The organism is Mesorhizobium sp. M1403, assembly GCF_040317695.1.
GTDB lineage: Bacteria > Pseudomonadota > Alphaproteobacteria > Rhizobiales > Rhizobiaceae > Mesorhizobium.
In genome coordinates this window covers 1-103,942 of the sequence record NZ_JAMYKY010000020.1, presented here as the reverse complement: position 1 = coordinate 103,942, position 103,942 = coordinate 1, and the positions used below count along the sequence as shown (strand labels likewise).

93 protein-coding genes, 11 pseudogenes and 1 riboswitch are annotated in these 103,942 nt (G+C 60.9%); of the genes and pseudogenes, 42 read left to right on the top strand and 62 right to left on the bottom strand.

The features are described from left to right. A pseudogene (locus NKH01_RS26125) lies at window positions 1-190 on the top strand (dihydrodipicolinate synthase family protein); the annotation flags it as partial. A gap of 34 nt (window positions 191-224) precedes the next feature. Continuing rightward, window positions 225-443 carry an FMN-binding negative transcriptional regulator gene (locus tag NKH01_RS26120; protein WP_353023112.1) on the top strand — a complete coding sequence of 73 codons (219 nt, stop codon included), beginning with the start codon at window positions 225-227 and terminating at the stop codon, window positions 441-443. A gap of 107 nt (window positions 444-550) precedes the next feature. On the opposite strand, the gene metE is transcribed toward NKH01_RS26120, so the two are convergent. Then, window positions 551-2,887: a 5-methyltetrahydropteroyltriglutamate--homocysteine S-methyltransferase gene (gene metE / locus NKH01_RS26115; RefSeq protein WP_353023110.1), complete on the bottom strand. Its 2,337-nt coding sequence runs from the start codon at window positions 2,885-2,887 to the stop codon at window positions 551-553. Between the two features lie 95 nt (window positions 2,888-2,982). Continuing rightward, a riboswitch (cobalamin riboswitch) is annotated at window positions 2,983-3,183 on the bottom strand. 676 nt (window positions 3,184-3,859) lie between these two features. On the opposite strand from metE, the gene NKH01_RS26110 reads away from it, so the two are divergent. After that, entirely contained in the window at window positions 3,860-3,991 is a 132-nt protein-coding gene (locus tag NKH01_RS26110) for a hypothetical protein (RefSeq protein WP_023679681.1), read from the top strand. Window positions 3,992-4,308: 317 nt separating this feature from the next. Here the strand turns inward: NKH01_RS26110 and NKH01_RS26105 are convergent, their stop codons facing one another. Both NKH01_RS26105 and NKH01_RS26100 read right to left on the bottom strand, forming a co-directional pair. Then, complete coding sequence (locus NKH01_RS26105; protein ID WP_352515945.1) at window positions 4,309-5,142, bottom strand: helix-turn-helix transcriptional regulator; 834 nt, start codon at window positions 5,140-5,142, stop codon at window positions 4,309-4,311. A gap of 208 nt (window positions 5,143-5,350) precedes the next feature. Next, window positions 5,351-6,670: pseudogene (locus NKH01_RS26100) on the bottom strand (MFS transporter); the annotation flags it as partial. 288 nt (window positions 6,671-6,958) lie between these two features. Between NKH01_RS26100 and NKH01_RS26095 the strand changes: the two are divergent. After that, window positions 6,959-7,636, top strand: coding sequence for a transposase (locus tag NKH01_RS26095; RefSeq protein ID WP_353023108.1), 678 nt, complete (start codon window positions 6,959-6,961; stop codon window positions 7,634-7,636). A 32-nt stretch (window positions 7,637-7,668) separates the two neighbouring features. Here NKH01_RS26095 and NKH01_RS26090 read toward each other — a convergent pair whose 3' ends face one another. The 11 genes and pseudogenes from NKH01_RS26090 to NKH01_RS26040 form a co-directional block, all read right to left on the bottom strand. Beyond that, window positions 7,669-8,661 (bottom strand): adenosine kinase, encoded by a 993-nt coding sequence (locus NKH01_RS26090; RefSeq protein WP_353023106.1) that lies wholly within the window; start codon window positions 8,659-8,661, stop codon window positions 7,669-7,671. Window positions 8,662-8,770: 109 nt separating this feature from the next. Beyond that, a complete protein-coding gene (gene metK, locus NKH01_RS26085; RefSeq protein WP_352700375.1) occupies window positions 8,771-9,946 on the bottom strand; it encodes a methionine adenosyltransferase in 1,176 nt (391 codons plus the stop codon). A gap of 53 nt (window positions 9,947-9,999) precedes the next feature. Further along, window positions 10,000-11,337: a serine hydroxymethyltransferase gene (gene glyA / locus NKH01_RS26080; protein ID WP_352778775.1), complete on the bottom strand. Its 1,338-nt coding sequence runs from the start codon at window positions 11,335-11,337 to the stop codon at window positions 10,000-10,002. Between the two features lie 915 nt (window positions 11,338-12,252). Next, on the bottom strand, window positions 12,253-12,633 hold the full coding sequence (locus NKH01_RS26075; protein ID WP_352691545.1) for a hypothetical protein: 381 nt from the start codon (window positions 12,631-12,633) through the stop codon (window positions 12,253-12,255). A 41-nt stretch (window positions 12,634-12,674) separates the two neighbouring features. Further along, window positions 12,675-13,076, bottom strand: coding sequence for a hypothetical protein (locus tag NKH01_RS26070; protein WP_353023103.1), 402 nt, complete (start codon window positions 13,074-13,076; stop codon window positions 12,675-12,677). Window positions 13,077-13,307: 231 nt separating this feature from the next. Continuing rightward, the gene (locus tag NKH01_RS26065) at window positions 13,308-13,772 is read right to left on the bottom strand and encodes a hypothetical protein (RefSeq protein WP_353023102.1); all 465 of its coding nucleotides are present in this window, start codon (window positions 13,770-13,772) and stop codon (window positions 13,308-13,310) included. Window positions 13,773-13,813: 41 nt separating this feature from the next. Next, entirely contained in the window at window positions 13,814-14,041 is a 228-nt protein-coding gene (locus tag NKH01_RS26060; protein ID WP_353023100.1) for a hypothetical protein, read from the bottom strand. A gap of 37 nt (window positions 14,042-14,078) precedes the next feature. Then, on the bottom strand, window positions 14,079-14,201 hold the full coding sequence (locus NKH01_RS26055; RefSeq protein WP_023679689.1) for a hypothetical protein: 123 nt from the start codon (window positions 14,199-14,201) through the stop codon (window positions 14,079-14,081). A 15-nt stretch (window positions 14,202-14,216) separates the two neighbouring features. Beyond that, entirely contained in the window at window positions 14,217-15,749 is a 1,533-nt protein-coding gene (locus tag NKH01_RS26050) for a Fic family protein (protein WP_352638050.1), read from the bottom strand. 402 nt (window positions 15,750-16,151) lie between these two features. Then, window positions 16,152-16,360 (bottom strand): annotated as a pseudogene (locus NKH01_RS26045) (bifunctional hydroxymethylpyrimidine kinase/phosphomethylpyrimidine kinase); the annotation flags it as partial. 14 nt (window positions 16,361-16,374) lie between these two features. Further along, window positions 16,375-17,535, bottom strand: coding sequence for a porin (locus tag NKH01_RS26040; RefSeq protein WP_353023098.1), 1,161 nt, complete (start codon window positions 17,533-17,535; stop codon window positions 16,375-16,377). 1,046 nt (window positions 17,536-18,581) lie between these two features. Here NKH01_RS26040 and hemN point away from each other — a divergent pair. Continuing rightward, complete coding sequence (gene hemN / locus NKH01_RS26035) at window positions 18,582-19,922, top strand: oxygen-independent coproporphyrinogen III oxidase (protein WP_352750368.1); 1,341 nt, start codon at window positions 18,582-18,584, stop codon at window positions 19,920-19,922. 222 nt (window positions 19,923-20,144) lie between these two features. On the opposite strand, the pseudogene NKH01_RS26030 reads toward hemN, so the two are convergent. Further along, window positions 20,145-20,485, bottom strand: a pseudogene (locus tag NKH01_RS26030) (PIN domain-containing protein); the annotation flags it as partial. Window positions 20,486-21,217: 732 nt separating this feature from the next. On the opposite strand from NKH01_RS26030, the gene NKH01_RS26025 reads away from it, so the two are divergent. Further along, window positions 21,218-21,904 carry an isopentenyl transferase family protein gene (locus NKH01_RS26025; RefSeq protein ID WP_352823366.1) on the top strand — a complete coding sequence of 229 codons (687 nt, stop codon included), beginning with the start codon at window positions 21,218-21,220 and terminating at the stop codon, window positions 21,902-21,904. A 657-nt stretch (window positions 21,905-22,561) separates the two neighbouring features. After that, a pseudogene (locus NKH01_RS26020) lies at window positions 22,562-22,837 on the top strand (transposase); the annotation flags it as partial. A gap of 7 nt (window positions 22,838-22,844) precedes the next feature. On the opposite strand, the gene NKH01_RS26015 reads toward NKH01_RS26020, so the two are convergent. Next, complete coding sequence (locus tag NKH01_RS26015) at window positions 22,845-23,807, bottom strand: NUDIX hydrolase (protein WP_352693089.1); 963 nt, start codon at window positions 23,805-23,807, stop codon at window positions 22,845-22,847. A 631-nt stretch (window positions 23,808-24,438) separates the two neighbouring features. On the opposite strand from NKH01_RS26015, the gene NKH01_RS26010 reads away from it, so the two are divergent. Beyond that, entirely contained in the window at window positions 24,439-25,038 is a 600-nt protein-coding gene (locus NKH01_RS26010) for a cold-shock protein (RefSeq protein ID WP_353023095.1), read from the top strand. On the opposite strand, the pseudogene NKH01_RS26005 reads toward NKH01_RS26010, so the two are convergent. The 7 genes and pseudogenes from NKH01_RS26005 to groES form a co-directional block, all read right to left on the bottom strand. Beyond that, a pseudogene (locus tag NKH01_RS26005) lies at window positions 25,013-25,562 on the bottom strand (ABC transporter transmembrane domain-containing protein); the annotation flags it as partial. The gene NKH01_RS26010 and the pseudogene NKH01_RS26005 overlap by 26 nt on opposite strands. A 32-nt stretch (window positions 25,563-25,594) precedes the next feature. Continuing rightward, window positions 25,595-27,250, bottom strand: coding sequence for an MFS transporter (locus NKH01_RS26000; RefSeq protein WP_352779602.1), 1,656 nt, complete (start codon window positions 27,248-27,250; stop codon window positions 25,595-25,597). A 1,584-nt stretch (window positions 27,251-28,834) separates the two neighbouring features. Further along, a complete protein-coding gene (locus NKH01_RS25995) occupies window positions 28,835-29,917 on the bottom strand; it encodes an HPP family protein (protein WP_353023093.1) in 1,083 nt (360 codons plus the stop codon). Between the two features lie 673 nt (window positions 29,918-30,590). Next, window positions 30,591-30,884 carry an ABC transporter permease family protein gene (locus tag NKH01_RS25990; protein ID WP_353023091.1) on the bottom strand — a complete coding sequence of 98 codons (294 nt, stop codon included), beginning with the start codon at window positions 30,882-30,884 and terminating at the stop codon, window positions 30,591-30,593. Window positions 30,885-30,890: 6 nt separating this feature from the next. Then, window positions 30,891-31,187 (bottom strand): annotated as a pseudogene (locus tag NKH01_RS25985) (ABC transporter permease); the annotation flags it as partial. Between the two features lie 164 nt (window positions 31,188-31,351). After that, window positions 31,352-33,016 carry a chaperonin GroEL gene (gene groL / locus NKH01_RS25980; RefSeq protein ID WP_353023089.1) on the bottom strand — a complete coding sequence of 555 codons (1,665 nt, stop codon included), beginning with the start codon at window positions 33,014-33,016 and terminating at the stop codon, window positions 31,352-31,354. Between the two features lie 65 nt (window positions 33,017-33,081). Beyond that, entirely contained in the window at window positions 33,082-33,378 is a 297-nt protein-coding gene (gene groES / locus NKH01_RS25975) for a co-chaperone GroES (protein WP_353023087.1), read from the bottom strand. Window positions 33,379-33,984: 606 nt separating this feature from the next. Here groES and NKH01_RS25970 point away from each other — a divergent pair. Both NKH01_RS25970 and NKH01_RS25965 read left to right on the top strand, forming a co-directional pair. Further along, window positions 33,985-34,131 carry a S46 family peptidase gene (locus NKH01_RS25970; RefSeq protein ID WP_353023118.1) on the top strand — a complete coding sequence of 49 codons (147 nt, stop codon included), beginning with the start codon at window positions 33,985-33,987 and terminating at the stop codon, window positions 34,129-34,131. Window positions 34,132-34,165: 34 nt separating this feature from the next. Continuing rightward, window positions 34,166-34,729, top strand: coding sequence for a S46 family peptidase (locus NKH01_RS25965; RefSeq protein WP_353023085.1), 564 nt, complete (start codon window positions 34,166-34,168; stop codon window positions 34,727-34,729). A 40-nt stretch (window positions 34,730-34,769) separates the two neighbouring features. On the opposite strand, the gene NKH01_RS25960 is transcribed toward NKH01_RS25965, so the two are convergent. Both NKH01_RS25960 and NKH01_RS25955 read right to left on the bottom strand, forming a co-directional pair. Next, window positions 34,770-34,961: a hypothetical protein gene (locus tag NKH01_RS25960; protein WP_352594214.1), complete on the bottom strand. Its 192-nt coding sequence runs from the start codon at window positions 34,959-34,961 to the stop codon at window positions 34,770-34,772. A 62-nt stretch (window positions 34,962-35,023) separates the two neighbouring features. Beyond that, a complete protein-coding gene (locus NKH01_RS25955; protein WP_353023083.1) occupies window positions 35,024-35,227 on the bottom strand; it encodes a hypothetical protein in 204 nt (67 codons plus the stop codon). A 312-nt stretch (window positions 35,228-35,539) separates the two neighbouring features. Here NKH01_RS25955 and NKH01_RS25950 point away from each other — a divergent pair, with 312 nt between their 5' ends. The 5 genes from NKH01_RS25950 to NKH01_RS25930 all read left to right on the top strand — a co-directional run bounded on the left by NKH01_RS25950 (window position 35,540) and on the right by NKH01_RS25930 (window position 39,146). Next, entirely contained in the window at window positions 35,540-35,839 is a 300-nt protein-coding gene (locus NKH01_RS25950) for a Y4lK-related protein (RefSeq protein WP_352784930.1), read from the top strand. 939 nt (window positions 35,840-36,778) lie between these two features. Then, window positions 36,779-37,057 (top strand): hypothetical protein, encoded by a 279-nt coding sequence (locus tag NKH01_RS25945; protein WP_353023081.1) that lies wholly within the window; start codon window positions 36,779-36,781, stop codon window positions 37,055-37,057. 6 nt (window positions 37,058-37,063) lie between these two features. Beyond that, a complete protein-coding gene (locus NKH01_RS25940) occupies window positions 37,064-37,342 on the top strand; it encodes a hypothetical protein (RefSeq protein ID WP_353023079.1) in 279 nt (92 codons plus the stop codon). Between the two features lie 278 nt (window positions 37,343-37,620). Then, on the top strand, window positions 37,621-38,229 hold the full coding sequence (locus NKH01_RS25935; RefSeq protein WP_353023116.1) for an insulinase family protein: 609 nt from the start codon (window positions 37,621-37,623) through the stop codon (window positions 38,227-38,229). Next, window positions 38,133-39,146, top strand: a complete 1,014-nt coding sequence (locus NKH01_RS25930; protein ID WP_353023114.1) for a class I SAM-dependent methyltransferase — start codon at window positions 38,133-38,135, stop codon at window positions 39,144-39,146. The genes NKH01_RS25935 and NKH01_RS25930 overlap by 97 nt, the downstream gene beginning before the upstream one ends. Window positions 39,147-39,541: 395 nt before the next feature. Here NKH01_RS25930 and NKH01_RS25925 read toward each other — a convergent pair whose 3' ends face one another. The 11 genes and pseudogenes from NKH01_RS25925 to NKH01_RS25875 all read right to left on the bottom strand — a co-directional run. Continuing rightward, window positions 39,542-40,960, bottom strand: a complete 1,419-nt coding sequence (locus NKH01_RS25925) for an FAD/NAD(P)-binding protein (RefSeq protein ID WP_353023077.1) — start codon at window positions 40,958-40,960, stop codon at window positions 39,542-39,544. Next, on the bottom strand, window positions 40,957-42,132 hold the full coding sequence (gene ssuD / locus NKH01_RS25920) for an FMNH2-dependent alkanesulfonate monooxygenase (protein WP_353023075.1): 1,176 nt from the start codon (window positions 42,130-42,132) through the stop codon (window positions 40,957-40,959). Before ssuD ends, NKH01_RS25925 begins: the two co-directional genes overlap by 4 nt. Before the next feature lie 33 nt (window positions 42,133-42,165). Next, the gene (locus NKH01_RS25915; protein WP_352457045.1) at window positions 42,166-43,413 is read right to left on the bottom strand and encodes an SfnB family sulfur acquisition oxidoreductase; all 1,248 of its coding nucleotides are present in this window, start codon (window positions 43,411-43,413) and stop codon (window positions 42,166-42,168) included. After that, entirely contained in the window at window positions 43,410-44,201 is a 792-nt protein-coding gene (locus NKH01_RS25910; protein ID WP_352830561.1) for an ABC transporter ATP-binding protein, read from the bottom strand. The genes NKH01_RS25915 and NKH01_RS25910 overlap by 4 nt, the downstream gene beginning before the upstream one ends. A gap of 64 nt (window positions 44,202-44,265) precedes the next feature. After that, a complete protein-coding gene (locus tag NKH01_RS25905) occupies window positions 44,266-45,597 on the bottom strand; it encodes an ABC transporter substrate-binding protein (protein ID WP_353023073.1) in 1,332 nt (443 codons plus the stop codon). Window positions 45,598-45,646: 49 nt separating this feature from the next. Continuing rightward, a complete protein-coding gene (locus NKH01_RS25900; protein ID WP_353023071.1) occupies window positions 45,647-46,684 on the bottom strand; it encodes a branched-chain amino acid ABC transporter permease in 1,038 nt (345 codons plus the stop codon). A 3-nt stretch (window positions 46,685-46,687) separates the two neighbouring features. After that, the gene (locus NKH01_RS25895; RefSeq protein ID WP_353023069.1) at window positions 46,688-47,584 is read right to left on the bottom strand and encodes a branched-chain amino acid ABC transporter permease; all 897 of its coding nucleotides are present in this window, start codon (window positions 47,582-47,584) and stop codon (window positions 46,688-46,690) included. Further along, a complete protein-coding gene (locus NKH01_RS25890; RefSeq protein ID WP_353023068.1) occupies window positions 47,584-48,486 on the bottom strand; it encodes an ABC transporter ATP-binding protein in 903 nt (300 codons plus the stop codon). The genes NKH01_RS25895 and NKH01_RS25890 overlap by 1 nt, the downstream gene beginning before the upstream one ends. A 60-nt stretch (window positions 48,487-48,546) precedes the next feature. Next, window positions 48,547-49,647 carry a dimethylsulfone monooxygenase SfnG gene (sfnG, locus tag NKH01_RS25885; protein ID WP_353023066.1) on the bottom strand — a complete coding sequence of 367 codons (1,101 nt, stop codon included), beginning with the start codon at window positions 49,645-49,647 and terminating at the stop codon, window positions 48,547-48,549. A 26-nt stretch (window positions 49,648-49,673) separates the two neighbouring features. Next, window positions 49,674-50,243 carry an NAD(P)H-dependent oxidoreductase gene (locus NKH01_RS25880; protein WP_353023064.1) on the bottom strand — a complete coding sequence of 190 codons (570 nt, stop codon included), beginning with the start codon at window positions 50,241-50,243 and terminating at the stop codon, window positions 49,674-49,676. 254 nt (window positions 50,244-50,497) lie between these two features. Continuing rightward, a pseudogene (locus tag NKH01_RS25875) lies at window positions 50,498-51,184 on the bottom strand (TonB-dependent receptor plug domain-containing protein); the annotation flags it as partial. 62 nt (window positions 51,185-51,246) lie between these two features. On the opposite strand from NKH01_RS25875, the gene NKH01_RS25870 reads away from it, so the two are divergent. Continuing rightward, complete coding sequence (locus NKH01_RS25870; RefSeq protein ID WP_023722890.1) at window positions 51,247-51,372, top strand: hypothetical protein; 126 nt, start codon at window positions 51,247-51,249, stop codon at window positions 51,370-51,372. A 66-nt stretch (window positions 51,373-51,438) separates the two neighbouring features. Here the strand turns inward: NKH01_RS25870 and NKH01_RS25865 are convergent, their stop codons facing one another. Continuing rightward, window positions 51,439-51,897: a hypothetical protein gene (locus NKH01_RS25865; protein WP_353023062.1), complete on the bottom strand. Its 459-nt coding sequence runs from the start codon at window positions 51,895-51,897 to the stop codon at window positions 51,439-51,441. Between the two features lie 56 nt (window positions 51,898-51,953). After that, window positions 51,954-52,556 (bottom strand): hypothetical protein, encoded by a 603-nt coding sequence (locus NKH01_RS25860; protein ID WP_353023060.1) that lies wholly within the window; start codon window positions 52,554-52,556, stop codon window positions 51,954-51,956. Between the two features lie 34 nt (window positions 52,557-52,590). Here NKH01_RS25860 and NKH01_RS25855 point away from each other — a divergent pair, with 34 nt between their 5' ends. Then, window positions 52,591-53,202 (top strand): helix-turn-helix domain-containing protein, encoded by a 612-nt coding sequence (locus NKH01_RS25855; protein ID WP_353023058.1) that lies wholly within the window; start codon window positions 52,591-52,593, stop codon window positions 53,200-53,202. 125 nt (window positions 53,203-53,327) lie between these two features. Here NKH01_RS25855 and NKH01_RS25850 read toward each other — a convergent pair whose 3' ends face one another. From NKH01_RS25850 to NKH01_RS25835, 4 genes are read right to left on the bottom strand one after another with little or no spacing between them, the layout of a single operon-like run. After that, window positions 53,328-54,644, bottom strand: a complete 1,317-nt coding sequence (locus tag NKH01_RS25850) for a sensor histidine kinase (RefSeq protein WP_353023056.1) — start codon at window positions 54,642-54,644, stop codon at window positions 53,328-53,330. Then, a complete protein-coding gene (locus NKH01_RS25845) occupies window positions 54,641-55,186 on the bottom strand; it encodes a putative pterin-binding protein (protein WP_353023054.1) in 546 nt (181 codons plus the stop codon). The genes NKH01_RS25850 and NKH01_RS25845 overlap by 4 nt, the downstream gene beginning before the upstream one ends. After that, a complete protein-coding gene (locus NKH01_RS25840) occupies window positions 55,176-55,868 on the bottom strand; it encodes an FkbM family methyltransferase (RefSeq protein ID WP_353023052.1) in 693 nt (230 codons plus the stop codon). The genes NKH01_RS25845 and NKH01_RS25840 overlap by 11 nt, the downstream gene beginning before the upstream one ends. 3 nt (window positions 55,869-55,871) lie before the next feature. After that, window positions 55,872-56,501, bottom strand: a complete 630-nt coding sequence (locus NKH01_RS25835) for a response regulator (protein ID WP_352453447.1) — start codon at window positions 56,499-56,501, stop codon at window positions 55,872-55,874. A 133-nt stretch (window positions 56,502-56,634) separates the two neighbouring features. Here NKH01_RS25835 and NKH01_RS25830 point away from each other — a divergent pair, with 133 nt between their 5' ends. Continuing rightward, on the top strand, window positions 56,635-56,985 hold the full coding sequence (locus NKH01_RS25830; protein ID WP_352496339.1) for a hypothetical protein: 351 nt from the start codon (window positions 56,635-56,637) through the stop codon (window positions 56,983-56,985). On the opposite strand, the gene NKH01_RS25825 is transcribed toward NKH01_RS25830, so the two are convergent. Genes NKH01_RS25825 through NKH01_RS25815 form a run of 3 tightly spaced genes read right to left on the bottom strand, consistent with a single transcriptional unit; the run spans window position 56,982 to window position 58,290 of the window. Beyond that, the gene (locus tag NKH01_RS25825; protein ID WP_353023049.1) at window positions 56,982-57,146 is read right to left on the bottom strand and encodes a hypothetical protein; all 165 of its coding nucleotides are present in this window, start codon (window positions 57,144-57,146) and stop codon (window positions 56,982-56,984) included. The genes NKH01_RS25830 and NKH01_RS25825 overlap by 4 nt on opposite strands. Continuing rightward, complete coding sequence (locus NKH01_RS25820) at window positions 57,143-57,691, bottom strand: thermonuclease family protein (protein ID WP_353023047.1); 549 nt, start codon at window positions 57,689-57,691, stop codon at window positions 57,143-57,145. The genes NKH01_RS25825 and NKH01_RS25820 overlap by 4 nt, the downstream gene beginning before the upstream one ends. Then, window positions 57,688-58,290, bottom strand: a complete 603-nt coding sequence (locus tag NKH01_RS25815; protein ID WP_353023045.1) for a hypothetical protein — start codon at window positions 58,288-58,290, stop codon at window positions 57,688-57,690. Before NKH01_RS25815 ends, NKH01_RS25820 begins: the two co-directional genes overlap by 4 nt. 130 nt (window positions 58,291-58,420) lie before the next feature. Between NKH01_RS25815 and NKH01_RS25810 the strand changes: the two genes are divergently transcribed. From NKH01_RS25810 to NKH01_RS25750, 13 genes and pseudogenes are all read left to right on the top strand, one after another. Further along, window positions 58,421-59,023, top strand: a complete 603-nt coding sequence (locus tag NKH01_RS25810) for a lytic transglycosylase domain-containing protein (protein WP_353023043.1) — start codon at window positions 58,421-58,423, stop codon at window positions 59,021-59,023. 12 nt (window positions 59,024-59,035) lie between these two features. Continuing rightward, the gene (locus NKH01_RS25805) at window positions 59,036-59,350 is read left to right on the top strand and encodes a TrbC/VirB2 family type IV secretion system protein (protein ID WP_023720448.1); all 315 of its coding nucleotides are present in this window, start codon (window positions 59,036-59,038) and stop codon (window positions 59,348-59,350) included. 3 nt (window positions 59,351-59,353) lie between these two features. Next, entirely contained in the window at window positions 59,354-59,647 is a 294-nt protein-coding gene (locus NKH01_RS25800) for a VirB3 family type IV secretion system protein (RefSeq protein ID WP_352453440.1), read from the top strand. Next, complete coding sequence (locus tag NKH01_RS25795) at window positions 59,644-62,046, top strand: VirB4 family type IV secretion/conjugal transfer ATPase (RefSeq protein ID WP_353023041.1); 2,403 nt, start codon at window positions 59,644-59,646, stop codon at window positions 62,044-62,046. The genes NKH01_RS25800 and NKH01_RS25795 overlap by 4 nt, the downstream gene beginning before the upstream one ends. Beyond that, window positions 62,030-63,187 carry a transglycosylase SLT domain-containing protein gene (locus NKH01_RS25790; RefSeq protein WP_353023039.1) on the top strand — a complete coding sequence of 386 codons (1,158 nt, stop codon included), beginning with the start codon at window positions 62,030-62,032 and terminating at the stop codon, window positions 63,185-63,187. The genes NKH01_RS25795 and NKH01_RS25790 overlap by 17 nt, the downstream gene beginning before the upstream one ends. A gap of 9 nt (window positions 63,188-63,196) precedes the next feature. After that, entirely contained in the window at window positions 63,197-63,931 is a 735-nt protein-coding gene (locus NKH01_RS25785; protein WP_353023037.1) for a type IV secretion system protein, read from the top strand. A 183-nt stretch (window positions 63,932-64,114) separates the two neighbouring features. Next, window positions 64,115-65,158 carry a TrbL/VirB6 family protein gene (locus NKH01_RS25780; RefSeq protein WP_353023035.1) on the top strand — a complete coding sequence of 348 codons (1,044 nt, stop codon included), beginning with the start codon at window positions 64,115-64,117 and terminating at the stop codon, window positions 65,156-65,158. A gap of 27 nt (window positions 65,159-65,185) precedes the next feature. Next, entirely contained in the window at window positions 65,186-65,944 is a 759-nt protein-coding gene (locus NKH01_RS25775) for a VirB8 family type IV secretion system protein (RefSeq protein WP_353023033.1), read from the top strand. Next, complete coding sequence (locus NKH01_RS25770; protein ID WP_353023031.1) at window positions 65,941-66,738, top strand: TrbG/VirB9 family P-type conjugative transfer protein; 798 nt, start codon at window positions 65,941-65,943, stop codon at window positions 66,736-66,738. Before NKH01_RS25775 ends, NKH01_RS25770 begins: the two co-directional genes overlap by 4 nt. Beyond that, the gene (gene virB10, locus NKH01_RS25765) at window positions 66,738-68,201 is read left to right on the top strand and encodes a type IV secretion system protein VirB10 (protein ID WP_353023029.1); all 1,464 of its coding nucleotides are present in this window, start codon (window positions 66,738-66,740) and stop codon (window positions 68,199-68,201) included. The genes NKH01_RS25770 and virB10 overlap by 1 nt, the downstream gene beginning before the upstream one ends. After that, a complete protein-coding gene (gene virB11, locus NKH01_RS25760) occupies window positions 68,198-69,223 on the top strand; it encodes a P-type DNA transfer ATPase VirB11 (RefSeq protein ID WP_353023027.1) in 1,026 nt (341 codons plus the stop codon). The genes virB10 and virB11 overlap by 4 nt, the downstream gene beginning before the upstream one ends. A gap of 11 nt (window positions 69,224-69,234) precedes the next feature. Beyond that, window positions 69,235-71,385 (top strand): type IV secretory system conjugative DNA transfer family protein, encoded by a 2,151-nt coding sequence (locus tag NKH01_RS25755; protein ID WP_353023025.1) that lies wholly within the window; start codon window positions 69,235-69,237, stop codon window positions 71,383-71,385. Window positions 71,386-71,515: 130 nt separating this feature from the next. Next, window positions 71,516-72,331, top strand: a pseudogene (locus tag NKH01_RS25750) (IS5 family transposase). An 84-nt stretch (window positions 72,332-72,415) separates the two neighbouring features. Here NKH01_RS25750 and NKH01_RS25745 read toward each other — a convergent pair. The 3 genes and pseudogenes from NKH01_RS25745 to NKH01_RS25735 all read right to left on the bottom strand — a co-directional run bounded on the left by NKH01_RS25745 (window position 72,416) and on the right by NKH01_RS25735 (window position 76,205). Continuing rightward, window positions 72,416-72,664, bottom strand: a complete 249-nt coding sequence (locus tag NKH01_RS25745; protein WP_023723202.1) for a DUF982 domain-containing protein — start codon at window positions 72,662-72,664, stop codon at window positions 72,416-72,418. A gap of 40 nt (window positions 72,665-72,704) precedes the next feature. Then, complete coding sequence (locus NKH01_RS25740; RefSeq protein ID WP_353023023.1) at window positions 72,705-74,357, bottom strand: MFS transporter; 1,653 nt, start codon at window positions 74,355-74,357, stop codon at window positions 72,705-72,707. A 509-nt stretch (window positions 74,358-74,866) separates the two neighbouring features. Continuing rightward, window positions 74,867-76,205 (bottom strand): annotated as a pseudogene (locus tag NKH01_RS25735) (IS1380 family transposase). Between the two features lie 180 nt (window positions 76,206-76,385). On the opposite strand from NKH01_RS25735, the pseudogene NKH01_RS25730 reads away from it, so the two are divergent. After that, window positions 76,386-77,141: pseudogene (locus NKH01_RS25730) on the top strand (IS5 family transposase). Here the strand turns inward: NKH01_RS25730 and NKH01_RS25725 are convergent. From NKH01_RS25725 to NKH01_RS25715, 3 genes are all read right to left on the bottom strand, one after another. After that, window positions 77,129-78,127 carry an NAD(P)H-dependent flavin oxidoreductase gene (locus NKH01_RS25725; protein WP_036246111.1) on the bottom strand — a complete coding sequence of 333 codons (999 nt, stop codon included), beginning with the start codon at window positions 78,125-78,127 and terminating at the stop codon, window positions 77,129-77,131. The pseudogene NKH01_RS25730 and the gene NKH01_RS25725 overlap by 13 nt on opposite strands. Before the next feature lie 397 nt (window positions 78,128-78,524). Next, window positions 78,525-80,765 (bottom strand): relaxase/mobilization nuclease domain-containing protein, encoded by a 2,241-nt coding sequence (locus tag NKH01_RS25720; RefSeq protein ID WP_353023021.1) that lies wholly within the window; start codon window positions 80,763-80,765, stop codon window positions 78,525-78,527. Further along, window positions 80,762-81,169, bottom strand: a complete 408-nt coding sequence (locus NKH01_RS25715) for a hypothetical protein (protein WP_023723225.1) — start codon at window positions 81,167-81,169, stop codon at window positions 80,762-80,764. Before NKH01_RS25715 ends, NKH01_RS25720 begins: the two co-directional genes overlap by 4 nt. 466 nt (window positions 81,170-81,635) lie before the next feature. Here NKH01_RS25715 and NKH01_RS25710 point away from each other — a divergent pair, with 466 nt between their 5' ends. After that, window positions 81,636-82,316 (top strand): nucleotide-binding protein, encoded by a 681-nt coding sequence (locus tag NKH01_RS25710; protein ID WP_353023020.1) that lies wholly within the window; start codon window positions 81,636-81,638, stop codon window positions 82,314-82,316. Next, window positions 82,313-82,720 carry a hypothetical protein gene (locus NKH01_RS25705; RefSeq protein ID WP_353023018.1) on the top strand — a complete coding sequence of 136 codons (408 nt, stop codon included), beginning with the start codon at window positions 82,313-82,315 and terminating at the stop codon, window positions 82,718-82,720. Before NKH01_RS25710 ends, NKH01_RS25705 begins: the two co-directional genes overlap by 4 nt. Before the next feature lie 117 nt (window positions 82,721-82,837). On the opposite strand, the gene NKH01_RS25700 is transcribed toward NKH01_RS25705, so the two are convergent. The 3 genes from NKH01_RS25700 to NKH01_RS25690 all read right to left on the bottom strand — a co-directional run bounded on the left by NKH01_RS25700 (window position 82,838) and on the right by NKH01_RS25690 (window position 84,795). Next, window positions 82,838-83,179 carry a hypothetical protein gene (locus NKH01_RS25700; RefSeq protein WP_352518110.1) on the bottom strand — a complete coding sequence of 114 codons (342 nt, stop codon included), beginning with the start codon at window positions 83,177-83,179 and terminating at the stop codon, window positions 82,838-82,840. A gap of 57 nt (window positions 83,180-83,236) precedes the next feature. Next, window positions 83,237-83,560 carry a DUF736 domain-containing protein gene (locus NKH01_RS25695; RefSeq protein ID WP_353023017.1) on the bottom strand — a complete coding sequence of 108 codons (324 nt, stop codon included), beginning with the start codon at window positions 83,558-83,560 and terminating at the stop codon, window positions 83,237-83,239. Between the two features lie 701 nt (window positions 83,561-84,261). Beyond that, window positions 84,262-84,795, bottom strand: coding sequence for a hypothetical protein (locus NKH01_RS25690; RefSeq protein WP_353023016.1), 534 nt, complete (start codon window positions 84,793-84,795; stop codon window positions 84,262-84,264). A 250-nt stretch (window positions 84,796-85,045) separates the two neighbouring features. On the opposite strand from NKH01_RS25690, the gene NKH01_RS25685 reads away from it, so the two are divergent. After that, entirely contained in the window at window positions 85,046-85,324 is a 279-nt protein-coding gene (locus tag NKH01_RS25685) for a hypothetical protein (RefSeq protein ID WP_353023014.1), read from the top strand. 224 nt (window positions 85,325-85,548) lie between these two features. Here the strand turns inward: NKH01_RS25685 and NKH01_RS25680 are convergent, their stop codons facing one another. The 4 genes from NKH01_RS25680 to NKH01_RS25665 form a co-directional block, all read right to left on the bottom strand. Beyond that, a complete protein-coding gene (locus tag NKH01_RS25680) occupies window positions 85,549-85,809 on the bottom strand; it encodes a type II toxin-antitoxin system prevent-host-death family antitoxin (RefSeq protein ID WP_353023012.1) in 261 nt (86 codons plus the stop codon). Window positions 85,810-85,871: 62 nt separating this feature from the next. Then, window positions 85,872-86,813 (bottom strand): DUF2493 domain-containing protein, encoded by a 942-nt coding sequence (locus NKH01_RS25675; RefSeq protein ID WP_353023011.1) that lies wholly within the window; start codon window positions 86,811-86,813, stop codon window positions 85,872-85,874. Between the two features lie 247 nt (window positions 86,814-87,060). After that, on the bottom strand, window positions 87,061-88,104 hold the full coding sequence (locus NKH01_RS25670) for a DUF7146 domain-containing protein (RefSeq protein ID WP_353023010.1): 1,044 nt from the start codon (window positions 88,102-88,104) through the stop codon (window positions 87,061-87,063). An 11-nt stretch (window positions 88,105-88,115) separates the two neighbouring features. Next, the gene (locus tag NKH01_RS25665) at window positions 88,116-92,681 is read right to left on the bottom strand and encodes a strawberry notch-like NTP hydrolase domain-containing protein (protein ID WP_353023009.1); all 4,566 of its coding nucleotides are present in this window, start codon (window positions 92,679-92,681) and stop codon (window positions 88,116-88,118) included. 185 nt (window positions 92,682-92,866) lie between these two features. Between NKH01_RS25665 and NKH01_RS25660 the strand changes: the two genes are divergently transcribed. After that, complete coding sequence (locus tag NKH01_RS25660; protein ID WP_353023007.1) at window positions 92,867-94,060, top strand: DUF1173 domain-containing protein; 1,194 nt, start codon at window positions 92,867-92,869, stop codon at window positions 94,058-94,060. A 36-nt stretch (window positions 94,061-94,096) separates the two neighbouring features. On the opposite strand, the gene NKH01_RS25655 is transcribed toward NKH01_RS25660, so the two are convergent. Next, complete coding sequence (locus NKH01_RS25655; RefSeq protein WP_352509832.1) at window positions 94,097-94,780, bottom strand: transposase; 684 nt, start codon at window positions 94,778-94,780, stop codon at window positions 94,097-94,099. A gap of 245 nt (window positions 94,781-95,025) precedes the next feature. Between NKH01_RS25655 and NKH01_RS25650 the strand changes: the two genes are divergently transcribed. After that, on the top strand, window positions 95,026-95,484 hold the full coding sequence (locus NKH01_RS25650) for a hypothetical protein (protein ID WP_353023006.1): 459 nt from the start codon (window positions 95,026-95,028) through the stop codon (window positions 95,482-95,484). A 978-nt stretch (window positions 95,485-96,462) separates the two neighbouring features. Here the strand turns inward: NKH01_RS25650 and NKH01_RS25645 are convergent. After that, window positions 96,463-98,610: a ParB/RepB/Spo0J family partition protein gene (locus tag NKH01_RS25645; RefSeq protein ID WP_353023005.1), complete on the bottom strand. Its 2,148-nt coding sequence runs from the start codon at window positions 98,608-98,610 to the stop codon at window positions 96,463-96,465. 190 nt (window positions 98,611-98,800) lie between these two features. Between NKH01_RS25645 and NKH01_RS25640 the strand changes: the two genes are divergently transcribed. Together NKH01_RS25640 and NKH01_RS25635 are read left to right on the top strand one after the other, a co-directional pair. Next, complete coding sequence (locus NKH01_RS25640; RefSeq protein ID WP_352496762.1) at window positions 98,801-99,421, top strand: DUF433 domain-containing protein; 621 nt, start codon at window positions 98,801-98,803, stop codon at window positions 99,419-99,421. Next, window positions 99,418-99,804 carry a DUF5615 family PIN-like protein gene (locus NKH01_RS25635; RefSeq protein ID WP_352451766.1) on the top strand — a complete coding sequence of 129 codons (387 nt, stop codon included), beginning with the start codon at window positions 99,418-99,420 and terminating at the stop codon, window positions 99,802-99,804. The genes NKH01_RS25640 and NKH01_RS25635 overlap by 4 nt, the downstream gene beginning before the upstream one ends. Before the next feature lie 392 nt (window positions 99,805-100,196). Here the strand turns inward: NKH01_RS25635 and NKH01_RS25630 are convergent, their stop codons facing one another. Next, the gene (locus NKH01_RS25630) at window positions 100,197-101,393 is read right to left on the bottom strand and encodes a DUF932 domain-containing protein (RefSeq protein WP_353023003.1); all 1,197 of its coding nucleotides are present in this window, start codon (window positions 101,391-101,393) and stop codon (window positions 100,197-100,199) included. A 397-nt stretch (window positions 101,394-101,790) separates the two neighbouring features. On the opposite strand from NKH01_RS25630, the gene NKH01_RS25625 reads away from it, so the two are divergent. The 3 genes from NKH01_RS25625 to NKH01_RS25615 all read left to right on the top strand — a co-directional run bounded on the left by NKH01_RS25625 (window position 101,791) and on the right by NKH01_RS25615 (window position 102,967). Further along, a complete protein-coding gene (locus NKH01_RS25625) occupies window positions 101,791-102,033 on the top strand; it encodes a DUF982 domain-containing protein (protein WP_352784847.1) in 243 nt (80 codons plus the stop codon). Window positions 102,034-102,550: 517 nt separating this feature from the next. Then, the gene (locus tag NKH01_RS25620) at window positions 102,551-102,808 is read left to right on the top strand and encodes a hypothetical protein (RefSeq protein ID WP_352595478.1); all 258 of its coding nucleotides are present in this window, start codon (window positions 102,551-102,553) and stop codon (window positions 102,806-102,808) included. A 6-nt stretch (window positions 102,809-102,814) separates the two neighbouring features. Then, window positions 102,815-102,967 (top strand): hypothetical protein, encoded by a 153-nt coding sequence (locus tag NKH01_RS25615; RefSeq protein ID WP_352595477.1) that lies wholly within the window; start codon window positions 102,815-102,817, stop codon window positions 102,965-102,967. Between the two features lie 108 nt (window positions 102,968-103,075). Here NKH01_RS25615 and NKH01_RS25610 read toward each other — a convergent pair whose 3' ends face one another. Continuing rightward, window positions 103,076-103,342, bottom strand: coding sequence for a DNA -binding domain-containing protein (locus NKH01_RS25610; protein WP_352843566.1), 267 nt, complete (start codon window positions 103,340-103,342; stop codon window positions 103,076-103,078). Window positions 103,343-103,942 lie beyond the last annotated feature (600 nt).

The following is a 103,942-nucleotide window of genomic DNA, read 5'->3' as shown; positions in this document are numbered from 1 at the left end:
CGATGCCACGCTTGCGCCGCTCTGGAGCCTCTTCAAGGAGTTCTCGAGCCTTCGCGTCGTCTATGCACTTGCCGAATTGCTCGACATTTGCCGAGCCGACCCCCCGCGTCCCATCCTGCCTCTGCCCTCAGCAGCGAAGCGCCAGATCGCCGCCGCGTTGCAACGCTTGCCATCGGATGTCAACCGGTGAACAGCGAACCCGGCGGCCAGTGAAGGAACCTGTCATGTATGTACCCGCGCATTTCGATGAACCGAGCCGAGAAGTCCTTTACGAACTGATCGAGAACAGCGCACTTGGCATGCAGATAACCCATGGCCGGAGCGGTCTCGACGCCAATCACATCCCCTTCGAACTCGACACGTCACAGGGAGAAAACGGTTCCCTTTATTCCTGCGCGATTAGTACACGTGCCGAAGGAAAGTGCACTTTCTCGCTCGAGTGACTTATTTCAAAGGATGTGATCGCGTTTTGGCACATTCACGGCCGACATGCGGCAGCCGGTCACTCACCACATGGTGAGCAACCAGGAAACCCTCCGGCCTACACTTTCTACCGGAGCGCACGTGCTGCATCGACCATGTTCATGAGGGCAGGGCGGACCTCCTCCCATTTGCGTGTTTTGAGGCCACAGTCCGGGTTTACCCACAGTTGGGAATCCGACAGTCGCTCGCGGGCAAGCATGACGAGATCCGAAATCTCGCCGACTTCCGGGACGCGTGGTGAGTGAATGTCGTAGACTCCGGGACCGATTTCGTTCGGATATTTGGAGCTCGTGAAGGCGTCCAGCAGTTCCATCTTCGAGCGCGACGTCTCAATCGAAATGACATCCGCATCCATTTCAGCGATCGCGTCGATGATCTCGTTGAACTCCGAGTAGCACATGTGGGTATGGATTTGAGTCGCGTCCTTTACACCCGTTGAAGCGATCCGGAAGCATTCGACAGCCCAGTCGAGATAGTCTTTCCAGTCAGACTGGCGCAGTGGCAATCCTTCGCGAAACGCGGCCTCATCGATCTGGATCATCCTTGCGCCGGACCATTCGAGATCCGTCACCTCGTCGCGGATGGCGAGCGCGATCTGGCGGCATGCTTCGGAGCGGGGTACGTCGTCGCGAACAAAAGACCAGTTGAGAATGGTCACCGGGCCTGTGAGCATTCCCTTCACAGGGTTTTCCGTAAGCGACTGGGCGAATTGCCACCAGCGCAGCGTCATCGGCTTGGGCCTCGATACGTCGCCGAAGATGATGGGGGGGCGCACGTAACGCGACCCATAGCTCTGCACCCAGGCATGCTGGGTGAAGGCGAAGCCGGACAGCTGCTCGCCGAAATACTGTACCATGTCGTTTCGTTCGAACTCACCGTGCACCAGCACGTCCAGCCCGATCTCTTCCTGCCAGCAAATTGCAGCCTCGATCTCCTTCTTCAGGAAGGTCTCGTAGTCGACATGGCTCAGCTGGCCGTTCGCATGAGCGGCCCGCGCCCTGCGTACCTGCGGCGTCTGCGGGAAGGACCCGATGGTCGTCGTCGGGAACGGCGGCAGCCCGAGCGTGCCGGCCTGGACTCTGGAGCGCTCGGCAAAAGCGCTCTCTCGTCGCTTCATGCTGTCGTCAATGCTGGCGATCCGCCCCTCAACCAGCGGGTCATGGATCTTCGTGGATGTCACGCGAATGGCGGCAGCCTCGGCAGACGCTTTCAACGCGCCTGCCACCGCATCCCTGCCTTGGGACAGGGCCCGGGCAAGCAACACCAACTCGTCGGTCTTCTGGGCCGCGAAGGCGAGCCACGACCTGATGTCCGCGTCGAGTTCCGTCTCCATGCGGAGGTCGATCGGCACATGCAGCATCGAGCAAGAAGGCGCGATCTCGACGCGGTCCAAGGGCCAGCCGGCGACGATCGGTTTGATGCGGTCGAGAATGGCGGGCAGGTTCGCACGCCAGACGTTGCGGCCATCGATCAAGCCAAGCGAGAGCACCAGATCCTTCGGTGCGAGCCGACCCACCGTTTCCAGCTGTTCGGGAGCGCGCACGAGATCAATATGCAGCCCGGCCAGGGGCAGAGAAACCGCGGTTTCGAGATTGTCTCCCAGCGGCCCGAAATAGGTAGCCAGCATGATCTTCAGCTCGGGCGCGGCTTTCGACAGCTGGCCATAGGCGAATTCGAACGCAGCTCGTTCGTTCGGGTTCAGATCGAGGACAAGCGCTGGCTCATCGATCTGCACCCAGTCGGCTCCAGACAGCTTCAGCCTCTGCAGGAGTTGCTCGTAGACGGGCAGCAGCCGCGGCAGGAGCGCGATGGGATCGAATCCTTCGGCAGGCGATTTCGCCAGCTTGAGGAAGGTGATCGGTCCAAGGATGACTGGGCGTGTGTGAACGCCGAGAGCTTTAGCCTCGATGAAGTAATCGACCGGTTTCGTCGACGAGAGGGCGAACGTCTGATCATCGTTGAGTTCCGGCACAATGTAGTGATAGTTGGTGTCAAACCACTTGGTCATTTCCATCGCGGTTACATCAGACCGATGAGCCGCCTGCTGGTGACCAGCGTGTCGACAATCCTCCGTCTGACCCTGGTTGCCCCGCGCCATTGCGAAGTAGATGTCAAGTGGAACCTCGCCGCTATTCCAGCCGTAACGGGATGGAACGGCGCCGACCATGGCTGCGGTGTCGAGCACATGGTCGTAGAGCGAGAAGTCGTTCGACGGGATTTTCGACACGCCGCGATCGTGCTGCTCCTCCCAGCTAGCGGCACGGAGCGCCTTCGCGGTCGTGAGAAGGTCGGCAGCGGACGATTTTCCGGACCAGTAGCTTTCAAGCGCGAATTTCAGTTCTCGCCGACGACCGAAGCGGGGCACGCCGAGCGTTGCTACAGGAATTTGCTGAAAGACAGTCATGCCAGACCCCGATGGTTGGGGCGTCGGTCACAAGGAAGGCGCTAGCAGGCCGGCACGAACGCCAGGCTGCAGCGGCCACCGAGACATCCCGCCCGTGGACGTAATTCGCCGTGGCAGGTCTCCTGGCTCGCGGGGTCATAGCCTCTACCCGTCTTCCCAAGGCTATTCGCCTCAGTGACATGAGTGGGGTTGGCTCGCCGCTAACAGTTGCGGGGGCAGCGCCGGCATCGCACCGGCTTCCCTCTTAGCTCCGCTGCGGCAGCGCCGTACGGAGAACCACGACGCGGGAGACAATTACAGCAGTTCGCTTCTTTGTCAACGCCGCATAAAGAAATGTTTATGTCGTTATGTTAAATTTCCGTTGGCATGTTCCAAAGGTCGCCTCGAAAGCGAAAACTGTGGAAGCCTTGAGCGGCCGGTAAATCAAAGCAATGACGCACGGCGCCCTTGTCCAGGAGGATAGGAGTTCGTCGGCTGCCGGCAGCAAACATACCGGCAAGCGCCGTGGTGCTGCTTAGCGCATCATGCGAACCACCTCGGCGTCGAACTTCGGCTCCGAGGTTCCGACCGCTTCGTTGGTGATCTGCTCGCGACCATATTCGGCTCAATGGCGAGGCTGTTGCCCATGTGGAAGCTGTTGGCCGTGATGCCCTCGGTGATACGACACAACGATTTCGAGGGGAGCACCCGAGGCCAGGCGCAGCGGCGTGTTGCGAAGTGATCGAGGCCAATGTCTCGAACTGCTTGTTCGCAGCCCACCGGCTCAAGGTAACCCGCCTTAAACCACCGGGCCAGCTCAAGTCCTGTCCAAATGAGGCCTGAGCGGCAAATCGTCGTGCACGCGCACGGTTTGGCGTTCGATCTTGTGATGCGTCTTGGGCGGGCAATCGCCACGGTGCAGCGCGCAGAAGCGGTCCCCAATTGGGAAGCCGAGGGCGTGAGGGCAAGCCAGCGCCACAGGCGGAAGGAGACTTGGACCTGTTTGCCCTGCTGGACCACAAGTTCGCGACACAGGGCCTCAAGGAGAAGACCAAGAGTGATTATGCGCGGGACCTCGCCAAATTCATCAAAAGCAGCGGGCAGTCAAAGTTCGGCGCCGATTGACATGGAGATAGCCATCGCGGCGGACCGCCCAGGCGGACCGCAAGCCGGAATACAACCGGGTGCAGGCGGCCAAGCTCGTCCACAAGATGGCGTCGGGCACACACCGGCGATGGGAGAGCGGACCGTGGAGTGCAGGAACTTCACGCCTATCCACGCTCCCGTGGACGTGTCCTGCGGCACATCGGCAGCGATATTGAGGAGGCAGTTGAGCTTCTGGTCGAGCACTCTTACCTGCCACTACCTACGCTTAACGTCATCTCGTACTGAAAACGCCCCACGCAAGGTCGAGGTGTAACATGCGCCCTTCGTGGATGGTTCTAAGCTTCCTCGGGCGCGGTCAATCTGTGATAACGGTCGCTTGGAACCTCCATCACCGCGACGCGATCAAGGTTGGCGTATCGCGCTCGGTAGTAACCTTCTTCCTCCACTTCGGCGAAACTACACTGGGGAACGTCAAAGGTCGCAGCTTCCAATCCGAAGAAAGTCGTAGCGGTTTCTTCATCCAAGAAGTTCCACTCATCTTCTCCGTCGTCATATGTGACGCGAACATAGGAGGCCATGCGCACGGCTTCCTGATCACCCATCTCTGCGATGATGGCATCGCATTCTTTCTTCAGCTTTCCTGAAACCTCACCCTTATCCCAGTCATCCAAAGCCCGATAGATTTCTGGATGATAATACTCTGGCATCTCCTCTACATCGTCACCGATAAGCTCAATGGTGCGGACATATTGCGGATTTATCAAGAGTATTTTGTTGTCAAGGCTCCAACAATACAGCCATGGCCTGCTTGTGTTATTTCTACGAAGATTATGAAGTTCCTTCAACTGACGTAAAATCGATTCACGCGCCTTTTCATCGATAGGATATTGGCGGCTGCCAACAGTCGTCTTGATTCTGAGGGTGCCGTATCGCGTTTCGGCATCGGCAATTGCAAACGGGCTCGTGCGCCACTCCTCGACATCAATCTTCCAGCCCAGCAGCTCCTCGACCGTGCATTTCAACGTGAGACAAAGGTCCTTGATCTGCTCGACGTTCAACTGCGTTTTGCCTGTTTCCCAACGGGCCACAGTCTGTTGCGTCGTTGCCATCTGCTCTGCCAAATCTTTTTGAGTCATGCCCAGTCGAACCCTAAGCTCTTTCATGTTCATAACTCACCTCGCGTGTTCAACACACGCATTGTGGATGAATTAATCTAACACGTCAAGCGTGTTCAAAAATCGCAGCATGTGTTTTTAGGGCGTCTTCGAGGCTCAGCCGTTCGTCACCACTTGCGCAAGACACAGGGCTGGTACACAGCACGAATGGGCGATCAAAAATTACTGCTGAAATTCAGATAATTATTGTGGGCGAGTCTGGATCTCTCTGATCGACACGATAGTCGACCATCACCATGATCGGACCGCTTCGTGGCCGCAGGTCAAGTTGCAGCGTCGGTTCGCTGAACTTGTTGGTCGGATCCAGATTGAGCTTTTCAAAATCCGGCTGACGCAGAAGGATGCCCATCAGTCCCCCAATCACAAGAACCAGCTGGCGGACGAGCAAGGCTCCCGAAACACCTTGGACATCCGCCAGTTCGCCCCAAAGCCAGCTTCCCGCCGCCATGCCGCCGTATGTGGCCGTCTGATAGAGTAGAGAGGGCGCGTCCAACCACCCACCGCGGCGCCGAAAGCTGCACTGTGACGTTAAACAGCGAGAATGATTGAATCCAGGCCGCACCGGCTGGCATGAGGAGCAGACAGCTCAGCCCAACGTGCTCGCTCCATGCCCGAAAGAAGCAGCTGATCGCCAATACAAAGAACGCACCGCGAATGACCCATTCGTTGGAGAGAACTTCTCGGACCGGCCCGATGAGGAGCGCGCCGCAAATCGCTCCCAGGCCGAAGAAGCCGAGCATCACGCCGTAGGTGACTGCGGTCCCTTTGATCTGTTCGCGAGCGACCAACGGCAGGAGAGCCAAAATGACAACGGCGGTGAGGCCGAAAATGAAACTCCGGCACATCACCTTGAGAAGGTTCGGCGACAAGAGCACGTAACGGAAGCCCGCCGCCATCGCACTGCCGAAAGCCTCCCGCGGCAGCGCTTGTCGTGCCCGTTCGGCTTTCCATCGCAACAGCGCAGCGATCAGAGCGAAGTAGCAAAGGACGTTGAAGAGGAACGCGAAGGCCGAACCGGCTGTGGCCACGATTATGCCGCCAATCGCCGGCCCGATGCTGCGCATGAGATTGTAGCTCATGCCGTTGAGCGCAACCCCGCTTGGCAGGTGTTCGCGAGGCAGGATATCTCCCATCGAGGCTTGCCAAGAGGGATCGTGCAATGCCCAACCACAGCCGATTAGGAAGGTGAGACCCAGAAGGGTCCAGGGTGTCATTCCCCGTATAGGTCAGGAACGCCAGGAAGGCGGATACGCAGACCATCAGCAGTTGCGCAGTCAACATGATCCGGCGACGGTCAAACTTGTCCGCGAGCGCTCCCGCCGCGAGCGAGAAGATCATGTAGGGGAGGGTGGTCGATGACTGGACGAGCGCCACCATTCCATGAGGTGGCGATGCTCGTCATCAGCCAAGCTGCCGCCGCACCTTCCACTAGGGTGCCAAGGTTCGAAATGAGTGCAGCCGACCATAGCGAACGGAAGGTCTTGTGCTCAAAAGGAACGAGTGAAGATGTTCTCTTCGCCATTGTGGGAAGCCTCGGGATCGACCGCGGGGCTGGATTTGTTTCGCCTCACTCAACCATGGCCTCGCCGTACAAGCCAAGCTGCCACACTGCGCGCCTGCTAACCCAGAAAACTTGGCGGCCTTACAGGCATGCGCAGGACGCGCGAAGCCGCTCAAATCCCCCAGATGGGTCAGCCATCGAAGACCGGCATCACTTGCCCGTTGAGCGGCTATACGATAATGCTCCGCGCTAAGCAGGAAGCGCCAAAAATTCGAGCGGCGACTTCATTCTCCTATTCAGGAAGGAACTATGAGGCGGCAGACGCGACCATTCACCGTGGAAGTCAAACAAAAGCGCAATTATGAAAAATCCGCACGTTCCATCTGGGGCAATTTCGACATCGCCGCGGCGATGGCCGAGACAACAAAGGAAGTCGAGCCGTTAAATCGTCAGCTTGTTGACTCTACTGTAGTGGCCCTTGATGCTGAACCTTTGCACAAACCGCGAGTGGAGCATTTCATGGCCAATCCCCTGGAAACCGAGTCAGCAGTAGTTCATAGCGCACCGGCGGACAAAGCGGAAACGCCAAAACCGAAGACGAGAGCGCGGCGGTCGAGGAAGCCAGAAGCTGAGGCGAGCGCGCCTGCCCGCAAGGAGGGCGCCAAGCCGATATCCGCGACCACTGAAGCACCGCCGTCAGCGCGAACAGGCCGAAAGAGCTACTCCGCGAAGGATCGTGCCCAGAAGCTGGCGCAGATCGAGACCTCGATCGGCGGCGGCGCTACTCTCAAGAGCGCGGTGAAGCAAGCCGGCATCTCGGAACAGACATATTATCTTTGGAAGAAGGCGGCGGCGCCGGCGGCGGATAGTGAAGGGCTGAAGGATCTCGTCGCGCTCGAGGAAGAAAACAAGCGGCTAAAGAGCCTGCTTGCCGATCGTCTCCGCAAGGAGAATGCGGAACTGAAGAAAAGGCTCGGGCTGGATTAAGAAGGGTGGGCAGCTGGTTCTTGGCTCCCCACCTACAGCAATACCGCCTGCTCCGCCTCGCGACGCAAATTCTGCCTTGGCCTTGGGCCGATCTGCTGGATGACCAGCCCGGCGGCCAGCGAGCCGAGATCGCCGCACTGCTTCAGGCTGCGGCCTTGCGTGTAGCCGTAGAGGAAGCCGGCGGCATAGAGGTCGCCGGCGCCTGTGGTGTCGACCAGCTCGCGGATCCTGGTCGCCTTGATGGTCACGGTCTCGTCGCCGCGCACGATCACCGAGCCCTTTTCCGAGCGGGTGACGGCGGCGATCTTGCAATCCTTGCGGATCTGGGCCAGTGCCTCGTCAAAGGAAGCGGTCTGGTAGAGCGACTTGATCTCGTGGCTGTTGGCAAAGACGATGTCGACGGTGCCGGAGCGCATCAGATCGAGGAATTCGTCGCGGTAGCGGTCGACGCAGAATGAGTCCGACAATGTCATCGACACTTCGCGCCCGGCGGCGTGGGCGAGCTTAGCCGTCTGCCTGATCGCTTCCTTGGCGCGCGGCGGGTCCCACAGATAGCCCTCGAAATAGGTGACCGCCGCGCCCGACGCCTTGTCGGCCTCGACGTCCTCCGGGCAGAGCTCGACGCAGGCGCCGAGATAGGTGTTCATCGAGCGCTCGCCGTCCGGCGTGACGAAGATCATCGAGCGCGCTGTCGGCGGTTCGCCGTTAAGCGGCTTGGTGTCGAAGGCGACACCCTGCGCGTGGATGTCGTGCGCGTAAATCTCGCCGAGCGCGTCGTTGGAGACCTTGCCGAAGAAAGCGGCGCGGCCGCCGAAGGAGGCGACACCCGCCGCCGTGTTGCCGGCGCTGCCGCCCGAGGCTTCAATGGCCGGGCCCATGCGGCTGTAGAGCAGTTCGGCGCGCCTCGTGTCGATCAAATTCATTGCGCCCTTGATGATGCCGTTGGTCTCCAGGAACGCCTCGTCGCACTGGGCGATGATGTCGACGATGGCATTTCCGATACAAAGCACGTCATAGTCCGGCATCAATTCATGTCTCCGCCATAAACCCACCGGCTTTCTGGCATGCCGGCCGCGGGCGGGTCTTGCCAGTGGGAATGGGCTTTCCGCCTGCCAATCCGTTCGGCGCCAGCCCTCACGGGGCGGCAAGTCCTGCCTCGCGACGCAATTCGTCGGCCCTGTCTGTCTTCTCCCAGGTGAAGTCAGGCTCTTCACGGCCGAAATGGCCATAGGTCGCGGTCTTGCGGTATATAGGGCGTAAGAGATCAAGCATCTTGATAATGCCCTTCGGTCTGAGATCGAACAACTCAAGAATGAGGCGCTCGATCCTTCTTTCCTCAACCCTCGCTGTCCCGAACGTGTTGACCATGACAGAAACCGGACTGGCCACGCCGATTGCGTAAGCAAGCTGCACCTCGCAGACGTCCGCAAGTCCGCTAGCGACGATATTCTTTGCAACATACCGGGCCGCATAGGCAGCTGAGCGGTCAACCTTGGACGGGTCCTTGCCCGAAAAGGCGCCGCCGCCGTGACGACCCATCCCACCATAGGAATCGACGATGATCTTGCGTCCAGTGAGACCGCAGTCGCCGCGCGGCCCGCCGACTACGAACCTCCCCGTCGGGTTGACCAGAATTCTGATGCCTTCCGTCTCCAGGTGGGTCGGCAGGACAGGCTTTATGATTTCCTCAATGACGCCCTCGCGGACCGTCTCTTGCGAGACCTGCTCGTCATGTTGGGTCGATACGACGATGGTATCAAGGGCGACCGGGCGCAACCCCTCATAGCGCACTGAGACTTGGGATTTCATATCAGGACGCAACCAGCCAAGCTGTCGTGCTTTCCGGACATCTGCCTGTCGTTTCGTCAAGCGATGCGCGAGCTGGATCGGCAAAGGCATCAGGGTATCGGTTTCGCGGCATGCGTAGCCGAACATGAGGCCCTGATCTCCCGCTCCCTGCTGGAGGTCCTGCCCTCGTCCCTCGTCAACGCCCTGGCTAATGTCGGGCGATTGCTCGGTGAGTGCATGAACGACGGAGCAACGCCGGCCGTCAAAGCCGACGGCCTCATCGTCGTATCCAATATCGAGAATCGTATCGCGCGCAACTTGGCTATAATCCACCCGCGCATCGCTGGTAATCTCGCCAGCCAGAACGACTATCCCTGATTTTACCAACGCTTCACAGGCGACGCGCGCCTTGGGATCGGTGCGGACGATGGCATCGAGGATGGCATCCGAGATGTTGTCGGCCAACTTATCCGGGTGTCCCGCGCCAACCGATTCGGAAGAGAACACGAACTGCCTAGCCATGAAATGCCTCGTTTCTGGTGTTGGAGTTGTATGGGCATTTTGCTTAGCCCACCTTACCTGTTGGTGATGCCCGGGACCTCGAACGCAGCGCACAAATCGGCAACGTCTCTTCGCACGCAGGCATGGAGATCTTCGTCATCAGGCCGCCGGAGGACGCAGTCAATGAAGCCAGCAATTTGCACCATTTCCACATCGCGCATGCCCATGGACGTCACTGCTGGCGACCCCAAGCGAATTCCGCTTGTGACCGCCGGATCCCGCGGGTCGCCAGGCACCATATTAAAGTTTGTGATGATGCCTGCCTTTGCTAGCCGCTCGGCATAGGCCTTGCCCGATAGTGGTCGATCGCGCAGATCAAGGATCAGCATGTGATTGTCCGTCCCCCCGGTAACCAGGTCATACCCTCGCTCGATCAGTGCCTGTGCAAGAGCCTTGGCATTCTTGACGGTCTGTTGGCCGTAACTGCGGAAGGACGGGTTCGCGGCTTCGTGCAAGGCAACTGCTAGCGCAGCGATGGCATTCATATGAGGCCCGCCTTGCAGGTGAGGAAAGACCGCCCGGTCTATTCGTCTGGCGAGATTGTATTTGCTCTTTGTATGATACAGGGCCTGATAGCGATCTTCGTTCCTGGACAAAATGAAACCACCGCGGGGACCGCGGATCGATTTGTGGGAGGTGCTGCTGACCACGTCGCAATGGCGCACGGGATTCGGGTGCGCTCCCGCGGCAATCAGTCCGCTGATGTGCGCAATGTCGGCTACGAGATAGGAGTTCGCTTCCAGGGCGATTTCTGCCATTGCCGCGTAGTCAAAGACACGCGGGTAAGCAGTTCCGCCGACCCAAATGAGCCGCGGCCGTTCCCGCTTGGCTGTCTCGCGCAAGCGGTCATAGTCAATCTGCTGTGTCTTTTCATCTAGTCCATAGGGGACGCGTTGATAGTCAGTTCCGGAAAAGTTGATGGCCCAACCATGAGTCAGATGGCCCCCTTCCGGGAGGGGCAAGCCCATCACTTTGTCACCGGGGCTCAAAAGCGCACGATAGACAGCCTGGTTGGCCGGCGAGCCGGAATAAGGCTGGACGTTGGCATGCTCGCTGCCAAATAGTGTTTTCAAGCGCTCAATGGCTAGATTCTCAAGCTCATCAACGATCTCATTTCCAGCGTAGTAGCGCGCACCGGGGTACCCCTCGGCGTACTTGTTCGTGAAAATCGAGCCGTTCGCTTCCAGCACGGCCGAGGACGCAAAGTTCTCTGAGGCGATGAGCTTAAGGGTCGTCCGCTCCTGCCGCTCCTGTCTCAGAAGCAGTTCGTGAACGCGGCAATCAACCGCGGCCAATCGAGACCGTCCGTAAGTGTCGCGCGGCGCGATGGCGCCGTCGGCGGAGTTGTACATGGTGGTTTCGCGCTCCAATTGGACTGATCTATTTCACGGTCAAGCATGCGATCCCCTTCGACGGCGCGTCTTGTGTGGCTTCGAGCCGTTGAAGGTCTCGTTTGTGATAGCCATCGCCGTGGGGCAGGAGATCAACCAGCAGTTGAACCAGCCCGCCGTCCTTACCTCCTGCTTTGAGATGGTACGAGCACCACGGACGTTGTTCGTTGCAGTAAAGAAAGTCGGCTCTGGCCAGCAGCCGGACGTGTCGTACAACGTGCTCACGACGCAGACCCAGAATCTCCGCTAGCTGGCAGACAGTTAGGTCCGCATGCGCGCAAAGGCCTAGGATTCGAAGGCGATCTAGATGCGCTGCCGTCCGAAGGCGACTGACCAGTGTCAGCATTGGGCAGGACCAAGCCACTTGGAAAGCCTGGGCACTCGTCCTACTGAATTTGTCATTTCGCGTTCTCCACAGATGTTGCAGCTTTCGAACGAAATAATATCGTTGCTTGTCCACCGACCGGACAATCTCGGTGGCCGTGAAGATACTGTTTTGAGCCAATATGGCTGTGTCGAACAAACAAGATGGGCGCTGTTCTTGCCATTGCCTTTAGCCGAAATTGCACGCAGTTCGGCGGGTCGGAGAATAAGCCACGGTTCGGACTCCACTGACTCAAACGTTGCAATAAGCCTACCATTCACCGCGAACCGGAGTTGCTAAGAGTCTATGAATTTCCTTGAAGGATCTGTTGCAACGTTTGCGCAGCCCGGTCTTGCTCCCGGCTTGCAGCGGTCAATCTCGTGCAGACTGACCGTGATGCAAAGATGACAAGGAAGGTTCGCTTTCAATCCGATCTTCTTCCAGGCCAAGTGGTTCGTAGTCTCATAACTGTGGCCTAGACAAAAGCTGGGCTAATCAGCGGTATGATGTCGTTAGCGTGGTTGGGCCACCAGCAGGTCGACGCCAAGATCGACACGCGCAATTTCCCGCGCTACGAGAATGTCAGTGACTGCGCGCTCTTCCTCGGGCGGTCTGGCTGCGCCGTCTAGAATCTGAATGCATCTCGCGCCGACCCGTTCAGCAATGAGCTGTTCGGCTTGCCGCATTGACGGCGAAGCAAGCTCAAGTACGTTTTCGCGCATCTCACGCGCCGCCTCGCCGACTTCCGCAAAACGCTTCTCGGCGAACTGCTCCCTGAAGAGCGCAGCGAGATCATCAAATGTTTGAACTTTGGTGGGCTTGGGTTTCGAGCAAAAATATCCAGTTGCCAGTCCAGGTTTATAGGCAAGGCTGTGCGCTTTGTCGTCTGGCAAGGGCCCAATATCCCCTGGTGAGACGAAAATGGACTGCCGTGCTACGGTTGCTCCAAATAAGAGCGGTCGAAATCGCTGATGTTTGCGATACAAGGAGCCGCATAGAAGACGTTTGACGGATAGCGCGCCTCAAACCGAAGAAGCAGTTCATGCTGACGCGACACATCCCTGCGCATCATCCCAATCCGAAAAAATGGTATCGACAAACCGGGACAATGTCCGCTCGCAACCTCAAAGGCAGTTCCTCGCTTCATCAGCTCCGGAAGCTTGTACTGGAAAAACAGCGGAACCCCTGGGAAATTGATGCGGATGTCAAAGCCAGAATGCCCCTCCTGTATGAGGTTTGGAAAGACCGGCGCGCCTACAGGTGCGGCTGACGATGACCGGATAAGGTTTTCGGTGAAGGCATACCCAAATGAGAACTCCATGTAACCCACCTTCATTCAAATCTGCTTTCGTGCTGAAGTTTATCCTGGCTCTTTGCCTGCAGCCGAGCAGACTTTATAACAAAAAAACTATGTATACTTGCGAGATAGTCTGAGCTTATCGATTCTTCGGATAGATATTGAAAGAGCTCACCCACTCTTCTGGCTGCTAGAATGGGAATGGGAAGCTTCTGGTTGATCTGGGTCGAGTTCCAGTTGATTTTGGTAAGCGACAAAACCTGCGCTATCTCAGCGATTCCCGGCCAGATCGCCGATAAGTTTCGGGCTTCGCGAACAGAGCCAGAGTGCGTAGCCGATATCTTCAACCGGGGCGGCGGCTTCTCCCTCGCCAGTGCCGAGCGCGATCACATGCGTTGCGCATTCGGCCAGCGCGCCGTCAAGGCGCCCCGCTTCCGTCGCGCTGCCGTAAAGGTCCAGGAACCACGCCAGCGAATAAGACCAGTCGGCAGGCAAGTCCTGCCCATTGTGATCCCTTGCGACGACGGCCACGACGGCGTTGCGGCCTTCGGGCGTGCGGGGCTCTATCCCAAGGATCGGGTATAATTCGGGTGTCGGCTGCTGAAGGATACGCGCCGGCACGAGCGACAGTGCTTTCTCCAGCGAGGGAGGAAAATCCTCCAGTTCTTCGGCCAGTTCGGCAGCTTCTCTCCTTCGTCCCTCGCGGCGCGCTTCTACATATTCTGCCGCAACCACGGCAATGGTGCGCTGCGCCCGTTCAGCGGTGCTGGTGGCAATCAGCTCGGCCGGACACCATCCTTGATCGCCCAGTGCGTACGGTGCTGTTCGAACTGTTGAATGCCCAGCCGGTCCGCAATTCTCAACACCGCTGACCGGTCGAGAAAGGCATGTTTCGGATCGGGCTCGAAGGTGAAGGCCAGTTCGTGTCCGCGCCGAACGATATTGCGTATGCGGCTGTGCCGGACCACGCGCGCGTGCGGGCCTCCCGCCTCGACTTCGTACATCAAAAGCGCCGGGATTTCCTCCAGCCGGCGCAATGTTTCAGGGCGCGAGGTCGATAGCCTCGGCCTCGGCGCCGCTAGATTCCTTGAACCGGTCAATGGTTGACGTGAACGGCGGCGTTTCCCACCACTCGCCGTGGCCCGAGACAAGCAAGTTAAACATGGCACACCACCGACCTCACGCCGCCTTCTCCATAGACCACTTCACCCGTTCGCCGAGAAAGGCGGCGAACGTTTTCACATTCATATTGCCGCTCGCCTCCTCCAGCCCTGCGAGGTAGGCCTTCCGGTCATCGACTCTGACGACTGTCCAGGGGTAACCGCCTGAAGCCAGCATCGCGTTCATGAGGAACCGCGCCATTCGTCCGTTGCCGTCCGGATAGGGGTGCACATAGCCCACAAGCCAATGCCCCAGCACGGCACGCACGGAGGCCTCCTTCTCCGCCTCCAGCAGGTCGAACAGCTCATTCATACCATCGGCCACCGCTTCGGTACGCGGCGGCACGTGCTGCGAGCCGCGCAGGTACACAGGGTGATTGCGATATCCCGCAAGCGCGCTGGCTTTGAGGATGCCGGCGGTCACTGACGGCGCGAACAGCTCCCGGTACCACTCCCGGTGAGTGTCCCGCGTCAACGCGCCGGCTGGCTTGCCGTTGATGATCGCGGCAACAGAGTCTTTGACCTTCTGGAATGCGAGGTAGTAGCCACGCGCGGCAAGCGCATCTCGGTTCTTGCGGTCCTCTTCATCAATCTCCGGATTCCAGCTCCCCTCGCGCACCCGGTCGATGAGTTCCGGGGTGACGCTGTACCCTTCTATCGACAGCGAATGGTAGGCGTCGCTTTCGTAGATATCCTCGACGAACTTCATATAGGCGTCTTTGTCGGACGGCAGTCCGGGTGCCTTCGGGAATATCTCGATGATGGCTTCGCGCTGCGATTGCCAGATCGCGCGCAGGCGGGCGACCAACGGCGGTACGCCCGCCGCAATAGTTGTCACTCCAATTTGTCCCGCGAACGGATCGGATTCGCGCACGTCATAGCCGGCGGCTTTGAAGGCGGCCACGATTTCATTGGCAAAGGAGTCGCGTCCTACGCGACGGAAGGCCCCCGCAAGCCGTCCCGCCACGGCGGAATGGCCGCCATCAAGCAGCAGGGCCAGAACGGTTGATACGTCGCGCACCGACGCCATGGCGATCTGCATCTCGATAGGGGCGCGCTGGAAGAACGCTTCCGGCACCCGGGTAAGGGCGGCCTCGACAGTGAACACGCGCTGGCCGTTTTTCTCTGTCAGTTCGGCCGGCATCTCCTTGACCTTGAGGTCATAGAGCGAAGTGCCGAACAGCAGGTCGATTTTGTTATTCGTGCCTTTGGGGGTGTTCACCACCACCTGAGGCGGAATAGTGGGCGCTTCCGCGTGCAGAAGCAGCGACTGCTCCGGTGAGAGGAACCAGTCCTTGCCGAACCGGTCATTGCAGTAAAGGGAGCAGAACTCCCAGAAGCTCGCGTACCAAGGGGTGGTGTCTTGCTGCCGTGCCTGCGGGCCGGTCGACATGAGCCAGCCTTTGATAACATCGCGCAGGAACCCGTTCTGCAGCAGCCGCTCCCGGTGGACGCGGGTCAGCTCATCTGATTTGAATATGCGCCGCCCACCCTCCTGCAGCTCTTTGAGGACGGCCAGTGATACAGCGAGTTTTTCATGGGGCTTGGCCATGGCCGTGCCTTTGCAAGTTTTTAGAGCTGTGCGATTACAAGTATATAGTGCTGATAGGCGACAAGTCAATGATGCTGTGGAGTTGCAAGTTTCTTTAGTCGTGCGATAACAAGTTTTTTATGCGATAATCGGCAAATGCGATCGTTTCCATAGCCGCGCGAAGGATCGTTACCCGGATGGGCCGAGACCCAGCTCCCCCGCAGGCTACGCAGGGGCTCGGGGCGAGCCTAGAGCCTGGCCCTCCGAAGCGCTTCGAAGGAGGACGCGCCTCTTTGAAAAACTCGCCCGTTGTGCATCGTGGGTACCTGTAAACGCGAATTCTCAAAGGAAAGACGCTCCTTACCTCTCCCTCCCGCCACGATCATCACGGCCGCGCCCGCGCTCACTACGCCGCGACGCCCGCGAGATCGCTGCACGCATCTGATCGGCCAACAGACCGGGTTGCAGATGAAGGATGTCCGTGACGCTGTCGTGTGTTTGCACCGTCACCGCAGTGAGGCAAGGCAGCTGCGCACGCCCATGGAGGAGAGCGTCTCGATATCGCGCGCGATTCCGGCACCCCCACTGGAGTCCGATCCGCCGACGACAAGTACATGCGATGCCTGCCTCAGCGCCCTTTCATCCGTTAGAATGAGCGTTCGAAACGCAGGATTCCGCCGACACTGCTCTTCTTGTTGGCGTTGGTCCAATTCATGTTGGAAGCGCCGTCCACCTTGCCGACGGCGAAGTTACCGTATCGGCCATAGTCGAGTTCCGCCGTAACTGTGAAATCTGGAAGAAACGCATAGGCGACGTTTGCAGCGACACCATGGTTCTTGAGCTGATTACCGGAGAGCTGAAGGTTGAACGAAGTTGTCTCGTTGAGCTTGTAAGTGGCGCCAGCCCAGAAAGCCCAGTTCCCGCCCCAACTCTTATAGAAGCCGCGACCATGAGCGTCGATGGCGTTCGTGGAGTCGTCGTTGAGCTTGCCGTTGGAACCGTAGCCGAGCATTCCGAACAGCAACAGTTCGTTGGTGACATTGATGTCGACACGGACCTTGGCGGCCACCGATTCGTAGTTGCTATCATAAGCGGCAACGCCGGTGATCGCGCCCCAGCCATGTGTGTATTTCAAGCCGCCGACTACGTGCGGTGCGTAGCTGTCGATTGTGCCGACCACGCCCGAGCCTTCTTCGAGCGAAACCACGGCCGAAAAGCCGTTCCCGGCGTCGAAGTAGTACTGAACCACATTGGTATCGAAAGCGCCGTACGGAACCGGCGTCTGGTTGAGTACGTCACCCGCGCCGCCAATAAACATGTCGAAGGCCGACCAGTCCTTACCAACTCGGAGGCCACCAAGCTGAATCCAGGCGAAAGTCAAGGTGCTGTCTCCGTTGAAGGCATAGGACCGAGAACTGTCCGAAACCGAAGTGTGGCGGTTCCCGAAGTTCATGCGGGTTTCGGTGTAGGTCTTCAACGTGCCGAGTTCGGTCTCCTGGCCGGTCCAAGTTTTCAATGCGAAGCGCGTGTTGTTTTGCCATGTGCCCTGATGCTCACCAGTCCTCACATCCGAGGTTCTTGCGTGATCAACCAATCCGACATGGCCCAAGCCGACGTCGTAACGGACATAGCCGCCGATGCGCACGCAGGTCTCAGTGCCTGAAATGTAGACGTAGCCCGAGCCGTAGACGTCGCAGACTTTAACGTACTCAGTCGGGTCAGGCTCGGCAACGGCGGTCACGGCGCGAGCGTCGGAAACGGCAATCAGTGCCGCAGTTGAGCCGAGGAGGAGGCTCCTAATGTTCATTGTTGATCTCCGTTCAAAGAGTAAAAGGAATGGACGTCAGTGATGAACTCTTGCTAAGGGAACAGTCGATAACGATGCGCATTGAGTTGAATTTGAGCAGTTTTGATGCGCTCGTCACGCCAGATATTCATCAGAAATTGAGAATATGACTGGGTGTTATTCTTACAAATATGGGATTGTTATTACAAATATAATAATCGCCGAAACGACGCCATCCAACATTTCTGTACAAATCATCCCCGTCATCTCCGCTAGTTGTGGGCGGGCCGTCACAAAGGCTTCTACTGCAAATGACGTGCCATCCTGACGACGCAGCTGCGGCTTGAAGCTCAAGTGTGCCGGCGGACCTTGGTTCGCTCTTCCTTCCTTTTTACCTTGCGGATCAACCCAAGCACGAACGGCAAACGTTTCGGCTACGGTTCGTCTGTTCGCTTCGCGACAGTTTCGTTCAATGGCGACAGCTTTGTTTGCTGTGAGCCCCGACGTTGAGACATCATGCGGCGGCACCGCTCGGTACGACGCCGTCATTTTGGCGAGCGCGATGATCGGTAATCACGCGCTGAACGCGCAGCCTTGCCTCCACCACGGAGTCAGTAGGCGCGCCGGCCTTGGCATTGCGGCCGACCTGACGGTCGCGTCGAGCAGCCTCTCGTCCCGATAGACGGCGCGCCACAGCTAATGCTTCTTGCCAGCAATTCACACAACGAGCTCATCGAGATGCCAGAGATTACTATGGGGCTGCGCTAGCTGGCGAGCAAAGTCTGGTCCCAACGCCGTGTTATCTCGTTGGATGCGGCAGCCGCGCTCAGCAGAATCTACTCGACCAGGCGCAGGCTGAAGGGAAGGGATGGTGGACCCCAACGGTGCGCGTGAGGGTCGCGGCGGGAACAGCCATGGCCAGTCGCTGACCGTCCAGCCAAGACTGAACGGCCGCTATTGCTGAGAAATACAAGTTTCGAGCCCAAATCGGAACGGACTGACATAGCGCAAAGACACAGGCGAGCGCAGCGGTAAGGTTGGCGGTTATCAGCATGGGACGGTAACTGTTGCAGACCACAAAATATCGCGAGGCCGGCCTGCCTTGGTACACTATCTATCCGACTGTGTCAGAGTTCTCTGGGGCGGTCGGCGCCGAGGCTTATGAGGAATGGCTCAGGAACCTGCCGGCTGACGATCCGGTGTCGCTCTATTTCCACGTTCCGTTCTGCCGATCAGCTTGCTGGTATTGTGGCTTCCCCACCACCATCACCCGCCATGATGCGCCGATCCTCAACTATCTGGCGGCCCTGCGTGACGAGATCCGTTTGGTCTCGGAGCGAGCGCCGCAGACGCTGCCCGTGAGCGACATGCATTTCGGCGGCGGAACGCCGTCTCTCATAGGACCAGCCGAGTTCCTGGCTCTGATGGAGTTCCTGCGACGCCGCTTCGCTCTCACGAAAACAGCTACGGTTGCCGTCGAGATTGATCCGCGCACGTTCACGGCCGAGATGGCCGAGGCCTTAGGAGCAGCCGGCGTGAACCGTGTGAGTCTCGGCGTGCAGAGCTTCGATCCCATTGTTCAAAAAGCAATCAACCGGGTTCAGAGTGAGGCGCAGACGTCGGCTGCCGTGGAAATGCTGCGCCGGCATGGAGTAAGCCGCATCAACTTCGACCTCATCTTCGGTCTCCCGCATCAAACGGTGCAGTCCTGCGTCGAGACCGCGAGGGCGGCGGTCGCAATGCGCCCCGACCGGCTTGCGGTGTTCGGCTATGCGCACATCCCGTCGCTTATAAAGAATCAGCGCCTCATCGAGGAGGCAGTTCTTCCGGGCAGCGCTGCCCGCGCCGAACAGTATGCGGCCGTGGCCGCGACGCTGATTGCCGCCGGCTACCGCGAGATCGGGCTCGACCATTTCGCCTTGCCGGACGACGAGCTCGCGCTGGCACAGAAAACGGGTCGCCTGCGGCGTAACTCGCTGGGCTACTCGGCCACCACCTGCAGAACCCTGATCGGTTTCGGCGCGTCGGCTATCGGCCGCGTCGGCGAGGGGTACGTCCAAAACGAAGTTACACGGGATTCCTACATCCAGCACATCGCAGCTGGCCGTCTGGCGACGTCAAAGGGCTATCGCCTCACCGACGACGACCGCGTGCGAGCCGCAATTATCGAGCGACTAATGTGCGATCTCGAGGCCGATGTGCAGGCAATCTGTGCCGCCCACGGATCTGATCCGATCCGTCTTCTCGATTCAGCTGAACGCTTGGTGATGCTGGCCGAGGACGGGATAGTGGACTTCGAAAACGGTTTTGTCCGCGTACGGCGGGAGCATCGCTTTGTAATTCGCGCTGTCGCTGCCGCGTTCGATGCTTTTCTCGATCGGGATGGCCGTAAGCATAGCCACAGGTGAGGGCAAGCATCCAACCGGAAGCTAAACTCGACGCCCTTGGCCGAGGCCTGTCATGAAGCGCGCGTCAAGGATGCGAAAAGCAGAGCTGATCCGCCTATTTCATCTCATCTTCATGACATCGACCTCGTGGCTGCCACCGAGGCGTTTCCATATTGATCGTGGTAGGTGCGGGGCATCTGGGTGTTTCGCCGTCAGCGCATATCCCCGCCATGTGATGGGTCAGGAAATCGCGGTGGCTGCAATCAGCCCGTCCATCGATGACAGACCGCGACCACGCCGCTTCGCGAGGCCCGTCAGGTCGCCCCAGGCCAGGGCAACCAGTTCGTCCACGGGCAGGACTCTCGGCTCGAAGCGCTGCGGCAGGTCCCGGGCGAGCCATCCGGCCAGTGCGTCACGTTTCCGACCTTTGTCCATGAGGGCAGCGCCGCGCCGGATCTCGGCGATCGACACAACGCTGATAAATGAGCGGTCTTCATCGAGCCCGTCATCCATTCCAGCACGCGCGCGTCAGGGCTCGGCCTCGTCACCTCGGAGAGGCCATTAGTGTCGAGCAAGAGCCTCACAATGGCAGACCATGCGGTTCATCGCGTAGCCGCTCGATGTCCAGTTCGGCGTTGCGCAGCGGCGATGCGCAGCGAGTGCCCAGAAAACAGCAGCCAGCTCCCCTTCCGGAAGATCGGAGCGGACGCCACGCAAAAGCGCCAAATCCTTGGCGCCGGCGGTCTGTGTGTTTGCGCGCTGGCGGCTTTGGTGTACTCCTGTGCCGTTTCGACGAGGCTTCCAGTCGGACCGGCAGGGGAGGAGGCTTTGGCGGCGCGGCCGGCACACGGCCCACCTCGAGGACGAGATCGACGATGTCGGGCAGATCCTCGGTCGCCTCACAATCGGTGAGGTCGTCGGGACACCGTCTTCCACTTTTGTTGATCAGCCGCCTTCCTGGCCATGTTTCGAGACAATAAGGCGCCCGTGCGCCGCCGCCTCGATTAACCCAAGACGCGCAAGGATCTTTTGCCGGAGACAACGAGGTCACCATCCTGCGGTGCCGCGTTGCGTCACAGTCGGCATGAGATGTGCAAAGTGGACCGTCGTCAAACGTCAAACAGAGGCGTTGGTGACTGGACTGAACGACCAGAACGGGCTGCTTGCGCCCTTTCGGACTTCACAAAGTTCGAAAATGGCGTCGTTTCAGGGCATAATCGCCGCTTGTCAAAATGTTTGCGACAAGTCCGGTGAAAGCCTACCGAGTATCTTGTGCTTGGGGGGCGGTTAGTTCCGATAAACTAAGCGGCATACACATGCTAATCTATTTGATTTACGGGCCGACCTGCAGCGGCAAAACAGACGCGGCAATCCAAATTGCACGAGAGACCGGATGGCCGGTCATTGCGCTGGATCGTGTACAATGCTGTCCTCAAATCGCCACCGGCAGCGGGCGTCCCTCGGATTCCGAACTGCAATCTACCCAGCGGATCTACTTGGATTCGCGCCCGCTAACCGCGGGCATCATCGACGCCGAGACCGCCCATCGTAAGCTGATAATGCAAGTGGATGAGCGTAGTTCCCAGCCGGGGCTCATCCTCGAAGGCGGTTCGATCTCCCTTCTCAATTTAATGGCGCGAAGTCAGCATTGGGATGGCGCTTTTCGGTGGCATGTAAGGCGGTTGCGGCTCGGCAACTCGGACGCCTTTCTGGAGAGAGCCAAGCGTCGGGTCACAGACATGTTTGTCACAAGAGAAGGACAACCTTCATTGCTGCAGGAACTTGCGGATCAGTGGAAGGAAGATGCAGTCCGTCCCACTTTGGAAGACGTTGACGGATATCGTTGCGCCATTCATTTTGCGAGAGAGCACAGCTTGGCAATCAGCGAAATGCCGTCCCTTCGCAAAGAGCTCCAACAAGATCTTGTAGAGGCGATTGCGAGAGAATATCTCGAATATGCGCGTTGGCAAGAACGCGACTTTCCAGAATGGCAAACTGAGTGAGCAAGCCTCCCCGGACCTCGCCTGCGATGCGGGCACGGTAGCTCCTGAGAATTGCGCTAAGTGGTTTGCTGAAGCAAGCTAGTGCCAGGCGACATTAGGTCCGTGTGGCAGCGGAAGGATTGCTTTCGCCACGGTGACTGCGGAGGAGGCGACATGGCTGCACTGCTCATTTCAGGCATGGGACGGAATGTACCGATGACAAAGTGCTGCGCGCTTCGTAGCGACCGCTACCGTGGCCTCGCGAGCTACTATCCGCCAGCCCAGTCTGTGGCGTCGTCTCGGCTTTCATCGCCACCGCCTTCGCCCAGGAAACGCCCGAGGCCGCAAGCGTCGCCGTGGCAGTGCGGCACCCGGCAAGATGGGTGGTCATCGGCCCTATCTGATCGACGGGGAGCACCGTGCTTCCGTCCTGGGCGAGGTTGAGCGAGAAGCCAACATGACGCTTCATCAATTGACGGCGGCACTGGCTGAACGTGGTCTCCTGCGAGCGTCGGTCGCTTCCTGCACCGCGAAGGCAAGAGCTTCAAAAAAACCGTTCTGCCGGCCGAGCAGCTCAAGCCAAAGCTGATGCGCGGGCGTGCGCAATGGATGCGCTATCAGACCCGCATTGACCCTACGCGCCTGGTCTCCCTGGATGAAACATGGGTCAAGACCAACATGGCGCCGTTGCGCGGCTGGGGTGTGCGCGGCAAGCGGCTGATGGCCCACGCACCATATGGCCATTGGAAGACGATGACCTTCATCACCGCGCTGCGGCATGATCGGGTGGAGGCGCCTTGGGTCATTGACGGACCCATCAATACGCAGGCCTTTCGCGTCTATGTCGAAACCGAACTCAACAAAACACTGAAGCCGGGCGACATCGTCATTCTCGACAATCCCGGTTCTCACAAGGGCCAAGCCGTCCGCGACATCGTCAGGGCTGCTGGCGCAAGGCGGGTCAAGCCCGCGAGAGCGGCAATTTTGTTCCGGCTATCACCCTCTCGTCGAGAACGGCGTGACGGAAGCGATAAAGTTGCGCCGGCCGGCCGCCGGTTTCCGAGGTTGTCTCACCGGTCTCCTCGACCAGCTCCTGCTGCTCGATCAGCCGGCGAAAGTTCGGCTTACGCACGAGCCTGCCGGCAAGCGCCTCCACGGTGCGCTGCAGCTGCAAAAGCGTGAAGACCGGCGGCATCAGTTCGAATACGACCGGCCGGTATTTGATCTTGGAGCGCAGCCGCGCAATGCCGGTCGCCAGGATGCGACGATGATCGGCGATCATCGATCTGCCCGACACCGAGGTGGGCGCAGCGGAATGTCCGGCGCGTATTGCTTCCTCCACCAGGGCGGCTTCGTAGAGCAGCTCATAACGTTGAAGCGCGAGTTCCTCGTTCCAAGGGCGGTCGTCAAAGCCGAAGGCGATCGCCGCCCGCCGTCGTCGGTCGAGGCGTGTCGTACCGTCGTCAGTGCCATCCGCCCATTCCATCAGGCGCGGCCGCAATTCGTCCAACACGACCGCCGGTGTGCCGGAGCGGTGATCCTCCCACGGGAAATAGTCGTACCAGCTTCCCCAGTGTCGCCCGGCCGGGTCGCCAGCTTCGTCTTGGTGGGTGAGCGCCAGATAGCTGATAGAGACCACGCGGTCGTCAGCGCCAACCCTGTCGCGATCGGCGAAGGTGTAGAGCTGTTCGATATAGCCGAGCGGCTGGCCGGTCTGTTGTTCCACCCATCCCCTGAGGCCCGACTGCAGCGAACGGTGAGCAAGCTCGAACGGGCCGGAGGGCAGGGCGTTTGCCTGCGGGATGGTCAGAACGCAGGGGGCGCTGCTGTCCATGGCGACCACAACGGCGATCAAGTCCGCATTGACGTCGTTGGCCTTGCCTCCAGCTCCGCCTTTCCTAATCCCTTTTGCGCGATCGTCCATGGTCCCCGACGTCGTTGAGCAGAGCCCTGCCGCGTAGGCGGCTGAACCGATTGAATTCCGTTTTTGTCTGATAATTGTCGGCGCGTCAACACCACCCGTCGTGGCGATTTTAGCTCTTCGCAGCTGCACAAAAAGTGCCAACGCCACATCCGTGCTTGGGGAAGGAGGCCCATCGAGTGCGCCGATTCAAAGCTCGTCGATCGACATTGCGACGTTGTTCTCGTCGGCGACAGCGCGGCATGGTTCTCCACGGTTTGGCGTCGACGCTGGAGATGATGATCATGCACGGTCAGGCCTGCCCCGTGGCCTGGAGCCGGCGCAAATGGTCGTCGACCCCCCGTTCGGTTCCTTTTGAAGAAACCCGGAGCAGGCTTTCCGCAATGCCTGATAAAGCCCTTCCAGTGCGCCCGCGCCAGCATCATCGCACTCTCGCTCCAACACAACCTATGCGAGTCAGTAAATCGACTCGCCGGCACTATTGTTTCAGGGGAAATGAATCTAGTTTCAAAGGGTTCGGCCGATAGGCCGGGCACAGCTGCGGTCTTCACGGCCTTGTTGACATAAACGCGTCGCCCGATTGAGATTATCTTGACGGTAGCGCAGTGCGCCATCCATGCCACTCGAGATGATCATGGGCAAATATCGAGACCATCGCGAGCCACGCCGGCATCGCTATGACGATGACCCCGTTTCCTTTTCTGAACGGACTTCCGAGCCAAGCTATTTTCAGCGCCCGCCGACCGTGACGGCAGATCCTGTCGATGCGGAGGTATTGTGGTTCACAGTCAGCAAGGGTTTTGGCTTCGTCAAACTGTCGGACGGCACGGAGGCCTATCTGCACGTGCGAGTGTTAAAGGCGGCCGGAAGCCGGGATGTTGCCGCGGGAACGCCTCTCAAGATCACGGTCGAAAAAAGTCCAAAAGGTCATCAAGTCGCGCAGGTGCTGGAGATCGGCGATCACCGCGCGAAAACTCCGTCACATACGCGCGTCGCTGGAGGGACCTTCGTTGAAACCGGTGCGCAGCTGGAGAGCGGGGGCACGGTCAAGTGGTACAAACCCGAAAAGGGCTTCGGCTTCATTGCTCCTGACAACGGTGAGAAGGACGTCTTCGTTCATGCCAGCGCCCTGACGCGCTCAGGGCTCAGCGTGCTGGTGGCGGGACAGAAGGTGTTTGTCGAATGCGGGCAAGGCAAGAAAGGCTGGGAAGTCCGGAGCATTCGCCTTGCCTAGACGGCGAGGCATTGCTCGCCTCGAAGGAGATGCCGGAGAGCGTCGGGCGGCCGCCCGAGCCCGCGTAGCAGAAACCGACATTGTCGAAGCGCAGCACGCCGTCGGTGACGACGAGATCCCTGGCGCCCGCCGCGTCCTCGATGTCAAGTTCGGCGTCGAGCAACTCGAACAGCCGCGTGCCGCAGGTCGAGGCGCGCGCGAACGAGTTGACCATCAATCCGAGCTGGCGCACCGGCATCTGCAGAATGGTCATGAAGGTGAGCAACAGGGCCAGCGTGCCGACGCTGATTTGACCTGCGATCACTTTCTGGCCACCGAACCAGAGCACTAGGCCCATGGCGGTCAGGAACGAGAAATTCATGGCGCTGGTGTTGCCGACACGGATGTCGACGCGCTCATTGGCGAGATCAAGGCGCGTCCTGCTTGGCGCGGTCGAACTTTTCCAGCTCGTGCGGCTGCGCGGCGAAGGCACGCACGACACGGATGCCGCCGAGATTCTCATCCATCACCCGGATCTTTAACGATCGCTGATGCCCAGATATGGGAAGGTCAGGCTTCAATGACGGGGAAGGTGAAGGATTGACTGGTCGGGTTTCCGGGCCGAGCTTGTCGGCCGCTCAATCGAAAGCGTCATTTGAGGCGCTTCTTCTCCCGCGTGTAACTGGAAGACACGCTCGTCCAGTTCCTTGTCTACTTCCGTGAGACGATGATTGAGGCGAAGGTAGTCGGTCCAGGTCGGCGTGCGGAACGTTTCTGTCCACTGCATAGGCTTCTGAAGGTTGCGCTGGAGCGTCCAGTTCCGAGCACCGACGCGGCTGTGTACATGACGCCGCTGCCGCATGAGGTCGAGGAAGGCCTCGACATTTCTCTCGGCTATCAGATATTCGATCTTGACCACGATCGGGCCGCTTCTCGGCTTCAAACTGAGAGCGACAGCTGGGGCGTCGAATTCCTCCAAAGGATCGGGCTCGGACTCACGGCGCTCGCGAAGAGGAAACAGAACGCCGGCTGCAGCGACTATCAGAAGGGCTACAGCGGAACCCTCGAGCGCCCAGGTCAGCGAATGGTTCTGGGAAACCGTGCCCCATACCCAGCTGCCGGCAGCGATGCCGCCGTCTATCAATGCGTAGTAGATCGAGATTGTGCGACCCACGACCCAGCGCGGGCTCGCCAGCTGCACGCTCACGCCAACCCCCGACCAGGCGGTGACCCAACCGGCGCCGCCCAGGGCGAGTGCAATTGCCGCCACAGCGATCGAAGAGGTCAGAGCCAGGGAGAGGGAGCACGCCGCGCAGGCGAGGCAGGAGAGCCTCATCAGCCTTTCTTGCGACAAGCTCCGTCTGAACAGGCTGTTGGAGAGGCCGGCGAAGACGGCACCGGTCCCGAAGCCAGCCATGAGCGCGCCATAGGCGAGCGGACCTCCTCCCAGCTGGTCGCGGACAACCACCGGCAGCAGCGCGAGTATGGCGATGCTCGCCAAGCCAAAGAGGGTTCCGCGCGCGATCGCTGCCTTGATTTCCGATGACATCGCCGTGAAGCGCAGTCCGTCGTAGATCGCCGTCCTCATCGACTCGCGTGGAAGAGGGGACGAGCGAACCTTCCACTTGCAGCGCCAAATAGTGACCAAGGGTACGAAATAGGTGAGCGTGGTCACGGCGAATGCCGCCATGAGGCCGAATGAGGCAACCACAATGCCGCCGAGCGCCGGGCCCACGGTCCGTACGGTGTTGAAGCCAACGGAAAGCAGGGTAACGGCAGCGGGAACATCGCGCCGGTCCACCATATCGCCAACCGACGCCTGCCAGGCGGGATCGTTGAGAGCGCCGCCGCATGCGATCAAGAAGCTGAAGCCAAGGATCATCCACGGACTAACAAAGCCCAGCGCCACGGACGCGGTCAGCATCGCGGACGCAATCACCATAAGGCACCGACCGGCGAACATGACCCGGCGCCGGCTGAAATTGTCGGCGAGAGCCCCGGCGAAGACGGACAAGACGAAAGCGGGCAGGTTCGATGATGCCTGCACCAGCGCAACCATCAGATCCGAAGTCGAGATCGTTGCCATCAGCCAGCTGATGGCGACAGTCTGCATCAGCCAGCCGAGACTCGAAACCTGCGTGGCGAGCCAGATCGAACGAAAGGTGGGCTGCAAAAGTGGCCCAAAGGTCGTTGGTGCAGCCAAATCTTCGTTCAATCCAGCCACCCTACTCATTTTGCGACCCTTTGCTTCCCGTTATTGTCGTTTCCCATGTAATCTAGGCTGAACCGTGGCGGCTAGAAGAATAGAGAGAAACTGTTTGCCTTGCGGCACAGTTCCTCGTGATTAAGGGTTGCGGCCGAGACGCATGCCCGAGCCGGCTCACCCCGCCTTCGAAGACATCACTGGGTGGAGCCCGGATCTTGCTTGTCGTTTGACGCAGCATGCTTCATCAACGGGCACTTTGCCGAGCGATGCCTTTTCGCGAAACGCGACGATGTTCTTTCGTCGGAAACTCTCTCCAACGGCGTTCGATGCGCTGAGTCTGGCTTGGGGCGAGGTGAGGGCTTGCAGATCTTAGACAGGATTGATTCCTGATAAACGCAGACGGTTGCCGGGCCGCGATCGAAGAGGCGCGCGCCTTGCTGCTTCAGCTTGAACAAAAGTCTGACGCGCTCACACATGCCATCGACGACTTTCTGCTCGATCTGATGAGGCTGGCTTTCATTGTTGAATGTTATGGACACGGCTTTGAACTTTTGGCGCGAACGCTTGCCCGTAGAAGACTGGCAAAGGTCAGGCTTTTGTCGGGGCGGTGGACTCCGCCAGGGGAGAAATGACACCCAAAGCCGGATGGCTGACGCGACGGTCGCCCCGCGTTCCGCACAGTGACGAAGGTAACGGTACGGCTCTTCGGCAGATGGCGCATCCTCATGGTAGCGTCTGGCCGTTCCCTCTGATGCCTCGGCCTCCCACACCTATCCGAACAGGCCCGATCCTGGAGGGTCCTCGAAGTGGGCATGAGGGCGATAGGCCGCGTGGTTGGGGTACCAAGCGTAGGCGCGGTATTGGGCTGGAAATTGGCGATGCGCGACGAAGAAGTCCGAGATCAACTCGTGCAATGGCAATTCCTAACACCGTGAACGTGTTGGAGCAGCCTCATCCTCCTAGTCAGGAACGTCATCAAGGTTATAGGATTGATGCGCGGCGAACCCTCGGAACTCAGGATCATGTTGACATCGCTGTTCGACAGAGCCGACTCGGCGCAAGGAAGCCACATCGTTTCGGAATTGCTTATCGCATGGTCTATCGTCGGCCTAGTCAAACCCTTGGCGCGGCGAGGAAGCGGCGGTCGTCGGCGTGATGCATGACGGGAGTCGGCCGCGCCTCACCAGAGGCGAAATGCAGGAACCAAAGGAAAGGACCACCTGCATGGAATTGCGAACCGCGTCCTCGGCGTCTGAGCCGCGACCCTTGCCAACGATCACTCAACCCGCGACGTAGAGCTTCAACCCAGCCTTGGATACGCGAACCGCGCTACCATCGTTGCAGAGGAGCCGTCCACCAGATGGTTGCACTTGTAGTCCGCACGCCTTTAGTCGACATAGCGGACTGGCTCTGGCCACCGGCAAGGTTGAAGAGTGTCCGTTGTTGCAGTCGTACTTGGCCTACGTGAACCAGATGCCTGAGCACGCGGTCGCGTTTCAGGGTTGATCTACTCGTAAAAAGGAATTGTCTTAGGCGGAAGGCCGCACTTAATACCGCTATCCTATTGGCGCCCCATCGGGTTCCCGGATTGAGCAAGTCCGGATCACTACTTTATGCCGCTGCCAGCGTTGTGTCGGCCATGTGCACGCGCGCTGCCGCTGCCAGCAGGTCGGTCTGGGTGATCAGCCCAATAATGCGTCGCTCGGTATCGACGATGACCACGGCATGGCTGCGGCCGTCGGTGAGCACCGGCAGCAGGCTCATCGCCGGCGTATCGGGAGACGCGGTGCTAGCCTTCGACATCACAGCCCTCACCGTGTCGGTCGCCTTCGTCAGCTCGCGCAGGCCAACTACACCGACCAGCCCGCCCTCGGCGTCGGTCACCGGCAGCGTCCGGATGTTGTGATCGAGCAGCAAATGACGCGCCTGGTCGGCAGGCGCATGTTCATCGACCGAAATCACATCGCGCGACATGATGTCCTCGCACAGCAGGGTCCGGTGGGAGCGCACCATCGCCTGCAACTCGACCTGCCGTAGCAGCCGCTCAAGATCGTTGCGGTCGATATCGAAGGTTTCCTCCAGCGCGCCGAGCGCGGCATCGATATCCTCGGGCTGGAAGCCGACCCGCTCCCGCGCGGGCGGATCGATGGTTCCATGCGCGCTTTTAAGGGCGGGGGCCGCCACATGCGGATAGTTGCGCCGCGACAGTTTATGGATGCCGTAGCCGAGTGCGACCAGCACGATCGAGTTCAGCGCTACCGGAACGAAGGGAAACAGCAAGCCCGAGCTGAGGACGGCCGGTCCGCCGAACACCGCAGTTAAGGCGGCGGCGCCACCCGGCGGATGCAGGCAGCGCGTGAACGACATGGCGGCGATGGCCAGCGCCACCGCAATGCCGGTAGCAAGAACGGGTTCATGCACGAAATGCGCCACGGTCACCCCGACCAGCGCCGAAATCGTATTGCCACCGATAATCGACCAAGGTTGCGCCAGCGGGCTTGAAGGCACGGCAAAGAGCAGCACGGCCGATGCTCCCATTGGAGCAACCAGCAGTGCGACATGTGGGCCAGACCCGTTCGCCAGCGCACTGATCACGCCAGTCAATGCGATGCCGATCATGGCCCCGATGCAGGCGAGCAGCCGCTCGCGCAGCGTTGCACCGGCAAGGATCGGAACAAAGAGACGAAACGCCATGGCATACCCTTGGGCGAGTGGTCGGAACTCCGCGCTCCGCAATGCAGGCAAAGCCACAGATTTGGAAGTTAAGCCAATTCGGAAAGCCGGCTCACGGGGGAATACTTTTGCGCGAAACGGCCATTGCCAAATGGGTGCAGACATTTTGATCAGCCAGAGGAGGCGGACGGCACGCTGATCCGCTCGAGCGCAGCTAGAAGCCAAGGGCTGTCGTGCCGCGGGCAGCCGGAAATGGGGATGGTCGGAGGTCGAGCTGGGATGGACACTAAGGAATTCAGAGGCTTCGAAAAGCGTGCTGACAATGTCGGCATGGCAAGACAAATCAGGCCCTTGTCGCTCCACTTCCGAGGCGAACTCCAGCGGAGTACGGCTTCTACGCGGTGCTTGGTCTGCCTGTCCTTGCCACCATCGGATTCGTTGGCTGCTGAAACGTCCACCTGTAGCCGCTGAGAAGACGACTGCCGCCAGTGCCGTCGTGGAACCGCCATATGACGGCGGCTTGGTTACAGAGCCGGCTCGTGTCGATCGGGCGGGGGAGCCTGATGTGACGTACATGGTCCAGAAAGTGGCCAATGAAGGTGCTGGCATCGTGAACGTGATCAGGTCACGTAATAGCGGTAATACAACCGCGACCACGAGCCTCTCAGGCGTTCGATGAGGCGAGAAAATCCGATCACCAGACCAAGCGCGATTCCGCCACACTGCCACACACGAAACCGATCAGGTCACGTTCCAGGCTCACCAGAATATTGGAGCCGAGGCCATCTCGGCTGAACTCTGCCATGCCGCGGGCCGCCACCTTTTCCAGCCGCGGTAGAAAACGTGGGTCAGCAGCGCCGGCATGGGCGAGCAACTCCCAAATCGCGAGCAGCGCCATCAGCACCGCAAGCGGCCGCAGATGTCGGCCGATGAAGCGGAAGGCCGGCGGTGCGATGGAAGCGCCGCGACAGCCTATCCCGACCTGCAATCGTGATCAGGCTGATCGTGGGGTCTCCGGACGCCAGCGTTGCAGATACTTTTCGGCAAGCGTGAGCAGGCCGTGGATCACCAATCCGGTCAGGCCGACCACGATCATGGCCGAAAAGACGAGTTCCAATTGAAAGAGCTGACGACCATAGGCCATCAGGTATCGGAGCCCTTCGAACGATGCGATGAGTTCTACCGCAACCAGGGTCTGCCAGCCGTTGGCAAGGCCTTCTCGCAGCCCTGTAAAGATCGACGGCACGGCGGAAGGCAGCACGATCATCGTGAGTTTCGACCAGCGGCTGAACGAAAGGACACGGCCAGACCCCGTCTCACGACGACGCCGTTGCGCTTCGCCGCCATCAGGCTGCGTAGAGGACTTGCACGTCTAAAGCTGTCGATCATGCTCGGCACATAAAAAAGGGCGGCATCGCTGCCGCCCTTTCCGTATCTGAAGGCTGATGGGTTGGATTAGAAGTCCATGCCGCCCATGCCGCCCATGCCGCCCATGCCGCCGCCGCCCATGCCGCCAGGCATGCCGCCGCCAGCCGACTCCTTCTTCGGAGCCTCCGCGATCATGGCTTCGGTGGTGACCAGCAGGCCGGCGACCGAGGCCGCGTCCTGCAGAGCCGTGCGCACAACCTTGACCGGATCGACGATCCCCATGGCGATCATGTCGCCATATTCGCCGGTCTGGGCGTTGTAGCCGAAGGTTGCCCCCTTGTTCTCAAGGATCTTGCCGGCAACGATCGATGCTTCCGCACCGGCGTTGGCCGCGATCTGGCGGGCCGGAGCCTGCAGCGCGCGACGCACGATGGCGATGCCCGCGGTCTGGTCGGAGTTGGCGCCGGTGACGGTGATGGCCAGCGAAGCGCGCAGCAGGGCGACGCCGCCGCCGGGAACGATGCCTTCTTCGACGGCGGCACGGGTCGCGTTGAGGGCGTCATCGACGCGGTCCTTCTTTTCCTTGACTTCCACTTCGGTCGCACCGCCGACGCGGATGACGGCAACGCCGCCCGCCAGCTTGGCGAGACGTTCCTGCAGCTTCTCCTTGTCGTAGTCCGAGGTGGTCTCCTCGATCTGCTGCTTGATCTGGGCGACGCGGCCCTGGATCTCGGCCTTCTTGCCGGCGCCGTCGACGATGGTGGTGTTCTCCTTGGAGATCGACACCTTCTTGGCGCGGCCGAGCATGTTGAGGCCGACATTCTCGAGCTTGATGCCGAGGTCTTCGGAAATGACTTGGCCACCGGTGAGGATGGCGATGTCTTCCAGCATGGCCTTGCGGCGATCACCGAAGCCCGGCGCCTTGACGGCAGCGATCTTCAGGCCGCCACGCAGCTTGTTGACGACCAGCGTGGCCAGGGCCTCGCCTTCGACGTCTTCCGAGATGATGACCAGCGGCTTCGAGGTCTGCACGACAGCCTCGAGGATCGGCAGCATGGCCTGCAGGTTGGAGAGCTTCTTCTCGTGGAGCAGGATGTAGGCGTCTTCCAGATCCGCAACCATCTTTTCGGCGTTGGTGACGAAGTAGGGCGAGAGATAGCCGCGGTCGAACTGCATGCCTTCAACGACTTCGAGTTCGGTCTCGGCGGTCTTGGCTTCCTCGACCGTGATGACGCCCTCATTGCCGACCTTCTGCATCGCTTCGGCGATCATCGAGCCGACCGAAACGTCGCCATTGCCGGCGATGGTGCCGACCTGGGCAACCTCTTCCGAGGTCTTGATCTTCTTGGCGTTCTTGATCAGCGTCGCGACGACGTCGGCGACGGCGAGGTCGATGCCGCGCTTGAGGTCCATCGGGTTCATGCCGGCGGCAACCGCCTTGTGGCCTTCCTGGACGATCGACTGTGCCAGAACGGTCGCGGTCGTGGTGCCGTCGCCGGCGATGTCGTTGGTCTTCGAAGCAACTTCGCGGACCATCTGCGCGCCCATGTTCTCGAACTTGTCCTCAAGCTCGATTTCCTTGGCGACGGTGACGCCGTCCTTGGTGATGCGCGGTGCGCCGAACGACTTGTCGATGACGACGTTGCGGCCCTTGGGGCCGAGCGTGACCTTCACCGCGTCGGCGAGGATGTTGACGCCGCGCAGCATGCGCTCACGAGCGTCGCGGGAGAATTTTACGTCTTTGGCAGCCATTTTTTACTCCTGGGCATTTCGCCCGAAATTCAGATTGGATGGTGCGGATGAAAGGCGGCGGCGTGTCAGCCGATGACGCCCATGATGTCCGCTTCCTTCATGATCAGAAGGTCTTCGCCATTGAGCTTGACTTCGGTGCCCGACCACTTGCCGAACAGGATGCGGTCGCCGGCCTTGACGTCCAGCGGGACGAGCTTGCCGACCTCGTCACGGGCGCCGGAACCGATGGCGATGATCTCGCCTTCCTGCGGCTTTTCCTTAGCCGTATCGGGGATGATGATCCCGCCCGCGGTCTTGGATTCGGATTCGACCCGACGAACGACCACGCGGTCATGCAGCGGCCGGAAATTCGACTTTGCCATTTTTGGATTTCCCTGGTGCGGATGTTGAACGGTTCTCCGTTGCCGGAGCGTGGTTAGCACTCACCAGAAGCGAGTGCTAACGCGGCAGTGAGATAGGCCGTAGGCTCCTGCTAGTCAAGACGGAAGAGGGACGGGCGAAGAGCAAACGAGCGTGGAAGCACCGAGCCTTTTACGTGAAAGACGTCGGAGATCGGACATGGATGGGGCGGCTCACCATTTGTAACTGAAGGCTTTATTCATTTGGCACGATTGGTGCAGCGGATGATCCGCAAACGTTGCGCGCGACAAATATGAGAGGTGAACGCCATCAGGACTCTTGCGGTTAACGGGTCCACTCGGTGTTTACGGTGTTGGCCGCCGCGCGGGCGCCAGGACTCCGGCCATCCCGATAGTCACCAATCCAATCTGCGGAGAACAGGAGGCAAGATGAGAGCGACAGTCAGCATGAACTCGAATTTGAAATGTTTGGCCAAAGCAACTGCCATCGCCTTGCTCTGGACGGTCACGGCTACGTCGGCGAACGAAGGTATGTGGATGCCGGGCCAGACTGCGGAAGTGGGCGCGGCCATGCGGCCGTCTGGACGCTGACCCGCTCAACGCGATCGTATCACTGGGCGATGCTCCGCCTCGTTCGTCAGTCCACAAGGGCTGGTCGCAACCAATCATCATTGCGTGTTAGAATCCATCCAATACCACAGCAAAGAGGGCCAGGACTATCTCACAGACGGCTTTCTGGCGAAGAGCCCTGGGTGAAGAATTGCCCGCGGCGCCAGGCAGCCGAATCCATGTGATCGAGGACATGCGGGATGTGACCGCCGAAATACTCAAGGGCGTCTCGGACAAGCTGAATGGGTTTGCCCGCTATGAGCGGCTCGCCACGAACCGCAAGGCCCTGATCGCCGCATGTGAAGGACAGCCCAATCGCCGCTGCGACGTAGGGGCCTATTATGGCGCGCCTCCTACTATCTCCAGCAGAAGCTCGAAATCGAGGACGTGCGCCTTGTCTATGCGCCCGCGCTCGGCATCGGTAACCTTCGGCGGCGAAACGGACAATTGGATGTGGCCGCGCCACACAGGCGACTTCGGCTTTTATCGCGCCTATGTCGCTCCTGATGGTTCCTCCCGGCCATACGCGCGCGACAACGTGCCCTACCGGGCCAAGAACTGGCTGCGCATCGCCGCTGAAGGCGCCAGGATGGACATTCTGCTGAATTTTACCTGCGGCGCTGTTTCATGGACGCGCGCTTGGCCCCATTTTCTTGCCCGCCTCGGCTCATGCGGGGCGGGCTTCTTGGCGTTCTGGGAGGATTTGCTCACCATGGTTCATAGTGGCGGCGCGACTGTCCGGTGAGCGCCTCACCTGAGGCTACATGGCGGCCGTGGAGATTGCCTCAGAAGCGGCGCCCGATCGGAAACCTTAGCACCTCCGCGTTTTGGCGTGGCTGCTTGAACTCTTCGACGGCAACCGCCTCAATTAGCAGGTCCAAGGCTTCGCGTCCCCTTCGACTCATCGGGTCATCGCCACATAGGTAGTCATACGCTCGATCTAAATGCACTCGGGCGGCGGAAAAATCGCTTGTCATAGGACCCTCTCTACCCGCCCGCATTGCCGTCTAGGAGGTGAAGGTCGCGCAATCGCCAATATCTACAGACAAATTTGAATTAAATCGGAAATAATCGGGGGAGTAGCCAGGATTTCCCCCCCACGGTGACTGAACCGGTCGACTTCGACGCCGAGGTTTCGGCATTCCTCGCGCGCCTGGAGGCGAAAGTCCCCTGACATGATGCCGCCGTCGAGCCCGCCGACGATCACTCGCTGGCGCTCGGTCGGGTCATAAATGCCGAGCACCCCGTTCCGAGACCACCCTTGACCTCCGTCATTCGATGCAGACGCGCGGAACCGGCCCCGATTCTGCGGCGTAGAGCCAGAGGCGGCCGCCAGGTCCCAGGCCGGTTGGCTCCAAATCGCGCTAGGTCGTGTAGATCAGGTTTGGAGTGCCCGGGGTGCCAACAATCAACAAATGCGCAGGAACGCCGGCGCCTTCGGCAGGCCTGAGACCCTACAACCTGTGCAAGTGCACAGGTAGCGAAGTGCGTGCAGGTTCGAGCACAATGGGCGTCGGCGCAATTTCCATGCCGACCACCAACGGAGATATCTGCGATGACCAGCAACATGCGGCTAATGAAAGCGAGCGAGATTCCCGCCTTCGTCGACAAGGTGATCGAGGCTGGCTGTGATATCTGCGCGATCGGTCACTTAGGCTACTCACTGGGCGATGTTGACGGGAAGGTACCCTGGCGCAAGGTAAAACGAATCGTGGAAGAGTTTGGCGATCGTGATCACCTGCTACCGGAGATCGTTGCCTATCTTCGCTCGATAGGTCGGTACATAGAACTCTCGTCGTCGACAAACGAGGGCCGGAGACCCCACAAAACAGGCACTCGAAGACGGAACGCATAAAGGGCGGATCAGACACGGACGGGTATCGACGCCAACGAGCTGTGGTTTGCCCAACAGGGCAATACCTGGTCTTCTCGTACTGGGCACCACGGACAAGGGTCGGTCAATGACTATTCGCCGGGCAATGTCGTCGAAACTATCAAGTCCGGCGACGGCAAGGTGCTTACCCATTCCGACGTGGCAACTCTGGGTCGCGGCCATGGCTGGTGTCGATCCGGCAACGTCGTACACGGAATTCGGCATCCAACCAAAGATGCGCGGTTTGCAGACGCCTAGCAGGTTGTGACCATTGCTGCGGCAATCCAGCAGTCCTGGATGGCTGATGAAAACAAGTCCAAGATGCCCGGTGCGCGCTGAAAAATCGTGAGAAATTCGATTTGGATTATGACAGCTGATAAAATGACCCGATTCAATTTCGATATCAATCAGCGCCCTTCGCCGGAAGCTGTCGGTCCGCATCGCGCCTGACGGCGGCGCTATGCTGGTGCTCCTACGCCGCCCTGTTGGCGAGGGCTTCGGGTCATCGCACTGTCACGCTTCGGCTATCCGCCTTCCCTCATGCTCAGTCCTAATCGATGCGGTAGACGCCCCCCAACAACATCGCGATGTGCCTTACTGAAAGAATCCACAACTTCGTAAGCTGCGACAGGAGAGAAAAAAGCAACAGATAGAAAACCGCCGCCGAGTTCCATAATATGCGCATCCTCGAAGGCCTCGCGCCAGTTCGAGGCGCATTCATATCCCCCTCCGCAGCAGCACGCGCAAGCATCGTCACAAGCCCCGAGCCGCTTCGCGTTCGGCGCTGTCCAATTTCCGACAATGTCGGATACGCAACGTAGCAGAGTCAGATCTACCAGACTGCGTATAAATGGTTTTCTCATTTGGCACGGTACATGCACGATCATCCGCAAACACGTGACCGACCAAAGAAGACGTCGCATGATCACCTCACCAAAACATACCGCCGCCGCGGAACAAATCACTTCGCCCCGAACCTTGCTTATCGTCCGTCCCGTCACCACAGCCGGAGCCATCCGCTTCGTCTTCGACGGCGGCACCACGCACGACTCGGCTGACAAGGAGGGACTGGCCAATATGATGACCGGCCTGTTCGACGAGGGCGCCGGCGATCTCGACAGCGATCCCTTCCAGGTGACGGTTGACCATGCCGGGGCCGAGATGAGCTTCGACGCGCAGCGCGACGGCATTTATGGCTAGATGCGCATGCTGTCCGAACGGAAGGACGCCGCCTTCGATCTGCTCAGGCTCGCGGCTAACAGCCCCCGCTTCGACCAGGAGCCGGTCCACCGCATCCGCGCCAACATTCTCGCCAGCATCATCGCCAATGAGCGCGACCCCCACGCGATCGCCGAGCTTGCATGGCGGCGCAGAATCTACGGCACGCATCCTTATTCGAGGCCGGACGAGGGGCACCAAGGAGAGCCTCGCCGGCACAACGCCGGCCGATCTAGGCGCCCTCCACAAGGCCGCTTTCGCCCGTGACGGGCTGCACGTCGCGGTCGTCGGCGACATTGATGCCAAAGGCCTGAGTGAAAGGCTCCACGAGGTGGTCGGCGATTTGCCTCAGAAGCAGGCGATCGCCCCGGTGGCCGATGTCGCCCCGAGCTCGGCCGGCGTAATTGGTCGCCTACGACCCGCCGCAGACTTCGCTGCAGCTGGTTTTTCCCGGCATCGGACGCAGCGACCCGGAATTCTAAGCCGCACAGCTGATAAGCAAAATACTCAGAGGCTTGCCATTTACCTCGCGTCTGTTCCAGGAAGTGCGCGAAAAGCGCGGCCTTGTTTACGGTATCCATTCCAGCCTGAAAGACCACCAGCATTCCAATGCGCTTGTCGTGACCACGGCGACGCGCGCCGACAGGGCGGCCGAGACGCTCGGGCTGATACGCCACGTGATCAGGGAGTTGGCGGAAACAGGGCCGACAGAGGCCGAGCTAAAAGCGAGCAAGAAATATCTGATCGGCACCTATGCTACCAACAATCTGGATTCCTCCAGTTCGATTGCAGCCACGCTTGTCGGGTCTTGGCATCGGCTACACCAGTGCCGCGCCGCCCTCATCGATCGACCAAGTCGAGGCAGCGGCGAAGAAGCTGCTTTCGGCCGAACCCGCCATTATGGTGGTCGGCCCGGGCGTGGACGCCAAAGGATGGGCCCGGGCTCCAATTTCGCCATTCTCTCCCTTGTGAGGCTTTTACTGGGAGAGATCGAGCCCAAAGGGAGATTCCGATGTCTGAAGCGAGTCAGGAAAAGTTGGACGCATTCTTGGGGAAAATGGTCGGCGATCTCGGTGCGATCGCTACGGGCGCGGGAGTCTTGCTGGGCGACAGACTCGGCCTGTTCAAGGCATTGCGCGAAGGCGGCAAGATGACGGCCGCCGAACTTTCGACACGCACCGGTACCCAGGAGCGCCTTGTAAGGGAATGGCTTTCCGGGCAGGCGGCGGCGGGCTACGTCGACTACGATGAAGCCAACGACCAGTTCTATCTCAACGCCGAGCAGGAGCTGGTGTTCGCCGATGAAAATAGCCCGGCCTTCATGGCTGGCGCATTCGAGTTCCTATCCGCGCTGTGGCTCGATGAAGAAAAGGTGAGGCAAGCGTTCCAGTCCGGCAAGGGCGTTGCATGGCACGATCATAGCGCGTGTCTGTTTCGCGGCACGGAGCGGTTCTTCCGTCCAGGCTATAATGCCAATCTGATCGACTCCTGGCTGCCGGCCCTGGAGGGCGTAGTCGAGAAGCTCGAACGCGGCGTGGAGGTCGCGGATGTCGGATGCGGTCATGGCGCATCGACGGTGCTCATGGCACGTGCTTTCCCCAATTCGCGCTTCGTCGGCTTCGATTATCACGCCCCTTCGATCGAGCGCGCCCGCAAGGCCGCCGAGGAAGCCGGCGTCGGCGCCAACACGCGCTTCGAGGTCGCGGCCGCCAAGACCTATCCCGGCACCTATGACCTCGTCGCTTTTTTCGATTGCCTTCACGACATGGGCGACCCGGCGGGCGCCGCCACCCATGTCCACGGGTCGCTCAAGCCGGATGGCACGTGGATGATCGTCGAGCCGTTCGCGCATGATCATCTAACGGCGAACCTCAATCCCGTCGGACGCGTTTACTATGCCGCTTCCACGTTCGTGTGCACGCCCGCATCCCTGTCGCAGGAAGTCCGGCTCGGGCTTGGCGCCCAGGCCGGCGAGGCGAGGCTACGCAAGGTGGTGACCGGCGGCGGCTTCAAGCGATTCCGTCGCGCCACGGAGACGCCGTTCAACATGGTGCTGGAGGCCCGCCCCTAGCGCGGCCGTCGCTAGAAATTGCAGCTCATCGCTTTATGGTGAAGATCTCGTCAAAATCCGAACTCACAGTTATCGACAAATTTTCAGAGGCGTCACCCCCTGAGATCAGATTGGAGTTGTTAGAAGCCAACAGTAGTTGAAGGCACACGCAGCCAAGCTCGTCGCCTAGACTAGTTCGGTGCTCTCAGAGAAGCCAACTCCGAAGACCGTACTCCGCTCAAACGCGCAGTCTCTCCACCTGAACTTGGGCGACTTCGGCGGCGTCGGCGACAAACGCGAAAAGCGCCAGGAGCGGCACTGCGACCAATGGCGCTTTCATAAACCTCGAAGGCGCTTTCAATCCTGGCGATGCGTTCCGTCAGTGTCATCTGAATAGACTCATGCTAATCACAGCTTCACGAAGCCTTGCGACGCAACGCCGTTTGGTATCCCAACCATTGGTGAATTTCGGCGGCGATGCGCTCGGCATGTGCGGTGACTTCGGGAATTCCCATCAGTTCGCCGACGCTGCCTCGCGCCAATGGCCCGCTGACGAAAACGCTGTCGGTCGGGCGCCCGGATGTGCCGACGGCACGGCCTTGGCTGTCGGTCTCCAAACCAAGACCAATCGGGTCGAGCCGGACCAATCCCATCCGCTCGAGCGCCGCAATCGCCGTGTTGGTCCGCAAGATATCGGCGTGCGCCGGTCCGGTCGTCACGACCACACTGTCGAAAGCCTCGACAACGAGGCTGCGTTGGCCACGCAGCCGCTGCCTGACGCAAATGCGTCCGTCGACCTGTTCGGCGCCGACAATCGTTGCGGCGCGATAGGCAAGCTTGCCCTCGGCGACGCATCGATCGAGCACGTCCGCAACTTGCGGCGCGAGGCGGAAGCGATGCACGTCCCAGAGCGCACGAAGATGGCGTGCCACACGTCGCTGCTCGGCCAGCGGCAAGGCCTGCCAGATGGTTTGTCCCTGACGTCGGACGGCATCGAGCACCGGATGCCAGTCTTCGCCCCGACGCTTGGCATCAAGGATCGTTACCCGGATGCGCCTGAATAGTGCCGTTGCGCTGCGTGAAGGAAGGGTCGTGAAATCGCCAATTGGATCGGCCAGCATCGCGGCTTGGCCGCGCGAGCGATAGCCGTGGCGTGACAGCGCGACGATGTGGCCACGATGCCCCTTGCGGTCGAGCGTTGCAATCACGTCCGCCGACGTCAGTCCGGTGCCCACGACCAGGACACGGTCGTCGCGGCCGATCGCTTCCAGCCTCTCGAGATCATAGGGATTGGCCACCAGCCCGGCTGTGCCAGCCACGGACTTCAGGGGCATCGGCAAGGCCGGCGGCGGATGCGTCGTCGCAATCACCACGGCGTCGGCAGCGAGCGTCCCGCCATCAGCGAGGATCAGACGGTAGCCCTCGCCGGTGCGCTCGACCGATGCGACGGCGGACCTGACATGGCGGATCGTTTTGCTGAGAAGGAAGGGCCGGAGATGAGATCCCACATAGCGCCCGAAAACGCGACGCTGCGGGTAGAGTGCTCCGTAGGCGGCAATAGCCTCGGCATCGTCTACAATGGCTCTGGTCTGCTCCAGCCAGTCGGCAAAGTGGCTGTCCTGCCCGGAGATCAGCGTCATTCTCGACGCCGGCACATTGATGCGATGTGCCGGATCGGCCGTGGAATAAGCCAGACCATAGCCGAGCCCCTCGCGGGGCTCGACGACCACGATATCGGATGCACCGGCCGGGAGCAGTCGCGCCAGATGAAACGCAGTCGCCGCACCTGAAAAGCCGCCGCCGACAATCGCTACGATCGGTGCGCTGGCGCTCAAGACTGGCTCGCGCGCAGCGCCGACGGGCGATGGTCGCCGGCCACGGTTTCGCCGAAGGGGCCCATGTTGACGGCCGTCGGCCGCGTTGAGATCTCGTGATCGAGCGGCAACAGCGGCAGCACCAGTTCGCCGAAGCGATAGGCTTCCTCCAGATGCGGATAGCCGGACAGGATGAAGGTATCGATGCCGATGCGCCGGTATTCGTCGATGCGCTCCGCCACCGTCGCCGCATCGCCGACCAGAGCGGTGCCGGCGCCGCCGCGCACCAGGCCGACACCGGCCCACAGATTCGGACTGATTTCGAGTTTGTCGCGACGGCCGCCATGCAGCCGGCTCATGCGCGACTGGCCGACGGAATCCATGCGCGCGAAAACCTTCTGCGCCTCGGCGATCGTCTTGTCGTCCAGGCGGCTGATCAGGCGGTCGGCATCGGCCCAGGCTTCGTCATTGGTTTCGCGAACGATGACATGCAGCCTGATGCCGAAACTCACCTGGCGTCCGGCCTTCTCGGCAAGGCCGCGCACATGGTCGACCTTGGCGGCGACGTCAGCCGGCGGTTCGCCCCAGGTGAGGTATTTGTCGATCTGCTCGGCGGCGACCGCATTGGCCGCCTCCGACGAGCCACCGAAATACAGCGGCGGATGCGGGGTCTGCACAGGCGGGAACAGCAGCCTTCCGTCCTCGATGCGGAAGTGCTTGCCTTCGAAGGCAATGGTCTCGCCGCTGAGCACGGCCTTGTAGATATCGAGAAACTCCCGCGTCACCTCATAGCGCTCATCATGGCTGAGGAAGATGCCGTCGCCCTTGTTCTCGACCGGGTCACCGCCGGTGACCACGTTGATAAGCAGGCGCCCGCCGGAAATGCGGTCGAGCGTCGAGGTCATCCGCGCGGCAAGCGTCGGCGATTGCAGGCCCGGCCGCACCGCAACGAGGAAGCGGAGCCGCTGCGTCAACGGCGCCAGCGCCGACGCCACGACCCAGCTGTCCTCGCAGCTTCGGCCGGTCGGCAGCAGCGCGCCGTAATAGCCGATGGCGTCGGCGGCCTTGGCGACCTGGGTCAGATAGGGCAGGTCGACCGCCCTGCCCCCCTCGGAGGTGCCGAGATAGCGGCTGTCGCCATGGGTCGGGAGAAACCACAGGACCTTGATCCTGTCGGGGATGGCAGTGCTCATGAACAGTCCTTTGTGACTTTACGGCGTTCTCGCTCAGCTCCAGGCGTGGAGCGGCGGATTGACGTCGTTCAGGTAATAGTTGCCGAGGATCGCGTATTTCCAGCGCACCGGATCGTGCAGCGTGTGGGTTCGGGCATTGCGCCAGTGCCGGTCGAGATTGTGCTCGGCCAGTGTGGATCGCGTGCCGGCGAGTTCGAACAATTTGTTGGTGGCGTTGATGGCGATCTCGGTGGTGAGGATCTTGGATTCGGCAACCGCGATCTGCGCTTCCGCGACGGTCTTATCGTTCGGATCGGCCACGGCGCGGTCGACCGCCAGCCCTGCCTTGTCCAGAACGGCCTGCGCCGCATTGGCCCGCAGGCGAAGGTCACCGACGGCCTGGATAGTGTAGGGATCCTGCCAGGCATGATCGACGCCGCTGTCGATCCACGCGCGCGACTTGGTGCGCACGAAGCTGACGGTTTCGTCGATCGCCGCGTTGGCGATGCCGAGATCGACAGCAGCCTGGATGATCTGGAAGATGGCGCCGTCGGCCGTCGCCCGGTCATAGCCCTTGTAGCCGGGGACGAGATGCGTCTTCGGCACTTTCACATTGTCGAGCAGGACTGTGCCGGACAGCGTCGTCTTCTGGCCGAAGCTCGACCAGTCGTCGATGACCGTCAGTCCGGGCGCGCCGCGATCGGCGATGGCATACCAGGCCCGGCCCTCGTCATCGAGCGCCACGATCGGCACCAGATGGGCGAGCAGCGCGCCGCTTGAATAGAATTTCTGGCCATTGACCACGACGTGGTCGCCAGCGTCGACGAATTTGGTCTCAAAATCGGCCGCCCGCTTGGAGCCGAATTCCGAGAACGCGTTGCCGAACCGCGTGCCGGACAGAACTTCGGCGAAGAGCAACTGCTTCTGGGCCTCGTCAGAGACGGTGCGGATGGCGGCGACGACGCCGAGATGGTTCTGCGGAATCTGGCCGAGCGACGGATCGGCCGCCGAGATGATGGTGATCACCTTCGACAGCGTCACATAGGAGAGTTCCGGTCCGCCATAGGCCTTCGGCACGTTGATCGACCACAGGCCGCTCTGCGAAAACGCATCGAGCTCTTCCTTCGGCCAGATGCGCTCGCGGTCCCGCCTGGAGGCGTCCTTGGCGAAGTCTGCGGCCAGTTTTTCCGCCACAGCGATCGCCTCGGCATCGGTCTTGATGACATGCGCTCTGGCCGACGGACGCTCGACCGGAGGGACGGCGCTGCGAGTATCGGACGGCTGCTTCGATTGGATGGTCATGCTGCGGTCTCCTGGGGAAAATGTTGCGATGGAAGCGGCGTGCCGCCGAGATAGTAGGTCTTGATGTCGTCGCGCTGGCGCAGGTCGGCGGCCGACCCTTCCAGCACGCTCTTTCCGTTTTCGAGCACTGTGGCGCGGTCGGCATATTTCAGCGCCACTGCCGAATTCTGCTCGGCGACGAGGATCGACAGATCTTCGTCCCGATTGAGCCGCTTCAAGGCGCTGAAGATCTCATCGACGATCAGCGGCGCGAGCCCCATCGACGGCTCGTCCAGCACGAAGAGTTTCGGCCGCGACATCAGGCCCCGGCCGATAGCCGTCATCTGCTGCTCGCCGCCGGAGGTGAGGCCGGACCGGGTTCGCCGCTTCTCGGCGAGCCTGGGGAAAAGCGCATAGACGCGGTCGAGGTCGGCCTTGACGCCGGTGCGGGAGGACGAACGCCCGAGCGCGCCGGTCAGAAGGTTCTCCTCGACCGTCAGCGAGCGGAAGCAGTGTCGGCCCTCGAGGACCTGGACCAGACCCTTGCGGACGAGGTGAGAGGGGCTTGCCCTGGAGACATCCTCGCCGTCGAAAGTGATCCGGCCAGCGGTAACGGTGCCGCGCTCGGCCGGGAGGAGATTGGATACGGCGCGTAGCAGCGTCGTCTTGCCGGCGCCGTTGGAGCCGAGCAGTGCGACGATCTCGCCTTTACCGACCGACAGGTCGACACCGTGCAGGGCGGCGATGGCGCCGTTGTAGACGGCCTCCACGCGACTGACCGACAGGATCGGATTTTCCGGGCTGGACATCGATGACTCCGCAATAGGCAGGAAATCGCGGCCGGCCCGGGGGCCGGCCGCGAGTTGTTTGACTTCAGTTGCTGACCACTGCTTCGGCGTCTTCGGCCGTGCGGATCTTGATGCCCTTTTCCTTGGCATAGGCCTCGGACGACTTCTCGATGATCGGACGCAGCAGCTTCCAGTCGGGCGCAATCCAGTCGGAGACGACGTTCCACTTCTTGCCGTCCCACTGCTGGAAGGTCACGTAGCCGTCACCTTCGTGATTGTCCCAGGAGACGTTGATCGAGTGGAACAGGTCCTTGGCGCCCAGCGCCTCGACGCGTGCCGGATCGAGCTTGAGATGCTCGAAGCCCCAGCGGACTTCGTCGCCGGTGAGCGTGCGGTTGCCGAACTTGGCCTGCGCGATGCGGACCGCCTCGACATTGAGGATGCCGTTGACGATGCCGAGATTGTGGTAGACCGAGCCGATACGGCTCTTTTCCTCGAGATTGCCTTTGCCGGCGCCGTAGACCGTTTTGACGATCTCCTGGACCACCGGATACTGCTCGCCTGACGCCTGGGTGGTGATGGCCGTATAGCCCTTGGCGGCATCGCCCGCGGGGATCACATCCTCTTCCGAATTCGACCAGACATTGCCGACGATGTGATCGGCCGGGAAGCCGGTCTTCTGCGCGGTCTTGAGCGCAACCGGGTTCATCACGCCCCAGCCGCGCAGCACCACATAGTCGGGATGCTCGCGACGGATCGTCAGCCACTGCGCCTGCTGCTCGTTGCCTGGATGCGGAACCTCGATCTGCGACAGCTCGAAGCCGTATTTCTGCGACAGCAGCTCATAGATCGGAATCGTCTCCTTGCCATAGGGCGAGCCGTGATAGAGCACGACGATCTTCTTGCCCTTGAGCTTGTCGAGGCCACCTTCCTTGGAGGCGATATAGTTCACGATGCCCGAGGTCTCGCTGTACGGATTGAGCAGCAGCGGGAAGACGTAAGGGAACACGCGTCCGTCCGTGGTGTCGGTGCGGCCGTGGTTGATGGTGATCAGCGGCACCTTGTCATCGGTGATGCGGTCGATCATGGCATAGGCGATGCCGACCGAAAGCGGGTTCCAGGCGGCGATGCCGGGATTGCTCTTCAATCGTTCATAGACCTCGACGCCCTTCTCGACCTCATACTGCGTCTCGCCCTCGCTCCAGGTCAGCTTGACGCCGTTGACGCCGCCGTCGCGGATGTTGATCAGGTTGAGATAGTCGATGAAGCCGCCGAAGAAGCCGGTGCCGCCGGCGGCATAAGGGCCGACGCGGTAGCTCTGCAGGGGAAAATACTGCTCGTCGGCGTGGACCGCCGTCGCGCCGAGGACTAAGGCCGTGGCGATCGCCGCTTTCTTGAGGTGACTGAAGAAGGTCATGGATTGCGTCTCCTGAGGTTGTGGTCCGTGAGAGGATGTCGAGCGGCGCTCAGCTGGACCTTGAGCCGATCCGTCGTTTCAGGCGGTCGAAGAGGGCCGACAGCCCGTTCGGTTCCGCGATGAGGAAGATGATGATGAGCGCGCCGAGCACGATGCGCTGGCTCATGTCGAGAACACCCGAATCGAACAGTCCGCCAAACAGGAAGGCGCCAAGCCGCGACAGGATGAGCGGAAAGACGACGATGAACGCCGCTCCCAGAAAGGCGCCGCGTATCGAGGCCAGCCCGCCGATGATGATGATGAACAGGATCTGGAACGAGCGGTCGAGATTGAAGCCGGCCGGCTCGACGGTGCGCAGATAGGTGAAGGCCCACAGCACCCCGGCGACGCCGATGATGAAGGACGAGATGGCGAACGCGAGCAGCTTGGTCTTCAGCACAGGGACGCCGATCACCCGCGCGGCGGTTTCGTTGTCGCGCACGGCGATGAAATTGCGGCCGGTCGCGCTGTTGACCAGGCGCCAGACGAGCGCCGTGAGCACGATGACCGTGGTCACCGAGAGCAGGTAGCGGCCCGTCGCCTTGTCGAGCGAGAAGCCCGCAACGGCAAGGTGCGGCGCCGAGATCACCCCGGAAGGGTTGTCGTTGGAGAACCACCCGAACTTGGTCAGCGCCCACTGCACGAAGAACTGGGCGGCGAGCGTCGAGACGGCGAGATAGAAGCCGCGCAGGCGCAGGCTCGGCAATCCGAACACGACGCCGATGCCGGCGGCTGAAATCCCGGCCAGGATCATGGTCGCAGCCAGCGGCAGTCCTTCGACCCGAAGGTTGAAATTGTAGGCGGCGAAAGCGCCGACCGCCATGAAGGCGGAGGAGCCCAGCGAAAGCTGGCCGCAATAGCCGGTCAAAAGGTTGAGGCCGACCGCCGCCAGGCTGAGCGCCAGGAACGGCAACAGGATCGCCTCGACGAGATAGCTCGACGCATAGGCGGGGATCAGGCCGTAGGCGACGGCAATCATAGTGGCCGGCAGAGCTAGCTTCTGCCAGTCGATTGGACGCCTTGCGGCATCGAGCGCTTGGACGGCCATCGGTCAGACCCTTTCGACAGTCTTCTGGCCAAACAGGCCGGAGGGGCGCACCAGCAGGACGACCAGCGCCAGCGCATAGGCGAACCAGCCTTCGATGCCGCCACCGACAAAGGGTCCGAGGTAGACCTCGGCGAGCTTCTCGCTGGCGCCGATGATGAGGCCGCCGACGATGGCGCCGAGGATAGAATCGAAGCCGCCAAGCACCAGCACCGGCAGCGCCTTCAGCACGATCAGCGACAGCGAGAACTGGACGCCGAGGCGCGCGCCCCACAAAAGTCCCGCGACCAGCGCCACGAACCCCGCGGCCGTCCACACCGTTCCCCAGATCCGGGGCAGCCGCAGCCCGACGGCGAGCGCCGCGAACTGGTCGTCTGCGACGGCGCGAAACGCTAGGCCGATGCGGGTCCAATAGAAGAATGCGCTCAAGCCGGCGACCATCGCCGCGGCAATGCCTGCAGCAAGAAGATCGAACGACGAGATCAGGATGCCGCCGACCTCGACCGGCGTGTCGTCGATGCCGAGATCGAGCCCGTGCACCTGCGTGCCCCACACCAACTGGGCAGCGCCTTCAATGATGTAAGACAGCCCAAGCGTGGCCATGAACAGCGTCATCGGCGAGCGATTGACCAGCGGCCTCAGCACAGTTCGCTCGATGGTGAAGCCCAGCGCAACCATGACCGCGAGGGTAATGAGCAGCGAAAGCGCAAACGGGATGCCGCGTTCGACAAGGCTGACAAAGGTGAGTGCGGCGAACAGCACCATCGACCCTTGCGCGAAGTTCAGCACGCCCGACGTCTTGTAGATCAGCACGAAACCGATGGCGACGAGCGAATACATGACGCCTGAGAGCAAGCCACCGACCAGCACCTCGATGAGGAAGAGGAAATCATAGTAGCTCATCAAATGCCCTCGCCATCTTCGCCTTCGGCGGTGCCGATATAGGCCCGGATCACCGCCGGATTGGCCCTGACCTCGGCCGGTGTCCCGTCGGCGATCTTGCGGCCGTAGTCGAGCACGGCGACGCGGTCGGAGAGCCCCATGACCACGCCGATATCGTGTTCGATCAGGATGATGGTGACGTCGTGCCGGTCGCGCGCTGCGCGCACGAAACCGGCCATCTCGGCCTTCTCGGTCCCCGTCATGCCGGCCATCGGCTCGTCGAGCAGCAGGATCTTCGGCTCGGCGACGAGCGCGCGCGCCAGTTCGACCCGCTTCTGCAGGCCGTAGGGCAGCGTCGCGACCAGGCGATCGGCGACGGCCTCGAGATGCAGGAAGGCGATTGTCTGGTCGACCTTTTCAGCGATCGCGGCATCTTCGCGCCGGGCGCGCGGCAGACCGGCAATATGTTCGACGAAGCTGGCGCGCCGGGTGTGGACGCGGCCCGACGCGATGTTGTCGCGCACTGAAAGCCCACCGAACAGTGCCAGGTTCTGGAAGGTGCGCGCGACGCCGAGCCGTGCCAGACGGCTTGCCGACACCCGGGAGAAGGACTGGCCATCGATCGCGATCTTGCCCTGATCGGCGTGATAGAGGCCGCTGATGATGTTGATCAGCGAGGATTTGCCGGCGCCATTGGGACCGATCACAGCGCGAATCTCGCGGCTTTTGACCTCGAGGTCGACATCCCGCAGTGCCGTGACGCCACCAAAGGAAATGCTGATCCCGCCCAGCGCCAGGATCGCATCAGCCTTTGCCGACAGGCGCGCCGGGCGCGTGTCCTCGACGGAACCAGCACCAGCAAGAATGCCGGAAATTTCGGGCGCGCGCTCGTATGCGGCGGCTCCCAGCGAAGCACCAATCATGAAACGTTCCTGATTTTTTTTTGAAGGCGTGCGGGCGGCGGCCTGATGGCCGCGCCTGTCCTATTCCGCGGCGACGAGCTCCCTGTCGCGCGCCGATTCCAGTTCGCGCACCAGAGGGATGACGCGCTTGCCGAAGAACTCGACCTCTTCCTGGAAATGCAGGAAGCCGAGCAGGATCAGATCCGCGCCGGCATCCTTCAGCTTGAGGATGCGTTCGGCAATCTGTTCCGGCGTGCCGATGAGATTGCTGCGGAAGCCGTCATTGTATTGGACAAGATCCTCGAAGGAGGATTTCGCCCAGTTGCCTTCGCCTTCCGGCGAGGCCTTGCCGGCATTCTTGACCTGATCGGCGAAACCCTGCACCGCCTCCGGATTGGCCTTGGCGATGATCTCGTCGAGCACGGTGCGCGCTTCTGCCTCGGTTTCGCGAGCGATGGCAAAGGCGTTTACGCCGATCTTCACCTTGTGGCCATTGGCCTTCGCCTTGGTCTTGATGTCGTCAACCTGCTTCTTGATCTCTTCCGGCGTGTTGCCGTTGGTGAAATACCAGTCGGAAACCCGCGCAGCCATGTCGCGCGCCGCGCGCGATGAGCCGCCTTGGAAGATCTCCGGCTGCGGATCGATCGGCTTCGGCTTCATCGAGTAGTTGGTGAAGCGATAGAAGTCGCCCTTTAGCGTGAAATTATCCTCGGTCCAGATGCCGCGCAGCGCACGGATGAATTCCTCCGAGCGGCGATAGCGCTCGTCATGGTCGAGCCACAGCTCGCCGATGGCGGCGAACTCACCGCGGAACCAGCCGCTCACGACATTGACCGCGACACGGCCATTGGTCAGGTGGTTGATGGTGGCTATCTGCTTGGCCGCCAGCGCTGGATTCCATGGGCCGGGCAGGATTGCCGCGATGACTTTCAGCGTTCTGGTCGCCGCAAGCAAGGCGTGGCTGAACGATACGGATTCGTGCTGGTTGTCGGCGCCATAGCCGGCCGTGAAGCGTATCTGGCTCAGCGCGTAGTCGAAGCCGTTGGCCTCGGCGATCTGAGCGAGCTTGCGGTTATAGTCGATGTCCCAGCCTGTCCGCTGCTCGATGTTGGAGATGACAAGGCCGCCCGAGACGTTCGGGACCCAGTAGGCGAATTTCACGTTGTCGGAATTCGAGGTCATTCGTTCGTTTCCCCTTTTGATTGGCTTCAACCGACGCGCGTGGCGACGGCAGCGTTTGCATGACTGGAATTAAGCAAGGAGACCGCTTCGGCAGCGGCCCGTGAGATGCGATCGATAATCGCCGCGCCGACGAGCTTTGCATCGACGAAATCGTCGGGCGCGCCGTAGACGCCGGTCGGGACGGTGACGGCCCCGAAAAAACCGAACAATGGCCGGAGCTGATGTTCGAGAACCAGGCCATGGTATGGACTTCCGCCTGTTGCCGCGAGAAGCACGGTCTTGCCAGCCAGCGCACGATAGTCGACGAGGTCAAACAGGTGCTTGAGGGCCCCGGAGTAGGAAGCCCGATAGACAGGCGTTCCGACCACGAGAAGGTCGGACTTCTCGACACGCTGGATGATCGCTTCGCCAGACGCGCCGAGCGCGCGACGAGACAGCCCGGCGAAAATCGAAGGCGCCGCCTCGGTGATTTCGATCAGGCCGGTGTCTGCCGGGACGCGCAATGCGACTGCCTTGACCAGCGCGTTGACCACCGCGGTAGTGCGCGATGGTGTGCTTACGCCGCCGGATATTCCGAGAACCGATAGCCTTGCCAACTCGTCAATCTCCCAGACCCTGCGTGCGCATCGGGTCATTTCCAAACCGGGGCAGACGATATTCGACAAAATCTATAGAGATAAGGAATTATCTTTTGATTTTTCCAAACCATTGAGAAAATCGGAGTGCTGACGCCTCATTAGCATGAGCTCTAACATCCGATTGGCGGCAAACCGCGGGCGCAGACCGGCCAGGCTTGATCGTGGCGATCGGCGCTCCGTTGCCCGGTGCGGCCCGCGCCGCAGATTGTCACCACCGGCACGTCGCGCTTTTGGTTGTCGATCGGCGTCGCCGCCGTGATAGCTGCCGTTGAATCGGACCCCGAACTGCCGCTCGGCGCCGAAACGCCCGCTCACATCGAGATGCCCGCCGCCCTGGGGGCTCGACCGTGTCAGATCGACCTCGGCCCGCGCGCTTGGGATGATATTGGTCGTACCCCCCGAGACTGCTGTTCGGCGCGATGCCATAAAGGAGCGCCACCGGTCCTTTGAGAACCTCGATCGCTCGATATAATCGGTGAACAAGCGATAGGTCGGCGCGACCCCGAACACACCGTCGAACGCGACCTCGCCAAAATTTCCTTCATTGATCGGAAAGCCGCGAATGTAGAAGGAATCCAATATCCCGCCGGTTGAATGGGTGCTCCGTACCAAGGATCATTGATCATCACGTCGTCCACCGTGCGTGCGCCCTGATCCTCGATCGTTTGCGCCGTGTAGCTGCCTATGTTGAACGGCGCATCCATGGTGTCGCGATTGCCGAGCAGGCCCAGGCGCCCGCCTCGCGCGACTTGTCCGCCCGGATACGCTTCCGGCAGATTGTCGATCGTTGCGGTCAGGGGCAGGCCGCCCAGCCCCACCACCACGATGCGCTCGAGCACCGTGCCATGGCATGTTCGTTTCATTGTTGACAGGTTAGTCATGCAAGACCTCCTGACCATCCTCACCCAGCTCTCGCCGGGCAAGGCAAAACGTTCTTGGTCCTTGGCGTGAGGGGACTTGGATGAGGAAATCTGTTGGGCTGTTCGCTGCGCTGGCCGTGATGGGTCAGGACGCCGCTGCGCAGGAGTCGACGGCTGATCGTCTGATGAAACTAGACCGGGAAGACGGTTATGCCGGACTTTTCTGAAACGCCGGTGGCTGGCGCTCGAGGTCAGAACATATCGGTTTTCGCTCGCCTTCCCTCTCGGCTCACTCACTTGTGCGGCATACAATAGACGCCCTCGGATTCCATGAGTACCGCGCCGCCCATCAACTCGCTCATTGCGCCAACCCAGGCTTCCGAATAAGTGCGGCTGGCATCCACGGCCGTCAGCCAAAGAACGCGATTGTCAGCCAGTTCGACTTTAACTTCCTGCTGCAAAGGGCTTGCCTGCACGGTCTGTTGATAGTGCCGTTTGATCCTGACATTGCTGGCCGGGAACTCAGCTTCGTTGCTGCCATAGTTCAGCACAAACCTAGTATGGTCCTCGGCCACTGTGCAACTGCCGTCACGCTCACACACGATTTTGGCGGCGGTCTTGCAGTCCCATTTCAGTGAAGCGGGCCACATAGGATTGTCCACGCTTGATCGCGGCTTGTCGCTCTGACCAGCCGCCGTCAACACTGCGCCTGTGTTCAAAATCACAGTGGACAGGAGAAGCGCTTTGAACACTACAGACCTCCCTGAATTGCGATCCCATAGTACGTCGTCCTGCGTGATCGCCTGGCTCATGGCATGTTGAGATTGAACCAGCTTTTCTGGCGCACACCGTTCGCGTCATCATACTCGATGAACCAGGGCTTTCCGCGTATCGGTCGAGGGATGGTGACGTAGGTGGGGCCATTACCGACGGAATGCCCTCGATCGTTCCCCGCGGTCTGGATTTTTGCCGCAACCACCTTACCGTCGATTTCGATTTGGACCTGACGTGATCCGTCTCCATGATGCCTGCTGAGGGCGTTGTTTTTGAAAACGACGGGCAAGGAGAGCCTATTGGCCGCGATGCGGCAGATGTTTTGTTCTTGACCTAAGCCCGGCCGATCGAATTCGGAGCTGCCAACTGCTTCCCAGCCAGACGGACAATCCTCATACTTCTCAAATCTCGCCGCGCTGGAGTTGGCTTGCGGACAGGTCGGCCAATTAAAACCCGGGGCTTCCATCGCCGCAATCAACCTGTAAATTGGCGGGTGGCACGAGGGGGTGCCTTGCCAGTCGCCGGAAAGACATAGGAGGACCTGACAGCCCCATTCCGACGCTTTTGATTGGGATGGAAGAGCTGCGGCGCCCGCCATGGCGACGGCACCCCCCAATAGGAATTTGAGTATGGTCATAGCCTTTTCCTCGCTGCGGATTTGATAGTTTACTATGGATGATCCGCGCGAAAAAGGACAGATCAAAAAGGCAGGCTTTGTGCGACTACATCGATTTATGAAACGAGACGACGGAGGCGTGGTCAACAACCCGTTGCGCGCCAACATTGCCCTGACGCTCGAGCGGGAGAGAGCCAGACGCGGCTTATCCCATATGCACATGGCCGAACTGTTTCGAACCCCCGAGGGCGAAAAACTGGCCTATCGAACCTACATTCAGACTGTGCGTCAGAAAAATAATGTCACATTGACGACGCTGCAGATCATGGCAAACGGCTTGCAAGTGTCCTTTGCAGGACTGCTCGCCGGCGGTAAGAAAGTTCCGGAATGGGCGCATCGGTTTGACGACAATGCGATCCGCAAGCGGCTGGCGCACATCATCGATTTTGAGCGACAACGACGTACTTTGCACCGCTATGAGATGGCCGAACTCATCGGTGTGGCGGAGGCGACATTCACGAAACTGGAGCGCGCGAGCGGCAATATCAGCGTGGACACGATTGCCGCGATCGCCAAGGCGTTAAAACTGGATCCAGCGACCTTCCTCTTTTCCGAAATGATCCCACCAACAGCAGACCTACCTGTTTCTGATCAGCTGGAGGGGTAGACACCCATTCGAGAGCTGATCCAGCGTCATCATCCTTCTAGTGGAGACTACGGAATGACCTAGCAGGCTCTGGCGATGCTCGCGCAGACCGTGCAATTCACGTCAAAATAGAGCAGAGCTGATACCTAGCCGCCCCACGAGTGTTCCTTTGTTCGCCCGTACCTGCGGAACAATTGCCAAAAAGTGGCTGCGGCGGAAGCCAGGGGAATTCTGACCTGTACGGTTGTGCCGACACCGGGAGCGCTGTTGATGATGAGCTTTCCGTTTAGCGTCGAGACCATCTGGGAACATGCGGTCAGACCAAGGCCAGTGTGGTTCCCGGCTCGCGTTGAAAAGAACGGCGTGGTTGCTTTTGCAGCGATCGCGGGCGGCATGCCTGAGCCCTCGTCGGCCACTTCAAGCACGAGATAAGTGCGTGGGAGGAACGGGTGTCGCTTGACTGTCGCGGAGATGAGAACTTGTGCATTTCTGGCGCCGGATAGGGCGGCCAGAGCGTTTTCTATCAACTCATTGACCACCAACCGCGACGGCGTCGCCGGAACAAGTTGCAAACGCGCTTTGGAATCGACCGAGACTTGCACCAAACTGCCGCGATCTTGCGCGAGATCCTCGAGCAATGGGCCGAGCGGCGCGGTGCTGGAATCTTGTGGCGCATAGGCGATCTGAAGCACACTGTTGGTGATTGATTCCAATTCGGTCGCGGCACTGCGCGCAGCCTCAAGCATTTCGCTGCTCCACTGCTTGTCTGGCTGTGCACGCTCAAGGAACAGTCTCAAGGCTGAAACACGCGATCGGGTGGTATGCGCAAAGAGCGACGCGAACGAGCGCATATGCTGATCGCGGCGGCTGGCCGAGGCATAGCGCTGATGGATCACGAGATAGAAAATAGCACCCAGGCCAAGTGCGATGGCGAAGATGAACCAGTTGCGCGTGGCGGCGATGTCGATGCTGGCGGTCTGCTGCAAGGTGGCGCTGTGATCAACAGTAGAGCTGGAAATCTCGTAAATTGACTGTTCCAGCTTGGCCATGTCGGCAATGGCTTGGGTGTAGTTTTTGCGCGCTGAAACTAGAGGTGCAATTTTCTGTTCGAGGGTCAGGCGAATCCGGCCCAGGAGTTCGGCGTCACGGTCGGGAAAAAAGCGATTCAGATAGGGCAGGTTTTCCAACTGCGCGACGTTGACGCTCACAAGCGCCATTTGTCGATCGATGTCGGCATCAAGCTTGCCCGTCTCGTCGGCAATGCGAAGATACCCATAGACCCGTATAAGGCGCTCGCGAATCTGTGCCGCGCGCCACTGAATCTCGAAAGTCTGATTAAGGATGGCATCCGTCTCCTGACGATAGCGGTTCGATTGGATGAATGTCCACGCACTCAGCCCAAGCGCTGCAGCCATACCGAGATAGGGCAGAACAGTGAGCAAACGGCCGTTGAAGAACTTCATTGCGTGGCGCGCAGGATGACTGGGAAAAACACCCAGATCGAGTTTCTTGCGGGAACGTAGGAGGCGGGCAGCTGGTCGAAGGGCCAGACGATGAAGATGGGGCCTTTCTCTACCATGCTGATCGGGCGGAAATCCTGGCCCGGTGGGCAGAGTGAGATGGCCTTGTCATTCTCGTTGCAACGACGCTCGACCGCCAGGATCGGATTATAAGACCGGATTTCGTCCATACGAATATCGGAAACGAAGTTGTCATAGGCGACAACTTTGACCTCCTGCGCGGCGGTGATTCCGGCCCCGGCAAGCACGTCTGCAAGCAGCGGTCCACGATATTCGATTTTCTCGTTGTCGCTCGTCCAGGGCGTACGCGTGTCATAGGTCTGCTGCGGAAACTCTGCCCGTAGCTGCTTTACCGAAAAGACCCCGATGGTCTTGCCGCCGGCATCTTGAACCGACACTTCGTTGGGATCGAGCGGGATTCCCTCGGCGGCGCTGGCGAGCGGAAGGGCCACGGCAAATATAACGGCGAGAGCATTACGCAACATCTTCCACATCCTCGTATTCGCGGGGTCCATCGTTCTTGGCGAAGAGCACGCAAGGTCCTCGGGAGCCCCGCGGATCGTAGGCAAATCCCTTTTCTGCCAGGGCAAGCGTGATGTTTCGGATGCCGTCAAGGCCATAGAGATGGTCGTGCAGCTCAAGAAAGATGCGCTCGACCCCGGGCAGCTCGGCATCCTGCAGAAGTTCTTTCTCAGCACCTTCAATGTCCATGACGAGGGCGTTTATTCGATGATCGGTGATGAAACGATCAATGTCGGCCGAGACGATCGAAAGTTCGCGCTCGTAAGGTCCTTGGTCTTTGTCCGTGGAAGACATCCAAAGGTCGCGGCGAACGTAGAAGGTGAAGGACCGCGGCGGGCCGGCTGTGAGGATACCCTGGGAATATGTGACGTTGTCGAGATCGTTGGCCGCTATCACGCGTTTCGCTAGCTCCGCCGTTGCGGGATTTGCTTCAAAAGCCCATACCTGAACGCCGGGGATTTTGGCGATCAGTGCGGTGATGATGCCGATACCCGACCCTAGCTCCAGTACGCGATCGCGCGCCTTGACCGCCCTGAAGATCCACTTCGCCTCCTTAGCCTCATAGCTCTGGCTTTGAAGCGCTCGCCAGATAACCGGCGAAACATCCTGTGGTGCGACAGGAACCTTGATTCCATGGACGATCATAGCTCACAGCCCCCGCGGGAGCCGATGGCCTTGCCGCATGAGCTTGGCGCGAGCCTGCTTGTAGTATTTCTCGGCCGAGCCGGGCTCAATGGCAAGGCGATCGGCCATGAGAGAAAAGATCTCCGTGCGTTTCACGCCGGGTGCACGGTGCGCCATCATGTCGATGGCCTCCTGCTCGCGCGGTGTAAGGGCTGAAAATCGGTAATCGGGTTTGGTCATGACAACCCGCGAAAGGCGCAAGGAGAACCCCTTGGTGGAAATATCGTCCAGCACATCGCTGAACACGCCGGGCGCAAGACCGGTCTTGCCGAGATAGGCGGCAGCGCCAATTTGCCGAAAGCCATCTGCCTCGCAACGGTTATCGGAACCGGTGATGACAATATGAATTGCACTGGGTGAAGCCTCGATGATCTTGTCAACGACTGCGACGCGATCCCCCTGTGAGGTGGGATCAAAGCCAGGCAAGCCAGGATCGATGACGACCAGATCAAAATAATTGTTTTGAAGCTCGGCAGTGGCGATCGTCAGCGTCTCAGCACCCAGGACGACGCATTTTTCGAAGCTCGCTTGCACTTCGTTCATCAGTGCCAGACGCATTAGTGTCTGGTCTTCGACCACCAGGGCACGAAACATCGGAAGCCAGTTCCTTTACGCAGGCGCCCCCCGCCCCTATCTCGCAGAATTCGTCGCTTCAAAAAAGGGATGGTGTCGCCCCTTTTTCCTCATTTCGAGAGGTACCAGTATGTAACCGAAGAACGCCAGGGCGATGACGATGCCTCTTCAACAGGTCTGCAGCGATGGAAAGATGGCAGCGGCTGAAGGCGTCGCGAAACTGATTGCGGAACATCGTCAAAGCGTCGCCACGCTTGAACTTATCGGCAAGCGATGGATGGGGGCCGAAGGGCCGGACGCGATCGTGCTGGGTGAGAGACTGGACGCGGCCATGGCGGAGGAGGCCGCTGTGCGAAGGCGTGCTGCCACTGCTCCAGTAGCCACTATCGCGGAAATGAAAATGAAGGCTGCTTACTTCCAACGGCTGACGGCTCATGGCTGGTGCGAGATTGATGTCGACGATTGGCGCGCGTTGCTCGGTTCCTTCACGAAACTGCAGCCCTAAGAAAAGATCATCGAAATCCATGAGACCACGGTATTCCAGGCCGCATAGAGTCCTGTCGGCACCAATATGATCGCGATGAATGCAGCGGCTCCACCAATAGCACCGTCACCGCGTCCTTCGACGGGATAATAATATCTGTGCGCTTCATCGTCATGCTTCATTGTTGTCTCTTCGATACTTGGCTCAGCAGCAGTTGCACAGGATGCTGAAACGTCGTGCCCCACAAACCTGCACGTTTCATCTTAGCGTTGATTTCCGCGACGAGGTAGTTCTCATTGACGGCTTTGCCCTTTGCTGTCGTTGCGGCAAATGCGTATCCGGTCGCTATCAGCGCGGTGCCGACGTCGATTGTTTCGCCATTCAGCTGCGCACCGCACACGACAAAAACCGCCTTATCCAAGGCGTAGCCGATTGGCTGGCATGTAACCGCCGCGCTATCGAATAGGGCTGCAAGGTGCGCCAGCGAGGTGTTCCCGCAATCGATTTTGTTCCCATTTGGCTCTTCAGCTGATGTGCCTCGAAGACATGACTGGACGCCATAGAGGCGGAAAAGGTGATCTCCGTCACGCCAGGTATCACCGGTCAGCAGTTGAGCCGATTTCGATACCGCTAAGGGCGTTGGCACGGCAGATTCGGATGCATCCTGGGCCTGTGCCGATGCGCACAAACCAAATGCCGCCAGCACTGCGAAGTTCGCCTGTTTCATTTCTGAAACTGTCCACCGAGGTCGGCGGAATGCTCGAGATCGGGGCGCAGCGATTTGCCGTCCTTGTTGCGTCTGATTGCCGCCATGTCGAAAAAAACCATTTCGTCATCGTCGTAGGCGACGTTGTACGGGTCGTTTGCGTTGCCCGCACCCACGAGCGAGAAACACGACACAGCGTCGGGTTCACCCTTCTTGCTTTGCAGCACAAGTGTTTTGCAAAGCACGACAGACGCACGATCGTTGTAGATTACCTCTTCATAGTCCTGCGCGGCCTTCGTGCAGTCCCATTGCTGCGTCTTGTACGTAATCTTCGGTTTGGGGCAGGCCGCAAGGCCGCGCAGCCGGTACGTAACGCCGTTGATGACGCGCTCGGTCGCCGACGGCACCTTGACCGGCGAGATGAGGGTCGCCGCATCGCGCTGAAAGAGCGCGCCTTTTGCATCATAGCGTTCATAGACGAACACCTTCTCGCCCGGCTTCGCAAACTGGAGCAGGTAGTGCTCCGACGGCTGCGCGAAGGCACTCGGGGCGTCGACGCCTGCAGCATAAGCCACGGTGCCCTGGAGCAGCAGAACCGTGCAAAGGGCCGCCTGTTTCATCGAAATCCGTCCTTGCGATGACATACCGTGTTGACACTTTACTAGGGCTGCGTGTAGCCATAGTAAAGTGTTAAATTTTGGCGACACTATGAACGCTCGATTCGCTCTCCTGCTCACCCTATGTGGCGCCATGATGCCGTTCAAAGCGCACGGCCAGGAACTCGCATCAGACCGCGTAGCAGTTGCCTTTGCAACGCCGGCAGAAGCCATCGCGGCGCAAAGGCCGGCGGCGTGTACCACCGGAAATCGTGCTGAGGTCTCGCGACTTGTGCGTTCAATCGCGCAGGAGGAAGGGTTCGACACCGATCTGGCCGAGGCGATTGCATGGGCCGAAAGCGATCTCGGCGCCAGTCAGGGCCCTTCCAAGGCCGGAGCGCTGGGAATCATGCAGCTGATGCCAGGCACGGCGGCCGATCTCGGCGTGAGCGACCGTTGCGACATAGAGGCAAATGTCCGGGCTGGCCTCCGTTATCTGAAGTCACTTTATGACGAGTTCCAGGATCCGCTGCTGATGCTGGCGGCTTACAACGCCGGGCCCAACAGCGTCTACAAGGCGCAGGGCATTCCGGTGAATCCGGAAACTGCAGAATACATCGTGAAAATACTGAACCGCTGGAAGTTCGGCGGTGTCGTGAAGAAGTCTGCCCTGGCCAAATCCGAAACGCTCGCGGCCGCTCCGCCAGCAAGCGAGGACGCTTGGCAGGACGGTCATGTCATGGATTTCGGCAACTGAAAGGAGCCAAGGGTGGAATACAGAAAAGCGGGCAAATTTGCCCTGAAACTGGCCTTGGCCTCAGCGGTCGGAATAGCTCTCGCGCCAGCCACTGCATACGCCCAGTCGGCGGCACCAGTGGAAAATGTGCTGGAATGGTTCGTCGGAGTTCTGCAGGGCAACATAGCGCGCTCATTCGCCATCATCGCGGTCTGTTTTCTCGGCTTCCTCGCCATGACGGGCCGCCTGGCGTGGATGATGGCTTTTTCCATCATCATTGGCATCGCTCTGATCTTCGGCGCCGCCCAGCTTGTGGATGCGGTTCGCGCGACCGCCGGGGGCAGCTGAGACATGGACGACGAGGAGGTCTATGTCGAGCCGGTCAGCTTGCCACTGACACGCCCCCCGATGAAATGGGGCGTGCGCTATGAGGTTTTCGCGCTGAACGGCATCCTGGCGGTGGTCGGCTTTATCGCCACGAGCAGCTTCATGCTCGGCCTTGGCGTGTTCGGCGTGGTGCATCTGGTCAGCGCATATTTGTGCCAGCGCGACCCCTATATGTTTCATATTTACGAACGGCGCATCTCCAAACGCGGAGCGGTGGCGAACCTAACTTTTTGGGGCGCGAGGAGCTATTCCCCATGAGCCTCGATGCTGATCTTAAATTTGGCCGTGAGCGCCGGCGTGAAAAGCCCGCGGCGATGCACGTCCCCTACCTTCGCCATGTCGATGACAACCTGATCGTGACGAAGAGCGGCTTTCTGGTCGGCGCCATCCAGCTCAGTGGCCTGCCGTTCCAGACGATGGACCAGGCCGAGTTGAACAGCCGAATGTTCAACCGCAACACGACGTTCCGCAACCTATCGACCTCTCGATTTGCGGTCTACACAACGATCATCCGCCGCCACGTGACGCCGGAGATCGAAGGCGACTTTGACAATCCTTTCGTGGCCGAGCTCGACGCCCGCTACATGGATGAGCTTGGCGCAAAAAACCTATTCGTCAACGAGGCGTATCTGACGGTCATACGCCGCCCAATGGTCGGCCGCGTCGGCTGGGTGGATAAGGCGCTCAATGCATTCCGCATCAGTACGGCGGGCGAAGAAACCCGCGAAGAGGCGATGGCCGAATTGCGTGACGTTCTCGACGGCGTCGTCAAGGATTTCTCGGCTTATGGGGCGCGTCTTCTCGGCGTCGTGAAGCGCCGCGACAGCTTCTTTTCCGAGCCGGCGGAATTTTTGGCGAAGATCCTCGCCGGCGGCGTCGACGTGGAAATGCCTTTGCCGCGCATGAGGCTTGGCGATGTGCTGGCGACACGACAGCTGTTTTTCGGAAAATCCGCGCTGGAACTTCGCGGGCCGGACGCCGCCAAACTCGGCGCCATGGTATCGATCAAGGAATACCCACCGTTCACCGCTCCGGGCTCATTGGACGGTCTGTTGCGCCTGCCACATGAGTTTGTCCTGACGCAGAGTTTTGCGATCGAAGACCGTATAACCGCGATGCGCAGGATCAACACCATCGCGAACCAGGTTGAAGGCTCCGACGAGGCGGGCACGACGGTCGAGGAGTCAGTCCACGACGGCGCCGACAAGCTGGCCGGCGGCGAAGTCGTCTTCGGACAACATCACATGAGCGTCATGGCTTTGGCGCCCGACATGACTGGCCTCAACCGTGCGCTATCCGACATCACGGCCGAGCTTTCGCGCATGTCGATCGTGCCGGTTCGCGAGACACTGAACACGGAATTGGCCTTCTGGGCGCAGCTGCCAGGAAATTTCAGCTACATCGCGCGACGTGCGTTGATCTCGTCTCTTAACTTCGCCGGCCTTTTTTCAGGACACAATTTCCCGTCCGGCCAACGTGAGCGGCTGCATTGGCAACGGCCCATCGCCTTGCTCGAAACGACCAGCCAGACGGCCTACTATTTCAATTTCCACGTTCACGATGTCGGGCACTTCACGGTGTTCGGCCCGACCGGCTCGGGCAAGACCGTCGTGCTGTCGTTCCTGATGGCGCAGGCCATGCGCATCATGCCGCGGCCGCGATGTGTTTATTTCGACTACATGCGCGGCGCTGAAATTTTCGTTCGGGCGCTCGGCGGTCGTTACGAGGTGATGGAACCCTCTCAGCCGACCGGGTTCGCGCCATTGCAGCTCGACGACAGGGCAGAAAACCGTTCTTTCCTGGAAGATCTGCTTATCTACGTTCTAACGCCGGAAGGCGGTGCGCTGGACGTGGCGGAGATGCGCGTCATCAACGCCGCCGTCGACATGATCTACAAGATCCCGCGCGAACAGCGGACCTTCGATCTGCTACCCGAAGTGCTGCGGGGTTCGCTGATGCCTGGCATGAACGATCTGGCCGCGCGGATACAACCCTGGCTCGACCCGAAGGACAAAGGCTGGCTTTTCAACAATCCCGTCGATCTGGTCGATTTCTCGAAACCCGTCGTCGGCTTCGACATGACCAGGATCCTGGGCGACCGAAAGCTGCGCTCGGCGGCGTTGCTCTACATCTTCCATCGTCTTGAGGAGGTCATCGACGGCTCGCCGATCATGCTCTTCCTCGATGAAGGCTGGAAGCTGTTGGACGACGAGGTCTTCGCTGCTTTCATCAATGAGACACTGAAGACCATACGTCGCCGCAACGGCGTTGTCGGCTTTGGCACGCAGACAGCGGAAGACGTCGTCAGTTCCTCCATCTCGTCGTCGCTGATCGAGCAAACGAAGACCAATATTTTCTTCCCCAACCCGAAGGCGAGCAAGGAGTCCTACATCGAGCGCTTCTCGCTGACGGCGAAGGAATTCGAGTTCGTGCGCCGAACCGCGAAGGAAACACGCACCTTCCTCGTCAAGCACGATAGCGACTCGATCGTCGCCAAGCTCGATTTGTCGGCGATGCCCGATCTCATCAAGGTCTTGTCCTCGAACGAAGCCAACAGCAAGGAATGCGCACGGCTCCGGGAGACCTTCGGCGACGAGCCGGAGATGTGGCTGCCATACTTCTGCGGATGGGAGAACGAGCATGACGAAGCGGCTTAGCAGCGCTTGTCTGGCCCTGGCTCTCGCGACGGCGGAAAGCATGAGCGTGGCTGTCGCCCAGATCGCGGTCATCGACGGGCAGAACCTCGACAAGCGGCAAGAGGACGAGCAGCACAGCACGACGTCGGATGAAGCCAAGAAGGTCGAAACCGACAAGAAGAAAGGCGTCGTCTGCACCTATTCGAACAAATACCGCTCACAGATGTTTCGCCGGTCGCCGGCCGAAGCGTTGCAGCGCGACGCCGGCAACGTAAAGCTAATCCGCTATTATGCACAAAAATACGGCGTGCCCGAAGGCCTGGCACTGTCCGTCGCCTATCAGGAATCGCGCTTCGACACATGCGCCGGCAGCCACACCGGCATCAAAGGCGTCATGCAGCTGACCAAGGGCACCGGCAAGTCCATGGGACTGGACCGTGACGTGAATGAGCAGAATGTCGAAGGCGGTGTCAAATACCTCGGAATGGGCGTGAAGCAATGCGGGGCGACGAATTACAGCTGTCTCGCCTCCTTCTACAACGGATCGAACGCAGGGGAGCAGAACCAATGGGCCGGCGGTGTCGGCCGCTGGAACAGCTACTTCAACGACTATGTGTCGAGCGGCAAGGCTCCGGCCGCCGCGCCGCCACCGTTCTCGATCGCAACGGCCGACGGCGCCGGCGGCACGGCCCAGGACGCGGCCATGGGCACGGTGAGGAAGGCGGCTGGCGGCCTTGATGCAAGCTCATCGCAGATCGGCGCCAACAATGCTGCAATCGATGCGCTGGCGGGCAACGTTGGCCAGGTGACCGAATACAAGGATGCGTGGGAGCTGAACTCGTCGGCTCGTGGGATCAACGCCGATGTCACCAACCAGTACCTCGCCCAGGCGGGGGATTTTACGACGTTGCTGGCCCAACTTCTATCGTTGCAGAATGTTCAGGCATCGCAGTCGTCCAAGCTGGTGCAACAGCCGAAGAGCGGCTCTCCAAACCCGTTCTCTTGTGATCCCGCGGAACTGGAGCGGTTGAGGATCGATCGCGGCCGGTGGCTACCATGCGCACTTGAGAACGCGGGGGCAAGCTCGGCCGACAGTCGCTCGATGATCATCACCAGTGATCCTGCCGGCGCTGCCAGCGTGATCAATTCTCTACAGCAATAGGAGGCTGACATGAAGAAATTCGCGATTGCCGCCAGTCTGGCGCTTTGGGCAAGCACGGCCCACGCACAGATTGCCGTCATTGATGGCGCCAATCTCGATGTCGCCCGCAAGAATGCGGACAACACCAACTCCATCATGGATTCGAACAAGGACATTCTGAAAAAGAGCGAGGAGATCCTGCAGGCTCTCAGCGGCACTCGTGACGGTTCGCTCGGCATCGGACAGATGGGTCTTGGCGGCAACATGTCGATCGCCCAGGCGCCGTCGTTCGGATCGATCCTGAACGGCGGGGCTCTTTCGTTTGGTGGCCTGTCGCCCGAAATTCAGAAAATCGCCGGCGCCGTCATCAACGGGCTGCAACTGGTGAAGCAGCTCCAGCAGATTGCCGGCAAGGAGACGAGCGCCGTCAACACAGCCTATGGCGGCAGCGTCAATGTGGCCTCGCTGCTAAGCGCGTTGACCTCGCAGGCTTCGCAGGGCGTTACCCAGCGCCAACAGTCTCTGCAGTCAGCGAGCGGGCAGATCGGGCAGTCGCAGGACGTCAAGGGTTCGGTGGACCAGAACACACGAATGCAGCTGGAAAACGCGCGCGCGGTCAACGAACTGATCGGCGTTCAGAACGGCGCGGTCGCGGCCCTGAATGAGAAGCTGAAGGGAGATCTTCTTCGCCAGAGCCAGGTGCAGAAGATGATGACACCGCGCACCGTCAATCCGTTCGCGGAATTCGGCAAGAGCGGAGGCTGAGCGCTTGTCGCGGCGAGTCCTGCGCATATGCGTTGTGATTGGGCTCGGCGCAGGGCTTTTTGGATGCGCAAATCGCGAACTGAAAGCGCCGTGCGGGCCTTTGTCGTATGCCTACGCCGACGAATGCGGCGCGCCGAAGCCGGTCAATTCAACGCCGTTCGCCAGCATCATTGACGAGGATCCATGAACGGTCTCGCCGCAAGCATCCTCGGTGGCATTGACAACATCGGCGAGGACTTCGTTCGCACCGTCTATATGCAGTTGGGCAATGCGATGGGCAACGTCTTCACCCTCATGCTGACCCTCTATATCGCGTGGTGGGGCTATTCGATCCTGAGTGGGCGAGAGTCGATTTCGCCAATCGAAGCGGCCTATCGCCTCGGCCGCACCGTCATCATCTATCTGCTGCTGACCGGATGGGGCACATTTTCCGCGACGATCTATCAGCTCGTGCAAAGCATTCCAGACGAGGTCGGTAAGGTGATCGTCGGCGCCGTGTCGCGGGCCACCGGCAATCAGCTTAGCGACCAGGCGGCAATTCCAGCGCTGATCGACAATCTCTACCAAGGGGCCCAGGACGTCGCCAATCAGGTCTACAGCGGATCCTTCTATGACATTTTTGGTGCGCTCTTGTCGCTGCTCGTCCTGCTGTCTGCCATCATCTTCGCAGCGCTTGCCATTGCCGCGATCATCGCCGCCAAAGTGATGTTGTTCATCACGCTGGCCTTGGCGCCGATATGGATCATTCTTTGGCTTTACCGATGGTCCTCGCGCATGAGCGAAGGCTTCCTTTCGCTGACCACGTTCCTGATGATCCAGCAAGTCCTGATCTACGGCTTTCTCGGTTTCTACTTCTCGCTCGTCAACGCGGCGCTGAACACCGCCACGTCCGGCGGAGCGACCATGGACAGCAAAATGTCGCTGGTGCTGCCCTTGGTGCTGGTGACGATCATCGGCATCTACGTTCTCATGCAGATACCCTCGATTGCTTCGATCCTGAATGGCGGCGGGTATCTCAGCACCGTGGGCGCATATAACCCTTATAGAAACTTCGGCAGAAACGCAGTGCGCTATTCCGGCGCGCGATGGGCCGCCGGCCGCGCCGCTCGCGGCGCCCGCCAGCTCGCGACAAACAGTTTTCGATCTTCGCGAGCAGCCAGGACGGATGCCGCAACCCGGTCCGCCATCCAGCAAGGTGCGCGCGATAACTCCAGGCCTCTGGCCTAGGACACAAGAACGATCACCGATCGCGGCGTGGATCAGAATGCGTCGCGCAAACGAGGCAACAGTAACGTGGCAATGCCAGTGGAAACGGCTGCTGACCGCAACAGCGAACTCGTCGACAAGCGCTATTACAGGGCGGGCGCGACCTGGGAAGACGACACGCACCGGTCAATGCGTCGATCGCGTACATTGGCCTGGATCATCAGCGGCGTTTCCGGACTGGTGGCGGTGCTGTCTCTGCTGGCGCTCGTGCTGATACTGCCGCTCCGGCAGTTCGAACCGTATGTTGTCGAGGTCGACAAATCGACGGGCTATCTCGAGATCATGCGCGCGCTCAAGCCTGGAGATTTATCGCAGAACGAGGCCGTCACGGCGGCCAATGTTGTTCGTTACATCAGGGCCCGCGAAACCTACGATTCGCGAGAACTGAAACAGAATTACGACCTGGCACAGCTCTATTCGACCGACACCGCGTCCAAGGATTTGACATGGCTTTTCACGCCTGCAAATCCGCAATCGCTGGACAAGATTTTTGGCCGCAATGTCACTGTCTCGGTCGAGATCAAGTCAGTTTCCCTGCTCAATCGCAATACAGCCTCGGTGCGCTTTGCCACGACGACGCGGCGGGACAACTCGTCCACCGCCGACAATTGGGTGGCGGTCATAAAATTCCGCTACACCTCAACGCCGCTAAAGAACGAATGGCGTTTTGACAACCCGTTGGGCTTTCAGGTTACGGATTACCGCCGCGACCAGGAATCGGCGCCGGCCGCGGGGAGCCTGCAATGAGATGGCGCGTGAGCCTCGCCCTGTCGGCCACCCTTCTGCTCGGCACGATGCACGGCGCGGCCGCACGCGACGGGCGGATTCGGTATGTCACCTTCAACAATGACGATGTGACGTCGGTGCGCGCAGCTCTTGGCATTTCAACGATGGTCGAGCTTAGCCCGACCGAAGTCATCGAAACCGTGTCGGCTGGCGACACGAAAGGCTGGTCGATCATCCCCAAACGCGGATCGCGATTTCTGTTCGTCAAGCCGCTGGAGCGCGATGCGTGGACCAACGTCAACGTGGTCACCAACCGGCGCGTCTATTCCTTGCTGCTGCAGGCAACCGACAATAGCCGTGACCGGGCATCCTTCCAGGTCCGGTTCAAATACCCGGACGAGGATATCAACGCGCGCCTGCTCTCACAGGCCAAGGAGAGCGCCGCCGATCCGGATTTCAAGGACCTGAATTATGCCGATCTCAATTACGACTACGCCTACAAGGGCGACGACAGCCTGAAGCCGCGCACCGTATTCGACGACGGCACCAAGGTGTTTCTGGAGTTCAAGGGCGACATTCCGGCGATCTTCGTTGTCGACGACAAGCGTCAGGAGTCGCTGGTCAACGTTCGCACGCAGGGCAAATACACCGTCATCGACAAGGTCGCACGGCAATTCACCTTGCGGGCCGATGGCAAGACGCTCTGCCTCTACAACCGGGCGCGACCCAACGAAATCGATCCGGTCGAGCAGGTCTACGGCCCAACGAAACTGACAGGCGGTTCCACGGTGTTCGGAACCAGCGGAGGGCGGTGATGACCCAGATCGACTATAACCAGCTGGACGGCAGCCCGACGGTCGCACGCCGCGGTGCGGGCGTGGGTACCAGGATCGCCCTGGTCGCGCTCGGCGTGGTGCTGGTTGGCGCGCTGATATGGCTGAACTGGCCTCGAGAGCCGGTATCGCGCGATGTTCGCAGCGATGGCGAGGAAAACTTCAACCCGCCCGAGTTCCGCCCGCCGGCGTTGAACGAACCGCCGCAACCTGCCGACGGCACGATCGACCAGATCGTGGTGCCGCCACCGGCCGCCGACCAGAACGGCACGCAACAAGCCGATAATGTCGATCAGACCGTGCAGGAGGGCGCGGATCTTGATGCGCAGCGGCGCGCGCTGGAGGCGCAAATGGCGGCCGAGGAAGCTCGCCGCAAGGCCGAGGCGGAAGAAGCCCGCCGCAAGGCCGCGGCTGAGGACGAGGCTCGCCGTAAGGCAGAGGCCGCCGAGCATGAAAAAGCGGTGTGGGAACGCCTGCGGTCGAACCAGATGGTGACGAATGATCAAACCGGCTCGACGGATGCCGGTGCCCAGGCGGCACAGGTCGAAATCGCGGCCGACGGTCAGATAATCCCGGTTCCCGGGGCCGACAGTGATCCCAACAAGGCATTCCTGGTGCAGTCTGAGGCAAGTTCTTCCAGCATCGTCAAAGCCAGGGTTTTCCGACGCACCGATGCGTTGATCCCTGAAGGAACGATCATTCGTGGCTATTTGGAAACCGCTGTTAACACCGACCTTCCCGGTGCCGTGCGCGCTGTCGTGCGTGAGGATGTCTTCTCGCTCGACGGCAGGCGGCTCCTCATTCCGAAGGGCTCGCGCCTGACCGGAGAGTACCGCTCGGGGCTTGCGCGCGGTCAGAAGCGTGTTTTCATCGTCTGGAGCAGGGTTATCCGCTCGGATGGTATTTCCGTCGATATCAAGTCGCCTGGCGCAGACGCGCTCGGCCGCGGCGGTATGGGCGGCCGTGTCGATACACACTGGGTTGAGCGCTACGGCAACGCCATCATGCTGTCCGTTGTTGGCGGTGTCTCTGAATATCTGTCCTCGCTTGGCGATAGCAGCCAGAATGGACAACAGCGCCAGGTGTCGACGATCGATCCCGTAACCGGCGAGACCACCACCGTGACTTATGGTGGCAATGGCTCGCAGCGCGACGCGCGCAGCATCGCCTTCGATAAGTCATCGACCGCCCTGCAGCAACTCGCGCAAGAGGCGTTTCGCGACACGCAGAACATTGGTCCGACAGTCTACGTCGACCAGGGCACATCGATTGTCGTGCTGGTGCGGCGAGATCTCGATTTCTCGGACTTATACGCCGACCCCGTCCAGGAAGAAGTGGCGCGCCTGAAGGCAGGCCGGCGGCCGAAGACGGCGATCGATCCGACGCCTCTCTACGGGACCCCGAAGGATCATTTTTATCCCGGCTATGGGAACCCGGTGAAATGAACGCCGTGCATCCTCTCCCCGACCCTTGGGCGAGAGCCCCGGTCCTACGCGCTCATCTGGAACCGATATGGTCCTATTTGAACGAAGATTCGGTTTCCGAGATTGCGATCAACAGGCCGGGTGAATTGTTCATCGAACGCCTCGGCGCGAAGGAGATGGAGCACGTCTTCAAGCGCGAGGTCACGCCAGGCTGGATTAGGCATATATCGACTGGCGTCGCCTCGGCGACAAATCAGGTTATCAACGAAGAAAAACCGGTCCTGTCCGCCGCCCTACCCTCGGGTGAGCGCATCCAATGCATCTTGCCGCCCGCGGCTCCCGAAGGCGGGGCGATCTCGATCCGCAAGCAGGTCATCATGGATATGAGCCTTGTTGCCTACAAGGATCTCGGCGCATTCGAGAACACGGCAATGGGCAGCGGCCTGGCGCTTTCAACCGAAGAAAAGCGACTTGTCGAGATGTTGCACGACACGTCGCCGATGGACTTCCTGCAATATGCAGTGCGCAATCGTGTCTCGATCGTCGTTTCTGGCGGTACATCCACCGGCAAGACGACGTTTTTGAATGCGCTCTTGAAGGAGATCCCTGCCCATGAACGGATCATCACGATCGAAGATACCCGCGAACTGAGGCTGCCTGCTCCCAACAACGTCACATTGATAGCCTCAAAGGGCGACCAGGGCCTTGCCAAGGTCTCCGCGCAACAGCTGTTAGAAGCCTCCCTTCGCATGCGGCCCGACCGTCTGCTATTGGGCGAGTTGCGCGGCGCTGAAACCTTCGCGTTCCTCCAGGCGATCAACACCGGCCACCCGGGTTCACTCACGACCGTTCATGCTAATTCCGCCCGGTCCGCCTACGAGCGGCTGGCGCTCATGGTCATGCAGGGCAGTTCGGGCCTCTCACGAGGCGAAATCCTCGACTACCTGCGCGAGGTCATTCCGGTGGTCGTCCAGATGGTCCGCACCGAAGGCGGACGGCGCGGCATCAGCGAGATCAAGTTTACCAAGGCGGAGACAATCTAGCGGGGCCATTCATGCAGAAAATCGCAACAGCAATTTTCATGGTGCTCATGGCGACGGCCCTGGGCGGCCTGGCCTTCACGGTCGCCTATGCCGCGACAGATTGGTTCAGGACTGGCTCCCACGTCCTGTTCGACCAGTTGAACGCCAATCCCTTGCCGGTCGTTCGTCTGGCCTGGGCGGATACGATGGCGAGGAACTTTAGCCGGGTACAATACGCCGTTGCCGCAGGGGCATTAGGGTTTCTTGCGCCCCTGGTCGGCCTGATTCTCATGCGCCCGAGAAAGCGCAATGACTCTCGCTTCATGACGATGGGCGACGTATCGAAAACCGGCCTGACGAAAGTTGGCGGCGTCTTCGTCGGTCGAGCCGGCGGCAGGCTTACCGGAATTCTGTCGCCCGGCCGCGATCAGATTTCCGGCAAGATCCGCTTGACGCAGCGCAGGCTGATCGGCGGCAAGAAATTGTGGATTGATGGCGATGATGTCGGCGGCTTCGTCATAGGGCCGCCGCGCTCCGGTAAAGGCACTTCTCTCATCATCCCGAACGCCCTGACCTGGCCGCATTCGTTCGTGGTTCTCGACCTGCGTGGCGAGACCTATGCGGCCACCGCCGGCTACCGTTCAACCATGAGCCGCGTGGTGCGTTTCGCGCCGGCTGATCCGGACGGCAATACCGCATGCTACAATCCGATGGACTTCATCTCGCTGGATTCGGCGCAGCGCGACATCGACCTTCGCAACATCGCTGCAGCGCTGTTTCCGCGCCCCCCTTCGAACGCGGATCCCTACTGGGTTAACGACGCCCGCCTCCTTTTTACTGGCATAGCGTCCTTCGTCATGGAGTCGCCCGCGATCCCGAACGAGAAGAAGACCTTCGCCTCAATCCTCGAGATCATGAACGGTGCCGAGCAGCCGCTCCTGGAGTTCATCGGCTCGCTGCGCGAGCAACGCCGCCGCGAATGCTCGCATTTCACGCTGCAAACCTTGTTGCCGTATTTTGAGATGTCAGAGCGGCAGTTTTCCGGAATCTACGCCGGCGTACGCACCGGCATGGCGCCCTTTCTCAACGAGCGTCTGATGCGAGCTACGTCGCGCAGCACGTTCGATATTCGCAAGCTCAAGTGCGACCGGATTTCTCTCTATCTCGACGTGCGGCGCGAGCAGATGACGTCGCTTGGACCGTTGTTCAACGTCCTGATTACGCAGATGATGAACTTCATGTCGGAAAGCCTGCCCCAGCCGGGCGAGCAGCCGGTGCTTGTGCTGCTCGACGAGTTCCAGAACCTCGGCAAGCTCGAGAACGTGACCGAAATGGCGAGCGTGCTCGGCGGCAACGGGGTTTCCATGTGGTTTTTCGTACAGTCACTGAAGGCTGTAGACGAGATCTATCACCAGGAAGGGCGCAAGACACTCATCAACGCGGCTCGCGTGCAGATCTTTTTCGGTGCGCAGGACGCTGACGATCTGCGCTACGTTTCCGAACAGCTCGGCGAAAGATCGGACGTGCAAAAGGACGTTACGCGCACCAAGGCAACGTTGTTTGACACTTATTACACGCGCTCGGAGCACCGCAAGGAAGTGCGGCGGCCCCTGATGCGGCCGGACGAAATCCGTACGCTCGACAAAAACAAGGCCATCATATTGCCGCGTGGGGAACTGCCAATCCTCGGCACGCGCAATTTCTATTTTGCCGACGGCCAGCTCGCCAAACGCGCGTTCATGCCCCTGCCCGCCTCTACCGAGGTTTCGCGCACGAAGAGCCCTGCGTTGGACTCCTCTGCGGTGGTTCAATCTACTGCGCTCCCAACTATTGTGCCGAAAGCACCGGCGTACCGCTCAGGCCTCTTGCAGACGCGCCTGGGGCGCGGCGCGACATTCGCCGCAAAGGCCGGCCGTATGGCTCCGCCGCGGGGCCGGCGCACAATCGTAAAAGAACGGCCGAAAGCAACCGGCGCTGCAGCCGTGTCAGCTTATGCGGCCATAGATTTTTCCGCGTTGGCGGCCAAAGCTGTGGCAACAACCATAGCGCCCGAAAAAGAAGCGGCGGTTGCGGCGATCCTGAACCATGTGCGCTCTCTCCGGGCCCACTCATCCGACAAAGAAGCTTTCGACCGAAATTTGAGCGTCGTCGAAGACACCTTGCCCGATGTAGTCGACGGGTAGCACTGCTGCGCCCTGCTCGTGTCAGATAGAAGAGCGGCAACGTCATGCCTCAGTGTCCGATCCAAAAAGGAGTGAGTGATTTCAGTAGGTTGTGATTCTGTCGGATTGCTGAGATTCGACGGAGATCACGATGCCTTGGACCGAAACCACTCGCCGGCAGTATGAACGGCTCTGCCCGCGCTACCAAGTGATCTGACCGATGACGAGTGGACGCTGATCGAACCGATGATGCCGGCACCGAACCGCATCGGTAGGCCGCGCAAGACCGAGCTGCGCGAGATCGTGAACGCACTTCTGTATTTGGCATCCTCGGGTGGCGCGTGGCGGCTCCTGCCGAAGGACTTCCCGCCATTCTCCACGGTGCAGAAATATTTCTACCGCTGGCGCGACGAGGGCTTGCTGCGCGCAATCAGCAATGAACTGGTGATGGTGGCGCGTGAACGGGAGGGCAGAGAGGCCAGTCCCACTGCAGGCGTCATTGACAGCCAGTCGATCAAGACCACGGAAAGCGGCGGAATTCGTGGGTTTGACGCCGGCAAGAAGGTGCTGGGCCGCAAGCGCCATACGTTGTCGACACACTCGGCCTGCTGGTGGGCCTCGTCATCCATGCCGCCGATATCCAGGACCGGGACGGCGCGCCCGGCCGTCCGATCCTCAAACGCTGGCCGTGGCTGCGCCATGTCTTCGCCGATGGCGGCTATGCCGGACCGAAGCTGAAAAGGGCATTGCAGAAGGTCGGCAGGTTCACGCTCGAAATCATCAAGCGCACGGACGCCATCAAGGGCTTCGAGGTGCTACCCCGCAGATGGTGGTGGAGAGAACATTCGCTTGGCTCGGCCGATGCCGCAGACTCGCCAAGGACTTCGAACGAACCATCGCATCCGCCGAAGCCTGGGTCTTCATCGCCCACATCCGCCTGCTCACGCGTCGCCTCGCAAGACATTGAAATTGCACCAGTCGTTTTGATTCAGACACTCAGGCCTTCCGTATCAGATGCCAGTTGCCGCGCGGTGCCGCTTGAGCACTCCTGTCAATCGCAGCGTAGGATCTTTGCTTCGCGCGCGACCGCGACGAAAGCCCTGCGGGCGGCGGGTGGATGAAGCTCACCTCGTATAACCTTCAGACAGGCGTCCATAGCTGCCCTGTGCTTCTCCGTCTGACGACCACCAAGATCCCGCAGCAGGATGGAGGCCGCATCATTAACATCGAACACGGTGCGTTCTGTATAGCGGCCAATCTGAATCACAACTGGCCTCTCAAATCTTACCAAGCCGGTCATCTACCCTCACCCTTGAAACTCTATCAACAACAGCCTGCGATCACCGGCGGAAGAAAAATCGCGTCGGTTGATCCCGCTTGCGGGTTGCCCCGGTCGGCCGCTCAATCGAAAGTTTAGTAAGAGGTGGGTTTCCACCCATGTTCAATTCGAGCAGACGTTGGTCCAATTCCTTGTCCGCCGCTGTGAGGCGATGGTTAAGGCGCAGATAGTCCATCCAGGTCGGCGTGCGGAAGGTTTCTGTCCAAAGCGAGGAATCCTGAAGATCGCGCTGGAGGTTCCAGTGCCTGGCGCCGACGCGGCTTTGCACCCGCCGTCGTTCCTGCATCTGATCGAGGAAAGCTTCGACGTTTGCCTCCGGTATTGAGTACTCGATCTTGATGACGATCGGGCCGCTTCTCGGCTTCAGGTCGAGAGCGAGTTGCGGTGTCTCGAAGCCAAAAGGATCCTGATCAGAGTCTTGCCATTGACGGATCGGCAACAGGAACCCGGTGGCCGCGACCATCAGTAGCGCAGCAGCTGAAATCTCCAGGGCTGAGGCAAGCGAATAGTTCTCAGCCACCGTACCCCACAGCCAACTGCCGGCCGCGATACCACCCGACGAAAGGGCATAATAGATCGAGAGCGTGCGACCAACGACCCACCTTGGGCTTGCCAATTGAACGCTTACGTCGAGCCCCGTCCAGGTGACCACCCATCCCGCGCCGCCGAGCGCCAGCGCAATAGCCGCCACTGCCACTGAAGACGTGAGAGCAAGAGATAAACAACACGCCGCGCAAGCAATGCATGCCAGTATTGTCAGTCGCTCCTGGGAGAGCGACCGTCTCAAAACATTGTTGCAGATGCCGACGCACAAGGCGCCGGTCCCAAAGCCAGCCATCAGGATGCCATAAACGATCGGTCCTCCGCCTAATTGATCGCGGGCAACGACAGGCAGGAGCGCGAGTATGGAGATGCTGGTCAGGCCAAAAAGCGCGCCACGCGCGATTGCCGCCTTGATCTCCGCCGATAGTGCCGTGAAGCGCGCTCCATCATGGATGGCCGTGGTCAATGGCTCGCGCGGGAGAGGGGACGAGCGAACATCCCATTTGCGGCGCCCTATGGTCCACAGCAGCGCTAGATAGGTCAGCGTCGCCACAGCGAAAGCTGTCAAAGGTCCAAAGGAGGCAACGACAATGCCACCAAGCGCCGGACCGACGCTTCGAACAGCGTTATATCCAACCGAGATGAGCGTAACCGCGGCTGGAACTTCGCGTTTTCGTAAGATGTCGCCGACCGACGCGTGCCAAGCGGGATCGGTGAAAGCGGCGCCCGCTCCGGCCAAACAACTGAATGCAAGAACCATCCATGGATTGAAAATTCCCAAGCCTGCAAGAACCGTCAGCATCGCCGAGGACAGCGCTATCATGGACCAGCCAGCGAACATCAGATTGCGGCGGCTGAAATTATCAGCCAGGGCTCCGGCGATGATCGACAGGATGAATGTAGGCAACGTCGTCGAAGCCTGCACCAAGGCGACCATCACGTCGGAAGTCGAAATGGTCGCCATCAGCCAACTGATGGCGACAGTTTGAATTAGCCAGCCAAAGCTGGACACCTGCGTAGCAAGCCAGATCGATCGGAAAGTTGCATTCTCGAGCGGCGCAAATGTCGCCGACGAAGCTGGAGTCGCATCTGCGGGCGCCACCCTGCTCATTGGGTTGAGCCCTCCCCTCGGTCTATCGGTCGCGTTTAGAGGTGCCCTCCCGGCGCAGGTGCCCGTGGAGGAATAGCAGCATGAGCGCATTTGCTAGGGATAGCGCAAGACAATTCTTCACCGCCGCCGCTCTGGCCGAAGCGATTACTTGGTCTGGAAGAAAAGGCGGATGCAGCCTGACCGCAAATCGGGCATCGCACCGAGTTAGGAATTGCCGCCTTCGGGAAGGAGACCTTCATTCCGCGCGGGAAACGATGCCCATGGAAAGCCTGGGACGACGGCGCTATCAGAGAGCTGGCCCGCAGCGGATTCAACGAAGCCGGGCCACACCTACCTAGCCGCCTTGATGCACGGCGATAAGCTTTTGACGGCCTGAAGCGACGCTGTGGTCGCCGTTGCGGTGCTTTTCCACGCGCCTCGTCAGGCGCCGGGATTGCTCCGTCGTGATGGCAGGCGGGGGTTTGCAGGTTGCGGTCGACGGGTTCGTTTCGGGGCGTCTGCCCCCATCGTTATGTCGCGAGTTGGGGGATGCGATCGAGGACGATGCGCAGGATGCGCTGGTCGGGGCACGATGTCGGCACGTGCAGGCGGATTTGCGATTTCATCTCGACCACCCGCGCAGCGATTTTGATGAGGCGCAATCGCAGCGTGTCGAATTGGGCGACGGCAAAGCTCGAGCGCCTCGGCATCGCGGCCCGCAAGCCCCACATCAACCAGTGAGCACCGGCATGCAGGAATAGCCGGAACTGATTGGCCGTCGCTCTGGTGCAGGATGTGCGGTCGGCGGCAAGATGCGTCTTCCACGACTTGATGTGGTTCTCGGCCGCGCCGCGCCGGCAGTAGACATCCTCGTAGAGCGCCTTGGCCTTCCCACCGGCAAGGTTGGTGACGACGAAGCGGATATCGCCACCTTGGGCGCCGACCTCGACCCGCGCGATGATGCGCTCGACGCGGCTCCAACTAGCGGCGCCGTCAACGAACTCCTTGAACCTGCGGACCTTGCCTGTCTTGGCCGACGCTTCGAAGCGCGCCGTCGTGCTGGCCTCCAGATCCGCGACATGCTTGCGCAGGGTCGTGGTGGGCGCGAGGCCAAAGATGAAGTCGACGTCGTTGGCGCGGCACCAGTCGATGACCTGCGGGTTGCAATAATGGCTATCGCCGCGGAGCAGGATTCGAATGTTCGGCCAGTTGATCCGGATCGCCCGCACCAGACGGCGCAGGTGGGGGCGGATCTCAGCCCCACTCGGCCGCTTGGCCGGTCGCAGGATCGCGCTGACGAACCGTCCCGCACCATCGAACACGACGATCGGCTGGAAGTCGTACTCGTCATGTGGGCATTGAACAGGCGAAGCTGTTGGCCTCCGTGCACAGCGTCGAAGGTGTCGTCAATGTCGAGCACGATCCGCTTCGGCACCTGCCGGAACGAGGCGCAATAGAGATCGACCATCGCCCGTCCCATCGCGACCAGCTCCCGCACGCCGGGCAGGTTCTCCAGCCGGCACAGCGTCAATTGTGATGCCAGATCCCGACCCGACGGCAGCGCATCCTGGGCCATCTTGAAGACCGGATCGCAGCGCAGCCGGCTGGCGTCGTTGCCGTCCTCGTAGCCGGCGGCGATCATCTCATGCGAAAGCCGATCATGTCCGCCAGGCTGTGGACGACCTGGTCCGGGCAGCGCGGATCGTCGATGCAACGCGCCAGACGCTCGGCCACCCGCAACCGCTCTTCCACCTCGGCCAAGGCCAGAACGCCGCTGTTGGACGACAGCATGCCGCCGTCGAAACGGGCGACGACGGACTTGCCGCCGACTGATGACAAACCGCTCAGCGGCAGCGCAAGATCGTTCATGGTGGGGGTGGTCTCCGGGAAATGGTTCGGATCGGCTTAAGCAACCAAATCCTACGTCATTTCAACGGCTTGCGCCACATCCACCAACCCCCATGAATTTTTCAGGCTAGGATCCGGACCCATCAAGGGATTCCACTGACGGTGGTTTTATGAGTCACGGTCTCCAAAGGGAGGCCACAGATGAATCGCGATTATTTCTGGCTGACGGAGGGAGCAGGTTTCGCGGCCGCAGGCGCTGCTGCCAACCGACACGCGCGGCAAGCCAAGAGTCGATGACCGCCGAGCGATTGGCGGTATCGTCCATGTCCTCAAGTCCGGCGGCCGCTGGGTCGATGCCCCGCAAGTCTACGGGCCGAGAAAGACGCTCTACAATCGCTTTGTCCGATGGGCTGCCAAAGGCGTTTGGGTCGACATCTTCCACGCCCTGGCCTCGGCTGGCGGTCCTCCGGCTGAGGTCCTGATCGACTCTTCGGCCGTGAAGGCGCATCGCTGCGCTTCTGGCGGCAAAGGGGGGAGCAAAATCAGGCGATCGGCCGGTCGCGCGGTGGGCGAACCACGAAGATCCACGCCCTGACCGATGGCCTGTGCCGCCCGATCGCTTTCCTCTTGACCGGTGGCCAGGTCGCCGATTGCAGCGCCGGACATTTGCTTCTGGAGCAGATGCCCAAGAGCCCGATCCTGCACGCCGACAAGGACTATGATACCAATGCCATTCGCCACAGGTCTAGGCTAAGGGGCGATGCCGAACATTCCGCCGAAGCCAACCGGCGCTGGAAGAACTGCTTCTCCCCGTTCCTCTACCGTGATCGCAACGCCATCGAGCGCATGTTCGGACGGCTCAAGGATTTCCGCCGCATCGCCACCAGATACGATCGATCGGCCACGAACTTCCTCGCTGCCGTCTGCCTAGCCGCTACGGTCAGTTACTGGCTGTGACAGTTGTCCTCGACAAACAGAAGCGAACTTGCGCCCTGAAGCAGGGTGATCGCTTCAGAAACGGTGCGAAGGAGTATGTCACTCGCCGGCTCGATGTCGTGGATGAGGCCGGCGGCCTCACCAATCATGATCGCGGCTATTGTGGGATCGCCGCTTGCCCACGCTTCCCGGTAGGCAGCGGACTGCGCGTCAATGTCGGCAAGGAGATGGGCCTCATTGCCGTGCCAGGCTTCCGTAAAAGCATTCTTCCGAACGCGCAGTGAAAACCGCGATGGCCAATCCAGGCGGCGCGCTAGGTCCATCACCGAGGTTCGAACCGTGTCGTCTCCGGTCGCGGCAAGGGCAGCCTGGTGCAGATTTGGATGAACGAGAGCCTCCAACGAGGCCCAGAAACGTGATCCCATCACGACGCCATCAGCGCCAAGCATCAGCGCCGCTGCAAGCCCACGACCATCGGCGATGCCGCCGGCCGCGCAGATGAGCGTGTCCGGCGCCCGTCGCCGTACCAAGTTCGCGACCTCCGGAACAAATGTGAATGTCGCTCGCTTCTCACCGTGACCGCCGGCTTCCGCGCCTTGGGCGACGACAATGTCGGCTCCGGCATCAAGAGCGCGGCGCGCGTCGTCGAGGCTCTGGACCTGGCAGATCAAGGGGACCCCGGCGGCCCGTATTGCCGGCGAAAAAGGCGCCGGGTCGCCAAAGGATAGGAAAATCGCACTTGGTCGCCGCTCCAGGGCCTTATCGAGTAGGCGCGGGTTCCTGGCGAGTGACCAAGTTATGAAGCCGCAGCCGACAGGTCGGTTGCCAGATCGCTCGAACTCTCGCGTCAGCCAATCAGCGTCGCCATAGCCGCCGCCGATAAGCCCAAGCCCTCCGGCTGAACTGACCGCACCTGCGAGTTCCCCGCCCGATGCGAATGCCATCGGCGCGCTGATGATCGGATGCTGCAGTTTAAGCCGATCAGTGAGACGGGTTACGATGCGCATCATCACTCCAACAGATTGCCTTGAGTATCGCAGGTTCGGTTGATCCTATCGAGCCCCGCTCAGCGCCCGCGACTAACGGCAACCAGAGCCGCCAGCGCAGTCGACCGACGGTTATGAGTCCGGACCCTAACCCATCAGCAAACTTACGACCGGGCTTTGAGCCCGTCACCGATCGATCCAATGGCGCTGCGGTTACCTGGACCGACCTGAAAACCAGCCTGTCACAGCCTCAGCTTCGGTCCATCCTGCAATGCGGCACAAAGCAGATTTCAAGATCATGCGCGGCGTGAGATCTGCGTGGCCATCATCCTGAATCTCGTAGGCGCCAAATGGGCCTCGGCACATGAGGTCACTAACACTCTCGGTCTCTTTAGCCGCAGGCGGCAGTGAGCTCGGCTCAGCGCTCGTAATCGTTATCATTTGAGCGCTGGGTCTTGCGGTCCTGCTCTTCCGACTGCCGTGCCTTCTGTTTGTTGGCGTCCTTCTGCTTGGCTGCCACCTTCTCCTGCTCGGTGCCGGTGCGCGGCTGCTCCGGCTCGCGGGGATCGTCTCGAGTTGAAAGGTCTCGCCCTCGCGGCTCGCGCTCGGGGATCGGCTCGCCACCGCCACCACCACGACGCTGCTGCTGCCGCTCGAATTGTAGCCGCGCGAGACGGTCGTGCATCTTGTCGTTCACCTCTTCACGATACTGTTCGAACTGTCCTTGATGGGCCGGCGGCAGCGTCTCGCGCATGTTGTCCAGAGCCTGATTGACGCGGGCCATCTGACGCCGCATTTCCAAGGGGGTTTGCGCCATGTTCAAATCTCCTAGCAGTGCATTCAATTCTCTCATACCGGGATGGGACAGGAAAGACTTTTGCCCCGATTGATCAGCTCCGCGACCCGCGGCAGGACCTGGCTGCCCCTCCCCTGTCCGGTCGCGACGGAACTGCAGAAAATTGTTGCCGATCGACTCCGCTGCCGTGAGAGCCTGACCGACTACGCCCGCGGCCCGCATCGTCGTCACAGTCTTTTGCCATGCGGCAGCGATAGCATCGCCGTTCACGACAAGGGATTGCCCATCCAAACGGCGTTGCCGCTTGGCCTCCACCCGCTCGATCGTCCTGGCGCTGACCTGGTAGCGCGGATCGCTCTGGGCGCGGCTGTAGGCTCCGGCATGCTCCTTCGTGAACGGACGCGTCATCGCATGGTCCATGCGCCGCGTCGCCACCATCGCAATGCCGTTCTCGCGTGCCTTTTCAGCAAAAGTCTCGCGCCAGGCGACCAGATCTGGCTTGTAGAATTTCAGGCGCTCGCCGTCGGCTGACCTTGCCTGCACCATTGCATGGATATGGACGTGCTTGGTGTCCTTGTGATGCGCCAGGACGAACGTGTATCCTGGCGCTCGCTCCTCGAGCACGGCGCGCGCCGCAGCCATGACGGCGTTGGCATCGGTGCCGGCTCTTGCCGAGAAAAGCAGGTGATAGGCATTGCGCCGCTCACGCCCCGAAAACTGCGGGCGCCATTGTTCATAGATCGAAGCCGCCGCCTTGGTGGAGCTTTTCACAGCAGGCACAGGCTCGCCATTTGCGTGGCGGATGTGGCTGTGGGTGCGGATGAACTTCTGCAGGAAATATTTCGCTTTGGGTTCACGGCTCACAGCCGCCGTTACCTCTGCCTTGGCGACCACCCCCGCCTCGCCCATGGCTTCAGACAGGCGCGCTTCGATCTTGTCGAGCGCCTTGCTGCGCGAATTTTTTTCCCGACCGCCGGCGAGCACCTTGGCAAGCGGTCCGGCCCGCTCATCGGTATGCGCGTAAACCTCCACCGTCTGTCCATCCTGCGCATAGATGAACGGTTTTGCCCCGAAGGCCTTGCTCAACGCCTCGCTCAAGGCGGCATCGGTGACCTCGCTAGCGAGATCGAAGCGAACCTCGATAAAATTGGTGTTTTCCAAGGGCGGTTCGAACGTCTCGCAAAACGATTCCAGGAACGCCTTTCTTGCGGCACCTGTCGCAAGCACCTGCCCGTCCTCGTCGAAAATCTCGATGTCGTGTTTCTCGCCTTTTTCGTCCTCGCGCTTCCCGATGTAATTGAGCAGCCGGGCGGCAGCTTCCTTGGTCGATGGCGGATTGGGCATGACCTTGAACACGGCAGGCTGCGCGCCCGCCGCATAGCCTGCCCGTGCCGCCACGGCCCGCGCCTGATAGCCCGTCCGCGCCGCTCGTGCCGTACCGCTCGGACGAACAGCACCACGACCACCGCCGCCGCGCCGCTTCCAGTCTTCCTCCTCCTCTTCCGGCCGGAAACCGGCGAGCGTGACGCCATAGATCATGATCGGCGCGCTAGCGGCCTTGGGCGAACTCGCAGCAGCAGTGGACTTCGGTGCCCTGCTGGACATGGAGCTCCCCGCCGCCCCCAATCCTCCCGGCGACGAACAATGGGCGCTCCTGCCGCCACCTGCCGTCGAGCCGCCTCCTTGCCCGAGGCGTCCGCCGCCACCGGTCCGCTCATAACTCTTCATCACCTGGAATTCACCGGCCGCGCGTCGGACGCCCGTCCCGGACTTGTCGTCGTCGAGCTCCTCACGCTTCACGCCGGACTCGCCCCGCAGATAGCGTTCGATTTCGGCCGCGTAGCCAGCAAGACGACCGCTCATGGCCTGGCCTCCCTCGCCTTGCGTGACCCGCCAGTCATCGCCTTCAGTTCCTCGCGAAACTGCCGCACCAGGTTGCCCACGGCGACCAGCGCCTGTTCAAGATCCTCATCGTGGGCAACACGGCCGTCGTTCATGGCGCGCACGGCCTGATTGAAATTGATGCCAACGCGCCGCAGCTGATCGGTCATGTCTACGATCGCCGGCCGCAACGCCTCTGATGCGATAGGCAGATGCCCGACCTCTGCCCGCACCAGACGCCGGACGACCTCGCTGACGGTAACGCCGTCTCGCTCCGCAATGGCTTTAAGGTTGGCCAGCTCGTCAGCCGAAAACCGGATGTGCGTCACCTCGCCGTAGCGTCGTGACGCGTTCTGTACCGCTGCTTTCTGGGCGCCTGCATCCATCTCTCAAGCCCGCTTGCGGGCGCTAAGGCCCGACAGGGCCGCGCCGCCTATTTTGTGTGTATCACAAAATAGGCTATCCTGCCAAGGATAAGGGGGAAAGGAAAAAGCCGACGTTCCTTTTCCTCCAACCCAGTTGTCATTGGCAGGTCCGGTCAACAATGTTCTCACCGTCATTTGATGCGATGTGTCTATGATGCGTTGACAACTTGTTTCCATGTTAACATGGAAACATCAGCCCTCTGATGCGCAAGCCGGAATGCGCAGTCGATGGGCCACCGGACCTGATAGCAGCTGCGCAAAAACTGCACCTTTAGCGAGCCCTTGTCGATGCGCGCCTGGGTTGCCAAACCGGTTCTCCCCGTCGACAATGGCTCCATGTTTTGACCGTGATTTTGTTTCATGTATCCATGATGATTTGTTTCCATGTTAACATGGAAACAAGGACACAACGCCGGAAGGAGGCCCCATGATCATCTCCGCTGCGATCCCAAAGGGCGGCACTGGCAAATCGACGATGCTGCGCACCCTCGCATCCGTCGCGCTGCATCGGGGCTATTCGGTCACTCTTATCGACGGCGACCGGCGGCAGAACATGAACCGCTGGTTCCAGATGCTGGGCGAAGCTGGCAATCGTCTTGACAGGCTCCAGATGGTGAGCGCGATGACCCCGCAGGAAATCCTCGACGCCGCAGCCATCTACAACGGTGAACGCTCGGTCGTCTTGATCGATACGGAAGGCACCACAAATGACAACCTCATGGCCGGGCTCTTCGCGGCCGACATTGTCGTCGTGCCGGTCTATTTTGCCCTCGATGATGTGACCGCCGCCATCCAGATCACCGACCACTACATCCCGCTGGCGGTCGAGAGCCGGGGTAGACCGCTGCCTGCGATATTCGTGCTGACCAAGCAGACCATCATCGATGGCAGGGCGCGAGCCCTGACCGAACTGCGCGCGATCATCCAGGCCAACGGCACGCCCATTGCAGAACACGTCCTGCACAATCGCGTTGCCTACCGCGACCTTCAGACCGGGCAGACCCTTTACAGCCCCGAGGTGCCTGACACGAAGGCGATTGCCGAGAGCGAAGGGGTCTTCGACGACCTTCTGCAAACCTTCATCGAAGCCACAAGGAACGCGGCATGAGTGAAGAAACCGCACCGAAACCCGGTGACGACAAGAAGGCCCGCATGATGAAGGCCATCTCCACGCAGCCGCCGGCGCTGCCCAGTATGTTCATCCCGCCGAAGGCCGAGACGTCAGGGACCAAGGAGCAAGCTGCGCCACAGATGCACGAACCGACAAAGCCGTCCCCGGCGGTCGGGCCCGATTTCCGCAAGCTGCTGCGGCAGGGTCAGAAAAAGGACCCCATCGCCGGAAAGAAGATACGCGAGGAGGAGATGATCCGCTGCGGCTACTATTTGACGGCCGTGGAGCAGCGCCAGTTCAAGTTGCTGGCGATCAGCAACGGGCACAGCATGACCGAACTGCTGCGAAAGGCCATCCAGGACTATATCCGCATTCATAAGCACAAACTGCCGAAGGAATGACCGGCGGTTTGGAGTCGCTGTCTCTTGCTGTAGCGGGTGATGTTCGTGGCTCTTTTGCGACGCGCAAAAAAAGGGCCCGCGACGGAACACTCCGTCGCGGGCCCTGGGACGTCTTGCCTACTTGGGTTGGTTGAGGTGTTTCAGCAGTTGACCGAGGATACCGTCCCGCTCCGGACGCCCGCTGGCTGCCGCTTTGTCGTCGACCAGCTTTGCGGCCAATTTGGGCGACAGCGGCATGAAGTCGTAGCCGTGTGAGATGGCTGCGCGGTGAAGATCCTCAAGCGTTTCGAACGCGCGATCGTGGGTGCCGAGCCAAAGACCGGGCTCGTCGGTTTCTTCGTGCGGGAACGCTTGCAGGAAGTAGGTCCGAAGTGGTGGATCGTAGCCGATGACAGCGTCTGGATCCGAGCGGACCTGTCCGGTGACGGTGCCAGTGACAGTGATGGTGTAGCGGCTCATTGCAACCTCCTTTTGCCGGTGGGGAGCCGGCCCCTTGCGGGGCCGGCCACCGATGCCTCAATGGGGGTTGTTCCAGAGGATGACCTTCTTGTTTTCCTCGCCGCCCGGGGCGGGAGCGAGATTGCCGAAGATGACGCCGATCTCGGGGGCTTCCAGCTTGACCGAGAGGTACTCTTCGCCGGAACGCTGGGAGGTGCGGTGCCAGCCGGCTCCGATCTCGAAGCCCGTGCGCTTGTTGACGATCCGGTAGTCGGGCGCGTCCTCGCGCGACTTGTTGGTGTTCGGGATCAGCGTGATCGGGGCGTTGACCCGGAGCGTGGCAAAGACGCCTTCCATCGAGCCGTCGGCCTTGGTGGTGAGGTTTGCGATCGTGGTGGCCATGGTAGTTCTCCTTCGGTTGCATCGGGGCCATTCCCGATGGCGCCAAAGGAGAGGACCGTCCTGCTGCGGTCATCTCGGCGAAAATTCTGGAAAATTCTATTTGCCGAAAAACAGCGGGCAGGCCCTTCGCCTGTCCGCAAACAAAAAACAGAAATCGAATTTTCCAGAATTTTCGCCGAGTGTACCCCCAACGGGGGTTGACCGCACAAAGCAGGCGGTCGTCTACAAAGGCGACATGAAACGGGAATGGCCCCGGATGCGGCAGATGGACAAGAACTCAGGCCGCCATCGCTTGACCGCCGACGCAACGCTGCCGGATCGCAGGAACAGGCTGCAGCCTCTCGGGTCATGTCGCCTACGTCGTCAATACCTCGAACAGCAGCATGGCGCGTGAACCGCCTTCCCGAATGGCGGAACAGCGGTATCGAGATCGGAGTGGGCTGGCAGCGAACTCCCCCAATCGGTGGCGATGCCTCGCAACCAAGTTGGATGACCGGGCAAGGCAGGATGTTCGGCACGCTTACACCCGCAGATGCGAGACAGGTCAAGAAGACATCCTGCACAACGCCCCGCGGCTCTGCGCGTGGGCCGGTCTCGAAAGGGGCCGGCTCCGGCCGTCCATAAAAGTGGAGTTGGCAGCGCGGGGCCGGATCCAGCCTATCGGATGGGACCCGGCGGGCTGTCGGCGGATCCGCGCGTAATCATCCTGGCAACGCCAGACGTTCGTCCGGCATCATGCGGGCTTCGGCTTGGCGACGAATGTCCGGACCGGCGTGATGAAGCATGGCGCACCAGTCTTGCACATTGTAGGTAGTCGCCATGCTGCCCTTGGCCAGATCGTAAATGACGCACGGCTTGTTCGCGATGGCGAGCCGAAGCACGTTGACGGCGGTCGCGGGTGATGCGCCGTCCCAGACCATCATGCCAAAGTCGGCGCGCCGTGTCATCTCCCGGTCCTTGGCGGCGTGGAACCAATACCCGTGAGCGCCTTCAGGAGACGGGACCTGGTAGGCAGCCCAGTCGCCCAGATTGTTGCGAGGTTCCTTGCCGGCATGAAAGACCCCGACATGTTCGTAGCCGTAGCCAGCGAGCAGGCCCTGCGCCTCGGCATTGGCTCCGGGCGCGTCGCCAATCAGCACGCCGTGCTCGGCAGCCACGATTGCGCCGATGCGAGTGATAGCAGGTTCCGGCAGCTCGAATATCTCGCGTGATCCACCTACGAATATCATCGACATGGTGACTTTCCCTTCTCTCCAGCGTCCCCCGCCCCGCGCCGGCCGCCCTCTCCCTCTGGCCCTGCGCGAGGGATCGTCACCCGAAGGCCGAGACGGCGAAGCCGGCTCGGGGAGCGGTGGGACGCCGCGATTAGAGCCCGGCCGGCCGCAGGCCGGCGCGCCCGGACCCTGCCGCGGCCGGAGGCGCTACGCGCGTCGAGCTAGTGGCCTTTGTCGGCCAGCCAGAGGGCTCACGTCCTGGATCGAGTGCATGAGCACCCGACGGATTGTCTCGCGCGGAAATGAAGCCCCAGCTTTGCCAGTTGCGCTCGGCCTGAGCGTTGATCGCACGCACCACCACCGCGCGACCGCCGACGATGTCGGCGCCGGCGACGCAGCGATGCAGCGCGTCCTTGACCAGGCCGCTGCCGATGCCTTGTCCGGCATAGCGGTTGTCGACGGCGAGTTGTCCGATCAGCAGCCCGGGAATCGGATCGGGCGGCCGGCCGGCGCGTCGTCGAGGAGTTCGATCCCTGAAAGCGCCAGCTAGCGGTCCCAGGGCGGGGACCGACGCAGCCGCTCGTCCGCCTTCAGCGGAGGCGCACCGGCCGGGGCCGAGATCGCCTGCATGAAGGCGTCATAGGCTTCCGGGAACACGCGGATGACGGTTTCGTGAGGATGGCCGCCTGCGCCTCCTGGAGTGCTGCACGCCGCATGAGCTCCGTGCGCGACAGGCCGAGCAGCTGCGCGCCGCGATCCTGACCAGGCAGAAATCTACCGCTCATCATCGTATCCTTTCCCGCGCGCTAGTCGATCGATCTCGGCGACGAAGAGTTCCGTGTGTTCCTCCGGCATCTCGGAGACATGGTATGCGCGGCGGGGATCGCCGCCGATGCGCATCCGTTCGTAGTGTTCGTAACTCATCAACACGAACCGGGGTTTGCGGTGCTTGGTAAGAATAACGGGTTCGCGGCTGGCAACGTCGGTGACGTCGCCAACCTGTTTGTTGAGATCCCCCGTCGTGAACTGACGCATGGCTGGACTCCTTATCGATCTCCATATTATCTAGATTTTCTTGATTTGCAAGAAAACGGCGCTCACGCGCCTCCCTCCGCGAACCGCCAGACGGGGATGCCGAGCCGACGGGCCTTGTCGGCAAGGTTGTCGGTGATGCCGGAGCCGGGAAAGACGATCAGGCCGTAGGGCACCACGGAGAGAAGCTGGTCGTTGCGGCGGAACGGAGCCGCCTTGGCGTGCCGGTTCCAGTCCGGCTTGAAGGCGATCTGGGTGACCTTGCGGCTCTCGGCCCAGCAGGCGGCGATGCGCTCGGCGCCGCGCGGGCTGCCGCCGTGGAGCAGCACCATGTCGGGATGCTTCTCGCGGGCCTTGTCGAGCGCCTCCCAGATCCGGTCGTGATCGTTGCAGTCGAGGCCGCCGGCGAAGGCGATCTTGGTGCCGGCCGGGACGAGCACCTCGGATTCGGCGTGGCGGCGGGCGGCGAGGAAGTCTCTGGAGTCGATCACCGACGCGGTCATCGCCTGATGAGAGACCTTGGAGCCGGTGCGCGGCCGCCATGCCGATCCGGTTTGTGCTTCGTAGAGGTCGGCGGCCTCATCGCGCATGATTTCGAGCACGTTGCGGCGCTCGATATAGGTGATGCCTTCCGCGGTCAGCCGTTCCAGCTCGACGGACTTCACCTCCGAGCCGTCCTGCTCCTGCTGGCTCGAACGCTGCGCCTCCTCGTTGCGGTCGAGGCTGCGGGCGACGCGCTCGGCGGCACGGTGGAAGACGTTTACGAAGGACCAGAGCAGGTCGTCGAGATCGGGTTCGAGCCTGGTGTCGCCAAGCATGCCGGCGAAGGTCTCGACGATCCCGGCGAGGCCGGCCCGGATCACTTCGTCGTCGGGAAGTGGCCGAGGATCAGGTTCGTCCTGATGCGGGCGATGGCCGTACATCTGCAGTTCGAGGAGGACGCGGTCGGTCGGCGAGGAGGCGTGGTAGGGCTCGTAGGCGTCGTCGAGAGGAAGCTCGTAGGTCATGGCGGTGTCTCCGTCGGCTATGCCGCGCCTATCGCGGCCTGACAGCGCATCCCGGCCGCGCGCCGGGCGCGGCCGCACCGAAGGCCGGAGCGCGAGCGGAGGACGGCGCAGCCGTTGCGGCCGTGACCGGGGGGTGGCAGGGGTCGCCTCTCAGGCAGGCCGCGGGCGCGGCTTCTCCGGTGGACCGCCGCTATGTCTGCAGGCTGTCCGGCGACGCCGCGCCGGCCTGCGTGCCGGCCCGACCCATTCATCCGGGCGGCAGGAAGAGACGGGCATCCTCCGGGACGAGCTGGTCACTGAGCCATGCTGCGAGATGGGCCGGGCCGAGATGACGCAGGTCGTCGTTGAAATCGCCGAGCTGCGGCCGCAACACCAGGGCGAGGATCCCGGCTTGGCCGGCTCGCTGGCTGAGACGCTCGATGCCGTGCCGGCCGGCGGCATCGGCATCGGCCGCGATATAGAGGCGACGGCAGCCAAGCGGGAAGGTCAGGCCGGCGAGGTGATTGGCCGAAGTGGCGGCGGCAACCGGCAGCGCCGGCATCACCACCTTAAGCGACGCCATCGTCTCGAACCCCTCGCCGGCGGCCATGACCGAGACGGGCGCACCGGGCTGGTGGCCAAGCCAGATGCCGTTGCCAAGGAGATTCCCCAGCGAACGGCGTGGATCCGCGAGTTGCGCCTTGCCCTGACCCGAAGGATCAAGCCAGGTGCGTTGTAGGCCGGTGATACGCCCGTCGAGGCTGGTGACAGCGGCAATGAGCGCAGGTAGGGTCTGCGTCTCGCCCGTCACGAGATCCCGGTAGTAGCAGCCGGGATGGAAGCGCACGGCACGCTCATGCGCGGAAAGCAGGATGCCGCGGCCGGCGAGGTATCGTTCGGCCAACGTGCCGGCGATCGGCTGCGACATGGCGAACAGGCGACGCGCCGCGTCAGGCGAGCCGGGTGCCGCGGCAGGCTGGCGTTGCGCGCCAGGAGCGTGGGGCGGTGGCAGCGGCACGGAGAGGAAGCGACGCGCTTCATCCGCGACGTCACGGAAATCAACAAGACCGCAGCTTTCTCGGATGACATCGAGCAGATCGCCAAACTCAGACGTCGCCTCGTCGACCCACCTACCCGCCGGGCCTTTCGCGTTGGCTTTCAGCCGCACATGCATGGAACGGCCGCGCGTGTTGCGGACATCGCCGACCATCCAGTAATTGCCGGAGCGATGGCCGTTGGAGAGATATTCCCGGCACACCGCCTCGGCATGATCGCCAAGGCGGCGTGCCAGCTCTGAGGCCGAGCCGGTCATCATCCCCTCCCTCAAGCCGCCGAGGTGCGGTCGGTGACGCCAACCAGCGTATGGCGGTCGAGGAGCGCGGCGAGGATGGCAGACCCTTGCGCGGACGTCGGGATGAACAGCCGGAGCTTCCAGGAGATGATCTCGGAGATCAGCCCCAGCGCCTTCAGCCGCGGAACCATGGCGTCGGTGAAGCCGATCAATTCGACACGGTAGTCGTTCATGACGCGGCCGCGGCGCAGAATCAGGCCATCGGCGAGTTGCAGTCCGATCCGTCCGTCGACAAGCCCGGTCCAGGCATCTTCCGGCGCGAGCTTGGGTACATCGTCGAGCCCCAGATTGCGGAACATGGTGGCGACAAGCGTCGGGGCGATGTGACGCCCGATGATGCGTTCGCCGGCATCGGTCTGGATCCGGTAGACCTGACAATCATGGTCTGGCAACCGCCGCCAGATCGGCAACAGCAGACCCGTCACGATGTGGAAAGTGCTGGTGGTGAACTCCGGGACGGCGTCGATTTCTGCCTGCCAAAGCTCGCGGAACAGGTTTCGGTCGGTCGGCTGCCAGTGGGTTTCGGCAAGGGCGTCGAGACCGAAGCGCAGCTCGTCGGTCGGCCGCAGCAGCCGCACGCGGTGTTCTATCGTGCCGTCGTCGAGCATCAAGCTCGCCGTCGGCAGCCGGATCGCCGCACGGCTGGACCGGGCGTTCACCAGCAGAACCGATTGGGGCTCCGCCCGGACGATGGCCAGCGCGTCGACCAGGCCGAGCGGCCGGATACGGTCCTTGCGCGCGACGGTCAGCACATGCGACTGCGCGCCCGAGACTGGGTGCGCGTAGACGGTGCGGCGACCGGTGACGACGATGCTCTCCGCCGTGATGGTCTCCAGGCCCTTGTCGTAGTTGCCGGCGGCGATGGCGCCTTCTATTCTTCCCGCCATCAGCTGCTCGAATACCTCGAACAGCAGATTCTGGGTTTCGATGCGCAGCGCGAGCAGGCGGTTGAGCCAGGTCGTGATCGGCGGCAGTTCATCGCGCAGGCCGCCCTCCTCGGTGGTCAGCGACAGCCCAGTTACCGCTTCGAAGGTCGTGAGTGAGCAGCCCTCGATCTTGCCCTGGTGCAGCAGATAATAGAACTGCCGCAGCGCTGCGCGGGCATAGGGGCTTTCCAGATTGTCTTCGGCACGAAACAGACCTGCCCCGCCGGTCTGGCGCTGACCGCGAGTGATCGCGCCCAGCGTGTCGAGCCGCCTGGCGATCGTCGACAGGAAGCGTTTGCCGGCCCTCACATTGGCGGCCATGGGTCGGAACAGCGGCGGTTGCTTCTGGTTTGTGCGGTGGGTCCGTCCGAGACCCTGGATGGCGTTGTCGGCGCGCCAGCCAGCCTCGAGCAGATAGTGTTTGCGCAGCCTCTGGTTCCTGACTCCAAGATCGGCATGATAGGAGCGGCCGGTGCCGCCAGCATCCGAAAAGATCAACACGCGCTTGTCGTCATCCATAAAACTCTGGGACTCGGCGAGATTGGCCGAGCCAGGGCGGTTTTCCACGGCCAGCCGGTCGATGCCGTCGCGGCCGGTCTTCTCGACGATGCGGCGCGAGCGGCCGGTCACCTCGGCGACGGTGTCTGTGCCAAAATGATGGATGATCTGGTCGAGGGCGCTGCCGACCGGCGGTAGCGATGCGAGTTTTTCGATCATCTCGCCGCGCCGGCGAACCGCCTCGCGGCACTGGACCGGGTTGCCATCTTCGTCGTGGACAGGCCGCGAGTAGACGTTGCCCTCCGCGTCGGAATACTCCTCGAACAGTTGGGTCGGGAAGGAATGCATCAAGTACCCGCCGACATACTCGCGCGGCGTGATGTCGACATGCAGGTCCGACCATTCCTCGGTGGGGATCTCGGCAAGCCGTCGTTCCATCAGCGCCTCGCTGGTCGAGACGATCTGCACGACTGCCGCATGCCCGTCGGCGAGGTCCTGCTCGATCGCGCCGATCAGGGTCGGCGTCATCATCGAGGTGATCAAATGCGAGAAAAAGCGTTGCTTGGTACTTTCAAAGGCTGAGCGCGCCGCCGATTTTGCGTTGCGGTTCAGCGTGCCGGCCTCGCTGGTGATGTTGGTGGCCTCGAGTGCGGCGGTCAGGTTGTTGTGGATGACCTGGAAGGCGTCTGCATAGGCGTTGTAGATGCGGATCTGCTCCTCGGTCAGCGCATGCTCGAGGAGGTGGTATTCGACGCCGTCATAGGAGAGCGAACGCGCCGTATAGAGGCCGAGCGACTTGAGATCGCGGGCGAGCACTTCCATCGCCGCGACACCGCCGTCCTCGATCGCGGCGACGAATTCGGCACGGTTGGCGAATGGAAAATCCTCGCTGCCCCAGATGCCGAGACGTTGCGCATAGGCGAGGTTCTCGACGGCGGTCGCACCGGTCGCGGAGACGTAGACAATGCGGGCATCGGGCAGCGCGTGCTGCAGCCGCAGTCCCGCCTTGCCCTGCTGCGAGGGCGCGACGTCGCCACGCTCGCTTTTGCCGCCAGCGGCATTGGCCATGGCGTGGGCCTCGTCGAAGACGATGACGCCATCGAAAGATTTTTTTGCCCCCGACGGGTTTTCTCCAATCCCTGTCTGGCTTTCTTTAATCCCTGTCTGGCTTTCGGGCCTCCCCGCCAAGTTTCCTCTGTTCCCCGTCGGGCCTTCGTCCCTCCTGGCCTCTTGGCCGACCCAGTCGAGTATCTGGGCGATCCGGGATTTCTTGCCCTCCCGCTCTTGCGAGCGCAGGGTCGCGTAGGTCGTGAACAGGATGCCCTCGGCAAGGCGGATCGGCGTGCCCTGCCGATAGCGCGAGAGTGGCTGCACGAGAAGTTTTTCCTGGCCGAGTGCTGCCCAATCGCGCTGGGCGTCTTCCAGCAATTTGTCCGACTTGGAAATCCAGATCGCACGGCGGCGGCCCTGTAGCCAATTGTCGAGGATGATGCCGGCGACCTGCCGTCCCTTGCCGCAGCCGGTTCCGTCACCCAAAAACCATCCGCGGCGGAAGCGGACCGCGTTCTCAGCACCTTCTGGCGCGGCGGAGACGACATCGCAGGTCTCGTCAACAGTCCAGGCGCCGGTGAGATGGCCGCAATGGGCTTCGCCGGCATAGATGACGCTTTCGAGTTGGGCGTCTGACAGCAGGCCCTCGTCGATGATCGCATCAGGAAGAAGCGGCCGATAGGAAGGCTTTGGCGGCGCGACGGCGGCCATTGCGGCCGACTGCACGAGCGACGTCGGATGCGGTTTCGCGCGGGGAATGTCAATCGACTGGAGCGCATAGGGTTCGTAGATCGTGTCGGTGAGCCGGCCGCCCTCCTCCGGCATCCAGTCGCGCAGCTCATAGGCGAGGGGGACAGCCGGCGTGCTGTTTGCCATGACCTGGCGGGCGGGCTTCGCCCGCGCAGTCGGGCCGACCGATTGGATGGCCTTCGGAGCAGCCGTTGAGGCACCGAGGGGTGCGGCTCTCGCTCCCGATTGGGCACCCATGTGCATGGCGGCATTGCGCACGATGCCGTTGGACAATGTACCGGTCGAGTTCGGAAAGCCGCCCGGTGTCCGGGGCGGCAGATCCGTGATCCAGGAGAGCAGCGTTTCGACATCCGTGGCCTTGCCCGGCGAGCCGGAGAAGCTGGTTGGGTCGTTAGCAGGAACTTTGTCGATGATGGTCAAGCGGGTCTCAGCCGTCGTCCCATGGCGGGCGTACACACGGCCGTCGATCGCTGCGGTGAAGACGGTGGTGCCCTGCTGCTGCAACCGTTCGAAGGCCGGCCGCCATTTGGAGTTTTCGGGAGACAGCCCGGAGCCGGTGACGGCAACGAGGCGTCCGCCCGGAAGCAGGCGTGCGAATGCGGAAGAGAGGTGCCGCCATGCGGCATCGGCGACATGGCCGTCGACATATGCGCCGACGCTGAAGGGTGGATTCATCAGCACGACGGACGGCTCCATGGCCGCGTCGAGATGATCGTCGATATGGGCGGCGTCGTGCCGCGAGACGGGAACGCGCGGGAACAGAAGGCCGAGGAGATCGGCGCGTGTCGCTGAAAGCTCGTTGAGAGCGATCGAGGCGCGCGCCATCTCGGCATGGACGGCGAGCAGACCGGTGCCGGCCGAGGGTTCGAGAACGAGGTCGCAAGATGAGATCGCCGCGGCGTGCGCCGTGACGAAGGCCAGCGGCAAGGGCGTGGAGAGCTGCTGCATGGCCTGGCTCTCGTCGGACCGTCGCGTATGAGTGGGAAGAAGTTCGGCGATGCGCTTCATCATCGCCAGCGTCGCCTGCGGCGTGGTGGACCGGGACAGGATCGCTGCTCCGAACCGGCGCAGAAACAGCACCTGGGCGGTTTCGAGCGCCTCATAGGCGTCTTTCCAGACCCAGAACCCTTGCGCATCGCTGCCGCCAAAACTTGTCGTCATGGTGGTGCGCAGTTCCGCAGTGGTGACAGACTTGCCCTGCTCGAGGAACGGCAGAAGCCGCATTGCCGCCTGATAGATCGCCTGGGCGTTGTTGATGGGGACGTGCCTCGGCGCGTCGAGGGGAGCGGCAGCTGTGGTCGAAACGATGTTCATGGAGATGTCCTTCGCGAGAGGGGAGAGGCGCCCGCGCCGACACTCTCTGCGCGCCAGCCGGGCCGCATTCCTCCCGGCTCCCCTCTGCCTCTGGCGCCGATGCACCAAATGGGTTGCGCTCTGCGCAAAGCCATGACTTGAATGCGCGCACAGGGATGCGGCGGCGACCTGGAGCGGCGGAGGTGATGCGACGGTTCAGAATTGGCAGTGAGGTTTACGAGGGGGCAGCGCCTGACCTGCAGGCGGCGTTGGCGAGCGCCTATGCCCGCACCGAGCGTCCGCTGTGCCTGTGCCGCGAGCCAGGCTGCCCGATGTATATCGCCCGCATCGGCGACCTTCACCTGATCAAGCGCATGCCGCTGAGCGGCGGCGGACATGATCCATCCTGTGATTCCTATGAATCACCTTACGAACTGTCCGGTCTGGGCGCCTTGATGGGCAGCGCCATACAGCTCGATCCGCAAAGCGGCATGGCGGCCCTCAAATTGGACTTCAGCCTGTCCAAGACGGGGAGCCGGGCAGCGTCCGTGCCTGCGGGGCAAAGTTCCGCCAGCGTAACCGCCGATCCCAGGGGGATGTCGCTGCGTGGCCTGCTTCATTATCTCTGGCACGAGGCCGAACTGACGGTCTGGACATCCCGATGGGCCGGCAAGCGACATTGGTGGAATGTCCGCTGGCATCTGCTCGAGGCTGCCGGGCAAATGACGGTGAGGGGCGGACCGCTCGCGGATATCCTGTTCGTGCCCGAGCCGTTTCGCGCCGAGAACAAGGAAGCCATCGAACAGCGTCGCAACGCGGTTCTCGGCACGGCGCTCCCGCCGAAATCCGGTCCCCGAAAGTTGCTCGTCCTGGTCGGCGAGGTGAAGGAGATCGTGCCCGCCCGCTCCGGTCAGAAACTCGTCATCAGGCATTTGCCCGGTTTTCCCTTCATGATCGAAGATGCATTGCATCGCCGCTTGCAGGTGCGATTTGAGAAAGAATTGTCGTTGTGGGCAGCGGATTCCAGCTCGCATCTCATGACGATCGCGACGTTCGGACTGAACCCGGCCGGCCTCGCCATTGTCGAGGAGGTCGCGTTGATGGTGGTGTCCGAAAACTGGATTCCCTACGAGACGGTCCCGGAGAAAAGGCTCGTCGATGGGCTCGCCCGCCTTCGTGAGAAGAGCGTGAAGGGATTGCGCTTTGACCTGCAACCCGACCAGCCGATCGCCAACGCATTGCTTCAGAACAGGGACGAGCCGATAGCGCTCTTTGTCGTTCCGGCCGGTGCGGACGAAGCGTTCGAGGCGTCGCTCGACGAAATGATCGCCACGCGTCCGGAGATCGGCTCCTGGGTGTGGCGTGTCGGCGGAGGCGATATGCCGCCGCTACCGCTCTGAGCGTCGGCGGAATTTCCGTCGATGCTTCAGTATGCCTTAGGCCAGGCCCAGCTTTTTCTTGAGCTCGGCATTTTCCTTGCGCAGACGGTCGGCAAGCAGGTTCTTGAGGCGCTTGTTTTCTTCTTCGAGTGCGACAAGATCGCGGAGATCACCACTTTCTGAAGAAGGTGCGGCAGCTCTTTTCCAATAATAGTAGGTCTGCTCGGATATGCCGGCCTGGCCGACCGCAATCTTGCTGGTCGCGCCGCCAGCGATCGATTTCTCGATCTGGTCAAGCTTCTGGGCGCGTTCCTTCTCGGAATATGTCTTGCGGGTGGTCTTGACTGCTAACGGAGATTCAGCGGCCTGGGGCGCTGGCTTCGCCCCGTTCCTGCGGGCCGGCTTTGCGAGCTCTGCCTTCGCTTTCTTTGCTCGCGGAATTTTCTTCTTGGATTCAGGCACTTCCACTTTGGCTGGCGCTACTGTCGTCTGAACAGTCTGAGCGTCCTGAAAATCGGCCATGATATGCTCCGCTTTTGGTTTATCCCCTCCTTCAGCATCAATGGCTCTTATACTGAAGTCAATGACCTCTGAATTTGGCAACTGAGCACCGTCAGCCGGCTGCGTCATTTCCGTGACAATTTTGGACAGGTCGAGACCACCCCAGATCGAATGGCTTGACTTTTGCTTGCCGTGCTTCTGTTTCACTTCCACAACAAATGGCCGGATCTGGCGCTTCATAGTCTGTTCCTTGATGTGAGGACGACTTGCAAGCCAAGTCGCTGTTCGTTTTTGCGAGTATCCGACGCGAAGGTATCTGTCGCTCTCGCCGTGCTTTATCGGAGAAGCGACGCAACGAGCAAGCGATGTGTCATGGGCCTTAGGCGACCGGCTCAATCAGCGGGGGCAAACATGCCTACTGAGAGGTGGATCTTCAGAGCTGCATCCATACACGCGATGCTCAGGCGTCTAGCCAGCGGCGCGCGATGACTGTGCACAATCCGGCTGGAGCGATTGCAATCCAAATTTTCTTGGGAACTAATCTTCTCATGGCGGCGGATGAGCTGGACGCGCTTGTTTTCGGGATGGCAGTCGAAAGCGTTCGTGCGCTTACTGTACCTTTCACGGAAAAAGTCTCAGAAATCGCCAACCGAAGCCACGGCGTACTGCTTTTCAATTTGCGAATCGATGGCGACATGGAACTTCAGCGGGTCGCCGCCATCCGCTATCCTAGCGATCAGACAGGCGTTCTGGTGCTGGACAAGCAAGGCTTGTTGACCAGCCATTGCATGGTCAATGGCACTTTCTCCAGCTTTATCGCTCCCTTGGAGGACTGGAACACCCTTCCGCTATCGATGCAGGCCAAGACGAGTATCGCCGGCCCGGCCTGCCTGTTCATCGGCGCTTTACGCAATGCCGGGTACCTCCCGCATGGTAGGCACTGACCTGAAGTTTTGCTGAGGGCCGGATGCTTATATCCTCCTGGCAGTTGGCCATACGGACTCGCATGTTGGATACCGGGATGCAGGCTGGTGTTGCGGATAGAGGTCCGACCCTGGAGCGTGGCTTTCTTGACCACGAAGACCTCGTCGATGTTTGGCTCAACAGCTTGAGGATGCGCCGTACGCGGGTGCATCCACTGAGCCAAGGTCAGTCACCGTGAGGAGACGTTTCGCCGCCGAGGCGCGGTTCTTATAGGTGCCCATCGTCGCCTTCCTTCGTCAGCTCTGACGCAATCGCACTTTGGACAGGAACTCGTCGATCTCGAGATCCGACAGATCATCGAGCAGCTTGAAGACAGCATCATGCCTTCCGGCGTAATGAGCGTGCGTTTGCCGCGATCTTCGGCCCACCGGCTCCGGCGGGGTCGCTCCCGGCCGACAGGCTGTTGACTTGGCTTTGGCGGCTGTTGCGGAATGTCATGCGGCGTGGGATTGGAACGGATTCTGACGACCGACGCCAGTGATGGCGCGGACGGCCGCCGCGAGCGCCGGAATGTCCTCGAGCATGCTGAGTGCGACGAAGTGGTTGGCCCCGCCGGTATAGTCCTTGCGCCCCGTGCAGGTCCTGATCAGGATGCCGTGACCTGAGGACAGCCCGAACTGGCCGACCTGAATGTAGGCGCGGTCATGGTGCAGGGTAATTTCACCGGAAACGGCTATGCCCGCCTTGTTTGAGCGCAGGTCTAAGCTTCCCTGCGGCAGGGCAAGTTCGACGGCGAGTTTCTTCAGCCGTGAACGGGCTGTCGCGTGGAAATGTCTCTTCTGCTGCTCGTCGTACGAACAGCTTCTTTACCAGGCCAACATGCGGATCTCCATCAAACGAAAGCGTCCGGGATCGCCATGGCGATCCCGGACTTGAGAGTGAGTTGGAAATGAATGAGTCCGGTGGAGGTGCCGGACCCGTGCCGAGCGGGAGGCCGATTATTCGGCGGCCTGGAGGTGATCTGCTTCGTCGCCGTCGATGGTCACCGGCTCATCGGAGGACGGATCCGCATCGTCGGCGAGGAAGGCCGGCAGCTCGGCGGCATCGCCGTCGATAGCCGCCTCGTCCGACCTGTCGCCGGCGACCGCGTCGCCAGCATCGGTAGCCACTTCATCAATCTCAAGGCGCAGCGGCTCGGGCAGCCAGTTCGATCCTTCGAGAAGACGGGCGGCCTCACGCGCCATGCTGTCCTTCTTCATGTGGTCGATCAGCTGCGCGGAGTCTGCGCCACGAGCTTCGCGGACAGCCTGTAGAATCCGCGCCTTGGTGAGCCGCCCGAGGAACTCAACGGTAGGCGTCCAGCCGGCGTCGACCATGTCAAACTGGAGCGAACGTCCAAGCAGGTCTGCATGCTCGAGCGCCTTCGCTCGCCTGTTCCAGGGTTCGACCACCGCATTGAGGGTCAGCGAGACGCAGTGCGCGAACAGCGCCTTGCGGCTTGCTTCGTCGAGGCCGAGCAGGAAGTCCCACAGGCCTTCCGCTTCATCGGGCAGATCGCGGTCCCAGGCTTCGTGCCGCTCGGCGATCTCCTTGGCCCAGGATGTCTCGGCAAGACCATCGACCTGGCTGAAGCTGCCGCTCTTCAGGCTGATCTCCAGGCACGTGTCCGGCGCGAAGCGATAGAAGACCTGCAGGACGAAGGCATGGAGTGCGGCGACGATGGCGATGTCGACGTCACCGGCGAGCGCGTTGCGTAGCGCCAGGGTCCGCTGCGCGGTCAGGTCGAAAACGAGCCGATCGGGCAGCGGCTTGATGCAATCGTCCTCGCCGTCGTCGCCAGAGCCGTCACCCACCGGCTCGCCGTTGACGACAATACCTTCGCCATCGTCGCCATTGGATCGGGTTCCGCCGTCGGCGCCCCCTTCCTCGCGCTCATCGACGTCGCCAGTTTCGGTCCGCGGCTCGTCCTCGGGCCGCACGAAACCGGCGTCGACCTGGAGCTTGCCGTTCGCGGCAAGCGTAACGAACACACCGGCAATGGCCTTCTGGGCGGGATCGTAGCTTTGAGGACGATCATCGATCGCATCGAGCTCGGCACCCAGTTGGTCGAGCTTCGCCTCGATTGCTTCGTCGGCATTCTCGGCCTGGGCATAGTCCGCATCCAGCTTGTCGTATTCGGCCTTCAGCGCGTCGTAGCGTTCGATCTCCTCGGCGCTGAGCTCCTGCGCCTCGGCGTAGATGCGCCGCATGCCGGAGGTGTGGCCATAGGGAAAGCTGATCGCCGCCTCGACCCATTTCCAGCCTTCGGCGCGGATCGCCTCGGCATCCACCTTCAGCCTGTCGAAGACAAGCTGCTCGAGGAGCGCCGCATCCTGGAACCAGCCACCGGAGTCCTGCTCGAAGAGATCGCGCAGGATGACGCCGCCAGCTGCTTCATAGGCTTCGGCGCCGACATAGACGGCCCGGCGATCATCGGCCCGGACCGTGGTCTCCGTCAGCAGACGCCTGATGTAATAAGGTTCCTGCATGTGCGAGCTGGAAATCCGCTCCCAGACCTGCTCCTGGCGCGCGTGATCGTCCGAGATCGAAAACGCCATGATCTGTTCGAGCCGGATTTCGTCCTTCTCGTAGAGGTCGAGCAGCATCGGGGACACCGATGCCAATCGCAGGCGCTGCCTCACCGTCGCCGGCGATACGAAGAAGCGTGCGCCGATCTCCTCCGGATCGAGGCCCTGATCGCGGAGCGTCTTGAAGGCCCGGAACTGGTCGAGTGGGTGCAGGTCGGCGCGCCGCAGGTTTTCGGCAAGCGAGTCCTCTTCGGCCGAGGTCTCCTGCCTGCGGTTGACGATGCAGGGGATTGGCTCGTTCTTGGCCAGGCGCTTCTGCTTGATGAGGATGCCGAGCGCCAGATAACGCCGCCCGCCGGCGGGCACCTCGAACGTGCCGGTCTCCTCGCCCTCGCCGTCGAGCATGGGCCGGACGTTCAGGCTCTGGATCAGCTTTCGCCGTCCGATGTCTTCGGCCAATTGCTCGATTGACACGCCGTCCTTGATGCGCCGAACATTTTTCTGCGACAGCATTAGCTTGTCATAGGGAATATTCTCCGCGGCGTTCATCGCGATCTTCTGAATGGCGTTCTTTGCCATGGTCAGGTTCTCCATGACGGACGGTCCGGGGCCTCTCCCCGAACCTCCAAGCCCGTCAGGAAACCTCCCCTCCCCCCTCTGCCTCCCGTCGGGCGTCTGGCACGGACGCCGCCGGCTGCCGCAAAGCTTCGCTGGACTGCGGAAGGCAGAATGACTATATATCTTCCACGAATGTGGAAGGATTATTGTCATGCCGGGGTTTAGCAGCGAAGTGCTCACCGCCAATGAGGCGGCGGCGGTAACGCAGGTGCCGCTCAAGCAGGTGCATCGCATCATCGATGCAGGATTGCTGCGCGGCCGTGTCGAGACGCGCCGCGGCAGCCGCGTCATCGTCGGAGCGGGTCTCGTCGGCCTACGCCTCGCCTGGCTGACGGCGGAGACGCTGACGCCGGCCGCGCGGCGGCGGATCGTCGAGCACGCCATTGCCGATGATGCTACGCCCGTGGTCGCGGACGATCCCCTTAAGGTCGACCTGAAGCCGATCACCGCCGGGGTAAGGGCCGGCCTCAGCCGGCTGAGGAAAGCAAAGGCGATGGTGGCGCGCGATCCAGCGGTACTTAGCGGTCAGCCGGCCTTTGTGGGAACACGCGTGCTTGTTCATGACGTTGCCGACATGCTCGCCAACGGCGACACGGCCGACGCGATCCGTGCCGCCTATCCGCAACTGACTCTCGACCGGATCAGGCTCGCGGCCGACTATGCGCTCGCCTACCCGCGGCGTGGCCGTCCGCCGGTCAAGCCGGCGTGGCGCAGCACGGCGGCGAAATCGAAACGCACAATCCGTCTCGACGATCTGCCGGCCGTTTCGTGAAATTCCTGATCGACGAATGCCTGAGCCCAGAGCTTGCGAAACTGGCGCGCGAACGGGGTTTCCCCGAGTCGAGCCATGTGCGCTGGCTGGGCCTCGCCGGCGCCAAGGACCATATGGTAACCCGGCGCGCGGTCGATGACGGCTATGTGCTCGTCACGCACAACACGACCGACTTTCGCGGCCTCTATCGCCGCGAGGAGCTGCATGTCGGGCTCGTCGCCTTCAACACCGCCCCTGGCCTGATGAGCCTCGATCTCCAGCGCAGGCTCTTCCTTCTCGCCCTTTCCGAGCTTGGTGGAGGGGAGGCATGGAACGAAGTGCTGGAGATTACGGTGGATGTCGAGCGTACCGTCACCATCGAACGGTTCAACCTCCCCGACTGACGGACCTCCGCGTTCGTTTCCTGCAATCGGGCTGCGAGAAGCCGCCGCTCGCACAACGAAAAAGCCCGCCGCGGGAGGAGGTGCGGCGGGCTTGATTTGGACGACAGCATTCGGGAGGAATAAATGCCGTCCCTGATCGCCGAGGTCGGGAGGAGGTGACCCGGACGAAACTTGATACCGACAACCTACTCCCTTCCACGCTCCCGAGAAGCATTAATTGTGCATAGCAGCATTGCGATTTTGTGCAGCGCACACCTAGACCTGATAGATGTGTTTGCCAGACCTGCAGCGCAGGCCGTGTGCTGCGCGCCGCAGCGATGCACATGTTCGAAACTGGCGGCATCAGCAGCCCGGTGACGTTACCTACTCCCGCCGCGCGCAGCATTGCAGTATCATGCTGCCAGATCGAGAAGCTTCTTGGCCTTGCCCTCCATCTCCAGGCGAACATCCTGATGCGGCTTGTCGCGCGCCACCCGTGTAATGCCCTGCACGAAGTCGAAAATCGAGGCGGGCGGGTGCCCTTCCTCCGAAAGCACGGCATCGATGATCTTCGTCGTATCCGCCTTGGAGAAGCCGCGCTTGCGCAGGAAGCTCTGGCGATCTTCGTCGTCCCGAGCGACGACACGCTCCCGCGAAGCCTTGATGCCATTGACGAACGGCATGGGCGAAGACTCCGCGAACTGGATCAGCGCTGGCTCGGCTTCCAGGGCAAAACGCGAGGCGGCATATTTGGAATGCCGGATAATGATTTCCTGGAAATCCTGCACGCCCCAGAGGCAACGATTCTGGCACACTGCACGTAGATAGAAGCTGGCGATTCCAAGCGTGCGGGCGCCGACCTCCGAGTTCCAGCAATAAAACCCCCTGAAAAAGACGTCGGGCGAGCCATCGGGCAGCTTGCCGGCTTCGATCGGATTCAGGTCGTCGACGAGGAAGACAAAGACATCACGGTCGGACGCATAGAGCGTCGTCGTGGCATTGGAAATGTCGACATTCGGATTGTAGATTCCCGTTGACCAGTCGAGCACGCCAGGAATCTTCCAGCGGGTGTCGCCGGTACCGTTGCCGGCGATTTTTTGGACGGCCGCGATCAGCTCTTCATCGAAAATCCTGCCATAGTCCGGACCTGTAACCGCTCGCAGCTCGAGGCGTCCGTTCTCGATTTCCAGCATCTTCACCTGCTCGGCGCGGCGGTTGAGGAGACCGTGCTGAAGGTTGATCGCCGCGAGCGGGGCCGGAAGCTGGCGCAGATAGGTGGCCGGTGCACCTACCAGGCTGGCGAGTTGGCCAAAACTCCAATGCGTGGGGGCAACTGGGGCAGGCGCATCGGGCAGCATTAACCTCAGGCGCTCCGGATCGTCGCGGCTGGCCTCGACGCGGATCAGCTCACTCTCGACGATGCGCGTCTTGCTACGTTCGGACCGCAATTTCACCGAATTGTGGAGATCGGTGAGAGAAAGGTAGCGCTCGTCGGCCGGGCGGCTAAACCACTCCGACGACACCCGGCCGATGCGCTGGCCGCGGCTGACGTCGACCTTGTAGCCTCGACGTTCGTTGCGTGTGGGCGTGTGAATTTCCATCTGTGTCATGGTTGGAACTCCGCGGCGGGCGCCGGGAGCCGATCTCCCGGACCTCCACCCGCCACCCGCAATCCCGTCCGCCCTCTGCCTCTGTCGGCCTATCCGCGCCGAAAGAAGCGCTGGCGCAACGGCAGCGGCCGCGTCAGGGCTGACACCCAGGAAGGAAGGTTCGGGCTTCAGAAAAGCCCGCCCGTAGGACCAAGCGCCGCTTCACCTTCCGGACGCGACAGAAATCCGCTGTGCTTTCTTGCGCAACAAGACCGGGACCCATCGGGATTTCAGATAGCGGCCTGCTGAGATTGAGCAACTGCAGGTTCTCTTCGGACCCTAGCCAATAATGTATAAATCGACCCCACGTCATGATACGCGAAGACCGTATCGAGGTCGGAGCTGAGAGAGTAATTGCATGTCGAGCAGGTTCGTCCGGCCCGTGGTGGTGCAAGTTGGCCGGCATGACCGTGAGCGCGTGATATTCGATGTGAACGATGCTGCCACGATCCTGCTGCGGAGTTTTCCTTATCAGACGAAGAAGCGAAAACTGGCTATGGATGCATGTCTTCAGGTTCTGAGTGGTGAAGCTCAGCCGCCGGTTGCGAGACGGGCCTTCGTTGTAGCGGCGCCAGAAGCGAAAATCCTACGCAGCGACTGAGGTCCAAATGATAGTAGCCTCGATGGCTTCCAAAGTGACTTAGGAAAGCAGAGCTTCACGCGTCGCTGCGATGACCGCGAATTATGCAGCCGAAGCAGAACATCGAGTCCTGCCGTCGTGGGAAACAACCCCGACGTTCATTTGCTTGACTCGACGACGGTCAGGAAGACGGCAATATTTACATCGATCGGAGATAGCATATGCGAGATTTGCCGAGCGACATCGATGCTGACGTTGTGATCGAAGTCAGTCGGCTTCTCGATGCCTAGGATCTCTCGCCTTTGCCGGTGCACGACTGGTTAAACGGATTTGTACGATACTGCATACCCGCCTTTCCGATCACGCCATCGAAGAGTTGGTCGTCGAGATGGCGTCGAAACGTGGGTTGCCCATGGTCTTCGACAAGCCTGCAGCATAGTCAATTCTTCCACATCACTTGGAAATATCGGCAAAAGCACGCGGCGAATTGCCATCGCCCTCGAATGACCGGCCAGAATGGCAGGTCGAGAAAACGGCCATGGATCAGTTTTCCGCCTGCCGGGCTGGCGACGTTAAACGTCGGCTTGATAGCTCTCATCATGGTCGTGATTTCACCCGGCGAAGTGGCAACGCGATATTGCAAAATTCTGGCAGCGAGATCGCCCAAGCAGCGCCGGGCGTCGTCGCCTCAGTTTACCCGTTTCTCGCGCGAAAGAAAAAGGCCGGACCAAGCGCCTTTGCAATTCGAACCAAAGCCTGGCCACTTTTGGAATATCCGTGTTTTGTCGTTGATTAAGGAGAAGTGATCCGGATCGATCAGGAGCAGTGTGTCGCATTCGCCTTCGTCCAGTCGGGCGAGGTTGACCTCGTGTTGCTGTCGTCCAGCGTGGCGGGTCTGGTGCTCGCACCGGTCGCCGGCCATCTGGTCGATCGTCATGATGGAGCAAAGAACTAAGGTCTTTCAATTTGAACCTAATTCCCGCAGCCCCGACCGTCAGACCCCTCTTGTCGCGGACGCCGTAACCACATCTGACAAGCGGAGCGTGTCGCCGCCTGTTCGCCCTCATCCGGCGAACAATTCCTTGTAACCGGTCGTCACCATCCAGTTCGCCCGATCGAGATGGCTTCGCACAGTTTTCCGGGCCCGCTCCGGCTCATGCACCGGATCGATGCCGAGGATGACCTGCGCCATCTCCTCATAGCTTGCCTCGTCGGCACCTGCATCCAGGAGCCTCAGGTAGGTCGTGAAGTGCTGGCGGTCGTAGCTGGTCAGGCTGTCAGACCAGGGCGCTTCTTCTTTAAGACCTGGTTTAACGTCTGGATATTTCATCATGATATCGGGCTCCGGAAGTAAGTGATCGAAGAGCGATTGTTTCTTTTCGACAGCCTAACCAAGCGGATGGGAAACATCGTAGCTAAGACAACATCACGATCATAACCCGCAAGCGCCCGCTCGAGGCGATATGCGCATCTTCTGAGCGGTTCGACCCAGGTTAGGGATGAATTGCAAAAAGCTCAAGACCGTGCGGCGCGCACATCGGGTTTCGCATTGTTGGCCATCAAGGTCGTTTGTGACCACAGGATTAACAGGCAAAGCTTGTGCTTGAATTACCGCGATGCTCAGCATCGGTTCAACCACCGTATTCGAGTTCGTAGCGCCCGCCGAGGGCGCGCTGGCCGGGGCGCAGGTCAAATCGAAAGTCGAGAACCGAAGCCTACGCAAAGCATCTTTGGCGCTTCGTTTTGCCCGGCCGACAGCGCGCAGATCAACACGCGCACGACGGCGGATGCAGCGCTATGGTCCTCGGTGCCGACGAGCATCGCGATAGTCCTGCCGGGCTGTATTTGCTTTCAGCGGCGACCGCCACTATGAAGCGACGCTTCGCCGACTGTGTTTCACGCCGCCTGGAGAGTTTCATGACAGAAGAAG

Coding starts and splice junctions, on each gene's coding strand:
- NKH01_RS26120 (WP_353023112.1), top strand. CDS start 225: ATGTATGTACCCGCGCATTTCGATGAACCGAGCCGAGAAGTCCTTTAC.
- metE (WP_353023110.1), bottom strand. CDS start 2,887: ATGACTGTCTTTCAGCAAATTCCTGTAGCAACGCTCGGCGTGCCCCGC.
- NKH01_RS26105 (WP_352515945.1), bottom strand. CDS start 5,142: ATGAACATGAAAGAGCTTAGGGTTCGACTGGGCATGACTCAAAAAGAT.
- NKH01_RS26095 (WP_353023108.1), top strand. CDS start 6,959: ATGAGGCGGCAGACGCGACCATTCACCGTGGAAGTCAAACAAAAGCGC.
- NKH01_RS26090 (WP_353023106.1), bottom strand. CDS start 8,661: ATGCCGGACTATGACGTGCTTTGTATCGGAAATGCCATCGTCGACATC.
- metK (WP_352700375.1), bottom strand. CDS start 9,946: ATGGCTAGGCAGTTCGTGTTCTCTTCCGAATCGGTTGGCGCGGGACAC.
- glyA (WP_352778775.1), bottom strand. CDS start 11,337: ATGTACAACTCCGCCGACGGCGCCATCGCGCCGCGCGACACTTACGGA.
- NKH01_RS26070 (WP_353023103.1), bottom strand. CDS start 13,076: ATGAAGGTGGGTTACATGGAGTTCTCATTTGGGTATGCCTTCACCGAA.
- NKH01_RS26060 (WP_353023100.1), bottom strand. CDS start 14,041: ATGTACGAAGTCGAGGCGGGAGGCCCGCACGCGCGCGTGGTCCGGCAC.
- NKH01_RS26055 (WP_023679689.1), bottom strand. CDS start 14,201: ATGTTTAACTTGCTTGTCTCGGGCCACGGCGAGTGGTGGGAAACGCCG.
- NKH01_RS26050 (WP_352638050.1), bottom strand. CDS start 15,749: ATGGCCAAGCCCCATGAAAAACTCGCTGTATCACTGGCCGTCCTCAAA.
- NKH01_RS26040 (WP_353023098.1), bottom strand. CDS start 17,535: ATGAACATTAGGAGCCTCCTCCTCGGCTCAACTGCGGCACTGATTGCC.
- NKH01_RS26025 (WP_352823366.1), top strand. CDS start 21,218: ATGCTAATCTATTTGATTTACGGGCCGACCTGCAGCGGCAAAACAGAC.
- NKH01_RS26015 (WP_352693089.1), bottom strand. CDS start 23,807: ATGGACGATCGCGCAAAAGGGATTAGGAAAGGCGGAGCTGGAGGCAAG.
- NKH01_RS26010 (WP_353023095.1), top strand. CDS start 24,439: ATGGGCAAATATCGAGACCATCGCGAGCCACGCCGGCATCGCTATGAC.
- NKH01_RS26000 (WP_352779602.1), bottom strand. CDS start 27,250: ATGAGTAGGGTGGCTGGATTGAACGAAGATTTGGCTGCACCAACGACC.
- NKH01_RS25995 (WP_353023093.1), bottom strand. CDS start 29,917: ATGGCGTTTCGTCTCTTTGTTCCGATCCTTGCCGGTGCAACGCTGCGC.
- groL (WP_353023089.1), bottom strand. CDS start 33,016: ATGGCTGCCAAAGACGTAAAATTCTCCCGCGACGCTCGTGAGCGCATG.
- groES (WP_353023087.1), bottom strand. CDS start 33,378: ATGGCAAAGTCGAATTTCCGGCCGCTGCATGACCGCGTGGTCGTTCGT.
- NKH01_RS25960 (WP_352594214.1), bottom strand. CDS start 34,961: ATGACAAGCGATTTTTCCGCCGCCCGAGTGCATTTAGATCGAGCGTAT.
- NKH01_RS25950 (WP_352784930.1), top strand. CDS start 35,540: ATGACCAGCAACATGCGGCTAATGAAAGCGAGCGAGATTCCCGCCTTC.
- NKH01_RS25945 (WP_353023081.1), top strand. CDS start 36,779: ATGATCACCTCACCAAAACATACCGCCGCCGCGGAACAAATCACTTCG.
- NKH01_RS25940 (WP_353023079.1), top strand. CDS start 37,064: ATGCTGTCCGAACGGAAGGACGCCGCCTTCGATCTGCTCAGGCTCGCG.
- NKH01_RS25930 (WP_353023114.1), top strand. CDS start 38,133: ATGGTCGGCGATCTCGGTGCGATCGCTACGGGCGCGGGAGTCTTGCTG.
- ssuD (WP_353023075.1), bottom strand. CDS start 42,132: ATGAGCACTGCCATCCCCGACAGGATCAAGGTCCTGTGGTTTCTCCCG.
- NKH01_RS25915 (WP_352457045.1), bottom strand. CDS start 43,413: ATGACCATCCAATCGAAGCAGCCGTCCGATACTCGCAGCGCCGTCCCT.
- NKH01_RS25910 (WP_352830561.1), bottom strand. CDS start 44,201: ATGTCCAGCCCGGAAAATCCGATCCTGTCGGTCAGTCGCGTGGAGGCC.
- NKH01_RS25905 (WP_353023073.1), bottom strand. CDS start 45,597: ATGACCTTCTTCAGTCACCTCAAGAAAGCGGCGATCGCCACGGCCTTA.
- NKH01_RS25900 (WP_353023071.1), bottom strand. CDS start 46,684: ATGGCCGTCCAAGCGCTCGATGCCGCAAGGCGTCCAATCGACTGGCAG.
- NKH01_RS25895 (WP_353023069.1), bottom strand. CDS start 47,584: ATGAGCTACTATGATTTCCTCTTCCTCATCGAGGTGCTGGTCGGTGGC.
- NKH01_RS25890 (WP_353023068.1), bottom strand. CDS start 48,486: ATGATTGGTGCTTCGCTGGGAGCCGCCGCATACGAGCGCGCGCCCGAA.
- sfnG (WP_353023066.1), bottom strand. CDS start 49,647: ATGACCTCGAATTCCGACAACGTGAAATTCGCCTACTGGGTCCCGAAC.
- NKH01_RS25870 (WP_023722890.1), top strand. CDS start 51,247: ATGAGGAAATCTGTTGGGCTGTTCGCTGCGCTGGCCGTGATGGGTCAG.
- NKH01_RS25860 (WP_353023060.1), bottom strand. CDS start 52,556: ATGACCATACTCAAATTCCTATTGGGGGGTGCCGTCGCCATGGCGGGC.
- NKH01_RS25855 (WP_353023058.1), top strand. CDS start 52,591: ATGGATGATCCGCGCGAAAAAGGACAGATCAAAAAGGCAGGCTTTGTG.
- NKH01_RS25850 (WP_353023056.1), bottom strand. CDS start 54,644: ATGAAGTTCTTCAACGGCCGTTTGCTCACTGTTCTGCCCTATCTCGGT.
- NKH01_RS25845 (WP_353023054.1), bottom strand. CDS start 55,186: ATGTTGCGTAATGCTCTCGCCGTTATATTTGCCGTGGCCCTTCCGCTC.
- NKH01_RS25840 (WP_353023052.1), bottom strand. CDS start 55,868: ATGATCGTCCATGGAATCAAGGTTCCTGTCGCACCACAGGATGTTTCG.
- NKH01_RS25835 (WP_352453447.1), bottom strand. CDS start 56,501: ATGTTTCGTGCCCTGGTGGTCGAAGACCAGACACTAATGCGTCTGGCA.
- NKH01_RS25830 (WP_352496339.1), top strand. CDS start 56,635: ATGACGATGCCTCTTCAACAGGTCTGCAGCGATGGAAAGATGGCAGCG.
- NKH01_RS25825 (WP_353023049.1), bottom strand. CDS start 57,146: ATGAAGCATGACGATGAAGCGCACAGATATTATTATCCCGTCGAAGGA.
- NKH01_RS25820 (WP_353023047.1), bottom strand. CDS start 57,691: ATGAAACAGGCGAACTTCGCAGTGCTGGCGGCATTTGGTTTGTGCGCA.
- NKH01_RS25815 (WP_353023045.1), bottom strand. CDS start 58,290: ATGAAACAGGCGGCCCTTTGCACGGTTCTGCTGCTCCAGGGCACCGTG.
- NKH01_RS25810 (WP_353023043.1), top strand. CDS start 58,421: ATGATGCCGTTCAAAGCGCACGGCCAGGAACTCGCATCAGACCGCGTA.
- NKH01_RS25800 (WP_352453440.1), top strand. CDS start 59,354: ATGGACGACGAGGAGGTCTATGTCGAGCCGGTCAGCTTGCCACTGACA.
- NKH01_RS25795 (WP_353023041.1), top strand. CDS start 59,644: ATGAGCCTCGATGCTGATCTTAAATTTGGCCGTGAGCGCCGGCGTGAA.
- NKH01_RS25790 (WP_353023039.1), top strand. CDS start 62,030: ATGACGAAGCGGCTTAGCAGCGCTTGTCTGGCCCTGGCTCTCGCGACG.
- NKH01_RS25785 (WP_353023037.1), top strand. CDS start 63,197: ATGAAGAAATTCGCGATTGCCGCCAGTCTGGCGCTTTGGGCAAGCACG.
- NKH01_RS25780 (WP_353023035.1), top strand. CDS start 64,115: ATGAACGGTCTCGCCGCAAGCATCCTCGGTGGCATTGACAACATCGGC.
- NKH01_RS25770 (WP_353023031.1), top strand. CDS start 65,941: ATGAGATGGCGCGTGAGCCTCGCCCTGTCGGCCACCCTTCTGCTCGGC.
- virB10 (WP_353023029.1), top strand. CDS start 66,738: ATGACCCAGATCGACTATAACCAGCTGGACGGCAGCCCGACGGTCGCA.
- virB11 (WP_353023027.1), top strand. CDS start 68,198: ATGAACGCCGTGCATCCTCTCCCCGACCCTTGGGCGAGAGCCCCGGTC.
- NKH01_RS25755 (WP_353023025.1), top strand. CDS start 69,235: ATGCAGAAAATCGCAACAGCAATTTTCATGGTGCTCATGGCGACGGCC.
- NKH01_RS25745 (WP_023723202.1), bottom strand. CDS start 72,664: ATGACCGGCTTGGTAAGATTTGAGAGGCCAGTTGTGATTCAGATTGGC.
- NKH01_RS25740 (WP_353023023.1), bottom strand. CDS start 74,357: ATGAGCAGGGTGGCGCCCGCAGATGCGACTCCAGCTTCGTCGGCGACA.
- NKH01_RS25725 (WP_036246111.1), bottom strand. CDS start 78,127: ATGCGCATCGTAACCCGTCTCACTGATCGGCTTAAACTGCAGCATCCG.
- NKH01_RS25720 (WP_353023021.1), bottom strand. CDS start 80,765: ATGAGCGGTCGTCTTGCTGGCTACGCGGCCGAAATCGAACGCTATCTG.
- NKH01_RS25715 (WP_023723225.1), bottom strand. CDS start 81,169: ATGGATGCAGGCGCCCAGAAAGCAGCGGTACAGAACGCGTCACGACGC.
- NKH01_RS25710 (WP_353023020.1), top strand. CDS start 81,636: ATGATCATCTCCGCTGCGATCCCAAAGGGCGGCACTGGCAAATCGACG.
- NKH01_RS25705 (WP_353023018.1), top strand. CDS start 82,313: ATGAGTGAAGAAACCGCACCGAAACCCGGTGACGACAAGAAGGCCCGC.
- NKH01_RS25700 (WP_352518110.1), bottom strand. CDS start 83,179: ATGAGCCGCTACACCATCACTGTCACTGGCACCGTCACCGGACAGGTC.
- NKH01_RS25695 (WP_353023017.1), bottom strand. CDS start 83,560: ATGGCCACCACGATCGCAAACCTCACCACCAAGGCCGACGGCTCGATG.
- NKH01_RS25690 (WP_353023016.1), bottom strand. CDS start 84,795: ATGTCGATGATATTCGTAGGTGGATCACGCGAGATATTCGAGCTGCCG.
- NKH01_RS25685 (WP_353023014.1), top strand. CDS start 85,046: ATGAGCACCCGACGGATTGTCTCGCGCGGAAATGAAGCCCCAGCTTTG.
- NKH01_RS25680 (WP_353023012.1), bottom strand. CDS start 85,809: ATGCGTCAGTTCACGACGGGGGATCTCAACAAACAGGTTGGCGACGTC.
- NKH01_RS25675 (WP_353023011.1), bottom strand. CDS start 86,813: ATGACCTACGAGCTTCCTCTCGACGACGCCTACGAGCCCTACCACGCC.
- NKH01_RS25670 (WP_353023010.1), bottom strand. CDS start 88,104: ATGACCGGCTCGGCCTCAGAGCTGGCACGCCGCCTTGGCGATCATGCC.
- NKH01_RS25665 (WP_353023009.1), bottom strand. CDS start 92,681: ATGAACATCGTTTCGACCACAGCTGCCGCTCCCCTCGACGCGCCGAGG.
- NKH01_RS25660 (WP_353023007.1), top strand. CDS start 92,867: ATGCGACGGTTCAGAATTGGCAGTGAGGTTTACGAGGGGGCAGCGCCT.
- NKH01_RS25655 (WP_352509832.1), bottom strand. CDS start 94,780: ATGAAGCGCCAGATCCGGCCATTTGTTGTGGAAGTGAAACAGAAGCAC.
- NKH01_RS25650 (WP_353023006.1), top strand. CDS start 95,026: ATGACTGTGCACAATCCGGCTGGAGCGATTGCAATCCAAATTTTCTTG.
- NKH01_RS25645 (WP_353023005.1), bottom strand. CDS start 98,610: ATGGCAAAGAACGCCATTCAGAAGATCGCGATGAACGCCGCGGAGAAT.
- NKH01_RS25640 (WP_352496762.1), top strand. CDS start 98,801: ATGCCGGGGTTTAGCAGCGAAGTGCTCACCGCCAATGAGGCGGCGGCG.
- NKH01_RS25630 (WP_353023003.1), bottom strand. CDS start 101,393: ATGACACAGATGGAAATTCACACGCCCACACGCAACGAACGTCGAGGC.
- NKH01_RS25625 (WP_352784847.1), top strand. CDS start 101,791: ATGTCGAGCAGGTTCGTCCGGCCCGTGGTGGTGCAAGTTGGCCGGCAT.
- NKH01_RS25620 (WP_352595478.1), top strand. CDS start 102,551: ATGGATCAGTTTTCCGCCTGCCGGGCTGGCGACGTTAAACGTCGGCTT.
- NKH01_RS25610 (WP_352843566.1), bottom strand. CDS start 103,342: ATGAAATATCCAGACGTTAAACCAGGTCTTAAAGAAGAAGCGCCCTGG.